At 40.7% G+C, this 115,343-nt stretch carries 87 protein-coding genes, 1 other RNA gene and 1 pseudogene (1 of these 89 only partly in view); 52 read left to right on the top strand and 37 right to left on the bottom strand.

The annotated features are described in order from the left end of the window. Positions 1-239: 239 nt before the first annotated feature. From HMAT_RS17390 to HMAT_RS17410, 5 genes are all read right to left on the bottom strand, one after another. Positions 240-1,142, bottom strand: a complete 903-nt coding sequence (locus HMAT_RS17390; protein WP_104384137.1) for a hypothetical protein — start codon at positions 1,140-1,142, stop codon at positions 240-242. An 18-nt stretch (positions 1,143-1,160) separates the two neighbouring features. Beyond that, on the bottom strand, positions 1,161-1,856 hold the full coding sequence (locus tag HMAT_RS17395) for a hypothetical protein (RefSeq protein WP_104384138.1): 696 nt from the start codon (positions 1,854-1,856) through the stop codon (positions 1,161-1,163). A gap of 91 nt (positions 1,857-1,947) precedes the next feature. Further along, complete coding sequence (locus HMAT_RS17400) at positions 1,948-3,057, bottom strand: helix-turn-helix domain-containing protein (RefSeq protein WP_104384139.1); 1,110 nt, start codon at positions 3,055-3,057, stop codon at positions 1,948-1,950. A gap of 56 nt (positions 3,058-3,113) precedes the next feature. Next, the gene (locus tag HMAT_RS17405) at positions 3,114-5,000 is read right to left on the bottom strand and encodes a serine hydrolase (protein ID WP_104384140.1); all 1,887 of its coding nucleotides are present in this window, start codon (positions 4,998-5,000) and stop codon (positions 3,114-3,116) included. Positions 5,001-6,105: 1,105 nt separating this feature from the next. After that, a complete protein-coding gene (locus tag HMAT_RS17410) occupies positions 6,106-11,955 on the bottom strand; it encodes an ATP-binding protein (RefSeq protein WP_104384141.1) in 5,850 nt (1,949 codons plus the stop codon). A 129-nt stretch (positions 11,956-12,084) separates the two neighbouring features. Here HMAT_RS17410 and HMAT_RS27270 point away from each other — a divergent pair. Beyond that, positions 12,085-15,870, top strand: a pseudogene (locus HMAT_RS27270) (YecA family protein); the annotation flags it as partial. Positions 15,871-15,926: 56 nt separating this feature from the next. Here HMAT_RS27270 and HMAT_RS17420 read toward each other — a convergent pair. Continuing rightward, a complete protein-coding gene (locus tag HMAT_RS17420; RefSeq protein ID WP_104384142.1) occupies positions 15,927-16,799 on the bottom strand; it encodes a hypothetical protein in 873 nt (290 codons plus the stop codon). Positions 16,800-17,409: 610 nt separating this feature from the next. Here HMAT_RS17420 and HMAT_RS17425 point away from each other — a divergent pair. Further along, a complete protein-coding gene (locus HMAT_RS17425; RefSeq protein WP_104384143.1) occupies positions 17,410-17,916 on the top strand; it encodes a hypothetical protein in 507 nt (168 codons plus the stop codon). 103 nt (positions 17,917-18,019) lie between these two features. After that, a complete protein-coding gene (locus tag HMAT_RS17430; protein ID WP_104384144.1) occupies positions 18,020-20,371 on the top strand; it encodes a hypothetical protein in 2,352 nt (783 codons plus the stop codon). A 102-nt stretch (positions 20,372-20,473) separates the two neighbouring features. Here the strand turns inward: HMAT_RS17430 and HMAT_RS17435 are convergent, their stop codons facing one another. After that, positions 20,474-21,898 (bottom strand): hypothetical protein, encoded by a 1,425-nt coding sequence (locus HMAT_RS17435; RefSeq protein ID WP_104384145.1) that lies wholly within the window; start codon positions 21,896-21,898, stop codon positions 20,474-20,476. Positions 21,899-22,042: 144 nt separating this feature from the next. Between HMAT_RS17435 and HMAT_RS17440 the strand changes: the two genes are divergently transcribed. From HMAT_RS17440 to HMAT_RS17480, 9 genes are all read left to right on the top strand, one after another. Continuing rightward, the gene (locus HMAT_RS17440; RefSeq protein WP_104384454.1) at positions 22,043-23,515 is read left to right on the top strand and encodes a recombinase family protein; all 1,473 of its coding nucleotides are present in this window, start codon (positions 22,043-22,045) and stop codon (positions 23,513-23,515) included. Beyond that, on the top strand, positions 23,512-23,706 hold the full coding sequence (locus HMAT_RS17445; RefSeq protein ID WP_199768698.1) for a hypothetical protein: 195 nt from the start codon (positions 23,512-23,514) through the stop codon (positions 23,704-23,706). The genes HMAT_RS17440 and HMAT_RS17445 overlap by 4 nt, the downstream gene beginning before the upstream one ends. Positions 23,707-24,071: 365 nt before the next feature. Continuing rightward, a complete protein-coding gene (locus tag HMAT_RS17450) occupies positions 24,072-25,745 on the top strand; it encodes a DUF6377 domain-containing protein (RefSeq protein WP_104384146.1) in 1,674 nt (557 codons plus the stop codon). 212 nt (positions 25,746-25,957) lie between these two features. Beyond that, positions 25,958-28,951, top strand: coding sequence for a TonB-dependent receptor (locus HMAT_RS17455; protein WP_104384147.1), 2,994 nt, complete (start codon positions 25,958-25,960; stop codon positions 28,949-28,951). Between the two features lie 18 nt (positions 28,952-28,969). Beyond that, entirely contained in the window at positions 28,970-30,457 is a 1,488-nt protein-coding gene (locus HMAT_RS17460; protein ID WP_104384148.1) for a RagB/SusD family nutrient uptake outer membrane protein, read from the top strand. A gap of 38 nt (positions 30,458-30,495) precedes the next feature. Then, positions 30,496-31,959 carry a SusF/SusE family outer membrane protein gene (locus HMAT_RS17465; RefSeq protein ID WP_104384149.1) on the top strand — a complete coding sequence of 488 codons (1,464 nt, stop codon included), beginning with the start codon at positions 30,496-30,498 and terminating at the stop codon, positions 31,957-31,959. An 80-nt stretch (positions 31,960-32,039) separates the two neighbouring features. Beyond that, the gene (locus HMAT_RS17470; protein WP_104384150.1) at positions 32,040-33,791 is read left to right on the top strand and encodes a glycoside hydrolase family 66 protein; all 1,752 of its coding nucleotides are present in this window, start codon (positions 32,040-32,042) and stop codon (positions 33,789-33,791) included. Between the two features lie 9 nt (positions 33,792-33,800). Beyond that, positions 33,801-36,305, top strand: coding sequence for a glycoside hydrolase family 31 protein (locus tag HMAT_RS17475; RefSeq protein WP_199768699.1), 2,505 nt, complete (start codon positions 33,801-33,803; stop codon positions 36,303-36,305). A 12-nt stretch (positions 36,306-36,317) separates the two neighbouring features. Then, positions 36,318-38,477 (top strand): glycoside hydrolase family 97 protein, encoded by a 2,160-nt coding sequence (locus HMAT_RS17480; RefSeq protein WP_104384151.1) that lies wholly within the window; start codon positions 36,318-36,320, stop codon positions 38,475-38,477. Positions 38,478-38,923: 446 nt separating this feature from the next. On the opposite strand, the gene ssrA is transcribed toward HMAT_RS17480, so the two are convergent. The 3 genes from ssrA to HMAT_RS17500 all read right to left on the bottom strand — a co-directional run bounded on the left by ssrA (position 38,924) and on the right by HMAT_RS17500 (position 42,232). After that, positions 38,924-39,291, bottom strand: a transfer-messenger RNA (tmRNA) gene (gene ssrA / locus HMAT_RS17485). Positions 39,292-39,490: 199 nt separating this feature from the next. Continuing rightward, positions 39,491-39,973, bottom strand: coding sequence for a hypothetical protein (locus tag HMAT_RS17490; protein ID WP_104384152.1), 483 nt, complete (start codon positions 39,971-39,973; stop codon positions 39,491-39,493). A gap of 228 nt (positions 39,974-40,201) precedes the next feature. Next, positions 40,202-42,232: a M3 family metallopeptidase gene (locus tag HMAT_RS17500; protein ID WP_104384154.1), complete on the bottom strand. Its 2,031-nt coding sequence runs from the start codon at positions 42,230-42,232 to the stop codon at positions 40,202-40,204. Between the two features lie 95 nt (positions 42,233-42,327). Here HMAT_RS17500 and HMAT_RS17505 point away from each other — a divergent pair, with 95 nt between their 5' ends. Then, complete coding sequence (locus HMAT_RS17505) at positions 42,328-42,855, top strand: hypothetical protein (protein WP_158655976.1); 528 nt, start codon at positions 42,328-42,330, stop codon at positions 42,853-42,855. A 119-nt stretch (positions 42,856-42,974) separates the two neighbouring features. Here the strand turns inward: HMAT_RS17505 and HMAT_RS17510 are convergent, their stop codons facing one another. Further along, the gene (locus HMAT_RS17510) at positions 42,975-44,180 is read right to left on the bottom strand and encodes a pyridoxal phosphate-dependent aminotransferase (protein WP_233789422.1); all 1,206 of its coding nucleotides are present in this window, start codon (positions 44,178-44,180) and stop codon (positions 42,975-42,977) included. Positions 44,181-44,392: 212 nt separating this feature from the next. Between HMAT_RS17510 and HMAT_RS17515 the strand changes: the two genes are divergently transcribed. The 4 genes from HMAT_RS17515 (at position 44,393) to HMAT_RS17530 (ending at position 48,951) form a co-directional block, all read left to right on the top strand. Continuing rightward, positions 44,393-45,382: a cation diffusion facilitator family transporter gene (locus tag HMAT_RS17515; RefSeq protein WP_104384157.1), complete on the top strand. Its 990-nt coding sequence runs from the start codon at positions 44,393-44,395 to the stop codon at positions 45,380-45,382. 148 nt (positions 45,383-45,530) lie between these two features. Beyond that, the gene (gene lepA / locus HMAT_RS17520) at positions 45,531-47,321 is read left to right on the top strand and encodes a translation elongation factor 4 (RefSeq protein ID WP_104384158.1); all 1,791 of its coding nucleotides are present in this window, start codon (positions 45,531-45,533) and stop codon (positions 47,319-47,321) included. A gap of 69 nt (positions 47,322-47,390) precedes the next feature. Beyond that, the gene (locus tag HMAT_RS17525) at positions 47,391-48,278 is read left to right on the top strand and encodes a bifunctional 5,10-methylenetetrahydrofolate dehydrogenase/5,10-methenyltetrahydrofolate cyclohydrolase (RefSeq protein ID WP_104384159.1); all 888 of its coding nucleotides are present in this window, start codon (positions 47,391-47,393) and stop codon (positions 48,276-48,278) included. A gap of 151 nt (positions 48,279-48,429) precedes the next feature. Beyond that, a complete protein-coding gene (locus HMAT_RS17530; protein ID WP_104384160.1) occupies positions 48,430-48,951 on the top strand; it encodes a hypothetical protein in 522 nt (173 codons plus the stop codon). A 187-nt stretch (positions 48,952-49,138) separates the two neighbouring features. Here HMAT_RS17530 and HMAT_RS17535 read toward each other — a convergent pair whose 3' ends face one another. After that, positions 49,139-50,011, bottom strand: a complete 873-nt coding sequence (locus HMAT_RS17535) for a serine hydrolase (protein ID WP_104384161.1) — start codon at positions 50,009-50,011, stop codon at positions 49,139-49,141. A gap of 155 nt (positions 50,012-50,166) precedes the next feature. Here HMAT_RS17535 and HMAT_RS17540 point away from each other — a divergent pair, with 155 nt between their 5' ends. Next, entirely contained in the window at positions 50,167-50,709 is a 543-nt protein-coding gene (locus HMAT_RS17540; protein WP_104384456.1) for a DUF1543 domain-containing protein, read from the top strand. Positions 50,710-50,802: 93 nt separating this feature from the next. Here HMAT_RS17540 and HMAT_RS17545 read toward each other — a convergent pair whose 3' ends face one another. The 6 genes from HMAT_RS17545 to HMAT_RS17570 all read right to left on the bottom strand — a co-directional run bounded on the left by HMAT_RS17545 (position 50,803) and on the right by HMAT_RS17570 (position 56,848). After that, complete coding sequence (locus HMAT_RS17545) at positions 50,803-52,287, bottom strand: amino acid permease (protein WP_104384162.1); 1,485 nt, start codon at positions 52,285-52,287, stop codon at positions 50,803-50,805. A gap of 143 nt (positions 52,288-52,430) precedes the next feature. Next, on the bottom strand, positions 52,431-53,078 hold the full coding sequence (locus HMAT_RS17550; protein WP_104384163.1) for an NAD(P)-dependent oxidoreductase: 648 nt from the start codon (positions 53,076-53,078) through the stop codon (positions 52,431-52,433). 6 nt (positions 53,079-53,084) lie between these two features. After that, positions 53,085-53,498, bottom strand: coding sequence for an Rrf2 family transcriptional regulator (locus HMAT_RS17555; RefSeq protein ID WP_104384164.1), 414 nt, complete (start codon positions 53,496-53,498; stop codon positions 53,085-53,087). Positions 53,499-53,616: 118 nt separating this feature from the next. Further along, entirely contained in the window at positions 53,617-54,324 is a 708-nt protein-coding gene (locus HMAT_RS17560; protein ID WP_158655977.1) for a hypothetical protein, read from the bottom strand. 136 nt (positions 54,325-54,460) lie between these two features. After that, positions 54,461-56,407: a M1 family metallopeptidase gene (locus HMAT_RS17565; protein ID WP_199768700.1), complete on the bottom strand. Its 1,947-nt coding sequence runs from the start codon at positions 56,405-56,407 to the stop codon at positions 54,461-54,463. Positions 56,408-56,500: 93 nt separating this feature from the next. Next, the gene (locus HMAT_RS17570) at positions 56,501-56,848 is read right to left on the bottom strand and encodes an ArsC family reductase (protein ID WP_104384167.1); all 348 of its coding nucleotides are present in this window, start codon (positions 56,846-56,848) and stop codon (positions 56,501-56,503) included. Between the two features lie 270 nt (positions 56,849-57,118). Here HMAT_RS17570 and fbaA point away from each other — a divergent pair, with 270 nt between their 5' ends. The 4 genes from fbaA (at position 57,119) to HMAT_RS17590 (ending at position 60,916) form a co-directional block, all read left to right on the top strand. Then, on the top strand, positions 57,119-58,198 hold the full coding sequence (gene fbaA, locus HMAT_RS17575; RefSeq protein ID WP_104384168.1) for a class II fructose-bisphosphate aldolase: 1,080 nt from the start codon (positions 57,119-57,121) through the stop codon (positions 58,196-58,198). A gap of 218 nt (positions 58,199-58,416) precedes the next feature. Beyond that, on the top strand, positions 58,417-59,091 hold the full coding sequence (locus tag HMAT_RS17580; RefSeq protein ID WP_104384169.1) for a head GIN domain-containing protein: 675 nt from the start codon (positions 58,417-58,419) through the stop codon (positions 59,089-59,091). Positions 59,092-59,324: 233 nt separating this feature from the next. Next, on the top strand, positions 59,325-59,993 hold the full coding sequence (locus tag HMAT_RS17585) for a sterol desaturase family protein (protein ID WP_233789428.1): 669 nt from the start codon (positions 59,325-59,327) through the stop codon (positions 59,991-59,993). A 332-nt stretch (positions 59,994-60,325) separates the two neighbouring features. Next, positions 60,326-60,916 (top strand): 2,3-diphosphoglycerate-dependent phosphoglycerate mutase, encoded by a 591-nt coding sequence (locus tag HMAT_RS17590; RefSeq protein ID WP_104384170.1) that lies wholly within the window; start codon positions 60,326-60,328, stop codon positions 60,914-60,916. A 461-nt stretch (positions 60,917-61,377) separates the two neighbouring features. Here HMAT_RS17590 and HMAT_RS17600 read toward each other — a convergent pair whose 3' ends face one another. Beyond that, complete coding sequence (locus tag HMAT_RS17600) at positions 61,378-62,037, bottom strand: metal-dependent transcriptional regulator (RefSeq protein WP_104384172.1); 660 nt, start codon at positions 62,035-62,037, stop codon at positions 61,378-61,380. A gap of 120 nt (positions 62,038-62,157) precedes the next feature. On the opposite strand from HMAT_RS17600, the gene HMAT_RS17605 reads away from it, so the two are divergent. Together HMAT_RS17605 and HMAT_RS17610 are read left to right on the top strand one after the other, a co-directional pair. Then, positions 62,158-64,470 carry a TonB-dependent receptor domain-containing protein gene (locus tag HMAT_RS17605; RefSeq protein WP_104384173.1) on the top strand — a complete coding sequence of 771 codons (2,313 nt, stop codon included), beginning with the start codon at positions 62,158-62,160 and terminating at the stop codon, positions 64,468-64,470. A 118-nt stretch (positions 64,471-64,588) separates the two neighbouring features. Further along, positions 64,589-65,677 carry a S41 family peptidase gene (locus HMAT_RS17610; RefSeq protein WP_104384174.1) on the top strand — a complete coding sequence of 363 codons (1,089 nt, stop codon included), beginning with the start codon at positions 64,589-64,591 and terminating at the stop codon, positions 65,675-65,677. A gap of 162 nt (positions 65,678-65,839) precedes the next feature. Here HMAT_RS17610 and HMAT_RS17615 read toward each other — a convergent pair whose 3' ends face one another. After that, a complete protein-coding gene (locus tag HMAT_RS17615) occupies positions 65,840-66,364 on the bottom strand; it encodes a hypothetical protein (protein WP_104384175.1) in 525 nt (174 codons plus the stop codon). A gap of 327 nt (positions 66,365-66,691) precedes the next feature. Here HMAT_RS17615 and HMAT_RS17620 point away from each other — a divergent pair, with 327 nt between their 5' ends. Further along, the gene (locus tag HMAT_RS17620; protein ID WP_104384176.1) at positions 66,692-66,892 is read left to right on the top strand and encodes a hypothetical protein; all 201 of its coding nucleotides are present in this window, start codon (positions 66,692-66,694) and stop codon (positions 66,890-66,892) included. A 94-nt stretch (positions 66,893-66,986) separates the two neighbouring features. Here the strand turns inward: HMAT_RS17620 and HMAT_RS17625 are convergent, their stop codons facing one another. After that, the gene (locus tag HMAT_RS17625) at positions 66,987-68,243 is read right to left on the bottom strand and encodes a hypothetical protein (RefSeq protein ID WP_104384177.1); all 1,257 of its coding nucleotides are present in this window, start codon (positions 68,241-68,243) and stop codon (positions 66,987-66,989) included. Between the two features lie 174 nt (positions 68,244-68,417). Here HMAT_RS17625 and HMAT_RS17630 point away from each other — a divergent pair, with 174 nt between their 5' ends. The 4 genes from HMAT_RS17630 to HMAT_RS17645 all read left to right on the top strand — a co-directional run bounded on the left by HMAT_RS17630 (position 68,418) and on the right by HMAT_RS17645 (position 70,981). Continuing rightward, positions 68,418-69,281: an AraC family transcriptional regulator gene (locus HMAT_RS17630; RefSeq protein ID WP_104384178.1), complete on the top strand. Its 864-nt coding sequence runs from the start codon at positions 68,418-68,420 to the stop codon at positions 69,279-69,281. Between the two features lie 215 nt (positions 69,282-69,496). Next, entirely contained in the window at positions 69,497-70,414 is a 918-nt protein-coding gene (locus HMAT_RS17635) for an alpha/beta hydrolase (protein WP_104384458.1), read from the top strand. Between the two features lie 71 nt (positions 70,415-70,485). Next, positions 70,486-70,686: an alpha/beta hydrolase gene (locus HMAT_RS17640; protein WP_199768701.1), complete on the top strand. Its 201-nt coding sequence runs from the start codon at positions 70,486-70,488 to the stop codon at positions 70,684-70,686. A gap of 13 nt (positions 70,687-70,699) precedes the next feature. Continuing rightward, positions 70,700-70,981, top strand: coding sequence for a redoxin domain-containing protein (locus HMAT_RS17645; protein WP_104384179.1), 282 nt, complete (start codon positions 70,700-70,702; stop codon positions 70,979-70,981). A gap of 124 nt (positions 70,982-71,105) precedes the next feature. Here HMAT_RS17645 and HMAT_RS17650 read toward each other — a convergent pair whose 3' ends face one another. The 4 genes from HMAT_RS17650 to HMAT_RS17665 are packed head-to-tail and all read right to left on the bottom strand — an operon-like array spanning position 71,106 to position 74,318. After that, entirely contained in the window at positions 71,106-72,044 is a 939-nt protein-coding gene (locus tag HMAT_RS17650; protein WP_104384180.1) for a glycerophosphodiester phosphodiesterase family protein, read from the bottom strand. Between the two features lie 17 nt (positions 72,045-72,061). Then, positions 72,062-72,577: a shikimate kinase gene (locus HMAT_RS17655; protein WP_104384181.1), complete on the bottom strand. Its 516-nt coding sequence runs from the start codon at positions 72,575-72,577 to the stop codon at positions 72,062-72,064. 6 nt (positions 72,578-72,583) lie between these two features. Then, positions 72,584-73,771, bottom strand: a complete 1,188-nt coding sequence (locus HMAT_RS17660) for a BT_3928 family protein (RefSeq protein ID WP_104384182.1) — start codon at positions 73,769-73,771, stop codon at positions 72,584-72,586. 4 nt (positions 73,772-73,775) lie between these two features. Next, positions 73,776-74,318 (bottom strand): DUF1599 domain-containing protein, encoded by a 543-nt coding sequence (locus HMAT_RS17665; protein ID WP_077438693.1) that lies wholly within the window; start codon positions 74,316-74,318, stop codon positions 73,776-73,778. Between the two features lie 286 nt (positions 74,319-74,604). Between HMAT_RS17665 and HMAT_RS17670 the strand changes: the two genes are divergently transcribed. The 4 genes from HMAT_RS17670 to cysM all read left to right on the top strand — a co-directional run bounded on the left by HMAT_RS17670 (position 74,605) and on the right by cysM (position 77,593). Further along, a complete protein-coding gene (locus HMAT_RS17670) occupies positions 74,605-75,402 on the top strand; it encodes a HipA family kinase (protein ID WP_104384183.1) in 798 nt (265 codons plus the stop codon). After that, positions 75,380-75,763 carry a DUF3037 domain-containing protein gene (locus tag HMAT_RS17675; RefSeq protein ID WP_104384184.1) on the top strand — a complete coding sequence of 128 codons (384 nt, stop codon included), beginning with the start codon at positions 75,380-75,382 and terminating at the stop codon, positions 75,761-75,763. Before HMAT_RS17670 ends, HMAT_RS17675 begins: the two co-directional genes overlap by 23 nt. A 140-nt stretch (positions 75,764-75,903) precedes the next feature. After that, on the top strand, positions 75,904-76,713 hold the full coding sequence (locus HMAT_RS17680) for a serine O-acetyltransferase (protein WP_104384185.1): 810 nt from the start codon (positions 75,904-75,906) through the stop codon (positions 76,711-76,713). Between the two features lie 7 nt (positions 76,714-76,720). Beyond that, the gene (gene cysM, locus HMAT_RS17685; protein WP_104384186.1) at positions 76,721-77,593 is read left to right on the top strand and encodes a cysteine synthase CysM; all 873 of its coding nucleotides are present in this window, start codon (positions 76,721-76,723) and stop codon (positions 77,591-77,593) included. Between the two features lie 263 nt (positions 77,594-77,856). On the opposite strand, the gene HMAT_RS17690 is transcribed toward cysM, so the two are convergent. Both HMAT_RS17690 and HMAT_RS27595 read right to left on the bottom strand, forming a co-directional pair. Further along, positions 77,857-78,216 (bottom strand): VOC family protein, encoded by a 360-nt coding sequence (locus tag HMAT_RS17690; RefSeq protein WP_104384187.1) that lies wholly within the window; start codon positions 78,214-78,216, stop codon positions 77,857-77,859. A 61-nt stretch (positions 78,217-78,277) separates the two neighbouring features. Then, positions 78,278-78,403, bottom strand: a complete 126-nt coding sequence (locus HMAT_RS27595) for a hypothetical protein (RefSeq protein ID WP_262508768.1) — start codon at positions 78,401-78,403, stop codon at positions 78,278-78,280. A gap of 102 nt (positions 78,404-78,505) precedes the next feature. Between HMAT_RS27595 and HMAT_RS17695 the strand changes: the two genes are divergently transcribed. Further along, positions 78,506-79,480: a YeiH family protein gene (locus HMAT_RS17695; protein WP_233789429.1), complete on the top strand. Its 975-nt coding sequence runs from the start codon at positions 78,506-78,508 to the stop codon at positions 79,478-79,480. Positions 79,481-79,518: 38 nt separating this feature from the next. Here HMAT_RS17695 and HMAT_RS17700 read toward each other — a convergent pair whose 3' ends face one another. From HMAT_RS17700 to HMAT_RS17710, 3 genes are all read right to left on the bottom strand, one after another. After that, entirely contained in the window at positions 79,519-79,989 is a 471-nt protein-coding gene (locus HMAT_RS17700) for a GNAT family N-acetyltransferase (protein ID WP_104384188.1), read from the bottom strand. Positions 79,990-80,037: 48 nt separating this feature from the next. Continuing rightward, on the bottom strand, positions 80,038-80,496 hold the full coding sequence (locus tag HMAT_RS17705) for a MaoC family dehydratase (RefSeq protein WP_104384189.1): 459 nt from the start codon (positions 80,494-80,496) through the stop codon (positions 80,038-80,040). Positions 80,497-80,666: 170 nt separating this feature from the next. Beyond that, positions 80,667-81,107, bottom strand: coding sequence for an SRPBCC domain-containing protein (locus HMAT_RS17710; RefSeq protein ID WP_104384190.1), 441 nt, complete (start codon positions 81,105-81,107; stop codon positions 80,667-80,669). Positions 81,108-81,337: 230 nt separating this feature from the next. Here HMAT_RS17710 and HMAT_RS17715 point away from each other — a divergent pair, with 230 nt between their 5' ends. The 8 genes from HMAT_RS17715 (at position 81,338) to HMAT_RS17750 (ending at position 87,826) form a co-directional block, all read left to right on the top strand. Continuing rightward, positions 81,338-82,144, top strand: a complete 807-nt coding sequence (locus HMAT_RS17715) for an alpha/beta hydrolase (protein ID WP_104384191.1) — start codon at positions 81,338-81,340, stop codon at positions 82,142-82,144. Between the two features lie 163 nt (positions 82,145-82,307). Continuing rightward, positions 82,308-82,796 (top strand): hypothetical protein, encoded by a 489-nt coding sequence (locus tag HMAT_RS17720; RefSeq protein ID WP_104384192.1) that lies wholly within the window; start codon positions 82,308-82,310, stop codon positions 82,794-82,796. Positions 82,797-83,076: 280 nt separating this feature from the next. Then, entirely contained in the window at positions 83,077-83,964 is an 888-nt protein-coding gene (locus HMAT_RS17725; protein WP_104384193.1) for a DUF3347 domain-containing protein, read from the top strand. Positions 83,965-83,975: 11 nt separating this feature from the next. Continuing rightward, positions 83,976-84,407 carry a hypothetical protein gene (locus tag HMAT_RS17730; RefSeq protein ID WP_104384194.1) on the top strand — a complete coding sequence of 144 codons (432 nt, stop codon included), beginning with the start codon at positions 83,976-83,978 and terminating at the stop codon, positions 84,405-84,407. Positions 84,408-84,418: 11 nt separating this feature from the next. After that, positions 84,419-84,898, top strand: a complete 480-nt coding sequence (locus HMAT_RS17735) for a DUF3347 domain-containing protein (protein ID WP_104384195.1) — start codon at positions 84,419-84,421, stop codon at positions 84,896-84,898. A 3-nt stretch (positions 84,899-84,901) separates the two neighbouring features. Next, a complete protein-coding gene (locus HMAT_RS17740) occupies positions 84,902-85,066 on the top strand; it encodes a hypothetical protein (protein WP_233789431.1) in 165 nt (54 codons plus the stop codon). A 5-nt stretch (positions 85,067-85,071) separates the two neighbouring features. Then, positions 85,072-85,536, top strand: a complete 465-nt coding sequence (locus tag HMAT_RS17745; RefSeq protein ID WP_104384197.1) for a DUF2231 domain-containing protein — start codon at positions 85,072-85,074, stop codon at positions 85,534-85,536. Between the two features lie 4 nt (positions 85,537-85,540). Then, positions 85,541-87,826, top strand: coding sequence for a multicopper oxidase family protein (locus HMAT_RS17750; RefSeq protein WP_104384198.1), 2,286 nt, complete (start codon positions 85,541-85,543; stop codon positions 87,824-87,826). Positions 87,827-88,169: 343 nt separating this feature from the next. Here HMAT_RS17750 and HMAT_RS17755 read toward each other — a convergent pair whose 3' ends face one another. Together HMAT_RS17755 and HMAT_RS17760 are read right to left on the bottom strand one after the other, a co-directional pair. After that, entirely contained in the window at positions 88,170-89,168 is a 999-nt protein-coding gene (locus tag HMAT_RS17755) for a beta-ketoacyl-ACP synthase III (protein WP_104384199.1), read from the bottom strand. Positions 89,169-89,474: 306 nt separating this feature from the next. After that, positions 89,475-90,890 carry a PLP-dependent aminotransferase family protein gene (locus HMAT_RS17760; protein WP_233789433.1) on the bottom strand — a complete coding sequence of 472 codons (1,416 nt, stop codon included), beginning with the start codon at positions 90,888-90,890 and terminating at the stop codon, positions 89,475-89,477. Positions 90,891-91,132: 242 nt separating this feature from the next. Between HMAT_RS17760 and HMAT_RS17770 the strand changes: the two genes are divergently transcribed. Together HMAT_RS17770 and HMAT_RS17775 are read left to right on the top strand one after the other, a co-directional pair. Next, positions 91,133-92,296 (top strand): aspartate aminotransferase family protein, encoded by a 1,164-nt coding sequence (locus HMAT_RS17770; RefSeq protein WP_104384202.1) that lies wholly within the window; start codon positions 91,133-91,135, stop codon positions 92,294-92,296. Positions 92,297-92,504: 208 nt separating this feature from the next. Next, positions 92,505-92,921 (top strand): NUDIX domain-containing protein, encoded by a 417-nt coding sequence (locus HMAT_RS17775; protein WP_104384203.1) that lies wholly within the window; start codon positions 92,505-92,507, stop codon positions 92,919-92,921. A 23-nt stretch (positions 92,922-92,944) separates the two neighbouring features. Here the strand turns inward: HMAT_RS17775 and HMAT_RS17780 are convergent, their stop codons facing one another. Both HMAT_RS17780 and HMAT_RS17785 read right to left on the bottom strand, forming a co-directional pair. After that, entirely contained in the window at positions 92,945-93,478 is a 534-nt protein-coding gene (locus tag HMAT_RS17780; RefSeq protein WP_158655978.1) for a hypothetical protein, read from the bottom strand. 79 nt (positions 93,479-93,557) lie between these two features. Then, positions 93,558-94,805 carry a hypothetical protein gene (locus HMAT_RS17785; RefSeq protein WP_104384205.1) on the bottom strand — a complete coding sequence of 416 codons (1,248 nt, stop codon included), beginning with the start codon at positions 94,803-94,805 and terminating at the stop codon, positions 93,558-93,560. Between the two features lie 87 nt (positions 94,806-94,892). Here HMAT_RS17785 and HMAT_RS27085 point away from each other — a divergent pair, with 87 nt between their 5' ends. Beyond that, a complete protein-coding gene (locus HMAT_RS27085; RefSeq protein WP_158655979.1) occupies positions 94,893-95,042 on the top strand; it encodes a hypothetical protein in 150 nt (49 codons plus the stop codon). A 58-nt stretch (positions 95,043-95,100) separates the two neighbouring features. On the opposite strand, the gene HMAT_RS17790 is transcribed toward HMAT_RS27085, so the two are convergent. Continuing rightward, a complete protein-coding gene (locus tag HMAT_RS17790) occupies positions 95,101-98,271 on the bottom strand; it encodes an AsmA-like C-terminal region-containing protein (protein WP_104384206.1) in 3,171 nt (1,056 codons plus the stop codon). 178 nt (positions 98,272-98,449) lie between these two features. Here HMAT_RS17790 and HMAT_RS17795 point away from each other — a divergent pair, with 178 nt between their 5' ends. The 7 genes from HMAT_RS17795 (at position 98,450) to HMAT_RS17825 (ending at position 113,135) form a co-directional block, all read left to right on the top strand. Then, positions 98,450-99,805, top strand: coding sequence for a sensor histidine kinase (locus tag HMAT_RS17795; protein WP_104384207.1), 1,356 nt, complete (start codon positions 98,450-98,452; stop codon positions 99,803-99,805). 316 nt (positions 99,806-100,121) lie between these two features. Continuing rightward, positions 100,122-102,725 (top strand): zinc-dependent metalloprotease, encoded by a 2,604-nt coding sequence (locus HMAT_RS17800; RefSeq protein ID WP_233789434.1) that lies wholly within the window; start codon positions 100,122-100,124, stop codon positions 102,723-102,725. 34 nt (positions 102,726-102,759) lie between these two features. Further along, positions 102,760-106,098, top strand: coding sequence for a SusC/RagA family TonB-linked outer membrane protein (locus HMAT_RS17805; RefSeq protein WP_104384208.1), 3,339 nt, complete (start codon positions 102,760-102,762; stop codon positions 106,096-106,098). A 19-nt stretch (positions 106,099-106,117) separates the two neighbouring features. Beyond that, positions 106,118-107,437 carry a RagB/SusD family nutrient uptake outer membrane protein gene (locus HMAT_RS17810; protein WP_104384209.1) on the top strand — a complete coding sequence of 440 codons (1,320 nt, stop codon included), beginning with the start codon at positions 106,118-106,120 and terminating at the stop codon, positions 107,435-107,437. A 76-nt stretch (positions 107,438-107,513) separates the two neighbouring features. Next, on the top strand, positions 107,514-108,239 hold the full coding sequence (locus HMAT_RS17815; RefSeq protein ID WP_104384210.1) for a LytTR family DNA-binding domain-containing protein: 726 nt from the start codon (positions 107,514-107,516) through the stop codon (positions 108,237-108,239). 264 nt (positions 108,240-108,503) lie between these two features. Next, positions 108,504-111,611 (top strand): TonB-dependent receptor, encoded by a 3,108-nt coding sequence (locus HMAT_RS17820; RefSeq protein ID WP_104384211.1) that lies wholly within the window; start codon positions 108,504-108,506, stop codon positions 111,609-111,611. A 30-nt stretch (positions 111,612-111,641) separates the two neighbouring features. Further along, a complete protein-coding gene (locus HMAT_RS17825; protein ID WP_199768702.1) occupies positions 111,642-113,135 on the top strand; it encodes a RagB/SusD family nutrient uptake outer membrane protein in 1,494 nt (497 codons plus the stop codon). A 183-nt stretch (positions 113,136-113,318) separates the two neighbouring features. Here HMAT_RS17825 and HMAT_RS17830 read toward each other — a convergent pair whose 3' ends face one another. Together HMAT_RS17830 and HMAT_RS17835 are read right to left on the bottom strand one after the other, a co-directional pair. Next, complete coding sequence (locus HMAT_RS17830; RefSeq protein ID WP_199768703.1) at positions 113,319-114,488, bottom strand: PepSY domain-containing protein; 1,170 nt, start codon at positions 114,486-114,488, stop codon at positions 113,319-113,321. Next, positions 114,489-115,343, bottom strand: partial view of a TonB-dependent receptor gene (locus tag HMAT_RS17835; protein WP_104384212.1) — the end only. 1,476 nt of this gene lie beyond the right edge of the window; 855 of the gene's 2,331 nt are visible here — the last part of the coding sequence; the start codon falls outside the window, past its right edge — the gene reads right to left on this strand; it ends in the stop codon at positions 114,489-114,491. It abuts the gene before it with no gap.

Genomic DNA, 115,343 nt, shown 5'->3' on the forward strand with positions numbered 1-115,343 from the left:
TATAGTTGTGGTTATAGGAAACTTTGCGGCACTCAGTATGAAAAATCCTTTGATTGGATTTACTATAGTAATTGTAGCGTGGATTTGGCTTTTAAATAAGTCTTTTCCGCCATCTTAGGATTTTTTCCACTACCAGAATAATAGAACGGCCAATTTTAAGCAATTTGATTTTCAGGAACAGTTAGTATAAACTCGATAATCCCCTGAGAATACCTAAAAACCTTTTTGCTCAATATAGTTTATTGGTCAAGCCAATGAACTATATTGAGCAAAAATTGGGCATTCTGTTTTGCGGCCGGATAGTTCATTCCTCTTTTTTCACTTTTTATGCCATGGAGCTGTGCCGAAAAAGGAGCGCCGTCTCCGAATATCACAATCCTTCCTTTCCCAAACCGAAGATAAGCACCGTTTGCGAATCCTTTACCCGACAATCGGGGAATATAGTCTGGAATAGGCCTTTTTATCTGATTCGCATCGTTAGGTAGATAAATTTCATATTCTTCATTCAATAAAGAAATAATATTTGCGTTCGTTGGGACGATAAATCCTGTTCCTCCCCAGCACATGATACTGTCTATTTCTTTACCTGATCCAGTGGTTATTTCGTTGGATAACAGTGTTTCTCTATCCTTTGAAAAGATTTCGGGACGTCCATTCTTAGGTAAGGCAAAGCCGTTTACGATATGAATGCCAAATGCCGCACCAAGCTTTTGCACGGAACCTCCGCAGGGCATGTGGTCGGTAACTAGAAATAAGCTTCCACCATCAGATACCCATTGACGAAGCGTTTCTATCTCCCGATCGGTAAAGGCAGAGTAGGTGGGTAATTTCCAGTTTTCCGGATTATATAAGGCATTTATACTGATATAGATTTTCACTTCCTTTAATTGATCGTAAGAGATTTTTTCTTTAGCACTTCGGAGACGATATCCGTCAGCCTGCAGGAGATGTGAAAAAGCGGCATAAGCACCTCTCAAAGTAACCGGATTGTTATGTGCCTCGTCAAATAGGAGTAGAGGTCCATCACCGATCCGGTGGTGCGGATCGGTGATGGGATAATGAAACTGTTCATCTGCTACCTGTTGGGCGCTAAGCTGAGCTATACCCAGCAGCAGGAGTAAGCTGGCAATAAATCTGTTCATATTATTTTTTGAATAGGATTATTGGTCAGTCTTTATCCAAACATCATTTTCGAAACACTGCATCTGCTCTATCTTTCCATTGGCAACAGAAAATGTCAATGGAAAGGTACCATCATCATTGAGGAAGAAAAATTCCGAGCGTGGGGTAAATGAAATTATTTTGTTATCCCACAATTGTGTAAGCGTTAAGCCTGTTGAGGAGGGATCTATTTGAATCTTAAAGTTGTTGTCATTTTCCTTTAGGTAAGTTCCGGCAAGCTGTTTCAGTTGAGATGCGGTTAGAATCGCAATTTTATTCGGGTCAAATGGCACGCGCTCACATACAATTCTGCCCAGGATCTTGGTTTGGCTAAAATCGCCGGAACTATTCTTTAAAAATTCTATGGCATATCCTTCGTTTTTGGATTCAAAATGCGTGTCATCTTTACGGACCAGCTGATATCTTTTTTTCTGATCCCACAGCTGTGTGGCATACAGGTTATTATCGTGCTCCTCGAAAGCAATGAAAGCTACTTTATTGGGTAGCTGGTAGTAGCCTTGAAATGATTTTAGCGGAACCAACTGTTGTTGCTGGGGGGTATCCTTAGGGGCGGACTGGGCAAGTGTATCAATCGAAACAAAAAGACAACATGCTCCCACCAGAAGACCATATGTTGCTTTGGAAAATTGGCGGATCGCTCTCGAGTATCCGCTTGGTTTGGTGTATTGTATCATAATTTATTTTGTTGATATGATACAAGAGTAGCTCTTTTTGATAGGCTAACCGTCCGAATGGATGCAATCGAACAAACTTTATTGTGTCTGGTTAATTTGATTGTTTACCATGAACTTTCATATATTCTGTCGGCGTAATGCCTGTTGTTTTTTTGAAGCTGGCATAAAAGGTTGTTCTTGAATTGAAGCCTGCCCTTATTGCGATTCCAAACATATCAAGTTGCTTGACCTCTTCGGATAATAAAAGTTTTTTCGCTTCCTCTGTGCGAAGTTCGTTGATAAACTGATAAAAATTTTTCTCCAGTCCATTGTTTATGACGTAGGACAGATCATGCGGATTGATTCCGATATGCTCCGCGAGGGATGATAGTGTTAAACCCGGGTCGAGATATAGCTTTTCAGTACTTGTTTTCTGTAATAATTTTTCTTTTAATGTGTCTACCTGTTGTGCTGTCAACCGCTCCTCGGCCTTAACCTTTTGATGCTCCGCTTCGTTGATGAGGTTTTTTGTAGACTCAATAGTGTAAATTGACCGTTGTGTTAGCGTTGCGTACCCAAGTGCCACTGTGCCCATAAAATATAAAATTGGGGCAACAGCACTAAAAACTAAATGAACCATAGCTAGCAGGCGGACAATAATCATCAATAATAGCGCGATCAATAGATACTTCAACCAGGCCATGTTTATCTTTTCCGTATAGGAAGATAGCTGGCGAATGTTTTTCTGGTGTATTTTGAAGAGGCTATAACAGGCAATCCAATAAAAGATACATTGTGCAAAAAAGAAATATTTAATAGCAAAGATGATCCATTGCGGTAATTGAGGCGGATGGATGTGGTTATTAAAAAGTCCGGGTATTAAATAGATGATGGAGAAGAAAAGGAAAGCGAGGAAGGGAACAAAATGTAATCCCCAATATCGAATTGTTGCTGTTGGTTTGACCATGTAGTGAACGGTCAGGTAGAAGCAGGGGAGGGTAGCCCATCGAGGGAGTTCCAGCGCATGGATTAATCCTTCGCTCTCGATATGAAAACCTTCTAGAAAAAGCTGGGTAAATAAGCATGCCATCAAATAATACCATGTTCCTAGCCATCGGTCCGCCTGTGAACAAGTGTGGTTGACACCCATAAAGATTAAAGTGCCGAGCAATAGAAATGCACCTGCTGAAAAAGCATGAAAGGTATAGAGTATATTGATCATGGGCCGTAACAAGTTATCATTATAACGTGAATTTAAACATAATTGATCAAATGGTGCTACATCATCCAGATGGGTACTCCGATCCAACCATTAATGGATAGAAGGGCGATAAGATAGCATAAAAAGAAGTTATTGAAGGCTAAAAACAGACGAAGCCATAATGGGTTCAGTTGAGACCAACGGCTATAAAGCAACAAGCTGCTTACGACAACCAAAATAGCAAATAGGAGCATGCCCAGAAAAATGGAAAAACTTGTTCCATTAAAAGAGACAAATAACTCTTTATGGCTGGCGTCTGTTTGTCCCATGAGGCGATAAGCAGCGAGAAAACAGCATGTTCCTATTATTGGCAATAAAGGAATGCCTAGGTCTATCAGTTTCATTTTTCGAAAGAGCGTAAGAAATATTCCGATAAGGCTATAGATGAGATAAATTAAAATAGCCATAAGTCCAAGATAGATAGGCAGCTTTTGGATTAAAATAGGAGCCGGAGATACTTTGCGATAGAAACTATTGCCATAACCTTGAAAGAAGGGCTGGCCGTTGGGATCTTTGGCTAACACAAAAGCCGGGAGAATATCATCTTTTAGCCGGAAGATGCCATTGCCAACGTGGACAAGAGAATCGAGCTGTCCGTTTTCTTTTCTTACGACGAGTCTATCCTTGCTGACCGCCGTTAGTTCAATGCCACCAAAGATACGTCTGTAAAATTCCCAGCGTTCATTTTTTGGATTCATAAATTGATAGTATCCGAGTAGCGGTTTAATTTTCTGTTCATTTATCGGTAGACTGACAGGTTTCGGAACAGAAATGTCTCTTGTTAGAAATTCTTCAATAGCCTGTGAGATTGGCCACATATTGACGACGCTATTGGCTGCTATTGCGTAAGCTATACCGGCTTCACGGTTAAAGAATAACCAAGATACAAAGCCTTCTCCTTTACCATTGTGGCCCCTTAAACTGACCTTTTTATTATTCGGGAATAGATCATTGCCGAGGGCATATCCCGTCTGTAATCCAGCGCCGCTAGCTAAGGTACTGTGAATCGTCTCCATTTCCTTCAGGCCGGCATTGTTCAGTAACCTGCTGTCGGCGTTACCATTGAGCAGATAAAGCATGAATTTTGCCATGTCCTCAGCAGTGGACACCAAAGCGCTTCCGGCGCCATTTCCGATAGGACTATAGAATGGCATTGGTCTGTATTCCCCATTTTGAAAGTCATAGCCTGTGGCAAAGCCGGGTCTATGAGTACCATCAAGATCAAATATGCTGTTGTGCATATTTAATGGCAAAAAAATCTGCTCTTCTAAATACCTATTCCAAGGCATGCCTGAAACTTTTTCAATAATATAGCCGAGTACGTTATAACCTGGGTTGGAATAGGACATCATGGTTCCCGGTCGCCAGCGGACCCTAAGCGAATTGCTAACAGCCTTGATGGCATCGATACCGGCAAGTGGCTTTTTTCTGCTTATATCTACCATGCAGTTGAGTTGAACATCGTCAAAACCCGCGGTATGTTCGAGCAAGTGAACTACCCGTACCGGATCTGTAGCTTCCCAATGATTGTCAAAGGGTATTTCGGGCGCAATATCACGAATACGGTCATTAAGTTTTAGCTTACCTTTAGCCACTAATTGTTGTATACCCATTGCCACGAAAAATTTGGTGACAGAGGCGAAGTGAAATTGCGTTTGATGTTCTACTTGACGACGTTGTTTAAGATCAGCATAGCCCAGTCCACCCGAGTACAGTATACTGTCTTTTTTTACAATAGCAACCAGTAGACCGGGTATATGTTCATTCTGAATCACAGTATCTAAACGTCTATACAATTGGCTAATATTGCTGTCAGATTTTGTAGCAGTGCTTACCTGTGCTGATGCAGTAAAATAAATTGCCACAATGAACATTGCTAGATAGAAAGTTTTTAAGTTGATCATAAGCTTTTCTTTTTTGCAAATTAGCAATGATCTTTACTGGTCTTGTCCGTATCCATCCAAACGGATAAATCTGTTAATGTTATTGAGTGAATTCAGATTATTACAATCTCGCTAATAGAATTATATAGGAAAATCCTATATAATTCTATTAATAATTTGCTCTATTCCATTCGTCATTACCTTTCGATTTCGAATTGTCCTTATCTTTTCCTTCACTAAATTTTTATACCATAGATAATTCTATTCTTCTCGTATAATAATATTTGTAATAATATTGCGATGTAGCATTAATAAAACTATTCCAGAAAGGATTGTAACTTTTAAAAATACCATTAAAATTTAGCACAATAGTAGATAATACTGTAAATTGTAATACCGATTCAAGTGTTTGGAATGCCAAATCCTTAAGGAGATATCGAACCCCTGAAAAAAGAGTGCAGAGATGCCATACAACTTGTTTTTCGCCTCTTTGGTAACTAAAGACTAAAAAATTTTGTTAAAATTTTTGAACTCTACGTATAGGTGTTTTAATAGCTTGGTTCATAGTTTTTTATGGGTATAAAAAAAGGAGACACTTTCTGTTAAGTGTCTCCTTAAGTGGGGTCACGAGAGTACAATAGAACCTTTAGTTCCTTTATTACAGTTTATTAAGAAGATTAAAACAGGCAAATAGGATTACACTATGTAATTCTATTTGCCTGTTTTTTTTATAAAAATTTTAATGGTATGAGAAGTGTAATTATGTTTTTTGTTATCAATATAATTGTAGTTATTGGACTCTTTGCTGCCTTAAGTATGAAAACTCCATGGATTGGATTTGCTATAGCTTTCGGTGTATGGTTTATATACTTGTGGAAAAGTACAAATCCATGAGATTAAAAATTAATTGTTATTAAATTTAAACTTCAATTCCACTTGGCCCCTCAAATCAGTGATTAAAAGATTATGGGACTTTCGATTTGTATCCTTTTACATGAAGCAAACTCGGCGTTTTAACTTTACAAAAGCATTTATATCAACATTTTTCTGATAGCAAAATTTTCTCAAGTACCTACAAGTACCTATTTGTTACGATTTTTATTCTAGTATTATTCGTTAATAGCGATTATGTATTTGAGATTATCCGATGGGTCACATATGGCTTTGGCCATTCATCCCTGTAAGAATCGGCTTTATAATAGAATTCTTCCCTTACAATATATGCGAATTGCATATTATTTTTCTGCAAAATATCCTTAAAAAAAGCAGTATCGATAACCAGATAGTTTGAATGGGGGATCAAATGTAAGTGACGGTTAAATGTTTCCCGTAATCCTGACATAAAATCCGCAGCTTTCGCAATGGGCCGTTCTTTAGAAAAATAGAATATACCATCAGTTTTAGGTTCCAATCTTAATCCTGATCCCAATAGAGGATGTAGTAACACAAAAGGGTTGAAGATGCGATAGTATTCCCATATATGATGAGTCGGAATATTAAGTTGAGCCGTTAGTGGTTGTAAACCTGAGATTACAGGTTTCCGATTCCTTGCAGAATATCCTAAATCATTATCCAAAGAACCAAATTCGTTGAGGTTTCGAATTTTTGGATACAAAAATCCATTGGCATGAATTTGATCATATATTTGGTCTGCATTTCCAATTAATGTCTGATTTGATGGGTACGCAAATGCAATTGTTTTTTGTACGTAATAGGTCCCAGCCGAATAAAAGTCTTCACCATGATGAAATACAGCGTTCATCGATAAAATAGTGTTATCTCCCGACGCAATAAATGCTTGGTTTAATTCTTCGGATAAATCCGGATGCGCATCTCCTGATTTTATTAAAGACACATGATACTCTGGCCACCATTCCGGTTTACGTTGCGGGGAAACCTCCCATATAGAATAGTCTATCGGCAAAATTTTTAATGTCAGACGGAAAAACGTCCCTATGTCAAGTAACCCTATATCATAAAGGCTATCGATAATTTTAAAGAATGTCGATTTTAAGATTTCAGCAAAAATAGTATTCCTACCAATCATTACTGTAGTTCCCCTATTTTCATATTCTTCATCTTCAGACCGGTACACCAATCCCATTTCATCACAACGCTCTTTATACATACACAGCCACACCCTCCAGACTGAAAATGGACTACGGTCTTCAATATCATCCAGAAAATCGAGATAAGAAAGTGTCAGGTTTCTGCCAATCAAATTTTTAAAATGATCGAGATCAATTTCGGGAGGTGCGGAATTAATGGCGACAATAAGCGGCCTATCGATATATAATGGAACTTTCAATATCACGGCAATACGCTCAAGCAATAAATCTGTCGCCATACATCGAATTTTTAGTAATTTACCCAATCGCAATTGCCCCAGATGTTTAAACGTTAATGACTGCTGATTCTGTAGTGAGCGTATAATTACTAACAGGCCATAACATGCAATAGATTCCAGCTTACAGGATTCTAGCCAAGAATAGAACATTGAATGAATCTCTCCCGATTTATCATTACGCAGAAGTTCTGATATTTTTTCTGCAGCTGTAGATTTTACTAATGGGCTCATCCATTCCAAACGACGCAAGAGTAAATCAAACGGTTTAATTTCTTTTGGTTTAGTCCAAAATTCAGGAACCGGTAGAGTCACATTAGGAAAAATGCTCGCGAGAGTATCTAAATAGAATTTTACATACTCTTCAGCACGTTTAATCTGGCCTGCATCAACAAAGAACTGGATACTTTTGGGAATTGGAATTGAATAATTCTTTTCGTCACCATATCGTAATCCTGAGTTACTCACAGTCCATTGATAAAACTCTTCTCTCCTGTGTGGAAAACTTTGATTAACCTCCCGCCAAACAGCACGAGCATCTTCCATACGAACCATATAATTACTGTTCCATCCCCCAATAGCGATCATTTGCCAGCACAAACAATCAAAGGCCAGCGCCTTGTCAACTTTCAATGCGTAGGGATATAATATATTTAACGTTTCTTTTCCTATATCCCAAGGTTTATCACCCAACACACTTTTGATTTCTTTTAAAATTTCTAAAGTTGAATTCGGCAACTTTCGTAACCAGAATTTTGCCCAAAGATTAATAAAATGTCCTTCGTCAAATCTTGTAAAGTCTTCTTTTTCCTTTTTGTCTGACAGGATCTTAGCTAAACTGCCTGGTATTACGGACGCGTAGGATTTGTCATTTAAATTCTCGCGTTTATATGATGGGGAATTACTTTCTTTTTTCGAATAATTGAGCCCCCCGAATTTTGAGTGAATGTCTGCAATAACTTCGGTCATCTCGGGGTTAACGTTTTCACTTGAAATAGCAGAAAACCCAGAGTGGTCTATTGCAGTACATGCTAAAGAAAATGAGATGGGATCATTTAAGTCCAGCGTTTTAAGCACACTAGTCCAGAGAATGTCACTATCAAGGTACTCTCTAGTATCTAATCGATGAAAATAAAAATTATACAACAACTGAATATCATAACGAGCCACTAGTAAGTAAAAAGCAGAGATAAAATGCCTTGTTTCATCACCATCAGTAAGTTCTTCTATATAATAAACAAATGGCATTAACCTATTCAAATATTCACCTGTTTCGGATGACCCAGAATCAATAAGAGCCTCTATGCTCTCTATGATATCATGCATGAACATATCTTTATGATAACCATAGGCCAAAATATTTTCCGCGGTTAGATAGAGAAGTTTAGGCAAGTGCACGCCATTCTGGAAGTCTTTGTACAGCAAAGTTAGACCTATTAGGCTTTCCGCTTTGTCTTTGAATGGTATCAGCTCTTCTTGAAGCTTGTCTAGTTGTTGTTCCAAGAAAAAATCCAAAGCTTCCTCGGAAATTGACACCAGCTTGCTTTGTACCAGATCAAATAACTTATTTTGATAATACCATTTATGATGAAATAAGAGATCGAGCTCTGCTTTGGTCAACTCAGGTTGATTTCCGTTTCGGATATTCGTAATCTGTGTTAACCATACTGTTTCTTCTATAATATAGGGAAGAACTGCTCTTCTAAGTTCATAGATTTTAAAATCATACGAGAAGTCCAATTCTGGAAGTTCCTCAAGATGCTGGAGTACATCATGAAGTTTTATTCTTTTCTTCTCTGAAAAAGATCTCCCCAAAGTTGAAGCGATTCTAGCCACAATTTTTGCCAGTTTTACGGGCCAACGTTCCGAAGCGTTATTTAAGAATTTACTGATAGTTGTTTTGTTCTCAGCTAGGGCGTTAAAAAAGGCCGCGTCGAAAGTGCGTTCAAACAGTTTTATTATTTCTATACTTTTTGAGGAATTATAATATTCATATTCGTCAGGGAATTCCTCTTGACTAGGAAAATCACATAATTTCGCTGGTCGAAGTCCTGAATAAACAGAATAGAAGTCCAGCATTCGATGAGCTTTTAGGTTTGTTCTGGTTATGACTTCTATCCATTGATAAGAGCCACTCAACATATCCCTCTGCATGAATACCTCCAAAAGTGCTACACGCTCTGATTGTTTTAGGCGTAGTCTTAGTAATGCATCTATACGTTCTCTATTATTAGCTTCGTCTGCTAGCAGGCAATTTAGGTAAGCTGAAAAGTATGTGGAGGCTTCGCTTGATTTACGGAATTGTTTAAGAAAATTGAAGACCTTCTTTGTCGGAATATCCGGAAAAGCGACCAGTACTTCTATCCAGTTTAGAGTTAGTTCTTTTTGATCAGAATTGCGGTCTTTGTAAAGTTCGTTCATCCGTTCCATTGCCTCCAAAGGAATATCGTTTACAATCCCCCTATTTTTAAGACTTATCAATATCTCTTTAACTTGGTAATGGGTCAACTTTGAGAAGTCAGGATATGGTATTGCAAGATTGGGCTTAGACCGAAAAGATGTAATCCAAAGCGTATTAAGACACTCAGCCATGTTAAATGTACGATTTGAAAAGTAACTGGAGACAACGGAAAAGTAAATTACCTTGTCAACACGTTTATTTTCGAAAGCTGCTTTAGCTGCAAGGTCCAATAGCTTTTGAATCTGAAACTCATCCCGACAATCAAGATAACTGTTTATGATCCAATCGTGGCTTAATGATAAAAGAGGTGCAGGATTATTCAAATAATATTCAATTTTTGCTGATTCTGCCCATCTCAAAGATTCTTGCGCCGGATTTTGTAACCATTCCCTGATGACCCTGTAAAGTGCTGTCTGCTGTTCTTTTAATTCTGGTTGACCATTCATAAAGACCTGAAAACTGTTGTGATAAACTGAGATGCCAGACAACTCTATACGTATCAAATGAGATACATCCTTAAATGCTATACTTACATCGGCTGGATATTTGGTCAAGTGGGCAGCTAGGGAAAAAAGTTGTTCTTTGTGCAACTTAAAATCTAATGCAGTTATTGCATAGCAAAGACTCTGTGCAAGTTCCGAAAGAGAATTCCACAAAGCAGCATAATAGTTTGAAATATCATTACCATATGGCTTTATTCCCCTAAGATCATAGCTTGAGAGATTTCTGCCATTATTGCTAATCTCCGTAATTACGTATCTTAGGTGCAATGGGTTTCCAGCGGTTAATTCATAAAGTGCGTCCGTACTCTCTCGAAAGTACTCTTTATATTTTCTCGCAACATCAGGAAATGCCTTTCTTGCAATCTTTGCAACCTGTATCCTGTTGAGACCTTTAATTTCGGCCCAATCAGACTTGGGAGCATATTGTTCAACAATTCTTGGAAAACAAGGAGTTGCCATCTCCTGTGTTCCGAATATTATCCAAAAGCCTTCCTGCGGAAATATAATATCATTTAAGAATGATACTAAAGCGTCTCGGTTTTTACCTTCCCTAATAACATGATCAAGTCCATCTATAATAAGAACAAATGCGGTTCCTTGATGACGATGATATTCCGCAATTCGATCTATAAATTCCTTAATAGCGATATATTCTGTATTTATTTCACCGAGTTCCCTAATCACTGTGTTCTTTTGTTTTTTAAACTCAGCTTTAAGGGCTTCTTTGACCCGATCCGAGTTAAGTCGCTCTGCAAAGGAGGAGTCCTTAGGGTTTAGGTGGTAATGGTGCCTAAAGACCATGATTCCGTTTTTCTTCAAAGTGGAAAATAATTTTGACAAATAAGTACTCTTACCGCAACCTGGTTTCCCAGTGAAGACCTTTATACCTCCTTTGACATCTTTGAGCTCGAACAGCAATTTCTCATGAAATCCCCTGTCAAAGAATTCGAAATCGTCAGGTATTTCAAAATTTTGATTCAACGGCCTTGGGTTGTCCCATGAAAGACAACTGCGTATTTCTTCAAGCGTGAAGGTTTTAGGAAACATTGCGCGTCCCTGGGAGGCGATATAGAGTAATAGGCTATCGACACCCGCTTTGGTGACTTTTAGCTCTTTATACAAAATTTCTCTGAGCGTTGATTCAAGTTCTTGGATGCCTGGCTGATTGAACTTAAAGTGAAAGTTCATGAAGAAACTTTCCAAATCTTCTTCGGAAAACTTATCGGTCAGATCTTTATAAAAATCCGGATCGACGTTTGCCACCTTTCTTTTGTCCAATTTAAAGCCAGATAGGCATTGGGCTACATCTGCTGCGATATTTCCATTGCTTTCTAATGAAGATTTTGTTGGCTCAAGTTCGATAAGTGCTAAATATGAGCTAATCCACTTGAATATCCCCTTTGCTTTAAGTTCTCGAAAATCCCATAAGTCCCTATTGGGATGTTGGCGATGCTTTAGCTGAAAATATTCGGTTGTCCCCTCAGTTCTAGTAACGGTGACGTCATCGATTGCGAAATATTTTTCATTTACCAGATCCGGCTTAAATTGGATTCGTATTTGAGTGTATGCTCTAGGATTTAGAAGCCAGTCCACACAATGTTTTAGCACGTGAAGGTCCTCATAGGTATAACCGGATCTAATGGAACTATTAGGATTAATTTTGCTCATATCTATTGACCAAAATAATGAATTTCTTGATTTCAACCAATAAAACTATACTGGAGGATTAAGATTACTCATGGTAAGCGTGAATGGTTTTAGTACCTTTGAGTAATTTCAAACAAGTATAAACCAATAATGAAAATAGGGAGAAATGATCCATGTCCTTGTGGTAGTGGTAAAAAATATAAGAAATGCCATTGGGGTAGCGATGTTGCAACTACACCTGCTCGTATTACGGATACTCGACAACTAACTTTTAAAGAATTGATACGAGGTTACCGTGGAACCCCTATTTTAAAACTTCTTGCATACCTTCAATTATTACCAGAAAATCATGGGCATAATTTTAGCCTTGAAATAATGGCTCGAGAGGTTATGAGAGCTACTAACGAAAATGATCAGAGGCCTTATATGCCATGGGAACAACTTTTACTAGCCATAAATCAAGGACAACGATATGGCAGTGAGATACCTATAAATTTGTTTACGGAAAATGCCATATCGGTCAATGGAAATCAAATTGTATTTCCGGGAGTTTACCGAAATGCTTCTGCAATCCTTAATGAACTCTTGCAAGTCATTCTAACAGGCGAAAATTCTTTGCCAGAGGATTTTAAATGTCTTGTGTATAATGGTGCCGGATTGTTACTTTATATGAGTAATCAGGTGGCTGACGATTTGAATTACGAACGATACGAACCAGGAAATCATTCATCAAAAATTGCTTTCCCGGAATATGAAGAGTTTATTAGTAACTCTAAATCATTAATTTTTCCGACCGAATACCTTAATAAAATAGCGGAGTTATATAATTATGACCTATCGGTAATCGAAAAATTTATATTAATCACAACTGACCCAAGACTTGCAGACGATGACCCAGATGATAATATAGTTTCGTTAAAACCGCTAATCCGAGACGGTAGTGATATTATATTATATATGCCAACAACTGTCGTAAGTAGCCTCATTGGCTTTATATACGAAGAGGCCGATGCTGCAGGATGCAAGAACGTTTTTATGGAGATGCTCTTTGAAGAACAAAACCATTGCGCCAGCACGGCCCTCAGCCATTTAGGTTGGGCATTCACCGACATAAAACTTCCTGATGATGCTTTTCGTCTACCGATCCGAGAGTCAATATGGCAATTTGATAATCAAAAGTTTGGGTATCTCTGTGTTTTGGATATTGAAAAAATTAATGGAAATTATACAAACGAAGAACGGGGAAAATTATTAAATGCGAGGAATACTCAGGTCGTTGAGCATTTAAAGTCTATAGAAGAAGCTGAAACCTTTGAGGTGCTTTCTCTTTTCGTATTATCTGAGACCGGTCATGGAAGTTATTTCTATATGACAAAACCCGAAAATGGAGAAAAGAGCTTAGTTATGACACTTGGTGACCTTAATACTATTGCTTACGATCAAGAATCGGATTTTCTTACATTATGGAAATTTGCTAGCATTTATGACGAAACGAGTTCACGCTTTCGTATTCTAAATGTGAGCGGACTGTTAAATTTATATGCGGTTTATCGAAACAATGATGGTTCATTAACAAATTCTGACGACGCTCGCCCGAATGGCTCAATGTTAACCTATCTACCAGGCAATGATATTAGTTTGCGACATGATGTAAAAATTAGTCGTGATGAACACTTAGGAGGACTTATTTTTCCAAGGGGACTTCGTGGGTTTGTTACCATCATAAAAAAGCGAGAGTATGCACCGATCTATGGTCTTAAGGACGAACTTTCATCGGAATATAGGCTAATGCTCGAATGTTATAGAATGCCAATTTGGATAACTAATTATCAGAAAGACACGGATTCGTTAGCACCTGAAATTGCAGAGGCAATACTGTTTTGGTTATATCGTTTAGAGCCTTTTCTAAGCCCTGAACTCAATAAGCAGAATTTTGTACAGTTTGAAATTGAACTGATTATTGACGAACGGATGTTGAACGGCAACGAATTCATCGTTAAAACTGTTGAGCCAACAAGCGTTGAAATCGCTACATCAATAGATCCACCAAAATTACAAGTATATATCCCTTACGATTTTATGTATCTGACAGGTAGATCCGATAATATAGGAGAGAAAATGCTGGTAAAAGCAGCTTTAAATGGACTTGTAAATTACATCAGGGAAGCTGGAAAAGAAATAAAATTGACAACGGAACAGATTGATGAAATGGTGGCATCTGAACTTCAACCTGATAATGCAAAGATGATACTTTTCACGGACGCAGCTGCCAACGTTGAACTCGATGGAAGACACCTCCCGCCGCAACGATATATAGTGGAAGTTGATACGTCTTATGTTCTAGATAATTTAGTTAGTTTCTTACCCCCGGACATCATTATTCCTGAAAATTTAGATGATATTAATGAAAAAATCAGTTTATGTGATGCCATAGTTAGTGCATTGATTACTGAATTGTCACGAAGAATTGCTGATTTCAATGTGACTGAATTAGTCGAATGGTTAATAAAATGGAATGAACGTTGTATTTATACTAGAGAGATAAGAGAAATACGGTCTCCCGCTAAAATTGCTTGCTTTGCAAATTTTGAAGATGAAGTCAATGATATAAATGAAAAAGACGGTCAATTGGTTCCAACAGCTCATTCTATTCGCACGTTGATTGAATTTGTTGCTGCCATTGCGCCAAATGGCACAAAGAGACCTAACTATGCTGATATAGGGGTTTTGCTAGCAATGACCCATCAGCTAACAGTCTGGGGATCAATTAGTGAAGCAATGCGAATGGGGCTAGATAATCCAAAGATCGGATTGTTGCCATCTGGACGAATTGGAACTGATAAGAGCTTCCAGAATGAAGTACTAGTTCCTTATTCGTATGCGCGTAGCCGAGGCAATGTCGCCCGATATGTCGCCCGTTTCGATGAAAAATATATTCATAAATATCACTCTAGTGGCGAAAGGACAGAAGAGAATGATAGGATAGATGCTGCATTTGAGGAAGAGTTTGGAATAACCTTAACCGAAGTATCAGAAGTGCTTGGAGTAATGATTAATTATGGTTTTAAAAGAGAAGAGGCGTGTTCTGTTTTACCAGAAAATGAACTGTATCAATTACTTAAATCTGAACTCCCTGAGAGAAATGAAGCACGATTAATTAAGACGCTTGAAACCATGACTCTTTTAGAAAGAAAAGGTATTGGTTCTGCACCAAAAGGCTACACATCAAAGGATATTTTCCCATGGCGATATGGCCGGAACTTATCTTATTTAAGACGCCCCCTAGCATTGATCGTTGACAATTCCGGGACGCGTCAATTTTTATTTGGTTTCCGGCATTTAAAATCATATGTAGATAACCTTTTGTTTCTCATTTTTACAGGAAAATTGCCTGAAACCAGATCCGAAAAAATGAACGCATTAATTGGAACTATACTCCATGAAAAAGGTACTCCATATCGAAATGAAGTCGCTGACTGGTTGAGGATACATACTAATCTTGAAGTGATAAAGCACGAAGTAAAAATCCAACCTGGCGGCCACATTCTCGCCGGAAAAAACTACGGAGATGTTGACATTATGGCTGTTGATCATGAAGAGAAAATCGTTTACTCAATGGAATGCAAGAATATCGTTGGCGCAAGAAATATACATGAAATGAAAGTTGAGCTTGATCTCTATCTTGGTAGAGAAGGGCAGGAAGCTAAAGCAAAAATCAATAAACATGTTGAACGCAACACTTATTTGCAGGAGCATCCCGAGGTTGTAAAGAGGTTTCTTAAATTGCAAGAAGACGCATATAAAGTAGTATCTATCGTCGTAGCATCTGAGGAGATGCCAATTACTTATATTGCAAAGACACGTCTTCCATTGCCTGTAATATCCTTCAATCAGTTGAAAGAAAAGGGAAAGAATGCTTTACAGAAAGAAATATAAAATTGATAATTAAATTAAAGACACTTTGGGACAATACATGCAGGTTCAAAACTTAATTAAATATCATGTTTTGCTTGTTGGTTACTAGCTCTATGTAGCTTTCCACGAACTTCTCTGGCAATAATTTCTTCTATGAAGGCTGGCAAATCCGGACTTTCGATCTTGGTAACTTCAAATTTAATCTTACGAATATAATCATCATAAAAGTATTCAAAAGGTGTTAACATCGAATCAATTGCGAAAGCGTTACTCTTGAATCTTCCCATGTCAACAATCATCTGGTACAAGGCGTTTACCAGAGTGAAACGAGAGGTCGTCGTAATAATGTTTTCGTGATCTAGTTTGTTAGTTGTGTCTTGGCTGAATTCTATAGAATGTTTTGGTTTGAATGCGTAAACCCACTCCCCGTGCTGAACCTTATTCCTAATCGAAAAATTCGGGACTAAATATTCTGTTATCATCCTACGCAATCCAAAGTATTGAGCCACCAGTTCAACCCCAAGGTTGCGCTTTTGTCGATTTATATTAACAGAAGCACAGATTTCATCCCCCGCCGGTACTAAATCATATGCGATTGAGAATACAATTTTTAAAGTTTCATACCATTTTTGATCTAGAGAGCCAATTCGAATCAAATAATCACGTTGGGCATCAGTAAAAAGTCCCTTTTCGTAAAATAGCCGCTTGATACTTTCTTCCGCCCACGAAACCTGAATGCCAGATAAAATTCTAAACAACGACTTTTCGATTTGTCGTTGCTGAGCCTTAAGTTGGTCCATATCATTTAACGAAAAAATATAATTACCATTAATATCTACCGAACGGTAAAGCCTTTTGATTTGATTACGAATATTATCAAAACCAATTTTTATTAATTTTATATTGGCATTATGATATTGGAAATATTTTTCTATCTCTTGTGGGGCCATTAAAAATAGTTTTAGGTAATCCTAGCCGAAGAAATACCTCATTGTACTCCTTCGGCCAGGAATCGAACCCAGCGAGCTCCTTTGGAGCCGGACACCTGTCCACGCAATACTTAGCTTGATCTTAGGTGTCTTTAATATTTTGTACGGTTAAACTCGTTAACACTATTCTTCAATTACGAAGATATATATATATTAAATATCTAACAAAAATAAATTTGTTATTTTCAGTATTTTGTACATTTAGATAGTTGATATTTGTTGTCGGTATTCTAATTTAGTAATTGATAGTAAATGCTTGTTTACGAACAAAGTTTTTTTAGCTTATACCTTCTGATTAATATATCTTTACCATTTTGATCATCGGTTTCCTTTTGGGGTTGAGTTATTTGTGAGTTTATTGATATTTAGCAGATCAAATATATTTGTTATATCGTTTAAAATAATATTAGCTTTATCTTGTTAAAGTTCGTCTTTTAAGTTTCTATTAGTTTTTGAATTTTTTGTTTATTGGAATAGATAATTTTGCAATATATGGCGCGAAGTGAAAAATAATTCTTATTTTAAATAAATACCTATATAATCGCCATTATAAACATTAAATTCTTAATAAATGAATGGGCTCCAGGAAATGATTTTAAGAAGTGAAATTGTACTACAATCTCAAATTGCTAAAAGGGCTGCTGAACGTTTGTGCGCCACCTATGCTAATTTTGATAATGTAGAAACATGGTGCTCAATTCAATCTATTCTAGTAGCAGCAGGAAATGTGTCAAAAATTCTTTGGCCCAATCACAAATATAAAACGCGGGGCGAGCATTTAAGACGATTATTAAAAGTAAAAGAGGACAATCTTCTTTCCAACCGAAAATTCCGCAATCATTTTGAACATTATGACGAAAGAGTTGAAGAATGGTTTGAAAATAGTTCCCAAGGTGTATATATCGATTTAGCTATGAATCCCTCTTTTAGAAACCATGTTTTTAACGAACCGTCTTTAAATACCCATAGAGGGTATAATTCTATTAATAATTCAGTAGTATTTCGTGGCGAGACCCTATATTTGGATGAAGTATTAGCTGCGCTTGATAGTATACTTAATAATTGTAAATCATACTGAGTTTGTTGTTAAAGTCTTTTCGTACAATTAAAGTGTTCTCTTTCCTAATAATCCCATTCGATAGATCTATAGTAATTATTTTAAATATTAAATCTTTGCAAAAGTGACTGAAAAAGTAAACTCAAATCAAGCTAATTCCGGATCAAATAAGAAAAATGGAGGTGTTGGTCCAGATCCAATTAAAATGAAATATTTCGAATTTGAAGTAGGTTCATTCGGGAGTACATTTGAAGAGAGATTAGAAAAAATTCGTGCTATTGGAAGACTTGCTACTGAAGATTTTGAAAACAAATATCATGGTATTAGAGAATGGTTTTCACGATATGATCAGATTTCAATACTATCATTCGGATTTTATTACTTTCTTTTGTCGGACCTAAGTCATGACGAGGAGGCAGTCAAGGGAGAATTAGAGTTTTCGCCATATTTTCAAGAACTGTTACAGGCTTTTGCCCTGACGATGCCTCAAAGATATGAATATCGTCCTTTTTCAGAGGAGGTCAATAAGTTTAGAAATGACTTTCAAGAAATAGGCGAATTGGACAGGCTGAAACATTATAATATACCAGAGTCAGCAATGACTATGGATGATATATTTCGTCATCAGTTAAGGACAGATATCATGATGCATACAACGGCAGTTCGTAATTGGTCCTATGAACATAAAATGATCGCGGTAACTTTGGATCTAGCACTTGGAGTAAGGGATACATTTATAGAAGTACATGGATTTGACCCCTATTTATTTTTAAAAATAATGTATCGAATGAGAGAGGAGGTTGAAAGCCGTGCGAATCTCCATAGGCAAAAAACAGTCGCCGTCATCAAAGCTGAAAATTATGAGGCTACTTTTGAACAGTACGAGAAGGCGTTTCCGGTCCGAAGAACCTCAACAGAAGAAAGGAAATCAATTCTCGATATGGCCGGAATGGATCTGATGCGGCTAAAGAGCATGTTTCTGATGCACTCGGATATGTTTTTGGAGAGATTATTTTCCTTTGATTTTGATAGTATATCTATACTGTCGGATGGTAAGATTTCTGTTAATAAAGTTGAAGAGATTTTTACCAAGATTTCTTTGCGCTTTGGGGACCTTGCGGACCATAACCCTAAACATTTTTTACTTACAAATCCAATCCATGAATGTCCATTTATAAGGCTAAATGAAAACACCATTTTTAGCACAATGTGGTCAATAATTACTCATTTGAGTATCGGGATTTTAGAGAAATTTTGCTCTGAAAATGAAAAGTTGAGAAAAAAATATAATGAAGTTCGGGCCTCTTATCTCGAAGATAAAGTAATGTCTCTCTTCAGGTCATCTTTTCCAACAGCTGAAATATATGCGGGAAGCAAATGGACAGGAAAAGATGGGAAAGTGTATGAAAATGACCTTCTCGTAATAGTTGACAATTTTGCCTTCGTGGTTGAGTCTAAATCTGGTCAAGTCAGCGCTTCGGCCAAAAGGGGAGCGCCAGACCGTCTGTTTAAGACCTTGCAAGAGCTGATCGAAGAACCATCCGATCAGGCGCTCCGTTTTATTGAATATTTAAAAGATCATCCTAATAAATTGGTTCTTCCAGTTAAAAAGGGACCTAGCAATAGATTTGATGCAAGTAGGCTTAAGTACTTTATACCTCTAGGTGTTACTTTAAGCCATCTCGGAATGACAAGTTCCAACCTTAAGCAGTTAATTAGGGCAGGTGTAACCACAAAACCAATTGAGGAACTGGCTCCTTCGGTAAACTTGACAGATTTGGAAAGCGTTTTTGATCTCCTGCCTCTCGCCAGTCAAAAGTTGCATTATTTTCAACGTAGAAGAGAACTGGAGGCTAATATGGAGTATATCGGAGACGAACTTGATCTCTTAGCATGGTACCTTGATGATGGGTTTAATTTTTCACCGGAAATGGATAAGTACGGATTTATTAATGTGACATCCAAATCTAAGGAGCTGGATAATTATATTATTGGTTCTGCTAATAGTGAAAAAGTTGAAAAACCCGAACTCAGAATGACAAAATGGTGGAAGGATATTTTGACCAGGATTGAGGACAGAAAGTTCCAAAGCTGGCTGGAAGTTTCATATATTCTCTTAAATATTCCTATTTCAGGACAGGAACATTTTGAAAAGGAAGTAAATGCACTCAAGCAGAAAATCCATGCGGGAAGAGCGGAATTTCCACATAATTGGATTTTAATGTCATCACAGGAGGAGAAACGTAGGTTCTATATTGCAGGATATTGCTATGTGAATATTTATTATGATGAAAGAAATGATGCTATCAGTGATATCCTTCATTCTGAAGAGACCAACGACGGAAAAGGAGTTTTGGTAGTAGGGATGAACATTGATAAAGAACAGTACCCTTACAGCATTTTAGGCTGTCGTCTCTCTTCCAAACTTTTTGATAATAAATATTTGAAAATGGTTAATGCTAGCAATAACATGTAAATCATATCTCGTAATAAATATTTTCTTGTGTATCAATTTTATAAAAATTGTTGCGGATCTTAATAAGATTTGATGAGGTGTTGATTTAAAAGGAAATAAAAATTAATCTGTTTTTTTTTCAGTTGGAAAAAAGTACATTTGGAACCAACCATTAAATCTTCTGATACTTATGGAACCGTTTGCTATTTCCCATGTTCTACCCAGCCAATCCTCCTCATTATTAACTTCTCCCGCCTCATAATATGATTTCCCATTTATATCTACTCCAAATTTGTCTACAAATAATTTCAACATTCCTTCAATTTCTCGGTAATGGATATAGTGTATTTTTGCGGGACTTGCCTTGCTCAAAATAAAAAGCGCATCATTAGCTTTTGAGGTTGGAACGAATAGTTTATTAAAGAAGTTAAAAAAATATTCATTTGTGTACTTAACCAAACCAAAAATTTCCCCATTGCTATATTTCTGTTCTTGATAATTGTTGGTGCTTTGACATTCTTTTATTGTCGTATCGAAGTGTTCATCAAAGGTATTGGGGTGAAGAAACGCATTATAATATTGGACAAATTCGTTGGGCTTTAGGACAATGGTATTAATATCCAACTTTTGAAATACCGCTCTGGTTTTGTGGTAATTTCTGTCATCATTTGTAATATAAAACTCACATCTTGAAGCAAAAGCGGAATGGGAAGCGTCTTCTGTTGTATTCTTAAATGTATTTTTCTCCTTGTCCGTGACTTTTACTTTATCAGCTTTAAAGCCGTGCATATCTAGATTTACATATTCATTTATGATATCGTTAAACCATTCGGGTGCATTTTTTGTATTATCGAAATATTGGCCAGCGTCGAAGTTTTCTATCCCATTTTTTTTGTAAGCATTTTCTATAACATCGAAAGGATTCTTGTCTTGGCTGAAGTGTCCATTGCTTATTCCTACCTGTTGAACTATAGACCTTATATCCTTATATCCTTCGCCTTCATTCATATTATGTAACATATGTCCAAAACTTTTAAAAAATCCTTTCATGGTGAGATCATCCTTTAGGCCAGGGAACATCGTCTCTAGCATTTGTGCACTTTCTGGATTTTGAAATGCCTCCTTGAAAGCATTATCTAAAGGAATCGCAGCAATCATATTTTTCATGGAATTCACAAGCCCGTACATAGGATTATCTGATTCAATTGAATCAAATAAGCTATCAAGGCAAAGGTTTCTGAAAAGCGGTGCTTCCGAAATTCTGTCATCCAGCAGTTCTCCGGGATCATAGATTCCTAAGGTCACCTTTTTTGAATCGTTTGCTAGGCATAAATTCTGGGTTAAACTGGTTATGTATTCCAAGTCCTCCTGGACTAATTTCTGTTCCTGTTCACTATCGTTTTTGATGCTGGCAAAAATGTCTCCAATATGGGAAGTTGAATATACTAATAGAAATTTCTCTTTATTTGAGATAATATCGGTTAGATCTGGGAAATAGTTATTTTTCATTCCAGACATCACGTTCCAGTCTAAATATACCTTTATCATAATTCCGTATTTATCATTTCTCGAATTTAAGAAAACTTTTTAGAATGATTTTTCGAATAAAATATAGGTAAATAATTGTTGTTTTTTACGTAATCTTTGTGTAATAAATTGGTTGTAAATAAGTTAAATAAATTCGTTGTTCAAATGAAAACAGCCTATCTATACGTCCGTGTAAGCACAGACGAGCAAAAGAAAAAGGGGTACTCTTTGCCAGAACAAGAGGATAGATTACTAAAATATTGTGATTATAATAATATAAAAGTTCTGGGTATTTATCGAGAAGACTATTCGGCAAAAGATTTTAATCGGCCAGAATGGAAAAAGTTGCTTGCAATAGTCAAGCAGAAGCCAAGAGAAAATAGGAACATACTCTTTATTAAATGGGATCGATTCAGTCGGAATATAGAATATGCTTATGAAATGATAGGCTTGTTACGTAAATATAATACAACACCTATAGCGATCGACCAACCAATAGATCTTTCTGTTCCTGAAAGTACAGTCATGTTAGCTGTCTATCTATCGGTACCGGAAGCGGAGAACAGTAGAAGGGCCATGAATACAGCAAATGGAATTCGCCGCGCAAAACAAATGGGAAGATTTCCTGGAAAGGCTCCTTTAGGATATATCAATATGAGCGATTTTGATGGAAGGAAAATAATCGTTCCTAAACAACCTGAAGCGAATATCATAAAGTGGGTTTTTCGTCAACTAGCCAAGAACACCAATAAGATAGATTATATCCGAAAGATAGCTGATGCAAAAGGTTTAAAATGTTCACGCTCACATTTTTTTAGAATTATACGCAATCCGGCATATTGTGGCCTTATATCAATAAAGATTTCTTCAAAAGAGCAGCAAATGGTTAAAGGAATTCATGACCCCTTGATTTCTGAAGTATTGTTTAATGAGGTTCAGCGTATTATTACTAGAAAAAGAATAGTTACGTCTAAAACTAATGAATTGAATGAAACTTTTTATCTGAAAAGTTTTCTTCTATGTCCTATTTGCTACAAAAGGCTTTGTGGCAGCTTCTCTAAAGGCAAAACAAAAAGATATCCTTATTATCATTGTAATGCTAAATGTAAGACAAGAGTAAATGCGTTAACTCTTAACGACGCTTATTGTAGTGAACTTCAGAGCCTGCAGCTTTCTAAAAACGTGACTGAACTATTTAGTAGTATTTTGGAGGATTGTAATATAAATATACAGAAAGCAGAAGATATACAGGAACGCAACATGCTAGTTCGAAGATTAAGGGATCAGGAATTGCTACTTTCCCAAGCAAGAAAACTATTTGTAGCTTCTGTATTAGGAAATGATGACTACTACGCCATTAAAAGGGAATATCAAATCAATTCTCAAAGTATTAAAGGAGAACTTTCCGATGTAAATACTAAATTGGAAAACTATAAGAAGCATCGTGAGTTGATGTCAGTTTCGTTCATAGATGTTTTTCAAGTATTTAAACATTTAGAAACTGCAGATAAGATGCATTTGGTCAGCCTAATACCACCTAATAGATTTGACTTGCAGAAGAGAAGTATATCCTTGCATCTTGATAGTGCCTTATTAAAAATATTACTCCCAAAAATATCCGAAAAACAACAGCCATGAATTATATAGAAAAAAAGATCTCCACTAATAAAGCTATGGCGATATTAGCTAAAAATGGAATTCATGTAAATGAGAAAGAGACTGCTATTATATTAGATTTTTTATATTTAATGGCCAAATACTACAGCGTTGATCCTTGTAGTTTGGATGCCGAATCCTTAAGGAGATATCGAACTCAGGAAAAATGGTAGGAGAGTGGCTACAAACCTCATTTTTTGCGTCATCGATAACCAAAGACTAAATATTTTTGTTAAAATTTTCGAACTCTAAATGAACGTGCTTCAATAGCTTGGTTCATAGTTTTTTATATACACAAAAAAAGGAGACAACTTCTATCAAGTGTCCCTTAAGTGGCGAGAGTCCCGCTCTAGGAAAATGGTTTAAGCGATATCATGAATTTGGAATTGACATTTAATTACAGTTCTTAAAAACTTGCCTTCTGAAAAAGATAATAATTGAGATCGTCCAACTTTCCAAGATATAGAATATATGCAAGTTTTGTTTTAAGCCTAGAAAATGTTACTATTGTGTTTTGTCACTTTTGGTCTTAAGTATCATGTATAGACGTATTTTAAATGCCCTATTGATTGTCATATCGGTTATCCTATGTAAAGCAGGAACCGGACAAAATACTTCATTGATACAACTGCTTCAGATGATCGACAAAAAGGAAGAGTTTATGGTCATCAAAGAAGCGAGAATAGAAGATTTGGTACGACAGCTTCAGAAATCAACAAATAACGCTTCCAGACAATACGAATTAAACCAGCTCCTTTACCAAGAGTATGCTTCATATAAACTAGATTCTGCGATTATATATGCCAGGGGAAATGTAAAGTTAGCACAAAAGAGCGGCGATTCCTTCCAAGTCAATGAGAGTAATCTGGACCTTGCTTCATTTTACTTCACAGCAGGTATGTATATTGATGCTTATAAGTTATTGGCCGCTGCAGAGAAGAGCAAGCTTCCTAGAGAACTGTTGATCAAGTATTACGATGCATGGAAAAGGCTCTATAAATTTTATTCATTTTCAAATACCGACGATCGGCAGTATGCCATTCGGAGTGACCGCTATCGCGATTCGCTCTTAAGTGAACTGGACACGACAAGCAGTCAATACCGTATAGTTTATGCCGAAAAGCTCCATGATGAAGGGAAATTTGAGGAAGCGAAAAAGAGTTTGATGTATATGCTTGATCTTTCCCGAAAAGAGGATCATGAACATGCCATCTTATGTTATGCCCTGGCTAAAATCTATGAAAAGGAAGGAAATGTTGACCTTCAACGCAAATATTTGACGCTATCCGCAATTAGTGATATTAAAAATGCCATCAAGGAGAATGCCTCGATGCAGGCATTAGCGACCTTATTGTATAAGTCAAACCATATTGAAGAAGCCTATAGCTGTATCAAATCGTCAATGGAGGATGCTATATTTTGTAATGCCCGTTTCCGGACCTATGAAGCTTCGCAGATCTTTCCAATCATAAACTCAGCTTATCAAGAAAATGAATTACAACAAAAGGCAAAATTGACAATCTTTCTAGCGATTGTCAGTATCCTATCGCTGTGCCTCATTATAGCAGTTATTTTGATATACAGGCAGATGAAGCGGGTAAATCGCGTCCGTAGAGAGCTCTTCGAACTCAATCAAAAATTGCAGGTGCTCAATCAGCAATTGAATACAGCCAATGACGAACTTCATACCACCAATAGCGAAGTGCTGTCTATGAATAGCGAGTTGGCAGAAACCAATCACATCAAAGAAGCCTATATCGGTGAGTTCCTAAACTTATGTTCCTTATATATTGATAAGCTCGAAAAATATCAGATTTCGCTCAACAAGATGGTCATGGCCAAGAAGATCGAAGAGCTCAAGCAGATGCTTAAATCTCGCGATATGATCGACCATGAAGTAAGAGAATTATACGCCACTTTTGATCATGTATTTTTGCACTTGTATCCGAACTTTGTGGAAGATTTCAATGCACTGTTAGTCCCAGATATGCAAGTCGTCTTGAAGCCAAATGAAGTACTGAGCCCGGAACTCCGTATTTTTGCATTGATACGTTTGGGTATTACAGACAGCGCAAAGATAGCCCGTTTCCTGCACTATTCAACCAATACCATTTATACCTACCGGACCAAATTCAGAAATAAAGCTGCTGTCCCGCGCGAAGATTTTGATGAATTGGTCACAAAAATAGGTCGAAAAGCCCTAAATTATTGACCTAATCTTCTATATATTTCTTTGTTGTATTTGATATAATATTCTGTTTTTTAGGTTTTTACGTTTTTGTTGTTTCTATATTCGGCGATACACCTCTTTTATCTGCTCTTTGATCCTCTTATTTTTGGATAAACCAATTAGGGGGCGATTTGACACTAGTTTCAAATCGAAATTAAATAACAATTATAAGTAATACGTAAAAATCAAATTTTATGAAAAACCAGGGGCGATTACGTTTTACGTATCCCATTCTCATGCTTTTAATGATTTTGATCTGTTTAAATTCATTTGCACAGCAAAGGGAGATTCAGGGTACTGTAAAAGACGAAAACAAGCTAGCTATTGAAGCTGTTTCTGTCAGCAACAAGGGGACAACCCAGCAAGTACAGACAGATCGAAATGGTCATTTTAAAATTACCGTTGCACATGGTTCAGTTTTGAGCATCTCCTATATCGGCTACAAGACTCAGGAAGTAAAAGTCGACAATGCATCAATTTATGATATTATACTAGTCAAGGATAACACAGCACTTGACGAAGTGGTTGTTATCGGATATGGGACCGTTAAAAAGAAAGATCTGACGGGTTCTTTAGCCTCTGTGGGTGCCGAGGCAATGAAAGATAAGCCTGTGGCAAATGTTGGCGAAGCCCTTCAAGGACGTGCCTCTGGTGTACAGGTTATCAACTCAGGTGCGCCCGGAAGCAATGTATCCATACAGATCCGAGGTCTGGGGTCAATCAACAATAGTGCACCATTGTTAGTGATTGATGGCGTTCCAACGGATCTGTCTCTCAATGCGCTTAATCCAAATGATGTGGAGACAATCGATATCCTCAAGGATGCTTCTGCTACTGCCATTTATGGTTCCAGAGGAGCCAATGGTGTTGTATTGATTTCAACAAAAAAGGGTAAAAAAAATAAAGGCAGTATTACGGCAAGTGCCAATTATGCGATTCAGCAGGCAACGAGTTTGCCCAAAATGCTGAATGCACAACAGTTTGCATCGCTGCACAATGAGATGATGGCCAACAACAATAACCGTCAACGACCCGATTTTGCCGATCCTACATTGCTTGGCCGAGGAACAGATTGGTTAGATGCACTCTTACAAACAGGTAAATTAGCTAATTATGCCCTTAGTTATGCTGGTGGTGGCGAAAAGAATACGTACTACGTCTCTGCTGGCATACTCAATCAGGATGGCATCGTGAAAAACACCGATTACAAACGGTATAATTTTCAGTTTAACAATGAAGCTAAACAGACAGCATGGCTCAAATTGGGCAATACGCTCACGCTAAGCCATGATGTAAAACACAATGGTTCCTATAGCGTATTGAATACGTTGGCCTCATTGCCCACACAACCAATTTTCAATGAAGACGGCACCTATTCAGGTCCTGGAAATGAAGCTATATTCTATGGCGACCTGCGCAATCCAATCGGTACTGCCATGCTTGAACAAAATACAACGAAAGGCTATAATCTTCTTGGAAATATCTATGCGGAAGCAAGTTTCTTGAATCATTTCACCTTCAAAACTTTGTTCGGCCTCGATTATAAGGCTTGGGACAATATGACCTTTTCGCCTAAATACAATTGGAAACCGATCCCCGTTCCTAATTCCTATCGGAGTGAAAGCTTCAACAAGAGCCTCACCTATTTGTGGGACAATACCCTTAATTATGCAAATACTTTCGAGGGGGGACACGAAGTCAATGTGATGTTAGGATCTAGTGCGCAAAACAATGATTATAATTACATGAATGGAAGCATCAAGGAGTTTCTTTCCGACAATAATAACCAGTTAAACAATGGTTTGTTAGATCCAACCGTAGGTGGGAGCCGCAACGAATGGGCGCTATTGTCATTCTTCGGACGCGCCAATTATACGTTTAAAAATCGCTATCTTCTTACGGCCACCGTACGTCGTGATGGTACGTCAAGAATTGCTACGGCCAACCGTTGGGGGACTTTTCCTTCTTTTTCTGCCGCCTGGCGTATCTCTGAAGAGTCTTTTTTTAACAAAAATGATTTTTGGAGTGATGTTAAACTCCGTATCGGTTATGGAGTTACCGGTAATCAGGCCGTGTTGGACAACTATGCTGCATCCGCTCGCTTAAAAACTGGTCAATATGTTTTCAATGGTATTCCCGTTTCGACATTGTACCCACTCGTTATGCCTAACCCAGGCATACGCTGGGAAACGATCAAACAACAGAATGTTGGAATTGATGCAAGTTTTTTCAAAAACAGGATCCAGTTGACGATGGATGCTTACATCAAAAAAACCTCAGATATGCTTGTCAAGATGAGCGTGCCCATTACGACAGGATATTCAGACAGCTATACGCCAATGATCAATGCCGGAGAGGTAGAAAACAAGGGGTGGGAATTGAGTTTACGTAGCCAAAACCTAAAAGGAGAATTGGTGTGGAATACCGATTTCAATATCTCCTATAATAGAAATAAGGTTGTTAGACTTGATGGCGATGTACCTATTTACTACGGTTATCAGTCCCATACCATTGGACAGCCTGTTGGATCATTTTATGGCTATTTGACCAATGGTATTTTTCAGAACTGGGCCGAAGTGAATAGTTATGCTTATCAATACCAAGGGGCAGATCCAGCCAATAGTACGGCACCCGGCGATCTCAAATTTAGGGACATCAATAAAGATGGAGTCGTCAATGACTATGATCGTACCTATTTAGGTAATCCAACACCAAGTTGGAGTTTTGCCATGAATAATAAGTTGTCCTATAAAAATATAGATCTTGAAGTATTCTTTCAAGGGGTATCCGGAAACCAGATCTATAACGCCAATAGGGTTACCCTGGAGGGTATGTATACAATTCGAAATCAGACGACTAAGGTTCTTGATCGTTGGACTGCGGAGGGAACAAGTAACGAGGTGCCCAGAGCGATTTACAGCGACCCCAATAAAAATACACGTAATTCAGATCGTTTTATAGAGCAGGGAAAATACCTGCGTCTGAAAAATCTGACCGTAGGTTATACCTTGCCTGAGGCTGTAGCCAAACGTCTGCATGCAGGACGGTTGCGGTTTTATTTTTCAGGACAGAATTTGTTCACCTGGACCAAGTATTCTGGCTTCGATCCTGAAGTGATAGGAGGTGTTGATAATAGTAATTACCCGATCACAAAAAACTTTAGCTTGGGATTGGACCTTAGATTTTAACCAATTAGACTCATGATAATGAAAAAAATATTTTATGTGGCTCTTGCGGCGATGCCCCTTTGGTTGGGCTCATGTTCAAAATTTTTGGATAAAGAACCTCTTGAGGATCCCAGTGCCGAATCCGTCAAGGATGCTTCCGCTGCCGTTGCAATGATCAATGCGGCATATCAGCCACTCCAACGACCCAAGTTATACAATATGCGGATATGGTCATTAGACATTATGGCCGGGAATAGTGCCGTGGGCGCAGGTGGTGGCGATGACGGAATAGAAACGATCCAACTGTCCAATTTTTCCACTGGCCCCGACAATTTCTCGGCGGTTGATCTTTGGCGTGGGCCCAATCCTGGTATTTTATATTGTAATACCGTCTTGGAAAATGTCCCTTCGATGGATATAGATCTCCAATTGAAAAACAGATTGATCGGTGAAGCCAAATTCCTCCGTGCGAACTATTATTTTATTTTGGTTCAGCTGTTTGGCGATGTGCCACTTTCATTGGTACCTGCAAAACCTGGAGATGATCTTAAACCGGCTCGCGTGAGCAAAGAACGCATCTATAATGAAGTTATAGTACCAGATCTTAAGGAAGCCATTACACTGTTACCACGTCGTGAGGAATATGCCGATCAGGATAAGGGACGCGTTAGTAAAGGAGCTGCGGTAGGCCTTTTGGCAAAAGTTTACCTCACGCTAAAACAATATCAGTTGTGCATTGATCAATGTAATCAAGTCGAGTCGCTGGGGTATGTGCTTAATGCAGACTATAGTGATTGCTTTGGGGGTGAGCCTCGTCATAAAAATACAGCCGAATCGCTCTTTGAAGTACAATATTATGGACTTACCAAGGCGGGATTTTGGGACGATGAAAATCAGGCAAACTGGCTGAGTACCTATATGGGACCACGCAATTCCGGCTGGGTGGGCGGCGGCTACGGTTGGAATCAGCCAACCGCTGAGTTTGTCTCCCAATACGAAACTGGAGACTTGCGCAAAGATAAAACTGTTTTGTATGAAGGGGGACCACTTTTCGACGGTAAGGCCTACAAATCCAATATGTCGTCCACAGGATATAACGTGCGCAAATTTTTGGTTCCATTGTCCATTTCACCCGATTACAATACCAATGCAGCCAATATCGTTGTGTTACGTTATGCAGACGTGCTATTGATGAAGGCTGAGGCACTCAATGAACTCGGCAATACGGCTCAAGCGGTGGATCCCCTGTATTTGGTGCGACAACGAGCAGGTTTGACCGACAAAAAGTCAATTACAGGACTTTCCCAAGCTGATATGCGTGAAAAAATCCGTCACGAAAGAAGAATAGAACTTGCTTTTGAAGGACAACGCTGGTTTGATATGATTCGCTGGGACAATGGACAGTATGCGCTTAACTTTCTGCACAGCATCGGCAAGCTCAATGCGACCGCAAAACATTTGTTGTTGCCCATTCCTCAAGTTGAGATTGACGCCAATCCAAATTTGAAGCAGAATCCCGGTTATTAAATCCATTTGGTAATTAACCAACTAACAAATTTAAAAAGATGAAAAGACTATATTATATTATCAATTTGATCTTGATTTCGTCCTTGTTCTGTCAGTCCTGTAAAGATGATTTTGGCAATGTCATCTATCCCGATGGTCCCTTAGAACTCCGTGTCTCAACATCAGATATTGTATTGAATGTTGCCACACCGGAGCAGGAAGCTGTCGTATTCGACTGGACTTCGGGTTCTAATTTTGGAACGAATGCAGCCATCAAGTATACCCTCGAAATCGGTGAAAAAGGTAAGGATTTTAAGCCTTCCATTAGCAGTACTTTTGAGAAAGGATTGCGGTCACAACGATATGTTACCAAAGATTTTAATCAATTGTTAATTGAAAAGCTTGGCATCACAGCAGGAAGCGGAGCACAGCTGGAAGCTCGTGTCACGGCAGAGATCCAAGACGGACAAAGCGCAACACAGCTGTCTCAAGTCCTTAGTTTAAAGGTCAAAACCTATAGGCCGATCACCGAAACCCTCTATATGTTGGGTAGTGCTACCAGCAATGGCTGGGATGCACATAAAGCCAGCAAGATGAATCAGATACAGGGTACACCAGGAGCCTTTATATGGCAAGGCGTATTGAGCCCAGGCGAGTTTAAGTTTATCAGCACTTTGGGCAATTTTACACCTTCGTACCTTAAAGGAACAAGCAATGAAAAGCTCTATTATCGTGAATCAGAGTCGGATCCATATGATGTTCCATTTACTGTTGCCAAATCTGGCTTATACCAAGTCAAAGTCAATCTGATCGATCTATCTATTGCCATTACTGAAATTGAAGGAGCTATGTATGATGCATTGTGGTTTGTGGGCGGCTTTACCGGTTGGTCCTTTCAGCCTATGGCGAAAGATCCGAATGACCCTTTTATTTTTACGTATCATGCCGTCTTAAATTCTAGTAATAATGCAGACGAGTTTAAGATTGCAACGAAGCCAGATTTTGATCCAAGTGTTGTCTTTTTGCGCCCAGAGACAGATCAACAGGGCGTTGGAACAGACCTACCTGTCGTAAAGTGGTCCGAAAGTGAAAATAAGAGTGATTATAAATGGCGGATCAATAAAGGAACCTATAAGATCAGGCTTGATCTACGGACCAATAAAATTACCATTGCTCCTTTTACACCATTTCCGGCTATTTATCTTGTGGGCGATGCGACGCCTAATGGTTGGGATATTGCTGCAGCAACCCCAATGGTCAAGGGTGATACACCCCATAGGTTTACCTGGTCTGGAACACTCAAAACTGGCGAATTAAAGTTCAGTTGCGATAAACAGTCTGATTGGAATGGCGCATGGTTTTTGGCCTCACAAAATGGCAAGACACCGTCAGGGCAGACCGAGCAGATGATCTTTAGCAAGTCTGGCTCTAATCCAGATAATAAGTGGAAAGTGACCACTGCGGGTACCTACAGTATCACACTGGATCAGCTACAGGAAACAGTCACAATTGTCAAACAATAAATCAATCTTAAGCTTTTTCCTCCATCAGCAAAATGGAGGAAAATAATAAGCTTCTGAGTGCATGATAAAATTATTTACAGATGAAACGAATATTTAGACTTTTGGCTGCCGGCGGAATGCTTCTAAGCGCGAGCTGCAACAACTATTACGATATTGACAAAGACCCGATCACCTATGGGCAGACCTATTTTAAACCTGTCATCAATACAGATAAGGCTGTTTATAAACCTGGGGAAAAGATCACATTTACAGCTGCTATCTCCGACAATAATTTGAGTGTCGCCTATACCTATCTGGGCGAATTGATCAAAGAGGAACCGCTTTCACAGTCGAGCTGGACCTGGACACCACCTACGACAGACTTTCGGGGCTACATGGTCTATCTTTTTAAAACTGATGATACAACTAAAAAGCCGCTCTACAGCATAGCTGTGGATGTATCTTCCGACTGGCGCAAGTTTCCACGGTATGGATTTGTATCCAATTACGATCGTCTTGATCAGCAGGCAATACAACGCAATGTCGAAACGCTCAACCGTTTCCATATCAATGGAATCCAGTTTTATGACTGGCAGATGGATCAACATAAACCTTTGGCCGGTTCAGTATCCAATCCGGCTGATTCCTGGCTGGATCTTATCGGTCGGACCAATTACAAATCTACCGTTGATGGCTATATTCAGGCTGCTCATGATAAAGGAATGAAAGCGATGTTCTACAACTTGTTGTACGGCGCTTTGTCCAATGCAGCAAGTGATGGGGTATCCGAACAATGGTACCTTTTTAAGGATAATCAACATCAAGAGAAAGATATGCATCCGTTGAATGCACCCTTTCGAAGCAATATCTATTTGGTTGATCCCGGCAACTCGGCCTGGCAGACCTATATTAACAAAAGACATCAAGATGTATTTGCGGTCTATAATTTTGACGGCTATCACATCGATCAGTTGGGAGACCGCGGAAAACTATATGACTATACTGGCAAAGAAGTAAAACTAGACCAGAGCTACGCCCCGTTCATCGCAGCGTCAAAGAAGGCTTTTCCGGGCAAATATCATGTGATGAATGCAGTTAATCAATACGGTCAGGAGTATGGGATAGCACCATCTGCTGTTGATTTTTTATATACCGAAGTTTGGGATCCCAACAAATCATACGATGAATTGGTGAAAATTATCCAAGATAATGACCGTTTTGGCAACTACAGTAAGAACACCGTACTAGCAGCTTATATGAACTATGCTAAGTCCAATCAGGCAGGCTTTGTCAATGAGCCAGGCGTGTTGCTGACCAATGCGGTCATCTTCGCCAATGGAGGGGCTCACCTTGAAATGGGAGAACATTATTTGACCAATGAATATTTTGCAAATAACAACCTGCAGCTTAAAGGAACAACAAAGGAAAAACTGATCCAATATTATGACTTTATGGTCGCCTACCAAAACGTATTGCGAGATGGAGGTACCGCCACGGTCTTTAGTGTAACCGGTACAAACGCTTTGACTATCAGCAATGGTAAAGCAATCTCAGGTAGTATTACCAGCTATGGACGACATTTTGCTAACCGCGATGTGATCCATTTGATCAATTTTAAGGATGCCAATACAATGGAATGGCGCGATACCAACGGGACCCAACAGGAACCCTCCAACATCGATGGCCTACAGATCAACCTCGACGTAACACGTACTGTCAAGCGAGTATGGCTGGCATCGCCCGATATGCAAGGGGGCGTCGCTATTCCGCTTACCAAAGCGCAGACAAGAAATAAATTGACCATAGATCTGCCGGGGCTCAAGTATTGGGACATGGTTGTGATTGAATATTAAAAACCTATTATGTATAAACTAAACTCTTTTTATTTGATGCTGTTTTGCCTTATCTCCATCGTTCATGGAGCAGCAGGACAGGTGATGAAAGCGGCACAATGCCAAGATTATCAGATCGAGGGGCGAAAGGTGATTTTCAATTGCAGCGATGGTGCTAAGTTGGAGCTTTATTTTTGTAGCAGTTCTGTTGTTCGGATCTGGTATGATGCCAGCGGCACACTGCAAAGGAAGAATCCTTCCTTTGCAGTAGTTCATGAACAGCTTGAAGACATCGGTGAAATCAAGGTGAATGACGAACCGGCAACCTTCGAAATCTTCACCGGAAAGCTGCGTGTCCGTCTCAACAAGAATCCCATGCAATTGCTGATTTACGATAAGTGGCAAAAGTTGGTTTTCAGTGATTATAAAAGTCTTGGACATAGCACGAGCGGCACCAAGACCGTGGCACACAAAGTGCTGCGTCCCGATGAACAATTCTTTGGCCTAGGCGAAAAGACTGGGCCGCTCAATCGAAGAGGCCGGTCTTACAAGATGTGGAATAGCGACAAACCCTGTTATAGCAGTCAGGAAGATCCATTGTATAAAAGTATCCCTTTTTTCATGAGCAGCTATCATTATGGTATTTTTTTAGACAATACCTATAAAACGGCTTTTGATTTTGGAACCACCAGTACAGAATCCTACTCCTTTGAAGCACCAGATGGTCCCTTTATCTACTATTTTATCTATGGCAAAGACTATAAGGAAATTCAGCAGCACTATATTGCATTGACCGGAAGACCGATCATGCCACCAAGGTGGGCATTTGGTTTTGCGCAGAGCCGCGGACTCTATACACAGGAAGATCAAGCCCTCGAGGTCGCCTCCGAGTTTCGAAAGCGCCAAATCCCTTGTGATATCATCTATCAGGATATTGGCTGGACACAGGAGCTGCAAGATTTCAACTGGCGTAAAGGAAATTATAAAGATCCCAAAGGAATGCTCAAAAAGCTGAATGAACAAGGCTTTAAGATGATTCTCTCACAAGATCCCGTGGTGTCGCAAGCAAATAAAAATCAGTGGCAGGAGGCCCATCAAAAAGGTTATTTTGTCAAGGACCGTCGTACGGGCACATCTTATGATATGCCTTGGCCGTGGGGTGGTAATTGTGGTGTCGTTGATTTTACAAATCCATCCGTGGCCGACTGGTGGGGGCAGCTCCAGCAGAAGCCCCTCGCCGATGGTGTGGGTGGTTTTTGGACAGATATGGGGGAGCCTGCCTGGAGCAATGAAGAGGATGTTGATAGACTTCATATGCAACACCAGTTAGGCATGCATGCCGAGATCCACAACGTATACGGTCTTACCTGGGATAAAGTGGTGAAAGAACAGTTTGACAAGCGTAATCCCAACAAGCGGATCTTTCAGATGACACGCGCAGCTTATGCCGGACTTCAGCGCTATACCTTTGGTTGGTCGGGCGATAGTGGCAGTGGGACCGAAGTAACTGAAGGCTGGAGCCAATTGGCCAATCAGGTTGCGGTCGGATTATCGGCGGGGCTTGGCGGTATTCCGTTCTGGACGACAGATATTTCAGGTTACTGTGGAGACATTACAGATTACCCTGCTATGGCAGAGCTGTATACACGTTGGATGCAATTTGGTATTTTTAATCCATTGAGCCGCGCCCATCACGAGGGCAACAATGCGGTCGAACCCTGGTTATTTGGTGAGGTCGCCGAAAAAAATGCCAAGACAGCCATTGAACTCAAATATCAACTGTTTCCATATCTCTATTCCTATGCGTACAAAGCGCATCAGACAGGTCTACCTATATTAAGGGGCTTGTTTATGGAATTTCCACAAGACGACCAAGTTATCGGGATCAATGATCAGTTTATGTTTGGACAGGAAATCCTCGTGGCCCCTGTACTGAAAAAAGGCGAACGGATCAAAAAACTCTATCTGCCCGATGGCGAATGGATTGATTTTAACGACAAAAAGACGGTATACCTGGGTGGGCAGCAGATTGCCTACCGAGCACCTCTAAATCGAATTCCAATGTTTGTCAAAAAAGGTGCTATCGTACCCATGATGCCGATCATGCAATATATCGGTCAGGATCCAATACATCCCCTTTATATCCATATCTTCCCCAATTATGAAGGAGAGTCCGCTACATTTGAACTTTATGAAGACGATGGTGAGACACAGGATTATCTCAAAGGTATTGGTTCTACGACACGCTTTACCAGCACAACCCTGGCAGAAGGAGATTTTGAAACAGCGATTCAGCCCCAGGATAAAGGCTACATACCTGCCAAAGGAAGACAGCTCTACTTAAGCTATCATCTTGAAAACAAGCCCAATGGCGTCACAATTGATGGTAAGACCATACCCTATGCTGTGGCGGACAATAATCAAACGTCAACGATAAAGAAAAATGAGCCCTGTTGGACATGGGATGCCCAACAGGGGAGCTGTATCGTTAAGTTGACGGATAATCGAAATGCGAAAAATATAAAAATCCACTAATTATCATAAAAAATGAAGAAAACGACGCTCTTGATGAGTTTATTTTTAATCACTTTGGGACTGCAAGCCCAAGAGCTGCTTTCGCCTTCGGGAAAATTGAAACTTCAGTTTTCACTGGATGCATCAGGTGCACCAACGTATACCTTGAGTTATAAAGGCAAAGCTGTAATCAAACCCAGTAAGTTAGGATTGGAATTGACCGGCAATACCAAGAAAGTTGAATTTTCAGGGGCAGGAGAAGGCAATGGAGAACCGTTATCCAGTTCACTGTATGACGAGTTTGAAGAGATAGCACAAGAAAGCAAACATGTTGATGAGCGCTGGAATCCTGTTTGGGGTGAAGAAAGTGAGATTCGAAACCATTACAACGAACTAACCATTAGCTTGCAACAGAAAACGTCCAAAAGAAAACTTGTGGTCCGTTTCAGATTATTTGACCAAGGTTTGGGATTTCGCTATGAATTTCCCGAACAAAAGGAGATGACTTATCTCGTTGTAAAGGAGGAAAAAACACAATTTGCAATGAATGGCGATCATACAGCCTTTTGGATACCAGGAGATTACGATACCCAGGAGTATGATTACACCAAGTCTCGTCTGTCTGAGATCAGAGGATTGATGGCCAAAGCGATTACGCCCAATGCCTCGCAGACCCCATTTTCGCCTACAGGTGTACAGACGGCTTTGATGATGAAAAGTGACGACGGGTTATATATCAATATCCACGAAGCTGCTTTAATCAATTATGCCTGTATGCATCTTAATCTGGATGACAAAAATTTTGTGTTTCAATCTTGGCTGACACCCGATGCCAATGGGACCAAGGGCAATTTGCAGACACCTGCCCGGAGCCCCTGGCGCACAATTATGGTGAGTGATGACGCCAGAGATATTTTGGCTTCCCGGATGACGCTCAACCTCAACGAACCCACTAAAATTAAAGATCCTTCGTGGATAAAGCCTACTAAATACGTAGGTGTATGGTGGGAGATGATTACCGGAAAGAGCGAGTGGTCCTATACCTATGATCTTCCTAGTGTACATCTAGGTGAAACGGACTATAGCAAAGTGAAGCCTCATGGCAAACATGGTGCTACGACGGCGAATGTAAAACGTTATATTGATTTCGCAGCACAACACGGGTTTGATGGCGTATTAGTTGAGGGCTGGAATATTGGCTGGGAAGATTGGTTTGGCAATGCCAAAGATCATGTGTTTGATTTTGTTACGCCCTATCCCGATTTTGATCTGGCAGGCATCCGGGATTATGCCAAGCAAAAGGGCGTTAAGATGATTATGCATCACGAGACCTCGGGAGCAGTCCGCAATTATGAGCGTTATTTGGATAGCGCTTATAGATTTATGAAAGACAATGGTTATGAGGCTGTCAAAAGTGGCTATGTAGGCAATATTATTCCTCGAGGCGAATATCATTATAGTCAGTGGATCAATAACCATTATCAATATGTCTTGGAGAAAGCTGCTAAATATAAGATCATGGTTAATGCGCATGAAGCCGTACGTCCGACAGGTTTATCACGTACCTGGCCCAATCTGATCGGTAATGAGTCTGCACGTGGCACAGAGTATCAGGCATTCGGGGGTAACCATGCAAACCATGTTACCATTTTACCTTTTACGCGGCTTATCGGTGGACCGATGGACTATACACCGGGCATCTTTGAGATGGACATCCAAAAGATCAATCCTAAGAATACATCCCATGTCAATTCGACCTTAGCCAACCAGTTGGCCTTGTATGTGACCATGTACAGCCCATTGCAGATGGCAGCCGACCTCCCTGAGAATTATGAGCGTTTTATGGATGCTTTTCAGTTTATCAAAGATGTTGCCGTCGATTGGGACAGTAGCCTATATCTCGAAGCAGAACCGGGAGAATACCTAACGATAGCCCGTAAATCAAAAGGTAAAAATGAATGGTTTGTCGGGAATGTCAGCGGGGAGAACGGACATGAATCGATAGTGGATTTTGGTTTTTTAGCCGCGGGCAAAAAATATGAAGCTACGATCTACGCCGATGCTCCAGATGCACATTATAAAACCAATCCTCAAGCTTATGTGATTAAAAAGCTTAAAATAAATAATAAAAGTAAGTTAAAGCAGAAGTCTGCACCTGGTGGTGGATTTGCCATTCGGATTGTGGAACTATAAATATCAATGATCTAAAAGACAAAAGTTGTAGGTGGCAACTTGTTTATGGATTGTATGTAAGCGCCCCTTAATCAGTAATGATTAGGGGTGTGTACTTTTGATGTATAAATTAATATTTGATCAAATTCTACTTGTTGTTTGGTATGTTTAGAACGAAATTAGATGGTACTATAAAATTTCGGTCTTTAATTCTTTTGAGTAAACTAGTTTCTGAATTGCCCAACCATTAAAATTTAGCCTAAACGCCTAATCCCCCTAAGGAGATATCGAACTCTTGAAAAAAGAGTACAGAGATGTCATAAACCTCGTTTTTTACGTCATCGGTATCCAAAGCCTAAATAATTTTTTTAAAATTTTCGAACTCTAAATGAATGTGCTTTAATAGGTTGGTTCACAGTTTTTTAGGGGTATAAAAAAAGGAGACACTTTCTATGAAGTGTCTCCTTAAGTGGAGCTGGAGAGATTCGAACTCTCGTCCAGTCATGGTACTGTATACGCTTTCTACATGTTTAGCTTCTCTTTGATTGTCGGGCGAGGGAAGGTGAGTCGCTTACCTATACCGTACGCCGTAGTTGCTGTTTCTCACAAGTGCTTAGCAACATCACACTTGCCAGTTCTATCGTTCGATGCCCCGAATGTTAAACCAAAGAACAGGATCTAACGGGACAAATAGCTATGTTAAGTCTAACTTAAGCAGCTAAGGCGTAGTTTTCTTCGCCAGTTATAATTCTGAAAGTTCAGATTAAAGTGCTCTACTAACAACGCACTACATGCTTACATAACCGTCTCCATCCTGTCAATTCCGGTCAACCCCAATTATGTCATACAAAGGTACAGCTTTTTTGATGATAAATCAACATAAACCTATTTTTATTGGCTTTAAAGCTCCTAAAATATCGGCATAGCAATACATGTTCAATTTATAACAGGCATAACGGATGCTGCGGAGCTCTTAAACATAACTTGATATACTACGGTAAATTCAACTGCTATGGACTCTAAGGCAACAAAAATTAAAATGAAATATTAATCTTGTTTTCGCCCTGAACAGGGTCGTCTTTTTTGGTGGTGAACTTACTTAAGGTTATTTTTTTGCCTGCAATAGTACAGATAAATGTATCAGTTCCATCATCAACTGTCCTTCCTTTTTCCTTATAGTATGATTTTACTTGTTCAAAAGAATCTGGGGTAAATAGGAAAAGGTCCCCAGATAGATTACTGGCTTGATCGGTGGAAAAATTATAGTAACTAATTTTGCCATTGGGATACATGGGAATCAAATTACATAACACATCGGGTGCAGTTTCGGTAACGGCATCCCTAAAATAATAGTCCATTCCGCCTTTGTCGTTCGGAGTACCTTTGGCAGCTGAGCGGTCTTCCATATAATTGACCAGCAATGCTGCACTTATCAATATGGGAAGTCCAATTAAAATGCACTTGAAGAAAAATTTTCGCCGGTTTTTATCGCGCAATAAGAAGTTGATTTCACTCATGGTATGGGGCTATTTGGATTGATCCTAATTTCAATCTTTTTGAAGAATTAATATAGGGTGAATATAGCAAAATCTTTATGATTGTCACAGTCTTTGGGCGAATAGAGATATTGCGGTAGAATAAGGTCCAAAATTCATCATCGAACCTGGACCTTATTTGCTGATCGGACAGTGTTTCAAAAATATCATTTGGTGCCATTTTCCAAAATTGATATTTCGCGCTATCCTTTATTTTATCAATCCTGCTCGTTTGAGTAGGGGTTCGACAGATGGTTCTTGACCTCTGAAACGCTTGTAGAGCACCATCGGATGTTCTGTTCCGCCCTTGGATAGGATATTAGCTTGAAATTTATGGGCAACTTCGGTGTTGAAAATACCATTTTGTTTGAAGTAGTCAAATGCGTCTGCGTCCAATACTTCAGCCCATTTGTAACTGTAATAACCGGAGGAATAGCCACCATTGAAAATATGGGAGAAGGCCGTACTCATGGCATTTTCTTTTACGTCTGGGTATAGTTTTGTAGAGGCGAATTGCTGGTCTTCGAATGCTTTCAAATCAGCGATGCTACTTGGGTCTTGCCCATGCCAGCCCATATCCAATAAGCCAAAGCTTAACTGGCGCATCGTAGCTATTCCTTCTAGAAAAGATGCACTCTCACGGATTTTTTCCACGAGTTCCATCGGGATCACTTCGCCTGTTTCATAATGTTTTGCAAATAATTCCAGCGCCTCTTTTTCGTAACACCAGTTTTCCAATACCTGACTTGGTAACTCGACAAAATCCCAATAGACTGATGTACCGGATAAAGTCGGATAGATCGTATCCGCCAACATTCCATGCAGGGCATGTCCGAATTCATGAAACAGTGTCGTTACTTCCTGAAAGGTCAATAAGGAAGGTTTCGTTGCCGTCGGACGGGTGAAATTGCAGACAATAGATACATGTGGACGTTCTTGCTTCCCATTTTGTACATACTGTGGTTTGAAGGAAGTCATCCAGGCGCCATTTCGTTTCCCTTTGCGAGGAAAGAAATCGGCATAGAATATAGCGACGATCTCGCCGTTATCCTTAGTAACTTCAAAAGTCTGTACTTCTTCGTGATAGGTTTCAATGTCGTTGACTTCTTTGAAATTGATGCCAAATAGGCGGTGGGCAACCTCAAAAGCGCCGTGCAATACATTTTCGAGTTTAAAATAGGGCTTTAGCTTTTCATCATCCAGATTAAAGCGCTCTTGCTTTAGTTTTTCTGCATAGTAAGCGCCATCCCATTTCTCCAGCTGTTCAATTCCGTCTAGTTTCTTGGCAAAAGCACTCAATTCGGCAAACTCTTGCTGTGCAGCAGGTTTTGCTTTTCCAAGCAAATCATTCAGAAATTCGGTTACTTTTGTTGGGTTTTGTGCCATGCGCTCGGCTAGTACAAAATCTGCATGGGTTGCATAACTCAATAATTTAGCGCGTTCAAAACGTAGTTTTACGATTTTCAACACGTTTTCGACGTTGTTGTATGCATTGTCCTGAAAGGCCTTTCTTCCTGCCGCCAAGGTAATCTCCTTACGCAATTCGCGGTTGTCGGCATAGGTGACGAAAGGGAGGTAACTTGGGAAATCCAAGGTAAATAACCAACCTTCTTTTTCATTGGCTTTGGCTAAAGCATGGGCTGCCTCAATGGCTCCCTCTGGAAGTCCGGCTAGATCCTTCTCTTGAGTAACCAGGAGCTGATAGGCATTGGTTTCCGCAAGGACATTCTCACCGAATTTTAATTTTAAAAGTGACAGTTCGGCATCAATCGAACGTAACTGCTCTTTCTGCTCATCGTTTAGTAGTGCCCCATTGCGGACAAAATCTTTATAGGATTTTTCCAATAGAGTTGCTTGTTCCGCCGTAAGCGACAGTTGATCTTTCTGATCGTAAACTGCTTTTACGCGTTTGAAGAGATCAAAGTTTAACATGATGTCGTTGCCCAAAGCGGACAATTTAGGCGCGACATCCTGCGCTATCTTTTCAAGTTCATCATTGGTCTCCGCAGAATGTAAGTTGAAAAAGATGCTGGATAATCTATCCAGCGTTTGCCCCGAATAAGACATCGCCGCAATGGTATTGTCAAAGTTGGGTGCTTCGGAACTGTTGACGATGGCGTCAACTTCATCTTTTGTTTTTTGGATTGCCGCATCAAATGCGGGGATATAATCTTCGTTTTTTATCTGTGAAAACGGAGCGGTATCGTGCTTCGTTTTGAATTTTTCTGTTAAAATACTCATAGAGGTAAATGTAATAAATATTTATATGAAGCGCTAAAATCAATGAAAATTATGTGCTGGGAATGATATTTCTGGGAAATGAGTATCTTCGGAACATGAAACTGAAATCTATTTATCTACGGATATTAGCGATCGCACTCGTACTGATGATGACAACAGAGCTGCAGGCACAGCAGGACTGTGATTCTCTAAAAAAGGAGGTGCCCGCGTTCTGTAAGCTCCTGGATGACGATGCGCGGGTAGAGTTCCCAAAAGATTATAAAAAAATTGCTGCCTGTATGGAGATTGATTCTGTCACGGAAATGCTGCTAGGCTATGATATGGTTAAGATGAAAGCATTGCAACTGCAACGGAAAAAAAACAGAGTTTTCACTTACGGTGACTGGATGAATATGGTAGTAGAACTGAAAGCAGGAAAGGAATACCGTAATGCCGCGCAGATGATGCAATTGATCCAGCACAGGATTAATCGTACCGACTGGGCGCAATTGCTGAGATTGATGAAAGAGAGTATGCTGCCCGGCCATTTAGAGGCCCTCGAACTAGATAAGGTAGAAAAAATGCTTTTTGACCCGAAGAACAAGGGAAGGAAATTTATTGAAGTGATGGAGCATATTAAATAAGAGAACGTATTGGATTATACCGCTGTGGGGAATACAGTGGGATTGATAAGACTGAGATTGATAAAAAAATGGGCTGTTCAATTTTATTGAACAGCCCATTTTTTTATCGTGTATACTGATTATGCTAATTTGCCTAATGCTGCTTTGATGCGCTTTAATGCTTCGATCAGACTTTCGTCAGAAGCAGCATACGATAAGCGGATGTAGTTGTCATTACCAAATGAATCACCGCCTACAGTAGCGACATGACCAACATTCAGTAGATATAAAGCTAGATCAGATGAGTTTTTGATGATATTACCATCCTGGTCTTTTTTACCAAAGAAAGATGAAATTTCCGGGAAGAAATAAAATGCACCTTCTGGAAGATTGGTACGTATACCCGGGATATCGCTCAATAGATCGTAAACCAATTGACGACGACGCGCAAAGGCTTCTTTCATTTTATTGACCGACGCTAATCCCTGTTCGTATGCAACAATACCTGCACGTTGTGAAATTGAGCAAGTACCTGAAGTTGTCTGACCTTGTAATTTATCATTTGCTGCCGCAATAGTTTTGTTGGCCGCAATATACCCTAAACGCCAGCCTGTCATCGCAAAGGCTTTTGAAAAACCATTGATGATAATAACTCGATCTTTGATGCTATCAAACTGTGCGATGGATTCGTGTTTGTCCACAAAGTTGATGTGCTCATAGATCTCGTCAGAGAGAATAAATACCTGCGGATGCTTTTCGAAAACCTTAGCCAATGCTGCTAATTCATCTTTACTGTAAACTGTTCCTGTTGGATTGTTCGGTGAAGAGAACATAAACAATTTGGTTTTTGGCGTAATGGCCGCTTCCAATTGTGCTGGCGTAATCTTAAAGTTATTGTCTATTTCCGTATTGATAAATACTGATTTTCCCTCTGCTAAAACAACCATTTCAGAATATGATACCCAGTATGGTGTAGGTATAATTACCTCATCACCCGGATTGATCAACGTTAGGATCACATTAGACAGGGATTGTTTTGCACCTGTTGAAACAACGATCTGCGAAATATCATAATCCAGATTATTCTCTGTCTTCAATTTATTCACGATTGCCTGACGCAATTCAGGGTATCCCGGTACTGGCGAATAACGTGTCCAGTTTTCATCCAAGGCCTTTTTTGCTGCATCTTTTACATGTTCAGGAGTGTTAAAATCAGGTTCACCTACGCTAAGGCTGATTACATTAACGCCTTTTGCTGCTAATTCGCGGCCCAACTTGGTCATTTTAAGTGTAGCCGATTCGGACAAATTATTTATCCTGTCTGATAAGTATGATGATGTGCTCATGGTAAGACAAAGATATTATATACGTTGCAAATAATTGCCTTTATTTTTGAAAATTTACAAATAAAAGGGCTGTTTTTATTGGGGCTTTGCTAATAAAAAGTGATTGTCGCGATTTAGCCTGTTAATATCGACATCTTTTTGGTATTGATGTGTAAAACTAATCAATTTGATTTGGCGTTATATCTTTACCTTTGCCCTACAAAATACAGGTCATGTCGAGACAAACAAGATTGGTTTTATTATCGCTGTTTACAGGAATAGGCTTAATGATCATTAAGTTCGTAGCTTATTTTTTGACAGATTCCAGTGCCATCTTTACAGATGCCGCCGAAAGTATCGTCAATGTGATCGCTTCTGGTTTCGCTTTCTATAGTATTTATCTTGCGGCTCAGCCTAAAGATGAGAATCACCCCTATGGACACGGTAAAGTTGAGTTCTTTTCTGTTTTTCTTGAGGGTGGACTGATTTTTATCGCTGGAGCGATTATTTTAGCCAAAGCTTGTTACAATATCTTTTTTCCTGCCGAGATCACTCATCTCGAACAGGGGATCTACCTGATCGGAATCACCTCGTTGATCAATTTTGCTGTCGGATTTTATATCATGAAAAGGGGCCGCATTCTGGGATCAATTACACTGGTGGCCGATGGCAAACACCTGCAGGTGGATGCTTACAGCACAATTGGATTGATCTTGGGTTTACTGCTGATGAAGCTAACGGGATTCCAATGGATTGATGTGGTGATCTCGATTATATTAGGGCTCTTTATTTTGTTTAATGGCTACAAATTACTTCGGCAGTCTATCGGTGGACTGATGGATGAATCAGATACCGAACTTGTGCAGGATGTGGTAGCGATTTTGGAACGTAATCGTAAGGCTGAGTGGATTGATGTGCACAATCTTCGGGTGCAGCGCTATGGCAATGAACTGCATGTCGACTGTCACCTCACTTTGCCAAATTACCTCGATCTGGTGAAAGTTCATGATGAAATTTCGGCTGTTGATAAGATAGTCAATAAGGAAATGTCTGTGCGTACTGAGTTTTTTGTCCATGCGGATCCCTGTCTCCCACAATGCTGCCGTTATTGCCAGGTTGCGGACTGTCCTATACGCTCGGAAAAATTTGAAGGTAAGATCGCCTGGGATATGGATAAGGTAACCCGCAACCAGAAACATTTTTCCTACGCCGTAGCGGATTGAAAATGAAAATGCTTTCTGCTTGTGCCTCATGTGTGTAGCAAAACTTTTCATTAGGCTACAGTCAACTGATGAAAAATATACTTGATTCTATAAATATGTATAAAAAAAGGTATCTTTGCCTTTTAGCAAAAGAGTTTAAAAATCCTATATGAAGCACATTCGTAATTTCTGTATTATTGCGCATATTGACCATGGCAAAAGTACTTTGGCAGATCGCCTTTTAGAGTATACCAATACCATCAGTCAGCGCGAAGCACAGGCACAATTACTTGATAATATGGATTTGGAACGTGAACGTGGTATTACGATCAAGAGTCACGCCATCCAAATGAATTATAAAAAAGATGGTCAGGAATATATTTTGAACCTGATTGATACCCCCGGACACGTTGACTTTTCCTATGAAGTATCCCGTTCTATCGCTGCCTGTGAAGGGGCGTTGTTAATTGTGGATGCATCACAGGGGATTCAGGCACAAACAATCTCAAATTTATATTTGGCTTTGGAGCATGATCTGGAAATCATCCCGATCTTAAATAAGATGGACCTTCCGGGTGCGATGCCCGAAGAGGTGAAAGATCAAATTGTTGACCTGATCGGTGGTGAGCGTGATGCGATTATTCCTGCTTCTGGAAAGACTGGCCTTGGGGTCCCGGATATTCTGGAAGCCATTGTTGAACGTATCCCACATCCTGTAGGTGATGCTGATGCACCATTACAGGCATTGATTTTTGACTCTGTATTTAATTCATTCCGTGGGATCATGGCTTATTTCAAAGTTGAAAATGGTGAGATCCGTAAGGGAGACAGGGTAAAATTCGTGGCCACAGGTAAAGAATATTTTGCTGACGAGATCGGTACGTTGAAGCTTAATCAAGTGCCAAAAGAAGTCATCAAAACGGGGGATGTAGGCTATATTATTTCTGGTATCAAGGAAGCACGTGAAGTGAAAGTAGGGGATACCATTACGCATAAAGACCGGCCTTGCGGTGAAGCAATCCAGGGATTTGAGGAAGTAAAACCAATGGTCTTTGCCGGTATCTATCCCGTAGATACAGAAGACTACGAGGAATTGCGCGAATCGATGCACCGCCTGCAATTGAACGATGCTTCTTTGGTGTTTGAACCAGAGTCTTCAGCTGCCTTAGGTTTTGGTTTCCGTTGTGGTTTCTTGGGTATGCTCCACATGGAGATTATTCAGGAGCGTCTGGAAAGAGAGTTTGATATGACGGTAATCACTACCGTTCCCAACGTATCTTACAAAGCATACATGACGAAGGATAAGGAAGAGGTCATTGTGCACAATCCTTCGGACCTACCTGATCCAAGTAAATTAGATTCAATTGAAGAACCTTATATCAAAGCGAATATCATAACCAAATCGGACTTTGTAGGGCCGATCATGTCTTTGTGTATTCAAAAACGCGGTACAATCATGAACCAGCATTACCTGACTTCAGATCGTGTCGAATTGGTTTTTGAAATGCCAATGGGTGAGATTGTATTTGACTTTTATGACAAGTTGAAAACAATTTCCAAAGGTTATGCTTCATTTGACTATCACCAGATCGGTTACCGTACTTCGGATCTTGTTAAATTGGATATCCGATTGAATGATGAACCTGTCGATGCCCTGTCTTCGTTGATCCACAGAAGCAATGCCTACGATTTCGGTAAGAAAATATGTGAGAAATTGAAGGAACTGTTGCCACGACAACAATTTGAGATCCGGATCCAGGCTTCTATTGGTGCAAAGATCATCGCCCGTGAAACAATTTCCGCATTGCGTAAGGATGTAACCGCAAAATGTTATGGTGGTGATATCTCCCGTAAACGTAAATTGTTGGAAAAACAGAAGAAAGGTAAAAAACGCATGCGTCAGGTGGGGAACGTAGAAATTCCGCAATCTGCATTTATGGCGGTATTGAAATTGGATTAATATCATTTTAAATTATACAAAATAAAGGAGCTCTTGGGCTCCTTTTAAATACAATCAAATCTCCTAAACATGAATCTATTAGATGGTAAACTAGTTTCCGAAAAAATTAAAGAGCAGATTGCTCTAGATGCGGCTGAATTTACAACTCAAACGGGTCGGAAACCACATTTGGTAGCTATCCTTGTTGGTAACGACGGTGGTAGCGAAACTTATGTGGCCAGCAAAATGCGTAATTGTCAATTGGTCGGCTTTGAGTCGACAAACATCCGTTATGATGAGACGATCTCTGAAGAGGAATTGATCGCTAAGGTCAAAGAAATCAATAAAGATGATTCCATCGATGGCCTGATCGTACAATTGCCTTTACCAAAACATATTGATCCGGACAAGATTACCGAAGCAATTGATTACCGTAAGGATGTGGATGGATTTCACCCGGTCAACTTGGGACGAATGCAACGTAATCTTCCATGTTTTATCCCAGCGACACCTTATGGTATTATGTTGATGCTGGACTACTATAAGATCGAGACAGCGGGCAAACATGCCGTAGTCGTAGGCCGAAGCAATATTGTCGGTTCTCCAATGAGTATACTACTGGCGCGTAATGCTAATCCCGGAAACTGTACCGTGACCTTGACACATAGCCGTACCCAAGATCTGAAAACAGAAGTACTGCGCGGTGACATCGTCGTGGCAGCGATCGGCAAAAAGAATTTTGTAACCGCGGACATGGTCAAAGAGGGGGCTGTAGTGATTGACGTGGGTATCAATAGAGAGACATCTACGGAGACAAAATCAGGATTTAAATTATATGGTGACGTGGATTTTGAGCATGTGGCACCTAAAGCGTCTTGGATCACTCCGGTACCGGGTGGAGTAGGACTGATGACGATTGTTGGTTTATTGAAGAATACCTTGGAAGCCGCAAAGGGAACAATTTATCCAAAACAGTAAATTTGTCTATTTGGCATAGAAGTTGTAAATTAAAGACTAATTAATCATATAATTACAAACTTACATGAAACCATCATGTGGTTGATAGGAGTCAAAAATGGGCGAATACAACCTCCTGATGACTTCTTGCCATTAAAAAACAAATAATCTAATGAAAAAAATTGCACTTTTAGCGGTAGTAGCAGGAGCATTGGTAATGTCTTCTTGCAACAATTCAGAGAAAAAAGCGTCAGATTCGACTGATACTGTACAGACAGCAGGCGAGCATGTAGATGCAGCGATTGCAGACTTAAGGAACGCCGAAGAAAGTGCGCGTTTGAAGGCTGAGGAAGCAAAAAAAGCTTTAGATGAAGCGATTGCCAAAGGCGATAAAGCTGCTGAAGAGAAAGCGCGTGCTGCTTCTGACGAGGCCAATACCGCTTGGGAAAAAACCAAAACTGCTTTACGCGATGCTGGTCAGGATGTGAAAGAAGGATTGAAAGACGCAAAAGATGCTACAGTAGACGCTGCAAATAAAGCTGCCGATAAAACTAAAGATGTAGCAAAAGATGTCGCGGATGGAACTAAAAAAGTAGCTGGTGATGTTGCTGATGGTACTAAAAAAGTAGCCAAAGATGTTGCTTCCGGTACGAAAGAGGCTGCTAAAGATGTGAAAGACGCTTTTAAAAAGTAGGCGACAATTTTAGCTGAAAAGCCAAGACTTTGGTAAATAAATAATTGAAAAACTAATTCGCTTATCGCATCGTAAGATAAAAAACAGGGAACTGAAGAGTTCCCTGTTTTTTTTACAACTCATGCCCGATTCAAGAATCGACCCGTCAGATTACCTATCATCATGGTATAATCCTGAAGTATGTAATTTATTTATTGTAATAATCCCATAGTAGTTTGGAGAGCTTACGTGTCAGCACTTCTGCTGCATTGGTTTTTCCCCAGCTCTGATCCTGATTGTTTTTGGTGAATATACTAAAAACATAATCGCCTTTGGGCGCATTAACCAACATGACTTCATTACGTACATCATCCAGTGACCCCGTTTTGGAGGCTGCTTTTACGGTCGCCGGAATTTGAGAAAGCCCCCTTTCGTCGTAGAACATATTGCCCAGAAAACGATACATGCGATCGGAAGATTTTTCCGAGATTACCTTGCCCTGACGGATCAGGGTGAGGAGATCGGCCATCTCTTTTGGTGTGGTCTGTCCCCAGCCATATTTTTCCCAGTCTGCTTTTCTTCCTTCAGTTTGTGAGTTTACACGCGTATGCTGCAATTGAAGGTCGGCCATCAGTGTGTTGATGGCTATTCCCCCACCCGCAAGTTTTTGATTCCAGATGCTTGTGACATTGTCACTGTAAGAAAGCATAAGGGCGACAAGAGTTTTGAGGTCAACCTTGCTGCTGTCCTTAAAGAATTGCATTAGGCCCGAACCACCATATTTTTGGTTTTCGCGGTAGATAAGCTCCTGATCTAATTGCAACTGTCCTTTTTCAATTTTATCAAAGACACCCACTAAAATAGGGATTTTGACAACGCTTGCTGTAGGAAAGATGTTGTCGGCTCCGATATTAACTTCCTTGTGTTTCTTTAGGTTATGTACATAGACACCTATTTCTCCCTGAAAACCCTGAATAAGCTGTTTAATTTGTGTTTCGAGTTTTTTATCGGTGCTTCGCTTCTGTCCAAAAGAACACAATGATAGAAACAGTAACGTAAATGATAGGAAAATTTTACTCATAGTCTGCGTTTTATCTGCATTAAATGTGGTGAATAATCGTTATTTTTATTGTTTAATGGGCTTAAGTTATGAAATATCCGTGATTGGAAAGCACAAATACTGATGAAAATAACTTGGATATTCCATTTTGCCATTCAAAAAAAGATTATTTGCGTATGAAATTATTTATGATTTTGATCGGTTGCAAACCGAAAAATAGACGTACGGAACAGCATGATATTTTTTTCGGAATCGGAAATGAACTGAAGGATTTTATAGAGCCAATTAAAGATTTTTGGCCTGATGCCGATGGTAAAATTCATATTGATGCTTATCGGATCGTCAATAAGATTGGCGAGTATGAAATTACGGTCGTGGAAAAAAATGATGTGGCAATTTCAGATGCAGAATTGAAGTTATTTTTTGTCAATCTAGGCGGTTATAAACCGAATGAGTTTGATGAATTTCATTATAAAGAACTCATTGTTGCACCGAATTTGGGAAAAGCTACTGAGAAAGCTAAACGAACTGTTTTTTGGAAGCACCATAGCACGGCTCATATTGATGATAAATATGGCTTGGATGTCGATGATATTTATGAAATAGAAGACCTATTGCTTGATGCGGATAAAGAAAAATACCATATTCAAATTGTGCCCAAAATCGGACTGAAAGAAGATGTAATTGCAAATGGTTATTTTAAACTAAGCGCTTTGTAAGCGCTTTTTGAGAGTATAAAACTAGCGGGCTTCTTTTTTAGAAGCCCGCTAGTTTTATACCAATACAAGTATTACTATATGTGTTTGTCTCTATTATTCTATACCTTGTTGATCCCGGTGTTGTTTCCGGATCACACTATGTTTCTTACCATAAACGAAGTAAATCAGTAGACCTAAAGCCAGCCAAATTGCCAAACGCTCCCAGCTTTCAATAGGCAATGAAGCCATCATCAGCACACAGACAATGATACCCATGATCGGAACAAAAGGAACTAAAGGCGTTTTGAATGGACGTTCCAGATTGGGATCCGTTTTGCGGAGTACCAATATACCCACACAAACCAATGTAAAGGCAAATAAGGTACCTATACTCACCATGTGACCAAGATCGGAAACGGGAACAAATCCAGCGAAGATACTTACGAATACCATAAAGATTGCATTTGTTTTCCAAGGGGTCTGTCTTTTGGAGAGATCAGAAAATATTTTTGGAAGCAGGCCATCTTTACTCATGGAGTAGAATACCCGGCTCTGGCCAAGTAACATGACAAGAATTACAGATGTATAACCTGCAATAATCGTAATAATTAATGCTGTATTCAGAAAATGATATCCTGTTTTCGCAAATGCCGTGGCTACTGGTTTGGCGTCTCCTTTAAACATCGTGTAATTTTCGATACCTGTCATTACATAAGAAAATAACACATAAAGAAGGGTACAGATGATCAATGAGCCGATGATACCAATTGGCATACCTTTTTTTGGATTTTTTGCTTCCTGAGCAGCAGTACTCACGGCATCAAAGCCGATGAAAGCAAAGAATACCACACCTGCTGCGCGCAAAACACCGCTGATTCCAAAATGGCCAAAGTCATCGCTCTTTAGAAATGTCCATACGCTTTGTTGACCACTTTTGACCAGTTCCTCGCCGGCATTTACCGGGATAAAAGGATCGTGGTTTGCAGGGTTGATAAAGCTCCATCCCAATGCGATAAAAATTAATACAACGCCTACTTTTAAGATCACCAGGATATTGTTTACGCGAGATGATTCCTGTGTTCCACGCATTAATAGCAGAGAAAGCAAACATACAATAATGATTGCCGGTAAATTAACCATACCACCTTCCCAAGGGCCTTTCAGCAGGGCGTCGGGTAAGTGGATGTGGAAAATCATCAGGAGCTGATTAAAGTATTGCGACCAACTGACGGCTACGGTGGCACCGGCGAGTGCATACTCCAAGACAAGGTCCCAACCGATTATCCAGGCAACAAATTCCCCCATTGTCGCATAGGAGTAGGTGTAAGCACTTCCAGCGACAGGAATCATGGACGCAAATTCGGCGTAACAAAGACCGGCAAAAGCACACCCAACTGCAGCGATAATGAAAGATAGGATAACAGCTGGACCAGCATTCTCTGCAGCGGCAATTCCAGTTAAGGAAAATAGTCCTGCTCCAATAATGGCTCCAACGCCTAGCGCAATTAATCCGCCACTCGTTAATGTTCGTTTCAGTGTATGTTCACCATTTTCATTTGCCTCAGCAATCAGTTTAGGAATCGATTTTTTAAATAGCATAGGATTAATTCTTTACGATTATTTAGCTTTTTAATTGTTTAATTAGTGTCAAATATAAATGATATCAACGACAAAAGGGAAGATTGCGCTTCCCTTTTGTAATAAAATTTTGTACAAGATATAAATCAAATGATTGTATCCTATTAGTATGCTGCTGTAAAACGTTTGTTTATAAATTGTTTATTTGCGATCTCGTCAACGATGGCAACCGCAAGATCTTCAACAGATAGTCTTGAACGCCCTTCGTGATCAAATACCGGCGCGTCCAATCCTGTACGGTACTTACCAGTTCGCACACCACCTGCCTGTGGATTCATTTCTATGGCAGGACTGATCATTGTCCATTCGAGTTGATCTTCTTTGCGGATGGTATCTAAGTAATCTGCGGCGGCCAGTGCTCCAGGTTTGATCTCTTTTGGAAATTCAGGTGAATCGACAAGACGATTACCCTCGATTAACAAACTTCCCGCTCCACCGACGACAATAAAACGTTTCACGCCGGCATCTTTAACCGCCTCTTGAATGGCTAAAGCCCCTTTAGTAAAATCTTCGTAAAGGTTGGGGTTGGCCCAACCAGCGTTAAATGCCGAAACAACGATATCTGCACCCGTTAAAGCGCTTACCAATTGATTGTGGTTATAGATATCAACCGCTACTTTTGTTATGCTGTCATTCGATGGAATGTTTTCTGTATGGCGAGCGAGTGCAACGACTTCGTATTTTCGGTCAGCCAATTCTTTAACAAGATGTGCTCCTACATATCCTGTGGATCCAATTACTGCTACTTTCATGTGTCTTTAATTAAATGTTTTACTAAAATCAGCAAGCGTCATTTTTTCCAAACGCACGACAATATCAGTGTCGACTTCCTGATAAAGATCCTGCAATCTGGCATTAATGTTTTTACCGACAATACAAGCTGGGTTGGGACTATTGAATTTACCCGATAACTCATTTTTTTTTGTACTTTGATAAATGTCCGCAAGGGTGATACGCTCTTTTTCATTATTTATGCGAATCCCGCCACCTTTGCCCTCTTTACTGATTAATAAAGCGGCCGCTTTCAGGGAGGAAATTTCTTTACGGACAACAACTGCGTTTACCTGGATACTTGAAGCAATATACTCAGAGGAAAGCCATTGTCCGGACTCCTCCAATTGTGCTAAGACCATAATATGTAAAGCTGTTGCAAATCTCAAGTTGTGTAACATCCCTTTGCTGATTTTTTAATTTTGATAACACAAAAGTAATGGAAAAGGTTTTAAACTGAAATAAAAAATATTACAGTTTAAAACCTTCTGACAATCACATGATTAAAAGTGTTGTTTTTTATTTTTTCTCGTTAAATTTCTTGTAACTATCCATCACGTAGACCCGTAATGTTTCTTGACTGCTATTTTGGATAAACTTATAAGAAGGCCTAAATCTTTCTTTAAATAAAGCCAGTTCGGATCCGTCAAGTGGTGTTACTTCTTTAATGAGGTTGTCTGTAAACTTGCGATCAACCGTTCTTTTCTCCAGTTCTGCAACAAGAAGTTTGTAATTTGAGCGGGCTTGTTTTCCTTCCTTGCTGAATATACGGCTTGGAGAGATCCGGATCCCGCCGCGGTTTTGGCTGGCATCCGAATATTTTCCGGCGACTTTCTCGCGTTGGATTTCAGCTGCAAGTCTACTATCGGTCATCCGTTCGACGACAACCTGATTCAATTCGATGGGTGTATTTATTCTGTTCAAATAGATTCTTCGCAAGCTCGCATCATATATAAATACCGTATCCTGTTCGTATCCGGTTGCTTTAATCAAAAGTAGATCATTGACACTGGCATCAATCGCAAATGATCCATCCCTATTGGTCTGAACTTCTACCTTACTCCGTAAATTCTGGATCTGTGCAGCTTCAATTTTTTCTCCGCTGACAAGCTCCATAATAATACCTTTGGTTTTTTCCTGTGCAAATAGCTGCCCGCTGATCAATATAATAAATAAACAGCTTAGAATCGTTTGTGTGAATTTCATGGGGATATAATATGTATACATAAATGAGCTTGTTACCTTCCGTTTTATTCATCTAGCACAATGAAACCATTATGAGCAATTTTTTGACGTGTTCATAATGGTTTCATACCGTAGAATTTCTTTACCAAAAATAACGAATAGATTTTGAATTACCGCTCTAATTTGCCTTCCATGTATTATTATCCGGATTCTTGTCAGGCATGACATCGTCAGGATCCAACTGTACGGACTGTAAAGCCTCGTTTGTTGGGATTTTAAACTGCCATACGTTATTTCTTTCCCAGACTTCCACAGGTAATTTTTTTCTTATTTTTTTGCCCGAAACTGTGGTGGCTTCAACGATAATGGGCATGGGCAATTTTTCCAGATTCTCTACAGTGACCAACGCACCTAACATGGGTTGGTTGTTGACGTACGAAACGGATTTGATCGCCTGATCCATTTGCCAGTTATTGACAAACCATCCACGCCAAAACCAATTAAGGCTTTCCCCGGTTCCGTTTTCGATCGCTTTAAAAAAATCCTCGGGTGTTGGATGTTTATAAGCCCATTCCTGAATATATTTTTTGAAGGCGTAATCGAAGCGTTCTTTGCCAATAATCTCATTACGTAATAATTTGAGCCCATAAGCTGGTTTGTAATAAACAAGTGCGCCAATATTGCGTTCCTTCATATTTTGTGGTGTACTCATGATCGGCTCAAGATTTTGCGATGTGAAAATATAAGACCGACTGGTCTGTGGACGATGGTATTCGCCATTATTGAATTCTTGGGTTGCCAGTTCATTGATGAAGGTATTGAACCCTTCATCCATCCAGCCATGTTCACGTTCGTTGGACGCTACAATCATAGGAAACCAGTTATGGCCAAATTCATGATTGGTGACTCCCCAAAGGGAACCTGCTTTGGCTTGATTGCCGCAGAAAGACAAGGCGGGATATTCCATGCCACCTACGTTGGAAGCAACATTTACGGCTACAGGATAGGGGTATTCAAACCAATTTTTGGAATAAATTTCGATGGCGGCCTTAGTGTATTCTGTCGAACGTTCCCAAGCATTGTTGCTATTGCTTTCTGCTGGATAGGCTGATAGGGCAAGTGCTTTTTTACCGCTTGGTAAATTGATTTTTGCCCCATCCAATATAAAGGCCGTGGAAGAGGCCCAGGCAATATCCTGTGCATTATTGAGCTGATATTTCCAGGTGAGCGTCTTTTTGGCTGGTCTTGAGCTTTTTGCTGTTACTTCTTCGGCGGAGCGAATCAATACAGTTTCATTACTACGTAGGGCGAGCTGGTATCTTTTGAATTGGTCTGCCGTGAATACCTCCTGCGGATTTAAAAGTTCGCCCCCCAGCACGACGATGTGGCTGGCTGGCGCGGTGATTTCGACCTGATAATTTCCGAATTCGCGGTAAAATTCTCCCGGGCCTGTATAAGGCAACGTGTTCCAGCCTCTAATATCATCATAGACACAAAGTCTGGGAAACCATTGTGCGATGGCATAGATTTTTCCGTTCTTAGTATCCAGGATACCTGTACGGTCGGCACCATATTGCGGTACTGTATATTGATAGGTGATCTTGAAGGTGATTTTTCCACCCTTACTTTTTAGTGCAGCTGGAAGCCGCAGTTGCATGCGGGTATCATCTATGATATGTTCTATGGTTTTTCCATTGACATCGGTGACAGACTGGATTTGATAACCACCGTCAAATCTTGAGTTGCCGTCGCCGTATCGGCTATTGGTCAATGGAGAGATCAACTGGCCACGTCCATGCTGAGAAAACATATTTTGGTCCAATTGTAGCCAGAGGTAATCCATATTGTCGGGACTGTTATTACTGTAAGTTATCTCTACGGTACCCGTTACTTGATCATTTTGGTCGTTTAATGATGCCTGTATTTTGTAGTCCGCAGCATTTTGCCAATATCCGGAACCAGGTTTGCCGGCCGCAGAGCGATAATCATTTCCATTATTTTTGAAAAACAACGGCGCAAAGGCTTCAGTATAACTATAGTTAGATGTTTTTTCCTGGGAAAAGGACGGAAAAGCATAGCTCAATGCAATTAGGCTAAAAGAGGCCAATGCAAGTCTTTTCATCATATCTGTTCGAATTAAATTACGTTTATTGGTCACAATATACAATGAAAAGTAGATAAGGCAAAAAAAAGCTCCTTTTTAAGGAGCTTGTAACAACTATTTTAAGTTGATTTTATAGTCGTCTTCACTGAACCCAAGCAGGATGCCCTTGCCATATTCAATCACAGGGCGTTTGATCATGCTTGTGTGCTCTTTTAACACTTTATTGGCGCTATTGGCGTCGACAACCTGCGCTTGCTCTTCGGCTGTCAATTTCTTCCAGGTTGTCCCTTTTTTGTTGACCAAAGACTGCCAGTCCACTTTTTGCTCCCATTCTTTAAGCTTTTCATCACTGACGCCTTCTTTCTTGAAGTCATGAAATTGAAAGTCAATCTGATTTTCTTCTAACCATGTTAGGGCTTTCTTTACTGTGTTACAGTTTTTGATACCGTATACCTGTAGCATAATGATTCCAATATTGGTGAGCCCAAATTTAATCAATCCCTAATGGATTACTAAGTATCCCGCGTAATTTTTTAACAGAAGAAGCGATAGCCCTGTGGAATGGGTTGATTTGATTATGAGCAGTGGATAAGGGTAGTCTATCGCAATTCTGGTAACAAACAAATTGATAGTGTATTTAGTACACTCTAAAAATTAGGAAGTAATAATTATTTTTAATAATTTAGTAGCTTCAAGAGTTAATAAAGATTAAAATAAATCAATAACAGTAATATGAGCCTAAAAGATTTTAAAGGTGTATTGACGGGAGATCAAGTACAGGAGTTGTTTGAAGTTGCAAAGAAACATAAATTTGCTTTGCCTGCGGTAAACATTATCGGAACAAATTCTATCAATGCGGTAATGGAAACTGCTAAAGCAGTAAACTCTCCTGTAATTATTCAATTGTCAAACGGTGGTGCACAATTCTATGCTGGTAAAACATTAAATAATGATAACTTGCAAGCGTGTGTATTGGGTGCGGTATCTGCAGCACAGCACGTACATTTATTGGCAGAGCACTATGGTGTTGCCGTAATTTTGCACACAGATCACGCGGCTAAAAAACTTTTACCTTGGATCGACGGTTTGTTGGATGCAGGTGAGAAATTCTTCGCACAACACGGTAAACCTTTGTTCTCTTCACATATGTTGGATCTATCTGAAGAACCAATCGAAGAAAATATCGAAATTTCTGCAAAATACTTAGCACGTATGAAACCACTGGGCATGACTGTAGAGATCGAGTTAGGTGTTACAGGTGGAGAAGAAGATGGTGTTGACAACTCAGATGTGGATAGCTCTAAATTATACACACAACCAGAGGAGGTTGCTTATGCATACGAAGAATTGTCTAAAGTATCTGACAAATTTACCGTTGCAGCAGCATTCGGTAACGTACATGGCGTATACAAACCGGGCAATGTAAAATTACAACCGGTCATCTTACATAATTCACAAGAGTATATCCGCGAGAAATACAAGCTTACTGCAGAAAAGCCAGTTAACTTTGTGTTCCACGGTGGATCTGGTTCCTCACCTGAAGAAATTGCAGAAGCTATTTCTTATGGAGCGATCAAAATGAACATTGATACCGATATGCAATGGGCTTTCTGGGATGGTGTTAGAGCTTACGAGGCTAAAAATCACGATTATTTGCAAGGACAGATCGGAAACCCTGAAGGTACTGATTCTCCAAACAAAAAATATTACGACCCACGTGTATGGTTACGTAAGGGCGAAGAAGCATTTGTTGCTCGCTTGAAAGAAGCATTTGCTGATCTGAATGCTGTAGATGTAAACAGCAAATTGTAAGCAAAACAAAATATCAATAGCGAGGGTGTCCTAATTTTTAGGACACCTTTTTTTTGTCAAAATAGGTTAAATAGCAACGTGAGGATGATGATTGGCGTGTTTTTTGACGGCAGAACATACGGAAGAAGTCAATATGCGCATATTATCCCTGTAAACAAATTAAGTGAAGATACAGCTGGAAAGGCATATCAGGTAATCAAAAAACGAATAATACAACTATGAAATTTTTAGGAATCAGTGCGTTTCTTTTATTAGTGACCCAAGTGGGATTTGGACAGGCTAAACAAAATGTGGGGGACTTTAGTTCGGTAGTCGCCACAGATAAAATACAGGTAGAATTGATCAAGGCCAATGAGTCTCTGGTGACATTCGAAGGGCAGAACTACGAGAATGTGAAGGTGGTCAATACAAATGGTGCTTTGGCTTTAAAAATGAATACGCTAAACATGCTGCAGGGCGGTAATATCTCTGTGAAGGTGTACTACAAAAGTTTGAAAAATGTAGAAGCAAAAAAAGGAGCAAAGGTATTTGCGACGTCAAACAATGCCGTGTTAGCTGATCATCTCAAAGTCTATGCATCCGAAGGAGGTCTGGTTGATCTCCATGCAGAAGCAAAAAGTGCAGAAGTGAAAGTCACTTCCGGTGCAACAATAGCACTTTATGGTAAAGCGGACAAACAGGAGATTATCTCCAATTTTGGTGGCAAATATGAGGGAAAGGATTTTAAGACAACAACAACTATAGTGACGGTAAATGGGGGTGGAAAAGCAGAAGTCAATGCGGTGGATTCCATAGAAACAAAGACACGTGGTGGCGGTACGATAGATGTCTATGGCAAGCCTGAACAACGCGTTGAAAAGAAAATGGCAGGTGGAACAGTCAACTTTAAATAGTAAACTGTCTTGATTTTGTCAATTTTGACTCTTGTAGATTTGCGGTCAACGCTGCGAAACTTTAGGAAAATAAGAGTTAAAAGATCAAATAAAAGGTTTTAGGCTAGAAAGGACCTAAATAGGTGTTTAACCTTTTTGTTGAAAAGGTCAAATATTTTGTTTTTCTAGCCTGGAACCTTCTTCATTTGTGCTTAAAATACTTATTTTTGTGGGGGAATAATAAAAATAGTATTATGGCAAAGCGTAATTATGTTTCAAATTCTACGGAATCTACGCGCATGTTCAAAAATGACTTTTTGGAGTCGTTGACGAAAGTGCACTGGAGTGTACCTTTGATTTTCTATGTACCTGTAGTTATTTTCTTTTCGTATAAAGCTCTGGTCTGGGGTGATGTTGATCTATTGACATATATAGGGTATTTTGTTTTTGGTCTAGCATTCTGGACTGCATTTGAATATGCATTGCATCGTTGGGTATTTCATTTCCACCCAACATCGGAATGGGGGAAACGGATCGCTTTTATCTTTCACGGTGTGCATCACGACTATCCTAGAGATCGGATGCGTTTGGTCATGCCTCTGTCAGCCAGTATTCCATTGGCCGCCTTGGTGTATTTTGGATTTACATTATTCTTTTCGAATGAATTTATCCTGGCTTGCTTTTTTTCCGGATTTATGGTGGGTTATCTGATCTATGATGAATGTCACTATGCTATGCATCATGCAAATTTTAAGAGCGGTATCTTTAAGCGTATTAAGCAACATCACATGCTGCACCATTATTCAGATCCAGAAAAAGGATTCGGTGTAAGTTCGTCCTTATGGGATGAAATCTTGCGTTCAGGCTTTGAGGAAAAAGAACCAAAAAAAGAATCAACGACATTAAAAGAAGAAAAAGCATAACGCTTTTTTAATAGCACATTAGAAAAAAGCCTTTGGAAAAACTCCAAAGGCTTTTTTGTGGCAATATTTCCTGCTGCTGAAAAAACTGGCATGACAAAGCAAAAAATGGCAGAATTTTTGAGTATGTTAAAAAAGTAGTTATTCTAAGGAAGCGAATACATAAAATTTACCCATCGCTGAGCTAATAGGTTATTTTCGATAAAACAAAATCTTACAAAATGTTATTGTATTTATGGTTAGTGCTGAAACAGATAGAAACTTAGGTTTCATCGGTACAACCCTATATTGACTTGCCCTAGTCAGTTATTCTTTGAACAAAAAATAAATCAGTAATGGCAAAATTATTTTTGGTCCGCCATGGACAGTCACAATGGAACTTGGAGAATCGTTTCACAGGCTGGCAAAATATTGATATTACGGCGTTGGGACAACTGGAAGCGCGAAAGGCCGGAAAAGCGTTAGCGAAAGAATCAATTGATATCGCATTTACCTCCACATTAATCCGGGCGCAACATACCTTACAAATTATCCTGGAAGAAATCGGGAAGCCCGATACACCAATTGTCATTAATGCCGCGCTGAACGAACGGAGTTACGGAAATCTGGAGGGATTAAATAAGGATGAAACAGCTGAAAAATATGGCGTGGAGCAGGTATATATCTGGCGTAGGTCTTTTGATGTCGCTCCACCGGGCGGCGAAAGCTTAAAAAATACCTATGATCGGGTGATACCCTATTTTGAACATGATATCAAGCCACAATTGGAGGCCGGTAAAAATGTACTTATAGTCGCGCATGGAAACAGCCTAAGAGCACTGATTATGTATCTGGAACATCTTTCGCCAGTACAGATATTGGAGCGGGAAATAGCGACTGGAGATCCTCTAACTTATCAATGGGATCAAGATAATACAGGAAGATAACCAGTTTTGTTATTTGAATGACGGTGGAATAGTTTGCCATCCGGACAAGATAGCCAAAATCTCCCACTAACGTAAATAATGGAAAAAAGATCGCCATGAGAGGCAACATGATAGCTATGCCCCAAGCGGAAGTCAGGTACATCCCGCCAATTAGCATACTACGTAACCAAACAGCGGAATGAAGGCTTATGGTCAGCTCCTTTAAAAAAAGAATAAACATGATCCAATAGTTAGGATGATAATCACTTGTTTTATACAGCGATCCAGGTGAAATGACCTGTTTTCGGAGTGATAAATTGAAGTTAGATCAGACTAATAAAATATAGTGTGATAAATGTGCTCTGAGATGTTCTTGTAGGTTGGTACGGATTTATTTTTTTGATATAGATGACGGTGGAACCACGGATGCTGGGCCCAGAAAGTAGGATGATGTGGATTAAAAATAGCAGTTAACTATTTTTTTAAGAAATAGGGCGTACAAGTAAGGTTGCTGTTACTTTGCTACTGAGTACTTCTGCCGGACGGTTACCATAACTAACTGTGATACTTCGGTCAAATGGTTCGATCGAGTGAATCGTCAATGTTGTACCTAATTCCAGATTTTTGGTATTTAGGTATTGTAACAATTCCTTGGAAGAGGGCTGTACAGCCATTAATGTGACCACATCTCCGATTTCACAGGTGTCAAGGAAGATATAGTTTTCCGAACGCATTACACCATTATGATCAGGGATTGGTGAGCCATGCGGGTCTACCGTAGGATATCCTAATAGCTGATCCATTTTGGTGAAAAATTCAGGCGAATGGATATGCTCGATCTGTTCGGCAATTTGGTGAACTTCATCCCACGCAAAATCCATCTTTTCAACCAGATACATTTCCGTAAGTCGGTGTTTTCGTATAATAAGCGCAGCTTCCTTTTTTCCTTCTTCTGTCAATTTGAGGGGTTTATAACTCTCATAATGAACAAAGCCCTTTTCTGACAGTTTTTTCATCATGCTATTGACTGTTGGCATCTTGATGTCCAGTCGTTTACTGATCTCGTTGACAGTGGCCTCACCTTTTAGGTATGTCAGATTATATAACGCTTTTAGATAGTTTTCTTCAGTCTGTGATATCATAACACAAATTTACCAAATATTAGTGATGTCTAATAGTAATGTTAGGAAATATTTTGTTAGTACAATCTAACTTGTTAGATTTGTGATTCTAAATTTATTTTTAATAAAAACAAAACAATCATGACAGGACTCAGAATTCTCTTAGCAACAGCGTTAATGCTGATTGTATTTATTTCCTTTGGACAAACAGGCCGGGTAACGGGCAAAATTTATGACGGGAATGGACTTCCGTTGAAATCGGTATCCGTTGTGATTCCTGAGCTAAAGATGGGTACGAATTCCAACAATCTTGGACAATTCGCATTGGAAAATATCCCCTATGGTACTTGGGAAGTAGAAGTGAAGCATATTGGTTTTAATACTTATCGCGATTCGATTAGGATTGAGCATGCATCCGAGACCAGGGATATCCGGTTAGACGGTTCCATTTTTATACTGGATGAAATTGTGGTCACCGGAACAAAAACATTTAAACGAAAAACGGAGAGTCCGGTAATTGTCAATATTTTGGATAGCAAAACCCTGGACAATCTGCAGGTGTGTAATCTTTCTGAAGGACTAAAATTTCAGCCGGGCTTGCGGGTGGAAACAGACTGCCAGACCTGTAATTATACGCAACTGCGGATGAATGGACTCCAAGGGGGGTATTCGCAGATACTGATCAATGGCCGGCCTATTTTCAGCCCTTTGATGGGGTTATATGGTATGGAGCAGCTTCCTGTCAATATGATCGAAAAGATTGAAGTCGTCCGTGGTGGCGGTTCCTCGCTATATGGTTCAAGTGCCATAGGGGGCACTGTAAACGTAATTACCAAATTGCCGAAACAAAGCGGTTATGAAATCAATTCTTTTTACCAAAGTATCGATGGAAAGACAAACGATTTTAACTTCGGTGGAAATGCAACTCTGGTCAACGAAAAAGGCAATTCGGGAACATCTTTTTTCTTCAATAGACGAGATCGCGGTTTTTACGATGCAAATGGGGATAATTTCTCCGAAATCCCTAAAATTGAAAATACCTCACTTGGCATCAATTCATTCTATCGGTTTTCGGACAATCAAAAGCTGGAAGTCTCCTTGAGCAATCTGAATGAATATAGATTTGGGGGTGAGATGACGAAAAAACCGGCCTACCTTACACTTCAGTCCGAGGAACGTAGCCATAAAATATGGATGGGGAGCGCGGATTACCAGATCAATTTTAATCGGGATAAATCTTCATTGATCTTTTATACAGCTTTTCAAAATACCAATAGAAAACATTATACCGGAATATTTCCGGATAGTCTGGTAGAGATCGAAAATCATCTGAAAAATCCGCCTTATGGCGATTCAAAGACAACCACATTGCAGGGCGGTTTTCAATTGAACCACGAGATCAGCAATTTTTTGAACCATCGGAATGTGCTGACGATTGGATCGGAATATGTGTCCGATAAGGTTTACGATGAAATTCCAAGTTATAACTATCTGGTCGATCAGCATACGAAAGATTGGGGGAGCTTTTTTCAGAGTGACTGGGACTTTGCGGACAAGTTCAACTTGCTATCTGGGGTTCGGGTGGACAAGCATAATCTATTGGGCAAAGTGATCGTCAGCCCACGTGTAGCACTGTTATATAAGCATGCAGCCAATACGCAGTTCCGCCTTAGCTATGGAACGGGGTTTCGGGCGCCACAGGCATTTGATACAGACCTTCATATTGCCTTTGCTGGTGGCGGTGTTTCACGTGTTCAATTAGCTCCAGATCTTCGGGAGGAGCGATCAAAGAGTTTCAGCGGCTCGGTAAATTATGATAAAGCCACGGAGAAATGGATTGCTGGTTTTACATTGGAGGGATTCTATACACAACTGAAAAATGCCTTTGTACTTGAAGAAATAGGTACGGACGACTTTGGTAAGGTGTTTGAAAAACGCAATGGAAATAACGCGAAGGTAGCAGGGACTACACTTGAATTGCGTGCCAATTATAATAAAAAGGTGCAATTGGAGACCGGCTTTACCTTGCAACAGAGCAAATATGAAAGTCCTGTGTCTTATCTGGAAGGTATTGAAATGACAAAATCATTCTTGAGAACACCAGATGATTATGGTTTTGCAAACCTCAATATTACACCTGATAAGCGCTGGACGGTCAATCTCAACTATGTATACACAGGTAAGATGAAGATCGCTCATGCCGGTGGTGCGGACAATTTTCCGGAAGATCAAATGGTTCATACAAACGCATTCTCAGAGGTAAATAGTAAAGTGTCGCATACTTTTAGTCTGCCAAAATTTAAAAATGTCATCGAAGTCTATGCTGGGGTGAAGAATATTTTTAATGCTTACCAACATGACTTTGATACAGGTAAAAATCGGGATAGCAATTACATTTATGGTCCTAATATGCCTCGAACTTTCTTTATTGGGTTAAAAATAAAGACACCTTAAGTAAATTGATGGAAAAATAAAACTGTATTTGTGCTAAATATTTCAATTTTGTTACGCTTAGGGAAATGTTTTTACACTAATTTAGCGCCACCTCAGTAGAGCAATTATTAATAACCAGATGCAAAAGAAAACACTACTTTTTTTACTGATTTTAACCAGTTTCGTTGTGCCGTCCTATGCCCAGGTCTCATCGGTGAACCAGCTTGCCAATGCATTTTTAGATACTGTCGAGCGGCATGCTTATCGTGGATCGTTGATCAAATGGGATTCTATCCGGCCAGTTTTTATTGAACAGACAAGGACAATATCGGATATTAATGCATTGGAACCCCATTTTAAAAAAATCTTAAGTCAATTAAAGGATGGTCATTCCGGACTTTTTTTTGAGAAAGTTGATCAAAATAAGGAGGCTGAACAGGAGCTGTTTGTAAGAATGGCGGGTATGACCGATCAGGAGGCCGGTTTTCCACCCAAAGTTTTTAGTCATTTTATGACGAAAGACCATTATGCCTATATTCGGATCCCAGCGGTAGTCTATGAGCAACGACGATATGTGGACACCATTGGAGCACAGCTAAAAATATTGGACGCACAGCAGCCAAAAGGTTGGATCATCGATCTGACAGAAAACGATGGCGGGAGCATTTTTCCGATGATCTGGCATTTTGCGGATCTGATCGATGTCGACAGCACTTATTCGGTTGTGGATAGAGCGGGTGTTGAATCCAAACAAAATGTACGAATGAATAATCTGAATGATGAGGATCAAAAATGGGCTAAGTTATTTGGTCTGGAATATGAGCAGGTGCCACCGATTGTTATAAAAAATAAAAATATACCTATTGTGTTATTAGTCAGTCGGTTTACATCAAGTTCGGGCGAGTTTTTTGCGGCTCATTTTAAAGGCCAGAAAAATGCAACCGTCATGGGGCAGAAGACGGGTGGTTATACTTCCGCGAACGAGCAATTTGCGGTTGGAAATAACTACATGATCAATTTGGCAACCAGCGTCATTAAAGACCGTACAGGAAAGCTCTATGGGATAGGAGAAGGGATCAAACCCGATATTCCTTTGGCTATTGATTTTGCCAAAGTTTTGGGAATCCCAGAGATTATTACTTTCGACCAGCTTAGAAAGGCTGTGAAAGAAGCTACTCCGGTATATATACAAATGGCTACTGACTATCTGAAAAAACAGGAGTTATAAAGACGTACTTTGCTGTCAGTACGAGAAGTTCTGATATTTAAAATAATACAAAGAAGACAGAATACTATGGGAAGAATTTGGTATTGAGACGCGAAAATAGTAACAAAAATCCTGCTGGGAAATATCTTCAGCAGGATTTTTTGTTTCTGGATATATTGTTTTTTATTTCAATACAAATTTGAAACCCAACGAGAAACGGGATGGTTCAAAGTGAGAACCATGTGATAAGTTCCACCATGGTTTCCAGTCAAAATGCATTGCCAATGGTGCTGAAGGAATTCTGAACTCCAGTCCCAATGCTGGACGGATAGCAAAAAAAGTTTCGGTATCACCATCTTTCCAATGGTAGTCATCGTCCCAGTAGCCATGCCATTTGCCATAGTCAACAAAAGACACTTGTGGTCCCACACCGACATACCACGACAAACCACGTGTTCCAGCGATACGTTGGTTGTACGAATAATCTACGCCAACAACCGTGATGTTATCGCCAAATAATACCTGCGCATTTCCAGCATCATTGCCGCCAAAATTGTGTTTGATCTGTGGGCCGTATAATGTTGGGCCATCACCGACGTCAATGCCAAGGCCAAGAGCTGTACGGTAAGGAGTTTGTGCGTTTGCCTGTTGGTTAACGGCAAATACAAGTGCAAAAAGTGTCAGAAAAGGTAGAAGTACTTTCTTCATGATATTTAAAAAAATGTTAGCGTTAAGTTTTCGAATTGAAAACTTTCGCTGTTTAAACAAATACTCTGCCAATAATGATTATTTGTAGTTTTTTGGCTACTTTTATTTGTTAACTTTTTTATTTTAAATGTGTTATTTTTTTTTACTTCATCTTGGGGCCTTGATGATGATTTCTTAGCTCGGTATTTATTTAAAAATCGAATGCTTACGGATTCAAACTCAAATTGCCGAAACGATATCTGCGGTAGCGTTGTTTATCTTATACATACATGGCAGTTATACCTATTTAAAAATGGGGTATGACAGTATAAACTTAATTATTTTAGGATGGAGCATATTCAAATCAATAGGAAAAAAATAGAGCAATGGCTTGCGGAGGGGTATGACGTGCTGCAGGAAGGGAAACTTTTAAAAGTTGGAGGCGACCTGCCGGAGTTTCTGGAACAATTCGATGACGAAGCCGAACCAAAGACTTACTTGCTAAAGGAGTTGGTGACCTGGCCTGAAGAAGAGCTTAAGAAACTATAAGGGAGGCATGGAACAAATTAATCGAGGTGTGTGGTAAACACCTGTTTTTGCTACGTATGTGCCGTAAAGGGCTTGAAGACCGAAGCTTATATACTTAACAATTATAATAAGCTTCGGGTATAGCGACTTTTTTTTGTGTCCAATTTTCTAATATTGCTGCATAAGGATCGATCTCATGCGTATCGGCCTCGAAAATATAGTGATGGTCATTGATTAGGTAAACACCTAGCATGGCGTAACCGGGGCCCTTTGCAGGTAAGACATTATCAATTTCGAAGTGATCGATGGTATCTATATCGTAAATTATACAGGTCGCTTGCCCGGCAAAACCAATTTTATTGTTTTTCTTGTCCAACCAGATACCACTTGATCTTCCGAGTTGTTGCTTTATACTTGCTGGAATATTTTTTACGCCTGCGTTTTTACGGAAATCTTGCTTAATGTCCCATGATCTTTTCAATTTGACGAGTTCGCTCACTTCCAAAACCCGTTCGTAATCCAGATTTTCCAAAAGCGAGGGATAATCGCGGCGGTTGTAAAAATGTAAAGAAGTCCCCCCGTCATCATAGCTGCTTTCATCATCATAGGTATAGCAGATAGAGGCGGAGATGTCATCTCCGAAATCGAATGACAAATAGCATTGGTCTTCTCTTTCATAACCATAATCTTCCACTTTGTAGTCTTCATCATCAAACCAGAGATTACGGAGATCTTTATAGCTTTTATCTGTATTGGAGCGATCATAAACTGTTGTGAAATACTCTTGAATAGGTACAAGCGGTGGAATGTCATCACAGTAGATTTCTAGTTCTTTCAGCCACAGGCTGCCAATACGGACAGGATAATCTATTTTAAAATAAACAGTCCCATATTCACTTGTATATTGGTGCCCGATACCGAGTTTTTCGAGATCGGCATAAGTGATATTCCAAGAAATAAATTGTGTTGGTTCAGCATAAACCTCAAAACCTATATGGTCATCTTCAAATTCACCGGGTAGAACCTTATAGTTATGGGGTTGTTGCTGGATCCAGATTTTGGCCTTACAGTCCAGTTGTTGCTTAACGGTATGAAAGAATAATGCGTCATCAAAGCCAAATTGTTCAGAGAGCTTAGGATAGACCTTCGAAAAACCTTGCGAACTTGCGGGAATATAATGCTGGTGGTCGTCGAATAGAAATAGGTAGGGATCCCCAGCTAATAACTGAACGTATGCATAGCGTAATTTGGATAAATTGACATTTTCTTCATTGCCATGATCGAGGTAATGTAAGCGGTCTCCATCAAGCCAGATCCGGTTTTTATCATTTTCTTTTGGAAAATTGGAATTATCCTTAGCAAAATCAAACATATTCAGCTCATTTATGATGTGCTAATTTAAGATTTAAATTGAGCCAAAGTTGCATTCAAATCGGGAATTTTTTAATCGATATCTGTAAAATGTATCCGATTTACCTTAAAATGTATCCTTCAGCCGTTGAACAAAGTTGCTATTTTTGTAGCTGTAATGTAATATGGATGGTCAATGGCAAATAAAATATTAAATATCAGGGAATTCGCTGCCTATATCAATTTTCGGGTTCCAAAAAATGAGGATTTACTGATCGTCAGTTTTGAAGAAGAGAATGCTATTCGCCTGAAGTCCGGGCAAGTCACCATAGATTTTTACCTACTGGCTATTAAACCGCCGTTAGAAAAAAAATTAAAAACGATAGATTTTATTGAAGATCAGGCAAAGTCGTTTATGTATGTGGATTGTCCACAGAACAGCCTTGACTGGGATATTCATGCACCCACTGCAGGGTATAATATTTTGGTAAGCGCCAAATATGTCAATAAATTGGCGAAGGACTACAACTTTGTGCATTATAATAATCACGAGGCACTCTTTTTAACTAAAGAAGAGGAAACCCTGCTCTGGGATCTTTTTGAAAAAGCAAATCATGAGTATCGAAAGGAAAACTATTCCAAGGAAATCATTATTTCCTATATTGCCCTTATACTTTCCTATACTCAGGTCTTTTACAATAGGCAATTTGATGCGAGAAGTAGTATTTATAATAAAGTCATTGACGATTTTTACGAAAATCTCAGAAATTATTTTGATAAAAAGGAAGAGATATCGGGGCTTCCTTCCGTGGCCTATTTTGCGCAAAAAGCGAATCTGTCTGCCAATTATTTCGGTGATCTGATCAAGCATTTTACAGGCGAATCGCCTATTGAACATATTCATAATTTTGTGCTGAAACTGGCTAAGGACAAACTAAAAAATACTACACTATCCGTTAGCGAGATTTCTTATAGCCTGGGCTTCGATTACCCCAATTATTTTGCTCGGTTCTTTCGTAAAAAGACGGGAGTATCGCCCAAAGTCTACCGGAGTATGTAGTCTTTACAATAAAGCAATCGAACCGCTAAAATAAATTAGAATAGATAGAAATAGCGCACCATTTTGGTGCGCTATTTCTATCTATAAGGGGTTGAAAGCCAAAAAGATTATAAACCGTAAAATGTATCCGTTTTCGAGTAATATGTCTACGTTTTGAAACTGATATGCGCTGTAAATTTGTCTTATCAAAAATGAGTATTAAAAAAGAAAATAGGATGTCACAGCAAAAAATCAGTATCAGGAACGGCAATGGGCAAGGCATTATCTTGTCAGCAGTCATTTACTTTCCGGCAAATTTTAATGAAAGCGAACAGTACGCAGCGGTCGTTGTATCACATCCCGGTGGTGGAGTTAAAGAGCAAACTGCCGGACTTTATGCGCGCAAGTTGGCCGAAGGTGGTTTTGTGAGTATCGCCTATGATGCTTCTTATCAGGGCGAAAGTACCGGCGAACCACGTCAGTTGGAAAATCCATATATCCGAACGGAGGATGTGAGTGCGGTAGTGGATTATCTGACAGCACTTCCTTACATTGATAGCGAGCGTATTGGTGCGATGGGGATTTGTGCGGGAGCCGGTTATACGGCAAATGCGGCCATCAATGATCATCGTATCAAGGCAGTAGGTATGGTGAGTGCTGTCAATATCGGTTCGATGTTTCGAAACGGATGGGAAAACAACGTAAAAGATCCCGACGCGTTACCTTATTTATTGGCCGGGTCCAATGCGCGTACAGCCGATGCTGCAGGAGGGAGCCAAACAATCCCTTTGGCACCACTACGTGAAGAGGACGCACCGAATGAAGAGCTGCGTGAGGCTTGGGAATATTATCATACAGATAGGTGCCAGTATCCAACGGCACCGGGATTTGCCACAGCGAGAAGTTTAACGCAGATCATCTCGTATGATGCCTACAATAAAGCCGAGGCCTTTTTTACTCAACCTCTATTGGCCATCGTCGGCAGTGTCGCCGGAAGCGCCTGGATGAGTGATGATCTGCTAGAGCGGGTAGCGACGACCGATAAACGAAAATATATTATCGATGGCGCGAATCACATGTCGTTGTATGATCGGAAGAATGATGTTGACGAAGCTGTTGGACAGTTAATCTCCTTTTTTACGGAAAAATTATAATTGATTTCAATAAAAAGTAAATAGTATCCTTATTGGTTACCCTAAAGGTTGCTCAAAAACATTAAAACAAGATGAAGACAGAAAAAGTAACATTCAAAAATATAGCCTGGGATAATGCGGGAATTATCTATTTTCCTGCCGATTTCGATCCACAAAAAAAATATCCGACCGTAGTTTCCCTGCATCCTATCGGAAGTTGTAAAGAACAGACAGCAGGAAATGTCTATGGCAAAGCGCTGGCCGAAGCAGGTTTTGTCGTGTTGGCAATATGAAAATGATCCCGATGTGGCCTTTTTATTTATCAATACTTGGCAAAAAGAGGAGAACTATAAAGAGCTGGTCAATAATTTTATCAACGAAAATAAATATAGTTTCCATGTTTTATTTGATGAAATGAAAGATCGGGATAAGTCTGTTGTTGGTGCATATGGCGTCAAAGGTATACCTACTAAAGTCGTTATTGATAGGGACGGTTTTATTCGTTTTCAATCTTCGGGTGGAGGAGCTGACGTGGAAAAAATTGTCCATGAAATCTCAACGAAGATCGAACTGGCAAGAAAGGGATAATCCTGGGGGACAGCAGTATCAATCTAGACAATAGCATAAATATACTGAAATCCGTAGCTCTCTTTTTTAGATCGAGGGCTGCGGTTTTTTATTAGGAATGGTTCAGTTTGACATGAGCAGTAATTTACTGCACAAATTTGGAAGTTATTCCTCTTTTTTTGACATAGAAATTTAAAGCTCGTCCAGCTTCTCTAGGCTGGTCAGTACTTAAGATATCTGCGCCACGTTCTATAAAGCTGGCATACAGCTGAAATCCTTTCTTCGCAGCTTGTCTGTCGAGATTGCCCTGCGTACCCAGGATGCACATGATCCCATGATCGTGCAGTACTTTAGTCAGCTGCGGATCGGCTTCCCGTGTGCCCACGAAGGCCAGCAACTTATTGTCTGGGATATCTTTTTCGTTGAGACGGGCGAGATCATCGAGGTTCTTTACTGCAGCGGATATCATTAGGTCCCCGGCCAGATTATGTACTTTACCAGCCTGACCGGCACTATAAGTAATAATAACAACACTGGATTCAGCACGCTGTTTACGAATCACATTGATTACGGATTCGTAAGGCACCTCATTTTTAATATCCAGCGTGAAAATAACCTTTCCTTTTCCCCAGGCGAGGGCTTCCTCTAGTGTGGGGATTTTGTAGGGTGTTATTTTCTTGTCATTGTCTACAAGACGCAGCTTTTTGAGCTCGGCCAATGTGCGTTCACTAATAGATCCCCGACCAGTTGTCGTGCGGTTTAGGGTATTGTCATGCATGAGTACCAGCGCCGAATCTTTGCTGAGCCGGACATCGCACTCCACGATAACGGGCTGCAGACTGGCATTATATGCAAAGGTTTCCAAAGCATTTTCAGGATAACCAGAGGTAGGCCCCCCGCGGTGTAAACTGACCAGCGGATAGCGGTTGTCATCATAGGTTAGAAACTGATAAAGATCCTCTACGGTTGTCAGCTGAATGCGCTTGCCGACAGGCAAGCCGTCTGTATCACCATTATGGCGAAAACAGCTGCAAACAGTTATACAGGTCAGAAATAAAAGGAAGCAATACAGACGTATTCTCATTATTAACTATTGTGCGATTATAAATTATGCTGGTTGATCAGGGCAGCTAACATTTCTACCGTAGTATTGAGCTGATCTATTGTCAGATGAGCCCGGGTATAGTAAGGCTCGCGTTCCGTTAATTTCTCTTCAATAAAAGCCCGGAGTTCTTCCGGGGATTTTCCGATCAGAATAGGTCTTTTATGTAATTTTGACTGTGACAGACGGTCAAATAAAGCTTTTGGGCTCATTTGTAGATAGACCGCATAGCCATTGGCTTTGATCCAATCCATGTTGTCAAAAAAACAAGGGGCACCGCCCCCTGTGGAGATTACGGCGTAGCTGTCCGCAAATTTACGCAACTGTTCGCGCTCCAGTTTTCGGAATTCTTCTTCACCATGTTGGCCGAAATATTCAGTAATGCTCATGCCGATCTGTTTCACAATCTCCTCGTCGGTATCGATAAAAGGTAAATCTAATTTGCTGGCCAGCTTTTTTCCCAGAGTGGTCTTTCCGCTGCCCATATAGCCAATCAAAAATATAGGTTTAGGCATATTGTATTATTTGTCCTTACTTAAAAAATTATCTTCAATCGTCTTTGCATCCGGGAAATTATTGTAATGCCATTTACCCATTACATTCCCCCCTTTTAATAGGAGTACGCCCGGATTGGCCCGGACCATACTTTTCAATGGGATTAAATCCGCATAATAGATTTCTGCAATAAGCTGCATTTTGTCACTCAGGTATTGTGCATCTTTGGAAGCCGAGGCGGTCAGCAAGACGACACGAAGACCATTGTAATCTTTGGTCATCTGCGTCACCGTTTGATTGATTTTTTGGATGGCATCTATATTGGTCGATGAAAGATCCTTGGCGACGATGATAATGTTATAATAAGGGTTGGCGATGATCTCCTGTGTATGATCGGCACCGTCCGCATCAGTAATCAAGAGGTCGGGAATAGGAATGTCATACCCTTTTTTGACAAGTTTACTTTCCGGTTCGCCGATGATCTCCCAAGACTCATCCTCCCAGAGTTTATCTGCCATATAAACTTTGTCATTCACTTTCTTGGTCTCGCCGGTTTTCTTGTTTTTCATGGTATAGAGCTGCTCAAAAACATCGCCTTGTTTTCCTTCCGGAAGGACCATCAGAGACGGTAAATTGCTTCCGATTTTATAAGGTAAGAAATCAATAAACGGGAGATAATTGACTGTATATATTCCAATTCCCAGTGAAACAACGGCTGTAATCAATGTGACGACAAATTGATTGCCGGAGCCTTTAATAATGGATCGGATATGTTTGCGATTAAAAAAGATGATCAGGATCAAGGCCAATAACACCAGATCTTTGGAAAAAGATTGCCAAGGGGTCAGTGGAATGGCATCACCAAAACAACCGCAGGAAGTAACGACTTCGAAAAATGCCGAATAGAATGTCAGAAAGGTGAAAAATAGGATCAACAAGAGTAGGCCCCAGGCCACCAGATTAGCGTAGACACCAAACAACAATAAGGCCCCCAAGAGAATTTCAAAGCCACAGATCACCACGGCCATGGCCGTAGCATATTCATTGAAGGCAGTCAGGTGGAACACTTCGAAATATTCCTGCAATTTATAGCCGAAGCCGGTAGGGTCATTGGCCTTGATAAATCCGGAGAAAATAAAAAGAAGTCCTGTGAAAATGCGGCAAAAACCTAAAAGGTAATTTGTTTTTGTTGTCTGTTGTGCTGCTGTCATCATCCGATTATTGTTGTGCGAGTCCTAACTTAATTAACGCAAAAACTGCGTAGTTGAGCATATCCTGGTAATTGGCATGAATACCTTCTGAAACGATGGTCTGTCCGTCATTGTCTTCGATTTGTTTGACGCGATGGATTTTCATTAAGATCAAATCTGTCATCGAAGAAACACGCATATCACGCCATGCCTCACCGTAATCATGATTTTTGGCCAGCATGAGATCCCTGGTTTCGGTTACCTTTTCGGTGTATTTTTGATTGACAAAGGCAGGGTCGAGGTTTTCCTCTCCATCTTCACCAAGATCAATCTGGATCATGGCCATAATGCAATAATTAATGATCCCGATATATTCATCCACGACACCTTCACCAACTTTAGATACTTTTTTGACTTCGAGGGTACGTATACGTTGAGCCTTAATGTAAATCTGGTCGGTAATGGAAGATAGGCGCATAATCCGCCATGCCGTACCATAATCTTTTGTTTTTTTAATAAATAAATCTTGGCAGTGCTTGATCACACTGTTATATTCCTGAATAGTATCCATATCGTTTTTGAAAAGAACTTGATGAGACAAGTCGAGATTATATGACAAATATAATTAGAAAATAGTACTTCTAATGGTCAAATGAATGTACAATTTGTGCTATTTTGCTAAAATATAGATAAATATTTGAGATATTTCCATCAATAAAAGTTTTGACTATTGCGCGGTAACAATAAATTCGTGCCAGGTATGACGAACAAATTTATAAATAAAGGTAACTTTATCTTAGTTTGATACCATGTCCGGCGTTGACGGTCAACTTTGAACAGAAAGAAAAAAGAAATTCATGAATTTTCAACAACCTATCATTCGCGAGGTAGAGATTATCCGATATGTTCAGCCATTTCGGGAAGGCGGATCTTTGCCTGCGCTGGTCGATGCAGACGATGGCTTTAGTTATGTCATTAAATTTAGAGGAGCAGGGCAGGGCCGTAAGGCACTCATTGCTGAACTTATCGGTGGAGAGCTGGCAAGGCTTTTAAAATTAAGAGTTCCCGAAATCGTCTTCGCACATCTTGATGAATCTTTCGGGCGCTCGGAACCGGATGAAGAAATACAAGATCTACTCAAATTTAGCGTGGGGAAAAACCTTGGGCTTCATTTTTTGAGCGGGGCGGTTACTTTTGATGCCAATGTTGACGTGATCGGCGCAGAAGAGGCTTCAAAAATTGTGTGGCTGGATGCTTTACTGATGAACGTGGACCGTACGGTACGGAACACCAATATGCTGATCTGGCATAAAGAACTATGGCTGATCGACCACGGGGCTTCCTTGTATTTTCACCACAGCTGGGATAATTGGGAAGAGCAATCGGTCAAACCCTTTATACAGATTAAAGACCATGTGTTGTTAAAAAATGCGAGCATTGTCGAAAAAATAGATGCTGAATTCAGTTCTATTTTTACGGAAGATGTTTTTCGTAAGATACTGGCTGTCGTACCGGACGAATGGTTAGTGGATCCTGAACGCGAACTGTCTGCGGCAGATGCCAGAGAAGTATATGTTTCCTTCCTGAAACAACGTGTGGCGAATTCCTCAATTTTTGTAAAACAGATAGAAGATGCCAGAAAAGACCTTATATGAATACGCTGTGGTACGATTGGTACCACGTGTAGAGCGTGAGGAATTTATCAATGTCGGTATTGCGCTCTATTGCCGTAAATATCGTTTTGCCAAGATGGTTTACGCCGTAGATGAGCAGAAGGTAAGGGCACTCTGTCCAAAAATTGAACTGGAACTTATTGAAAACCATTTGTCTTCCTTTCAACGGATATGCAATGGAGATAAAGATGCCGGAAAGCTGGCTGCCCTGGATATCACTGAACGTTTTCGTTGGCTTACAGCCAAACGGAGTACGGTCATCCAATGCTCAGCTTCGCATCCGGGATTATGTGAAGATCCCGAAGCAACATTGCAAAACCTGTTTGAACGATTAGTGCTTTAATTTATGCCCATATGCCGCCTCAGGGAAGAAGCCGGGGGAAAATGAACATAAAAATAAGGGTGTATGCTTTATACTTTTACTAATGAGGCTTAATCTATCAATATTGTATAGTATATTTGTTTTAATATTTACTTTTGAAGATGCATGATTTTTATCAACATATCTATGAGCAGCAATTAGCCGTTTTAGAAATGCCTTCCAATAAGAAGATCTGCGGCTGGGCCACCAAAATTCTGGATGTGCTTTTTCCGGAGCGAAATTCGGGCGAGATGAAATCGGTGGACGATGTAAAGCTTGCTTTTGAACAATTTGAACTCGAGCTGGAACAGCTCCTAAGCAAGTCAAAAGCCTGTGGCCATTGCAATCATGCGCAAGTAGCCAATCAGTTTTTTGAACGCATTCCAGCGTTGTATGAACTCATGTGCCAGGATGCTGATGCATTGATGGATGGGGATCCGGCGGCACAGAACAAGCGCGAGGTCGTACGTACCTATCCCGGTTTTTTTGCGATCTGTATTTTCCGGATGGCAAATGAGTTACATCGCCTGGGGGTGCCTCTGATCCCACGGATATTGACAGAGCATGCGCATTCCAAGACAGGAATTGATATTCATCCGGGAGCGACCATCGGTCATCACCTCCACATAGATCATGGTACCGGCTTGGTGATCGGGGAGACCTGTACAATCGGAAACTACGTTAAACTTTATCAGGGGGTCACACTGGGCGCTTTGAGTGTGGATAAGGTGCTGTCAAATGTCAAACGTCATCCAACGATAGAAGACCACGTCATTATTTACTCAGGAGCAACTATTTTGGGTGGAGAAACACGTATAGGCCACCACTCGGTCATCGGAGGTAATGTTTGGCTGACAAGTTCAGTCGAGCCGTATACTACCGTGTATCATCAGGCGACCGCAAAATTTATTGATTCAAAACCAATCATATAGATACATTATGGGAAATATTATAGATACCATCGGAAATACACCATTGGTAGAGATCACCCAATTTCATACAAATCCAAAAGTACGGATCTTCGCAAAGATGGAAGGGAATAACCCTGCTGGCTCTGTCAAAGACCGTGCAGCGTTAAATATGATCCGTTCGGCCATGGAGCGTGGTGAGATTTCGAAAGAAAGTAAGCTTATCGAGGCAACCAGTGGGAATACGGGGATCGCCCTGGCTATGATTGCCGGAATATATGGTTTGAGTCTTGAATTGGTGATGCCTGCATCTTCCACCCGTGAGCGTACGCTGACCATGGAAGCTTTCGGTGCCAAGGTTACGCTTTTGGAATCCATGGAGATATGCCGCGATTACGCCGAGGCAAAAGCGGCAAATGAAGGCTATTTTATTTTAAATCAATTTGCCAATCCCGATAATTATAAAGCCCATATCAAAACGACGGGACCTGAAATATGGCGTGATACAGATGGAAAAATCACCCATTTTGTAAGCGCAATGGGAACAACCGGAACGATTATGGGAAATTCCATTTACCTCAAGGAAAAAAATTCGGCGATACAGATTGTCGGTTGTCAGCCTACCCCGGAGTCTTCCATACCCGGTATCAGGCGTTGGCCAGAAGCTTATCTGCCGAAAATATTTGATCCGAGCCGCGTGGATCGTGTCATTGATATTTCACAACAGGAAGCAACCGAATTGGCACGTGAACTCGTGAAACGGGAAGGTGTTTTTGCAGGTATGAGCACAGGCGGAGCATTTGCCGGGGCCCTGAAAATTGCCAATGAAATTGAGGAAGGTGTCATTGTTTTTATTGCATGCGATCGAGGAGACCGCTACCTGAGTTCAGATTTATTCGGTTAGTCTATTCTGGTGCAGCAAACCCGTATCTAAAATTATAGCGCCTGTCATCGTTACGCTCCGTTTTCGTGTATAATGACAGGTTTCTTTTTTGATTTTTTCTCGTCCTATCTAATCGTATCAACGGATATTTCCCCTTTATTTGTCGTGTTATTTTCCATTGGACAGCGTAGTTTTGATAACGTGTGATCTGCTCAGTCTGCTTGTGTCCGGTACAGCAATAGCTTCAACATCAATCCTCTACTCTTAAAGCTAGAGGTGTAATTCTACTCCCCCTGGCCAAATGTTAGCAAATTACTATCCGGATCCAATATGGAAAACTCGCGCTGGCCCCAAGGTTTTGTCTCCAGTTTGCCATTCGGATGGATGGCAATGTTGCGTGCTAAAAAAGATTGATAGAGTGCATCAATATCGTCGGTACGGATATAGATCATGCCATAATTTTCTTCGGGAGGCAGTTCCCTGAATTCAAAAAAATGAATCTCGATCTGATCTTTTTTGATCATCAGATATCCTTCATAATCTTCGGTGCCGCAAGGTATGAAGCCCAGCAGACCTAAGTAAAAATCACTTGTGACAGCTTTGTCGCGCATCGGTAGTTTGGGGTGTATCGCAGTTAGTCTCATTGTTTATTTACTGTTTTTTTTATTTGAATCCTACTGAAATATAAGGGTTTATTTTTATTCTTTATACTACTTTATCTTTTATTTTTCCGGTGGAGCGACCATAGCGCAATACGGCTCCGGACGACCATCCATTAGCGAATTTAATCCGGTAATTCATACAATTGGCATTCGGAGGCTGATTCTTCATATACTTTATGTTGTATAATTTTTTGTTATGACTTATTAGTTTTTATAGTTTTATTGATGAGTAAAAGTTATTCAATTTTGTGCAGGATCAAACACAGTTACCATGTATAAAAAAGGAAACCTTACGATGCGATACAAGCATATCCTCAATAAAAAAATCTCCATCCGGGAAATCATCTTTACCCTCTTGCTTATCCTATGTCTGACACCGATCATATCAGCTCCCCTGGCGCTGCTGCTGGGTATTATTGTTGCCCAATGGATCGGACATCCCTTTCTGGCTGTTAATCATAGAGCCACGCAGATGTTGTTACAGTTCTCCGTTGTCGGCTTAGGCTTTGGTATGCATATTAACAGTGCTGTTCAGACGGGTAAAGAAGGGTTTTGGCTAAGCGTCATTTCTATTATCGGGACATTGTCACTGGGATATGTATTGGCTAAATTGTTAAAACTGGAAAAAATGACCGCTTACCTCATCACCGTCGGAACAGCTATTTGCGGTGGGAGTGCCATCGCTGCTGTTTCACCCACAGTGAAGGCGAATGAAAAGCAGATCAGTGTAGCGTTGGGAACCATCTTTGTCTTAAATGCTGCTGCGCTGTTTGTATTCCCGGTCATCGGTAGTGTCCTGGATCTCTCGCAGACACAATTTGGGCTCTGGTGCGCGGTTGCGATACAGGATACGAGTTCCGTGGTCGGTGCGGCAAGTAAGTACGGCACCGAGGCGCTGCAGGTGGCGACTACCGTTAAATTAACACGGGCATTATGGATAATTCCAATTTCGTTGCTGAGTGCCCTTGCCTTTAAGGCCAAGGGGACGAGTATCAGGATTCCTTATTTTATCGGGTTATTTGTATTGGCTATTATCCTAAATAGCTATATTCCATTTTTTCGGGGTGTGGGAATATATGTCGTTCAGATTGCTAAAGCTGGACTTACCTTGACACTCTTTCTGATCGGAGCCAGCCTGTCCAGAGATGTGTTGCTGTCAGTAGGTTATAAGGCAATCCTGCAGGGACTGGTATTGTGGTTGAGCCTCGCCGTCCCCGTGCTGCTTTATATTTATTTCTATCTGTAGAGATATGGTACGTGTCTAATTGCAATAGAAGCCGGCTTTTAGGCGTCTTGGGGCTGGTATTTCAGTAAAACCATATCTTTTAACAATTGACCGTTTTCATAGATCGGCTGTTCGTAATTTTCGATAAAAAAATTCCGACGGATACCATATTTAACAAAACCATTGCGCTCATAGAATCTGATCTGATCCAGACCACAATCAGCCGTTCCAACAATCAGATTTGGATATTTTGCAAGATAAGTTTGTCGGATATGACGTAATATTTTACTGCCAAGCCCGCTGTTCTGGTGCGCGACGGCGACGGCGATATTTTTGATTTCCAGGGTTTCGCTATCGATGGGATACAAACAAAATACAGCAATGGGTTGCTGCTGTTCCTCAACAACAAAGACAGCGGAATCAAAAAGATACTCATTGATCGCGTCGACTGTCTCATCTGCCAGAAGCAACAAATCATAAGGATAGTCCTTATGATTTGTGATCTGTTTTATTTCTAAATCAGCTAACATACAAATAGTCTGTCTAAATCCATTAAAATGGATGTTGTTCTGATTGACTTAATTGAAATGGTATAAAAAGATGACATCCCCCACATAGGCCGGTTTGGCACTATCTTTAATTTTTAAGGTTGCCTCAATGGTTACTTTGACAACTCCCCTGAGGTTAGCAACAGATTTAACATGAGTATGCAATTGTACTTCATTATCGACCAGCACAGGCTGCGCAAAGCGTAGATTTTCGATACCATAGTTGATTTCCATTTTGACATTCCGTACTTCGGCAATCTGCTTCCACAAATAGGGAATAAGTGATAATGTCAGATAACCATGTGCGATGGTCGATTTAAATGGACTCTCTGTTTTCGCTCTTTCGCTGTCGAGGTGAATCCATTGGTGGTCTAATGTTGCATCTGCAAACTGGTTGATCTGTTTTTGGTCGATTGTGTGCCATTGAGATTCGCCTAATGACTTTCCTTCAAAGGCTTTGTACTCTTCATAATTGTTAATTATTGTCATATGTTATGTCTTTATCGCTTTTCGTTGGAATTTGGTCCGTAGGTTATATACTGGGACATCAAATTTTGGCTAAAGATAACCATTGTCGTTAGCAATCCAAGTATGTCCGTTATTATATGTCTATTCGTTGGGATGATCCTTGCCGGAGCAATGGCCAATAACCGATGTATTTAATGCGTCTGTCCGTAGGTAGTGTTGCCGTATGTTTTCTCTACATAAGCTTTAAAATTGTCGAGAATGGCTTGCCAACCATGGCGTTGCATCTCGATGGGATTTTCAGATTCGGCATCAAAAATAACCTCGATATCGGTAGTAGATTTTTTCGAGGTAAAATTGATTGTTACCTGACGGCCATCGGGCATCGCATAGGCGATTTTTTTAAAGGGCTCAAGTGCAGTATAGGTTCCTGTAAAGTCAAAGCCGACAGAACCGTCCTTTGCTTCCATACGATTTTTAAATTTTCCTCCGACGCGCAAATCGTTAATTGCGTCCGTGCAACGCCAGTCTTCAGATGCCCGGTTCCATTCCATAATGTCCTCCGCAGAAGTGTAGGCATTCCAGATGGTTTCCACCCGCACAGCAATATGCGTCTGTATTTTTATCTGCTCCATATTACGTTAATAATTTTTTCTAAAGTAATTACAGTTTCCTTACTAATAACAGGAAAATTTATCTTTTGTTATGTCCTCCGCGAGATAATGCTGATTATTCCTCCAAAAAAATGTGCAGATCCTGTTGAGCTTTTGCTGGGTATTGCGGAGCAAACAATTTTGTCTTAGAAGGCGGGGATCCAAAGGGTTTTTGCTAACTTTATGAATGTGAATCCTTAAACCCATTTATTATGTCTCCAAAATTTCTTGTTGTATTCTTATTATTCATTTCATCGAACCGAATTTTTGCCCAAAAATACCGTACCATAGAAAATATTAGCTATTGTAAAATTACTGATACCGACGGGTATAAAAAAGAACGTTGCAAGCTCGATCTCTATGTGCCGACCGATCGAAAGAATTTTCCTACAATTGTGTGGTTTCATGGCGGTGGACTGGAAGAAGGGAATAAATTTATTCCATTGGAGCTTAAGGAGAAAGGGGTGGCGGTCGTTGCGGTCAATTATAGGCTGAGCCCCAAAGTGAAAGCTCCGGATTACATTGACGATGCGGCTGAAGCTGTTGCCTGGGCTTTTTCACATATTGCATCATATGGGGGTGACCCGACGAAGATTTATGTTTCTGGGCACTCTGCGGGGGGATATCTCGCGCTCATGGTGGGACTTGATAGTAGTTACCTGCAAAAACAGGGTGTCAGCGCAAATAAAATAAAGGGGCTGATACCGATCAGTGGTCAGACGAATACGCATTATACGATCAAAAAGGAGCGTGGACAGTCTATGGCAATCCCGCAGATGGATCAATATGCGCCGATCTCCTTTGCACGCAAGGACGCACCCGCTACTGTACTGATTACCGGTGATCCACAATTGGAACTTCCGGCCAGATATGAAGAGAATGCGCATCTCGCAGCGATACTAAAACAAGTGGGGCATACCAAAACGTCTTTATATCAATTGCAGGGCTTTGACCACGGTGGCGTATATGCCCCCGGCTGCCTGCTGATGCTTAAATGGATCAAGGAACAGGAGAAATAGATAGGCGGTCATTTCAGTGACTGGAAATGAAATCTTATAAATAAAATAAAAAATATTACAATAGCGATTTGGGAAAAAGTTGCGACCTTTATTCGGTAATAAAACATATACTCCGATATTTTGTAATCGGGTAGCTGTAAAAAGAGATAAATTTTAATCCGTTATGTGGGCAAAAGTCAACATCCTGTTGGTCATCTGTATGTTGGGGCTATTTTTAGCTCCGAGCCGGGTGTTTGCCTGCCATCTGACTCCTGAAAAACCCAAACAGGAAGAAAAAATGTCGTGTTGTTCCGACAAAGATCCACATGTAAATACTGCCGATGAGGGAGAAGGTGTAAAAGACATTGACAAAAGTCAGGATTTACATCATGCGCGCAATAGTCGTGACATAAAAGATATGACAGCAAAAGATTGCTGTAAGGATAAAAGCGAGGATTCACATACAACACAAGATCACGGGGATGACTGCAGTAAACATTGCGGTGAAAAATCATGCCGTACCTCCATGCCGTGCAATCCCATGATTTCCTTTTGTGAAACGGATCTGATTCCACTTTCGGATACGGATCAGCTAAAACTATACACCCTGTATAAGCAACCTTTTTGTTCGGATGCTTATTTTTCGATCTGGCAGCCACCTAAAATAGCCTAATAATCGACCATAGCCCATGCTATGTCCTTTTGGATCGTTGTCTACATTCAAAATCCCTTTTAGTTATTCAATGAAAATTTCCATTGGCTGACATCATCCGATGCCAGTCAATAGCTCAATTGCTGCGAACGGCGGTTTTCATTGGTATTCATTTAATCAAATTTTATTTATCGTGAAATATCCCTATTTGAAAAGCACAAACACAGATCAAATATGCGGGGACTGGAAACGATGTTAAAGACAAATCAAGCGTAACAAGCTCAAAAAATATAATTTAGCTATGAAATCAATTTCACTAATTGGTATGGTAAGCCTGGTATTACTGACCAATATTACAATACATGCACAGATCAAAAATGCGAAAACAGCAACCGTAAAGGTATTTGGAAATACGCCGGCGGCGAAGATGGTCATTGAAGGAGAAGGTAAGTCTGGAAAGACGGCCCGGGTAGCCTGGGACAGGCAAACGAATATGGCGACCATTACCTATGATGCGTCAAAAACAAATACGGATGAGATCCTAAAGCGTATTGCCCTGGCGGGATATGATAATGAGAAATTTCTCGCTCCGGATGATGTCTATGCACAGTTGCCTAAAGGGGATCAATACGTCAGGAGCCTGAAACCGAAGCCTGAAAGCCAGACTATGACGGTCATTCCGCAGGACGGACACCGGAGTATACCGTCACCTGATCATTCAGCGCATCAGCCAGTGGCGGAAACGGCCGCAGGCAAAGAAACACAATTGACAAATCTGGTCAATCAATACTTCGCTTTAAAAGATGCGCTGGTCAAAACAGATGCATCGGCGGCGGCAGAGAAAGCAGCCTTATTGCAGGAGGCGATCAAAGCCGTGGATATGAATAAGCTTGCCTCCGCCGAACACACGGTATGGATGAAAGTGATGAATAACCTGGCTACTGACGCCGCTGCCATTGCTAAGGGCAAGGACATAACCAAACAACGGCTAGGATTTGCTTCGCTTTCCACGAAGCTCTATGAACTGGCCAAAGTGAGTTCTTTTGGAAGTCCTGTCTACTATCAACATTGTCCGATGTTTAATGACGGGAAAGGTGCAAACTGGTTGAGTAAGGAAAAAGCGGTTAAAAATCCATTCTACGGATCGCAGATGATCACTTGTGGAAGTACAGTTGAAACGCTTAACTAGTAACCGGCCAAATGAAATATTTAGTTGCTATTATAGCGGTGTTTGTCCTCACATGGACGGCATGCACCAATCCGCAAAGCAAATCGAAGGCGGTACTTCCAGAGTCCGAAAAGGATACAACAATGTACGTGGCAGCTGCTACGAAGCAGTACAAAAAGGGGGATCTCGTGCCTACCGAAGAGGTGTGTATGGTCAACGATGCTTTTATGGCCAAGAAACAATTGCTGGTCAAACATGAGGGCAAGGATTATTATGGCTGCTGTGAAATGTGTAAGGAACGAATCCCTAAAGATGCTGCTGTTCGTGTTGCTATTGATCCCCTTTCCAGGAAAGAAGTGGATAAGGCCAGCGCCGCAATTGCGATAACGGGTGATCAAGGTGAGGTTTCTTACTTTGAAAACGAAGAGAATTATCGGAAGTATGTTGAAAATTTAAATCAATAAATAGACTTAACATGAAAAGATTAATACTGATTGTGGCAACAGCTGTGACTTTGGCCTCCTGCAACAATTCAAAACCGAATCATACACATGCCGCACATACGGCAAATGAAAGAGAGGAGAAGAGCGCTTCTACAGATAAAACAAAAGCGGATGCAACCGAGCTTGTTGATACAACAGCAAAAGCGGACACTACGAAAACGGCGGCTACAACAAAATCAGTAACAAAGAACAGGTCTCTTGATGGGGTATACACTGCCTACTTTGACCTGAAAGATGCGCTGGCAAAAGATGATGGACAGGCTGCACAGCAGGCTGCCAAAAAGATGGAGGCTGTGGTTGCGCAGATTGATGTTGCTAAGCTGGAGGCAGCTGATGCGGCCGCCTGGAAGCAGTATCAGCGGAAATTGGCCTTTGATACAGAACATATCGCCGGGATTGATGAAAATGGGCATCAACGTGAGCACTTTGTGACGCTATCCAAAAATGTGTAGGCGTTGATGAAGGTGATGAAACCGGAAGCTCCAGTCTACTATCAGCATTGCCCGATGTATAACGACGGTAAAGGCGCACATTGGCTGAGCAAACAAAAGGCAATTGACAATCCTTATTTGGGTAAATCCATGCCGACCTGCGGATCGACTGTAGAAACGATTCAATAGGAGGTATGGAGAATTTATTTGAAGGCTTTCCCAATTTGCATCCCTTGGTGGTGCATTTTCCCATCGTGCTGCTGCTTTTGGCCCTGCTCAATCAGGTAGTGGCTGTCTGTTATAGTCGTTATAGGCGGGAGCTGAACATATTGACTTGCGTACTGCTGCTTTTGGGCACGTTGTGGGCTTTTATGGCCATTCAGACGGCATCCCATATTTCGGGCGATGCCGATGAGGCAGCTTTTGCAGTTTTTGACATCCACCAACGTTATGCCTGGATCAGCTTTGGGCTTGCAGGCGTAAGTACGGTTGTCCGTTTTGTGACGCTGCGGCGGAGTACCCTAAACTGGACAAACTATTTAATAATGATTTTGTTGATAAGTTTGTCCATGACACTATTTATTACCGGACACCATGGCGCGCGACTGGTCTATCAGTATGGTGTAGGGCCTAAGGGCAATGGCGTTTTAATCAAGTAATCGTATGAAAGTAAGTAAAAAGAGAAATATTGTATTAACAGTTGTTTTATTCGTAGCGGCACAGGTCGCGGTGTTTGCCCAAAAGGTGGTACGGCATGACCTTTATGTACGGGATACCATTGTCAATTATGCTGGCAAAGCAAAACGTGCCATTGCCGTAAATGGGCAGATTCCTATGCCCACGTTGACTTTTACCGAGGGGGATACCGCTGAAATCGTTGTTCACAATAAGTTGAAAGAGGGTACCTCACTGCACTGGCACGGTATCTTTCTGCCAAATAAAGAGGACGGCGTACCGCATCTGACCCAGGAACCGATCAAGCCTAATTCGACCTACACTTATCGTTTCCCGATCATCCAGCATGGGACACATTGGTATCATTCGCACTCGGGTTTGCAGGAACAGATTGGTATGTATGGTAGCCTTATTCTGAACAAGAGGGCGGATGACAAGACTTTTCGCAAAGGGATAGATGACTTACCTACTATTCCGGTTATCATAAGCGAATGGACAAATTATAATCCGGATAATATTCAGCGGATGCTGCATACGGGAAATGACTGGGCAGCTATTAAAAAAGGCGCGACCCAATCTTACGTGGAGGCGATCAAAGAAGGGAAATTTGCAACGAAAATCACCAATGAGTGGAAGCGTCAGCTTGCCATGGATGTCAGCGATGTGTACTACGACAAGATTCTGTTGAATGGTGCCCATTCCACAGATCTAAAGGAAGTGGATGGCAAGGCCTTGAAAGCGGGAGATAAGGTGCGTTTAAGGATTTCCAATGGTGGTGCTTCATCCTATTTTTGGCTACGCTACGCCGGTGGAAAAATTACCGTGGTTGCTAATGACGGGAATGATGTGGTGCCTGTGGAAGTGGATAGGCTTATGATCGCCGTATCGGAGACCTATGATGTCGTGGTGACGATCCCCAATGCGGGAACAGCCTACGAATTTATGGCGACGACCGAAGACCGGACACAATCTGCAAGTTATTTTGTCGGTAGCGGCATCAAACAGCTGATCTCGCCGCTTCCCCGTCTCAAATATTTTGAAGGGATGAAGATGATGAATGACATGATGAAGATGGACGGTAATCTCAATGATATGGGGATGAATATGAGTCTGAATCAGATGGATATGAATGTGGTCATGTATTCGGAAATTACCGGAGATGGAAAGAAAAAAGAAGATCATGGCAAGCATAGTGGCATGGATCATGGAAAGATGAAGATGGATGAAGATCCAAACCGTTACAATGCGAATGCACTAGGAGATATCGTTACCCTCAATTATGCGATGTTGGAATCTCCCCATGATACCGAATTGCCGAAGAGCGCTCCTGTGCGTGATCTCAAGTTTACCCTTACGGGAAATATGAGCCGCTATGTGTGGAGCATGGATAATAAGATCCTTTCGGAAACGGATAAGATCCCGGTGAAAAAAGGGGAGGTGTTACGGATCACCATCTACAACAACTCGATGATGCGCCATCCGATCCACTTACATGGCTTTGATTTTAGGCTGCTAAATGGCAAGGGCGCAAAGGCGCCGCTGAAAAATGTGGTCGATATCATGCCAATGGAAACGGATAACATTGAGTTTTTGGCAAATGAAGAAGGAGACTGGTTTTTCCATTGCCATATCTTATACCATATGATGGCCGGAATGAACCGGGTGTTTGCCGTGGATGACTATAAAAATCCCTATTTACCCGACAAAGCCAAGGCCTATAAGGAACTGCAACATGAAAGTAATATGACGCATTTCATGGCGCAGAATGATTTTGCGACAAACGGAAATGATGGTCAGGCGATGTTCCAGAATGCACGCTGGCAACTGGGATCGGAATGGCGATTGGGGTACAACGATATGCATGGTTATGAGGTAGAGACGCACCTGGGGCGGTTTTTTGGAAAAATGCAATGGTTTATGCCTTTTGTAGGTTTTGATTACCGTTACCGCCGAATGGGCGAAGACGGACATGAAAAAAACATCTTCGGTCAGGCCAATAAAAAAGATAGCCGTAAGGGGGTGAGTCTGGGTTTTATGTACACATTGCCGATGCTGGTGAATTTTCAGGCCGAAGTATATCATGACGGTATCGTCCGATTGCAAATGATGCGTGAGGATATCCCGATCTCCCGCAGAATACGGGGTGATTTTATGGTCAACTCAGATCTGGAATATATGGCCGGACTAAATTATATCATTACGAAAAATATGGCTTTCAGGACGCATTATGACAGCGATATGGGATTTGGTGTAGGACTATCGTTGAATTATTAACGAACGGATTTTTATTTTTCTCTGTTACTGGCTAATAAGGGAGCAAGTTGTGATTATCTCCTGCAATAACACATACTTGTTTGTGAAATTATTCGGATTTACCCGGACTTTATACGCTTTCATCCGAATGAGGTCCATATAAAGTCCGGATGAGGTTCCTATTAGCTCCCTGTCAATATACTTGTTGACTTGAATTTGTAAACCTCTTGTATCCCCGGAACCCCAACATTTTTAAGGAGATGCTCTCCATCATGGACAGCACAAAAGAAAGCGCCAGAAATCGTTAAATTTCTGGCGCTTTTTTATGGTGTTTGGGGTCTAGTTACCGACGCTATTTTGATTGTTAGATCATCCACTTAAAGATGCTCGCCCCCCAGGAGAATCCGGCTCCGAAAGCCGTAAGCATCACTAAATCGCCGGTGTTCAATTTTTTGATATTTTGCCAGATACATAAAGGGATCGTCGCGGCAATGGTATTGCCTAAGTATTCGATATTGCTGAGTGCTCTGTCTTCAGGAATATTGAGACTACGGCCTACGGCATCGATGATACGTTGGTTGGCCTGGTGTGGAATTAACCAGTTGATATCTTCAATTTGTAAGTTATTGCGCTGTAAAACGGTATTACAAGCATCACTCATGGACTGAACAGCATGTTTAAAAACTGTTTTGCCATCTTGCTTAAGAAAGCGGTTGTCGTTTACCGGAAGGTTACTGTCAATTGGATAGAGTGAACCACCAGCCTCGATTTTCAAAAATTCACGTCCAGCACCATTGCTACGCAGGTAGGCATCCATGACACCGCCTTCAAGTGAAGGTTCGAGCCATATAACGCCAGCACCATCGCCGAAAAGAATATTAGTAGAACGATCTTTTAAATCAACATAGGTGCTGATATTATCTGCGCCGACAACAAGTACATTTTTGTAACGTTGTGTCTCCACGAGTGAGGATGCCATATCCAGCGCATAAAGAAAACCTGAACAAGCTGCGTTGACATCAAATGCCCATACATTGGTCAACCCCAATTTATCGAGAATAATATTTGCCGTAGCTGGCATAGGCATATCTGGTGTGGAAGTTGCAACAATAAGCGCATCAACATCCCGCAAATCTTTATTGTATTGTTTTGCTAAATCCTGGATAGCTTTGACAGCCATGTCCGATGTGGCAAGATTTTCGTCCAATATCCTCCGCTCCTTAATTCCCGTACGTTTGATAATCCATTCATCGGAGGTCTCGCAAAACTGCTCTAAATCGGTATTGGATCTTCTGTTTGGTGGAATGTATCCTCCAACCCCAGTTATTGCTGCATACGGCCTGCTCGGTATTCTTTCAGTCATAAAATAATGTACTCTTTTCTCTCTTTTTATACAGGCAGATCTAACAAAATAGACAGCGTGTAATTTTGCGCCGTAAAACTACGGTTAATTTGTCCAACTAAAAGTGGAAAAGATAGGTTTTTGACAAAATAATTACGTTTTTTTAGCAAAATTAACTGTTTTTAACCTTTGCTCTATACTATTCTTTTAATTGGTCTTGGTGAAGCGAAATTATATGTTGTCTGTTTCCTATTTGTCAAAATATTAATCTTTTTGTCCTTTTCAAAATAAGGAAACGGTCTAGCTATTTTAACACGCTGAGCCCACTTATATTGAAATTCGGGCGAGTTGGAGCAGATCGGCCAAGATCTGGATTCCATCTTCGATCTGTTCTTCCGAAAGTGAGCCATACCCTAGGCGTAAGCCCCCGTAACAATTGTCTTTGTGGTAGTTGTCGGGGTGGGGGATATGAACGGATTTTTCTTTCAGCTTTTTGAACAAGAATGTCCAGTCTACCTGATGTCTGAATTCAAGCCAGACCGCCAAACCGCCTTGAGGAGGTTGATAGCTGACATGCTCCAATAGATGTATGTCTAGCTGTCTGACCATAAAGTCGCGCTTGTTCCGATAGTAGTTGGTGGCTTTGCGGATGTGTCGTCTGACGGTGCCGTCCTGGATAAGTTCCAGAACAGCCTGTTCCATGATATTATCCCCTTGTATATCGACCATATAGCGCAGTTGCGCGATAGCCTGCAAGAGCTTTTCATCTTTGCTGACCAGATAACCTATGCGAAGCGCGGGGGCGACCACTTTGCTCAATGTGCCGATGTAGATCGAGTTTTGTAGTTGGGTATCAGCAGCCAGTGGATAACATGGTGTATGGTCGAAGTGAAATTCGTAGTCATAATCATCCTCGATAAGCGTAAATCCATACCGATTGGACAGTTGAATCAGCTCGGACCTACGTGCCTGACTTAATGTGGCCGTAGTTGGATACTGCCGATGTGGTGTAAGGTAGGCCGCCTTAATATTTTTGTTTTCTCTCAGGTGAGGGATCATTTCATTAACAAGCACACCATCCTGATCAACGGGGATTTCGATGAGCTGTGCGCCAGTATGCTCAAAGATCTTCCAGGCTGAATGGTATCCCGGAGATTCAACGAAGATAAAATCATCCTTTTTCAATAAGCATTGGGCAACGAGGTACATGGCCATTTGGCTGCCACGGCTGACGCATAGATTGTCCAGCGTAATATTCATATTACGCTCCTGATTGAGCATATCCGCGATCGCCTGTCTGAAATCAATATGTCCTCTCGGATCGGCATAGCCCATCATTTTCCATCGGGCACTCCGTTTGAAAATCTGCCGATAGGCACGTCCGAGCTGGTCTATGGGAGCGATTTTACTGTCTGGATTACCATCGTCAAAGATAATACGCAGTGGTGCCGGGGCTTGTAGTCCGGTGATGCTGTGCGCTGTATTTTCAGTTGTGGCAGTTAATGGTGGAAGTTGCTCGGCCACGAAAATTCCACGGCGCTGCTCACTCACCACCCAGCCTTCGCTCAAAAGCTGCTGGATCGCTTCAACCACGGTATTACGGTTTAGCTTTAATTGTGCCGCAAGTGCCCTGCTGCTGGGCAACGCAGTTCCGCGGGTTAATCTACCTGACTGTATGTCGGCAGCAATACTATCTGCTAGTTGTAAGTAAATCGCCTTTGTGGAGGATCTGTCAATCTCCATTGTCAAATTCCAGGGTCTGAGCATGGTCAATTAAATCGGGTAATTCAACCAAAGATACAATTGTTCTGCAAGATTGAAACCTTTTACAGTGATCCGGGCGCATTTGTAGTCAGGTATTTGGTTTGTGATGAGTAACTTGTATTTCCTGTCTGAGACTGGACTATTGACTTTAAATTGATCCTGGACTACCTTTAGGGGAAGATTTAATCCGATTTTTGGGTAAACCAAATCTCGATCATTTGATGAAACCATTTCCGGTATTTGAAAAATTGGCCATACAGATTGACCGTGCTGTTGGCTGCTTTGTTTACGACCAGTCAGGACAGGCGTACTTGGACATGTATGGCGGGCATGCTGTTATTGCTGTGGGGCATACCCATCCGCATGTAGTCGACAGCACCTTGCGACAGCTCAATAAGATCGGTTTCTACTCGAATACGATATACAATGATCTGCAAAATAAACTGGCAGATCAATTAGGACTGATCAGTGGATATGTAGACTATGGGGTATTTTTCTCTAATTCCGGTGCTGAGGCCAATGAAAATGCTTTGAAGCTGGCTTCTTTTGTGACTGGACGAAAAAAGGTCTTATCCTTTTCCAATGCTTTTCATGGACGCACCTCGGGAACCGTATCTGCTACCGATATCACTAGCATCCGAGCTGCGGTAAATGATAATCGCCATTATTTTTTTACGCCTTTCAATGAACCGTCCAGTTTGAGAAAACAACTGGAGACGGAGGAATACTGCGCCCTGATTATGGAGCCAATCCAGGGAGTCGGCGGAATCCATGTAGCTTCTGCAGCGTTTTTACAAGAAATCAGGCAGATCTGCACGACAACGGGAACCATGCTTATTCTCGATGAGATCCAGTCGGGGTATGGCCGTACGGGAAAATTTTTCGCACATCAGCATGCCGGAATAAAAGGGGATCTGATTACTGTGGCGAAAGGGATTGCCAATGGTCTCCCGATGGCCGCAACACTAATCTCTCCTGACATCACACCCGTAATGGGGCAATTGGGAACAACCTTTGGGGGCAATCATCTGGCCTGTGCGGCAGCAATTGCTGTATTGGAAGTCATCCGGGATGAAAAGCTGATGGACAATGCGGCAAAGATTGGTACATTTTTAATGGAAGAATTACAGGGCATGACGGGCATTGCCGAGGTGCGGGGAAGGGGATTAATGATCGGTGTGGAGTTTGATACAGACATACGCCAGCTGCGCCATGAACTGCTGTTTGGCGAGAAAATCTTCACGGGATATGCCGGTGCTTATACTTTGCGGCTTTTGCCGCCGCTGTGTTTTACAAAGAAACATGCGCAGATTTTTCTTAGGAGCTTGAAAAAATTGCTCCTGAAAAATGATCAATATTCCCCACATCATTCGTATCAAATTTAGTAATTAAACTTATCACAAGCAGTAATTAAACGGAGAATTGTGTTTCGCTGTTCTCTGCGGAATTTCATTGATTAATCGGGGTGAAGCAGGAGAGCTTGCCTCGATGTGGGATAGAGTTTTTCTTGGATAAATGCTGGTAAAAAAGTAATTTCACAACAGATACTTTAATACAAAACGATACTTTAAATTAAAATATACAAGGAAACAAATGTCTACAGTTACACAAGGTTTACCAACAGCTGGATTGATTAGTATAACGGATCATAAAATATTGCTTGCTTATAGTAACAATAAAAAAGCCTGGTATCTCCCCGGTGGAAAAATTGATGCGGGGGAGGATTCTTTACAATCACTCCGTCGGGAGATTTCAGAGGAATTGAACATCGACCTTGATCCCCAAAAGATTTCATACTACTGTCACATCACTGCTCCTGCCTATGGTATGGTCCCCGAAGTGATCATGGAACAGGACTGTTTTCTATATCCGCTCACCGAAACGATACAGCCTAGTAATGAAATAGGAGAAGTGAAGTACTTCTCCCATGAAGATTATTTACGTGAACCTATCCAGGTCATCGGTGTATTGCATGTCTTTGAAAAACTGAAAGCAGATGGCCTGATCTAAGCTAAATGCCTTAGGCAGCCCTATTAGATACCATAGCCTTCATTGGCACAATTGATTGTTTTGGTATTCTGTATCGCACTAATTTTTCCGGTCTTGGTATTCAATCGCCAGGCTTTGACAATCTGATCAAAGTATTCTTTGTTTTCATCCACAACGCTAATGGCAACAATTTCACTGTCCACTTTGTTGCCTAATCTGCAATTACATAGGCTAAGCTGTTCGTTGGATTTCAATATACGGATATTGATCGTGTCCAGTATCTTATACTTTACCTGCCCCTTTCCATTCTCCTTGTCGTCAAGCAATTCGTTTAAAATACAGATTCCGTTTTGATCGTTGGTATAATATCCGGCAGCAAAGCGATAGTCGCCACTGGCACTTTTGCCCGCATCTATTACTGCTCCTGAGGCATGGCCATAACTGCTCAATCCCGGGATTTCATTAATTTCCCGAAATATCTTGCCATACAATGGATTTTTTTGATCTTGAATGGCGCTAAAACTTGACCAACTACAGATGGCCAATACCGCAAATAGTACGCTTGTTAGATATCGCATAGTTTCAATAGATTTAAATGCAATTATAAAGATAATAAATCCCATTAGATTCTTAACTAATGGGATCTATATTTGACAGCTACTCGTATTTTGAAAAGTCTACTGCAAATATGCAGCGGTTGACCTGGCTGCCATTTTGTGCGCCGGCATTGGGCTCAAATTCGGTCAGGCTCCAAAGATAACCGTAAGTTGCTTCGTAATACAGGGATTCGGCACCATATGGCCATCTGTAACGGACAGTATCATCGGCACCATCGCTGTATCGTGCCAGTCTGGCATTTGATCCATAGGAATTGCTCGGAGAGCCTGTGCAGGATAGCCAGATGCGATTTCCCTTTCGGAATATTCCTTGGATACCATGCGCATGATTGTCGGTAAACAGGCTGTTCTTTGGTGTAACTGTAACAATGCCTGTGTTTTGAAGTTTGCCGTCCGTATCAATAGGGAAGCCAAAAACCTGAGGTACGATGGCAGCATCAGCGCTACCGGCATAATATTGCCCAGTCCAAAGCTGGGTGCCCTCATCATTGATCTGGATAGTCGAAAAGGGACTGGCATTATTGATTTTTTGGTAGCCCACCTGTGGTAATATATACCGATAGTTGAAGGCGAACAAATTACCGTTGCTATCTCTGCCGCATTTCTCACTGGTATCATCACCGGTGCTGACTTCAATAATTTTATCGAGATCGAACACCCGAACGCCTAAATTTGTGCTGCTGAGATAAATTTTGCCTTTGAAGTAGGCAATACCACCGGCATGCACTTTGAGCGGAGCGTATGAACCGTATTGTGTATGGCTTGTTGTGCCGCTGGGAATATCGGGTTGCACCAGGAGCATATGACGGTAAGTCAGGTAGGTACTTGAGCTTGGGCTAATGTCAATCAGCGTAATGCGAGAACCCTTATGTTCGGCATTATTGCGGGCATACCAGCTGACCAAAAGATAACGGACGCCATTTTTTGTAAATCCCGCAATACCCTGTGGCCGCCAGATGGCCGTGGTTTCATCATCACTGTTCCAACGAATCCCACGTACCCGATTTTCCTCTGGAATATTGAATCCATAGACCTCGGTATAGGCACTTCCGCCGATAGCCTGACGGTTTTTGTTCACCTGGGAAGGGTTTAGAAAACTGAATCCTGAATTGATGTAGGTGCTGGTATTGACATAATTGTTGACAGTGACAGCTGCGGCGTTTATATTCGCTTTAAGCTTTGTTGGTACTTCATTTTCTGCTAACGCCGTCATTACGTCATTTTTCTGACAGCTTATGCTTGTCGTGGCAAGCATAAAAATCAATCCAAGTGTTTGTCGTTGAATCATCGTTTATGTAATCGAGGTTTATGTAATCCTATACAAACCTAACTGCAAATAGTTTGTAAGCTATCTGCGAAACTAAATGATTCAACGATGATTGGGATAAACGTACTATTAAATCTGTATTATATTTATGTGCACCTGATCTCAGCGGTCATTCTACTATTTATTTTCGGTATCATCGCGCCACTCTGGATTGCCGCTCCGTCCGACAATACTTTGTTAGCCACAGCTTCGTCCTAAAGATGTCCCTAACATCCGGGCTTGTTATCCTGTTGCGCCCCCTATCCTGAGAACCCAATTATTTTTCAGTCGCTGTCTTTTCTTGCTGAGATTCTTTGTACACTTTACTGTCCTCATCGTCCATGTCCATATCGAGATCTTCCTCTTTATATTTTCCCATTTTAAGCTGAAAATTATCTGCGGTACCGGTGATGCGCATCGGGATTCCGAAGATTCCGAATGGAGGTAGTCCAAGTCTGAACCCAAGATTCATCCGTCCATCTAATGTAACTTGACCCTCAAATCGGGGTCTGAATCCCATCATCTTCATTTTGGTACGTTCGATGGTCATGACATTGTTCTTGATATGTGATTTGATGACAACTTTTTTCACTTCGCCGTCTTTCAATTTTTCTTTTGAGGTAGATTCGCTGATACCGTTCAGTAACTTGAACCCTCTGAATTTGATCTGGTTTAGCGTCAAGGTACCTTCACCGACAATGGAAGGCATGACAGGCTGCATATTGCCGTTCAATAAGCCGCCCAGTTTATAATCCAAAGAGACAAGGCCATGCGCATTTTTGGCAGCAGTCACCATCTCTCTGAACATTGGAATTTCCTTATAGGCACGTTGGATATCAAAGCTGTCCGCTTTTACAGCGTAGTCGAATGCGGCTCTACGGGGATTTATTGGTCTATAATTTCCATTCATAGCTGCTTTTAATCCCGCCAGTTCAAAAGTGGTGTTGTTGAGCGCCAGTTTGCCTTCTTTGATCTGTAGATCCCCCTTGAAATCTTTGATATTCATGTTGTTGTAAGAGACATTGGTGACTAAGCCCAGTACCTGAACATCCAGGTTTTTAGGCAAAAGGATCACACCTGTCTCTGAAGAAGAGGATGCCGCCGAAGGATTGTCCGCAAAAACCATAAAGTCATCAACAGTGATTTTTTTGCTGTTGAGTGTGAACTGCCCCTGTAAGGCTGCATTGCTATTGGTCAGGTAATTAATGATATTATTCATGTAGCCTTTTATCGAAATCGCATTTTTACCGTAATTGACCAGGAATCTATCAAAGTTCATTTTCTCCTGGTGAAAGCTAAAGTCACCGCTCTTGATCGCTATGGGCTGAGGGAGAAGATCTGTCTCTACCTGGATCTGGCCGATGTTGATGTGGCCACTATTGTGGAGTCTGGTATAACGTCCGCTCGTCGCATCGCTCTGAAGACCTTTTAGACTGAAATCTGTATGGATGAACCCGTCAATATTGGTTCCGTCCAAAGCAAAAAACCTATAGATCGGACCAAGGTTGAGTTTTCCTTTGGACTGAATATGATAGTTGATGTTATTGAAATTGCGCAGATCTGCATTCAGGAAAAATGGTTCCCCCGCGAAGGTAAATGAAACAGGTAGTATTTTCACATTCAAATCACGTAAAGACCCCTTCGCACTATTCACGAAGGCTTCAACATGTATATTATCCATTGGAATAGGGTACTCCTTGGATTTGATAAACCCATCTTTCATCACAATGGAAGTATTGGTTTGCGGAAAAATATTCCGTTTGAGATCGACATAACCTTTTGCATTGAGGTTGACATCAATCAGTCCCGCCAGTTCGATATCTTTGATCGGATAGAAGCTTTTGATATCGGCCAAATTGAATAAGGCTTTGAGGTCAGACTGTACGGCAATTTTATTGAAATCCGTTATAGAAACATAACCCTTGATATAATTGTTGAGCGCCTGGATAGAGATGTCGTGAATAGCGATAGCGGCGCTTTGCATTTTGCCATCCGGGTCTTTTGCCTCAAGGCGATACGCAATCTTTTCAAGCCCTTTTGGGAGATTGGCCAATTTGAAATGACCATCTGCGAGGGTGTTTTTAATGTCAAATGTCGGTATGGAAGCAATGTACTCCTGTTTGCGCTTTTGAAGACCGACTTTGCGTGTGGCTTTGGCATAGGTTCCGTTGATCTTTGCGTCGAGATTCCAGCGGCCTCCGAAAGAGAAGTCCGGGAACTGCAAGGAGGAATAGAGGATACCCAGATCCAGGTCACTTTTCATATCAGCATGTACAGTCACAGGATGGAGTCCTGCGATTTGTCCTTTTGCGTTGAAGTAGCCTGATGCAACTTTAAAGTCAAATTGTTTCAGGTCAATCCGGAGCGAGTCGGGATTTAATACCGGAAGATCAATCCTTAATTTTGCATTCCAATCTGTTAGCGGATTTCTGGATTGTTTATAAGCAAGATAACCGTTGTTGATGGTCAGTCCCAAAGAAAGATCGGGCATTTCGTTCTTGTCGACGATATAGTCTCCTAATAAGTTGACAAATACTTCAGAAGTACCCTTGACCGATAGATCTTTTATCCATGATGCGTAACTATTGGGAACCAGTGACAGCAATTCACTCAGGGTACTCTCCTGGGATTTTAGTTTAAAATCCAGGTGATAACCGTGCGATATAAAGGATAATAATCCCCGGAACCGTACAGGTAATTGATTGATCCTGATGTCATTTCTTTCAAATACAAAGGATAGATTATCGGTGTTGATACGGGTTAATAAGCTGGCGTCAATGGATTTTTTATCAACGTATAGTTCATTGTCGAAGGAAAAGGAAAAAGCGGCGATCTTGGCTTTGGTATTCAGGTCAAAAATATTCGACATCAGATCGCCCTTGCCCTCATAGTCCAGATCTTTGGCTTCAATCCATAATGGAATAGATTGATCTTCGTAATGTAGACTGGTCTTTTCAAATCTGATCAGCTGAAAGGCGAGTGCGCTGCTTTCGGAATCGTCTTTTGTCTTGGTGGAATCTGTAGGTGCGGATTTATAAATGTTGTAGTTCGCATTGCCCAGCGAATCTACCAAAATATTGATTCTCCCATTGTTAACGATAAACTTGTCAATGATAATTTTAGACTTAAGCAAGCTCATGAGGTCAATCCCAAAGCTAACTTGTTTGGCGGCAAGCAAGGTGTCTTTTTTGAATGGTTCGGCGCCTTTTAACAACACGTCATCCATGGATGCTGTCAACAGCGGAAATTGATCAAAGAAGGTTAATCTGACTTTTGTATAGTTGAGTTCCCCATTGATATGTGCATTTGCCAAAGATTTGACTTTGTCGTTTACTTCTTTTTCGAAGATATAGGGAATGGATAATATACAAAGAATAAATAGTGTTATTAAACTTGCTAGACCGATAGAGATTCGTTTGGCAAACTTTAAAAATGTTGCTTTTGACACAGTGCTGTTTTTTTGTGGGTACAAAAGTCCGAAATTTATTGCTAAAGTTCGCTGATTGAAAGATTTATTTTGGTCTCTCCTGTAAAATATGTCGAGATTCAATGACAAATGGATGAGCAAAGTCCTTTCTTATCAGGTGGTTTTGTAATGCTCGGAATTTTTCCCGTATTTTTGCGTCGTGAATTTTCGATTTAAAAATGCTGAACAGAAAAACGGTACTATCCTTATTTTCTGTTTGCTTTTGTTGCTGTTGATAGGTGGGGGACTGCTCGGTATTATCCATCATAAAATAGATCGACTGAATAAAAGGGTATTGGTAGATTTTGCCGATGAAAATATGTTGCTGCTGAACAAGCAGCTGGAAATGTTACAACAAGAACTGTACACATCTGAGAAAAGGTTGGTGGATACCCTACCAACAGCCCAGATTCGTCGTGATTCCCTGCTTGTCCTTATTCCGGTAAGCCAGTTGGACCGTGTGGACAAGAAGATGTGGATGCTTTATAAAACCCGCACCATAGCACATCGCTTATATCATATCTATATTGATATCGAAAAATTAAATGGCTATTTCGCACCACGATACCGCTATTTTGGAAGAAGAGCTTATTTTGAAATTTATAATGATCAAGGTCTCTGTGTCGTTTCACCCGATAATACAAAGTGGGGAAAAAGAAAGGAAACCAAAGTAATCCCACAGGGCAAGATCGTTGAATCGGACTACCTCAAATTGGATGTGATGGTCAACTCCTATCCCTGTTCGATTATTTTTGTTGGGGGAGAAATTCGGGTCAGTGTCCTGCTGTTGACCATCGAGGATGAGATCCAGGAAGTGATGACCTATAGTATTTTACTTGGTGTCGGTTTGATGCTTGTGGCAATAGCACTTATCTATTTTAATGTGTTAGAGCGGCGCAAGATTCAGCAGCTCAAATTAATGGCTTTACAGCAGGAAAATGAATATACGCAGATGCGTCTGGTTCAGTTGCGGCAGCAGATCAATCCACATTTTTTGTTTAATACGTTTGGCTCCCTCCAATATCTGATTGGTAAGGATAATGATCTGGCGAAGTCTTTTGTGGGTAAGATGACCAAGGTGTATCGTAAAATGCTGCGTACAGACGACTCGGAATGGTCTTTGGTACAGGAAGAACTGGAGCTTGCAAAAGCGTATTTCTTTTTACAACAGGTACGTTTTGGAGCAGCGCTCAAAGATATGGAGATTTCGATTCCAACAGCAGTATTGGGACATAAGCTGCCACGTCTGGCCTTGCAGATGCTGGTGGAAAATGCAATCAAACATACGCGTATTTCGCCGGAAAATCCACTTCAGATCGATATCGTATATCTATCGGACAGCAAAATCATAAAAGTAAGCAACAATTGGCAGCCGCGGCAGGGTGCTGAAATGGAAGGTGAGGGATATGGGCTTAATTACCTGGTGTCTATGTATGCCCATTATAGGTTAGACGGGTTTGGCTTCGGAACAGTAGACAGACGTTTTTTTGTCAATTTGCCACTGCTGGATCTTTAAAAAATGGTAGGGAGATGCGGTTTGGATACGTGTTCATAGGTTATATGTGCGTGTTCATACGTTGGAAATGCGCGCTCGTCCCTTTTGGGGTGATTCTATACAATATTTTTAACAAATTTGGCTCCTGATCTAGGAATTTAATTGCAAGATTAACCTAATCTTAATCTTATCGGATGAAACAATCGCCAGCTCAATAGTTCTCACGATGAGTCCTACCATCAGCTTATGATCGCTTCATTTGCCATTGAAAAACAAACCGGGTGCATTAGCAGGTATTTATGCTATTGAAAATCTGCGCTCAGAAAAAATTATTCGAATGAACAACACTTATACCAAGCTAGCCCTAAGCCTTTTATTCTCGGCAGGCCTCATGCAATCTTGTTCTGTATTGCAGACGGTAGGTTTACGAAAAAAAGAGACTGTTACTTCTACAAAAGATTCTACAGCCAAGAAAGATACGACGATCGCCTATGATAAACTGTTTAAAGACGCGCGCGTGGACAGTGGTATGTTTGGTGTGATCCGAAAGGAAAATAATTATTATTTTGAAATTCCATTGAAAAAAATGGGCCAGGACATTCTCCTGATCCAAAAATTGTCTTCCGTTCCCTTGGCGCTGAATGAGGCTGGTGTAAATAAGGGAATGAATTATGAAAATAAGGTGATTCGGTTTACCCTGCGCAAAGAGAAGAAAGAGGTATGGGTTTCGGAGATTAAACCTCAGGTGGAAGTTCCTACAACTGATGCGATCGCTGCATCGGTCTACGATAATTATCGTCCCTCATACATCGAATCTTTTAAAGTGGAGAGCTACTCCAAAGATTCGAGTGCTGTGGTGATTAAAGTTAACAAGGTATTTGACGGGTCAGAAAAGAGCTTTACGGATGTTTTCACCTCTTTGGGTTTAGGTACCTCACCCAAAACCAGCATATCCACGATCGAAGAAATTAAATCCTATTCCAATAATATTGTTGTGAAGTCGGTGTTGTCGACAAAAGTAACAGAGGGCAATGAATCGGTACCGGTATCACTGGAGGTTACAAGCAACCTTTATGAACTGCCTGAAACGCCGATGGTAGCACGTTTTGCGGACCCACGTATTGGTTTTTTTACATCGCCACGTTGGTACTTTAACGATAAACAGCAAGAATTGGATAAAAAAAATCTGGTTAACCGCTGGCGACTGGAACCCAAAGATGAGGACAAAGCTCGTTACCTGAAAGGTGAACTGGTAGAGCCGAAAAAGCCTATTGTTTTTTATCTTGATCCGGCCACGCCAAAACAGTGGCGACAAGCCATCATTGATGGCGTTCACGATTGGCAGGAAGCATTTGAGGCAGCAGGTTTTAAGAATGCGATTTTGGCCAAACAACAACCGGATAGTATCAAATTTGATCCGGATGATGCAAATGTATCTTCTATTGTATACGCTGCGTCAGCGCAGGCCAATGCGATGGGACCATCTGTGGTGGATCCTCGCTCCGGTGAGATTTTGGAAGCTGATGTGATCTGGTGGCATAATGTGATGACGATCTTGAATAGCTGGATGCGGATCCAAACTGGTATTGTAGATACTTCGGCACGGTCGAATGTATTCTCGGATGAAAAAATGGCTCATGCCATTCGTTTTGTCTCTTCACATGAGATCGGACATACCTTGGGACTGATGCACAATATGGGTTCGTCGGCAAGTTTTCCTGTTGACTCGCTACGGAGTAAAAGCTTTACCGCAAAAATGGGGGGTACGGCACCATCTATTATGGATTACGCACGTTTCAATTATGTAGCGCAACCTCAAGATGGTGTCGAGCAGATCACTCCGGTGATTGGAGCCTATGACAAATACGCAATCGGATGGGCTTACCGTTGGTATGGTAAAACCCAGCCTTGGGATGAAATACCTTTGTTGCGAAACGAAATTGATGCCCATGTTCATGACCCAATCTATCATTACGGGGAGCAACAAGATTCCAAAAATATTGTGGATCCACGGGCACAATCCGAAGATCTGGGCGATGATGCAATGAAAGCTGGGGAATATGGCATGCTGAATCTGCGTCGCATGATGCCTAATATCATCAATTGGACAACAAATACAGGGGATGACTACTACCGTGCTGGTAAATTATATATGGGCGTAGTTGGCCAATGGTATGCTTATGCAGACCATGTGCTGAATAATATCGGTGGTATTTATCTTGAAAATGCTGTTTTGGGCGACCAAAAAAATGCATATAGCCCCGTGCCTAAAGAAAAACAGATCGCTGCACTAGAATATTTAAAGAAACATGTGTTCTATATGCCGGATTGGTTATTTGTTCCGGAACTGATGGCGAAAACGTTTCCTTTAAGAGATTCACCAATGGGACCATTTGAATATGCACCTTATAACCTGCAACGGGAATTTCAATATGCCATGCTCTATAAATTGGTGAATGATGAACGTCTACTGCGCATGGTCGAAATGGAAAATCTCTTTGGCGACAAGAAAGCATGGAGTGCACCTGCATTTTTAGCATCTGTACGCAAAGAAATTTTCGCAAAAACGCTCGGTGGACAGACATTGGATCTTAAAACGCGCATGTTGCAACAGAATTACGTGGATGTGCTGATGGTTTCCACGAATAAGTCCATGGAGAAATTAAATGCAAAAAAATTAGCTGATGTCGAACAATTGATCGAAGGAACTCAGCCTAATCTGTGTTTGCATCCGCAACATACTGCTTCTGCTCAAGTGGGTTTACGTAATGTACATGTCACTGGAATGATCCGTACTTCGGATATGCTGACCTATAAACGCGCTGAGCTGTATGAGATCTACCAATTGTTGAAACAGAAACAAAGGACAGGAGATGCCACAACAAAAGCACATTATATGGATCTGCAATTGCGTATTGCAAATACCCTGCAATTGAACTAATATATTAACATCTATTATATCAACATCTACCAAAATGAATAAGTTTTTAATACCGCTGACCTTCATGTGTGTGCAAATGGCACAAGCACAGGAATCCAAGGAACTGAAAGGAAAGGTACTGGATGCGGTCACATTAAAGCCGGTCGTGGGGGCGACGGTTGTAGTCGAAAGTTCGGCAGTAGCCGAAGACATCGGTGTACCCAATCAGGTGCAACAATCTGCTTTGGGTGCATTGACTGATGCTTCGGGCGAATTTCGCCTAAAAGTTCCGGGAAACTTAAAATACGTCACCATTAGTTATGTGGGATACCAACGAATGCAGATTCCAGTATTTCAGGATCACAAGACGATTTTACTACAACCGGGTGGTGAATCTTTGGACGAAGTGATCGTAACGGGATATACCGATATCAAAAAGCGTAAGAATACCACTGCGTATAATAAAATCAATGTAGCCGATATCAAACAAACTGGTGTTGCATCAATTGATGAGATGCTAGCAGGTCAGGTGGCTGGTTTACAGCTGAGCAATTTTAACGGTGGTCCTAACAGTGCACCACAGATCCGTATCCGCGGTACGGTATCGCTCAATGGTACGCAGGATCCGCTATGGGTGATTGACGGATTGCCTATTGAGGGAACAGCAATGCCAAATCGGATTGAAAAGGATAATCTGAATAGCTTGACGAATCTTCCGATCGCAGGAATCAATCCTGATGATATTGCAGATATCACGGTATTAAAAGATGCGGCAGCAACTTCGATTTATGGTGCGCGTGCAGCGAATGGCGTGATAGTGATTACTACGAAAAGAGGTAAATCCGGACCAGCAAAACTGCAGATTTCGGCAAATACCTTTGTGACCGAACGTCCTGACTTTGGTAAACTCAACCTGATGAATGCCAATGAAAAAGTAGACTTTGAACTATTGATGGCAGACCGGACCGATTTAAATTACCGGACGGACAAGGGAGCGGTGATGCGTATCCTAAACAACGCAAATGCATTGGATGCTTACCGTTCGGGTGGTTTGGCCGCTTTATCGCCAGAAGTGCAGCAATCCATCAGTCAATTGCGTACGCAACAAACGGACTGGGGAAAAGAACTTTATCGTCAGGCACTCAATCAACAATATTCGGCATCAATTTCTGGCGGTAATGACGGACATCGTTACTATCTGTCAAGTGGTTTTTACGATGAAAAGGGGGCGACTAAAGGGGCAGACCTACGTCGTTATTCATTGACATTAAACAATGATTTCAATATAAACGATCGATTTAAAGCTGGGATTAATCTCTTAGGTTCGGTTTCAAACAGACAGAATCCGATTCAGGACGCTGATGCATTTACCAATCCAAGCAATTACGTCCGTACGGTAAATCCTTACCTGACTGTGCGTGACCAATCAGGTAAGTACAATTATGATCCGGATATTGAGGGCTATGAAAAAGATACTTACATTCCTTTTAATTCCGTAGAAGAACGTGAAAACACCAAATATACGCTAACCAATAAGGCCTTAAAAGCCATTGGTTACCTGGAGTATACCATTATTCCGCAATTGTCTTTACGTACCGAATTTGGCTTGCAGTTTGATGAAAATAGTATGGAACGATTTGCCGATCAGGAAAGTTATAATACCCGTAAATTGCGTGCTGCAACACGGTACTACGATGCTGCGACTAAAACGAATAAGTATTTCCTGCCTACAGGTGGTAAGATCGAAAATGATCATAATAGTATATTTCAATATAATTGGAAGACCTACTTAAAGTATAACAAAACCTGGAATGAAAAGCATGAGCTGGAACTGATGGGGGGAACAGAACTGAGAAGGAGTAAAAATACAATAGTTTCATCCAAAGGGTTTGGATATAATCCAGCAACGTTGACCACCCAGAGTATTGTTTTTCCAAACAGTAACTATCAAGATGATCGACGATTTCTTCAGTATAGCAAAGTGTTTGGAGAGAATTCATATGCTTCTTTCTATGGTAATGCGACCTATACCTTTGACCGCAAGTATAACGTGTATGGTAGCATTCGTTATGATGGCTCCAATATGTTCGGGGTAGATCCGCAATATCGTTTTTTGCCAATCTGGTCCTTGTCCGGATCGTGGAATGTATTGGAAGAGGATTTTATAAAGGATAAGACAAAGTTATCTGATCTTCGCGTACGTGCCTCTTACGGTATACAAGGGAATATTGACCGTAACACTTATCCGTTTATCGTCGGACTGTACAATAACGCAACTCTGCTTCCCGGAAATACAGAAAGCACAGTAGTGGTGGAGATGCCGGCAAATGATAAATTACGTTGGGAACGTACGAAGTCATATAATGCCGGTATTGATTTAGGCCTTTGGAAAAATAGACTGAATATTACGGTTGATTATTACAATAGAACAAGTACCGATTTAATAGGAAACAGTGAATTGCCTATGGAAAATGGTTTTCAGAATGTCCAGGTCAACTGGGCATCAGTGCGAAATCAGGGGATAGAATTGACGATTTCAAGCCGTCAGATTCAGACGGATAAGTTCTCCTGGTCTACGGATTTTAATATTGCCCACAATAATAATAAATTATTGAAGGTGATGGATAATCCGAAAGCCTACTCGCCAGAGTCGCAGGCAGGTCGTCCTATTAATGGAATGTACGTATTGGAAACTGCTGGCTTGGATAAAGATGGCGTGATGCAGTTCAGAAATCAGGATGGATCTGTTTCGAGCATGGAAGATTTCTATGGTTTGTATGATCCTTGGGCAGATTTCTTACCGGGATATACTTCACAAACAAGTATGACAGCAGCGACTTATCTTTCTAAATTTAGATATTTGGGCAGTAAGGATCCGAAGTTTATCGGTGGTATGACCAACCGTTTCCGCTATGCTAATTTTGATCTGGCTATTTCAGCCGTATTCAATTTGGACCGTTGGGTAAGCCGTACACCGACCTACAATCCTGCTCTTGTGGATAGGGGGCAAAATTATTCCAGAGACCTGTTGATGGCTTTACAGGGTAATACAGCCTTTCCAGCATTGGGAAGTATAAGTTCTGAACTTAATGACCGTTGGATGGCCTATAGTTGGATGGAAAGTAATGACCCGATCAAATCCTTTAATATGTACGATGTCTGGGCTAAGAAAATGAGCTATGTCCGCATCAATAGCATTCGTTTAGGCTATACGCTCCCGACAGCAGTGAGTAAGAAAATTGGCGCAAGCAATTTGCGTGTGAACGTAGAGGGACGTAACCTATTTGTTTTCGGAGCAAATTACGAAGGTTACTTTGATCCGGAGACTTATGGTAACAATTATGCGCAGCCGATCAGCAAATCCTTTGCCTTTGGTCTTTCGGCAAGTTTTTAATTCTTTTAATTGATTAAACATGAAGAATATAATTTATTTTGGATTGATCATGACAGCAAGTGCATTGACATCCTGTGATAAATACTTAGATATACAACCGGTGGGAACTGTCATCCCGGCCTCGGAAAGTGATTTTAGGGGCGTAATGACCAGCGGCTATGTTGGCTTCCCTGCACATAAATCCTATTTGTCATTACGTACGGACGAATTGCTTTTGGATGAAAGCTCGACAGATGCTGCCCAGACCAAAGATATCTACTTATGGAATGATCAAAATCCCGATCCGGCAACCATTGCTTATCCGTATTTGGCCTTCTATAAGAGTATTTTCTATAGCAACCAGATCATCAGTACCATTGACGAGAAATTGACAAGCAATGCGACAGTGGATCAGATTAAAGGGGAGGCCTATCTGATGCGTGCTTATTCCCATTTTGAATTGTTGAATTGTTACAGTGAAGTCTATTCACCAAGCAATATAGCCTTGCGTGGAGTTCCGCTGTCGACTAAAATCGACCTGGAACAACGTTTTGTTCCTGCAACCATAGGTGACTCCTATGCACAGGTGTTATCAGATATGGAAAAGGGGACCGTATTGCTTACGGTAGACGATCAGGCCAAAGGCGTGAATTATCGCTTTAGTAAACGAGCTGCTTACGCAATGGCATCACGTGTTCACTTGTATCGCGGGGAATGGCAGGCAGCAATAGATGCGGCAAAGCAAGCCTTGAAAATAAACGACAAGTTAGTAGATCTTAATGTTGGGGGAAGCTTATTACCCAATGATTTTGAGTCCGCTGAAATCATTATGGCGTTGGAGAAGGTGTCTATTTCGGAAGTTCGTTCAAGTTCATTTATTTCGCCGGCTCTATTATTATCCTACCCAGATGGTGATTTGAGGAAGGGACGTTACTTCCAAAAAAGAGGTGCTGATTATGTATCTCTCAAAGGTGGAGAAAACCGATTTAATGTCAGTTTTAGAAATGCGGAGCTTTATTTGACGATTGCGGAATGTAATGCTCGTCTTGGAAATACGGCGGAAGCACTAAAATATCTGTCCGCACTAAAGAAAAACAGATTTACTGCTGATGCCTACGCCAAACAAATGAAAGCTGATGCAGATCTGTCCAAAGAACAATTGCTGGATGCGGTGTTGCTTGAGCGCAAGCGCGAGCTGGCGCTGGAGGGATTACGCTGGTACGATTTAAAACGTACAACAAGACCTGCAATAACACATACCAGTTTTGGCAAAACAGCAACCTTACAGCAAAACGATCCGCGATATGTAATCCGGTATCCTCAGGAGGCTATCAATAATAATCCTGATCTATTGAAATAAAGTCAATTTTTTTTAATCCTTTATATATTAATCCATTTTCTTTCTTAGGAAATGGATTTTTTATTACTTTCAACCCATGGGATGGAATATATTGATCGTTGAAGACGAAGACTGGGCTTATGTAGGCTTAAAGGAGATGTTGACTGAACGTTATGGTGAGGGCACATTGACTTTTACCAATGCAAAGGAGATTCAGGAAGCAGTGACGGTCATCAATAAGCATCATTTCGATTTGATCTTTATGGATATCCACCTGATGGATGGACTGAGTTTTGAAATATTTAAACAGGTTTCGATTGAGGTGCCGCTTATTTTTACAACGGCCTATGAACAATACGCTTTGGAAGCGTTTCAAAATCAAGGTTATGCCTATCTGTTGAAACCTTTTGATGCGGAAGAACTCGCGCAGACCATGAAGCGTATGGAGCCCCTGCTACCCAAAGCAGAGCTGCGTCTAAAACAGCGATTTCTGGTGAAGTATGGCAACTTTTTAAAGTCCTTGGCGATTGCCGATATTGCTTACTTTATGGCGGAAGATAAAGAACTTTATGCAGTAGAAAAGGAGTCGGGGGTAGCCTATATTATTGAGGATAGACTTGTCCACTTGGTGACCCAGGTAGATCCATTCGTTTTTTTTCAAATTAACAGAAAATTTCTTATTCGTATTGATTCTATTCAGTCTATGTTAAAAATAAGTCGAAATAGAATTAAATTGGAACTAATTCCCCAAACTCCAACGGGGATTGATGTTATTGTTAGCGAAGAACGCTCGCCAAATTTTCAGCGCTGGCTGGATCAATAACAATTGTTAGCTTGCTTACTATCAATTTATTGTCATAATTTGTTTTTATAATCTATTGATTTTTAATGATTTATTTTTTTATTAAAAATGTATAGTAAAATAGTATAGATTGTATTATATTTGCGCTCTGATAAAATCTATCAATTTAGTAGATTTTTAAAAATGCGCAATAAAGTAAGCTATTTGCTTGAATAATTACACTATATTTATTTATTTTTTCTATATATTTACAATACTTAACTAATTTATTAAAATATTCTTTATATGCACTCAACATTTAAATACATTCCTATTGTAGCGGTAGCATTGTCTAGTGCCAATATGAATAAATTGTATGCACAGCAACGTTCCATCCAGGGAAGAGTTACTGATGCGACTACGGGACAGGCGCTAGCTGGCGTAAGTGTACGTGTGTCAGATCAAAATAAGGTAACACTAACTGATGTGAAAGGTGAATTTACCATTAGCACCACTGCTAAAGATGTTCCTCTTTTGGAATTTTCATTTATAGGCTACGAATCGCAACAGGTGCGAGCCGCAGGAACGAATATTTCTTTGGCGCTGAAACCTTCTAGTACAGACCTAGAGGAAGTAGTTGTAGTGGCTTATGGTACATCCAAACGATCCAATATTACCGGTTCGGTTAGCACCGTGAGCAGTAAAGCAATTGAGAATAGACAGGTTTCAAGCATCTCTAAAGCATTAGAAGGTCAGGTTCCCGGTTTGCAATCTGTTGCTTCGTCTGGTCAGCCGGGGACGGATGCGACAATTCGTATTCGCGGAATTGGTTCCATCAACGCATCAAGTTCTCCGTTGATTGTATTGGACGGCAATCCTTATGCTGGGGATATCAGTTCCATAAATCCAAATGACGTACAGTCCATATCGGTTTTAAAGGATGCGGCTTCCAGCGCGCTCTATGGTTCACGTGGGGCAAACGGCGTTATCATTATTACGACTAAATCTGGTAAAAGTTCGGGTGATACAAAAATCAATCTTAATTTCACACAGGGATATTCGGGTCGCGCTGTCAGCGATTACGAACAAGTGACGACAGACGAATACTTCCAGTTGTACTGGGAGGCCCTGCGAAATAAAAATTTGAGCAATGGTTTGAGTGCTTCACAGGCAGCTGCCAATGCGAGCAGGACTTTATTGGTCGATTTGAAGAAGAATCCCTATGGTAGTCAATTTCCGCAACCGGTAGGTCTAGATGGTAAACTGGTTCCGGGAGCCAAAACGCTATGGGACGATCCCTGGAAAGATGTATTACAACGGACTGGTGTGCGTACCCAAGGTGATTTAAGTTTTAGTGGTGGAGGTGAAAAAAACACCTATTATATTTCGGGAGGTTATCTTAATGACCAAGGGATGGCTATTGAGTCCGGGTTTAAACGTTATAATCTGCGGGCGAATATCGATAGCAAAGTTAAATCCTGGTTGAATGCCGGTGTAAATATAGCAGGGAGCAGCACGTTACAGAAGTATCCGCAATCGGAAGACAGTAATACGGCTAATATAATTAACTTTTCACGACTGGTTCCTTCTTTTTATCCGTATTATGAACGTAATGACGATGGATCTTATGTGGAAGAGAATGGAAAAAGAGTGTATGATTTTGGCGCATATAGACCTAGTGCTGCCTCACCGCGTAACAATTTAGCAGCCACTTTACCATTGGATAAGAATGATATTCGTAGGGAAAATATTTCTGCAAGGGCCTATCTGGAAGCTCTGTTAACAGAGAATCTGAAATTGAAATCTACCTATAGTCTGGATTATATCAATTCCAATACACACGATTACGAAAACCCTCTATATGGATTTAGTGCCGAAACTTTTGGTTCTGTGGGGCGATCAAGCGTACGGACGGTAGGACAAACCTGGAATAATATATTGACCTATGAGAAGCAGTTTGGCTTACATCACCTTAATGTATTAGCGGGACAGGAATATTATGCCTTTAATAGTAGCAATATTAGCGGTAACCGTAGTTATTTTGTATTGCCGGGATTCTATGAACCGGTTGCAGCTTCGCAATTGGATGGTTTTACTGGCTCAAGTGTTGACTATAGACTATTGAGTTTTCTGGGGCGTCTGGAATATAATTATGATAACAAATATTATTTCTCCGGTTCATTACGGACAGATGGCTCTTCAAGATTTAGCCCAGAGAAGCGCTGGGGAACATTTTGGTCTGTCGGGGGATCGTGGAAATTGAAGCAAGAAGATTTCTTAAAAGATAATGGCACAATTAGTCAATTGACGCTCCGTGCGAGTTACGGTGGTCAAGGGAATGATAATCTGGGAACTTATTATGCCTATCAGGGACTTTATACGATTGCCAATAGTCTTGGCAAGGGAGGGACCTATACAGGTAGATTGGCAACCCCGGATCTGAAATGGGAAACTAATCTGAATTTAAATGTGGGCGTGGATGTTTCGGCTTTCCAGGATAGGGTTTCTTTGACCGTAGAATATTTTGACAGAAGAAGTAAGGATTTACTGTTTACAATGCCAATGGCTTCGTCAACAGGATATGTTGGCTACGACGCGAACATAGGTGCCGTGAAAAATACCGGTATAGATGTGGATATCCATACGATACCTGTTAAAAATGATAATTTTAGATGGAATCTGGATCTCAATTTCTCTCATTATAAAAATAAAGTTACGTCTCTTCCGGATAATACGAAGGCAATTATCAGTGGCACTAAAATTCTTCGCGTAGGGGGGAGTGTCTTCGATTTCTATATGCCTGAATGGGCTGGTGTGAACCCCCAAAATGGATTGCCGCAATGGTATCTCGCTGATAAAGATGGTAATAATACCGGCGAGAAAACTTCTAAATACAGCGATGCGGGCAGCTTTGTTGCCGGGAGCTCACTCCCGGATCTCGTAGGAGGACTTCAGAACAGTTTTACTTACAAAAATTTCGACCTGTCTGCGTTATTAAGCTTTAGCCTTGGAGGTCAAATACTGGATAATGACTACATTCAATTAATGCATAATGGTAATAATGCCGGCCGTGCCTGGTCGAAAGAAATATTAAATCACTGGACACCGGAAAATACACAAACAGATGTTCCTAAACTAACGACAGATGCTACAAACTGGACTTCAGCATCCACACGTTTTTTATATAGCGGAACCTATGCGCGGCTCAAAAACGTAAGCCTCGGTTATAGTCTACCAGGAGCCTTATTGAAGCGGATCAATATAGATAAAATACGTGTTTTTGCTACAGCTGAAAATCTTTTGACATTTTATGGTCACAAAGGTATGGATCCCGAGCAGACGGTAAATGGTAATACATATTTCCGCTATCCGGCGATGCGTACAATCTCAGGTGGTATACAGCTTGTGTTTTAAATCAGTTGAATGCTTAAAGTAAATAATATTATGAAAATCACAAAAATAAAACTTGTCTATATGCTTTTAGGGCTTTCCTTTATCAATACTTCTTGTAAAGATAAGCTTGATACGGTGCCTACCACATCTGTAACCGAAGAGCAGATTTATAAAGATACGCGCGGTGTGGCAACGGTTGTCAACGGTACATGGAAATACTTAAATGATACCTATTTTACTTATGCTAATCCGGGGTATACATCCGTAATGCGTACAAGTGATGCCATGGGGAGCGATGTGGCGGTGACAACCAAATATGGTTACCGCGATGCATACGGCTTTACGGAATTAGATAACCGCCGGTCCTATCGGGTATCATCTTTTTGGACTTTATTTTATAAAGTAATTGACAATACCAATAATGTGATCTCGAAAGTGGATGGGGTGACTGGGGAGGTTGCAGATAAAAACTTCCTAAAGGGGCAAGCGAAGGCTTTGCGTGCATTTATTTATCTTAATCTGGCTTCATTCTATCAGTTTAGTTACCTAAAAGATAAAAGCGCAAAATCAGTACCGATTTATACTGAGCCGAGTACCCTGCAAACAAAAGGTAAGCCTAGGGCAAGCCTGGAAGAACTGTATCAACAGATTCTGAAAGATTTAAAAGACAGTGAAGTGCTATTGGCTTCAGCAACAAATGTGGAAAAATATCAGATCAGTATAGACGTTGTTTATGGTCTTCTTGCCAGGACTTATTTGCAGATCGGTGAATGGAAATTAGCGGCAGAATATGCAAATAAAGCTGCGGTGGGACACAACCTAATGAGTGCGTCGGATTATCAGGCTGGATTTAACGATGCGCAGAATTCGGAATGGCTATGGGGGCATTTGCAAACTACCGAGCAGAATACGGCTAGTTATACGTTTCATTACATCGACGTTTCGTCTTCTGCTTCTTATTATTATAGTTTTATGGCTGATCCTTATTTTGAGAACCTATTTGATAAAGATGATGTCCGATACGCGCTATTTGAGTGGGATGGTCTGAAAGGTAGAGAGGGTTTTTTACGCTATAAGAAGTTTAAAATGAAGACAAATCAAATAGGGGATATCGTGTATATGCGTTCAGCTGAAATGCTCCTAATTGAGGCTGAAGGTTATGCGAGGGCAGGAGAAACAGAAAAGGCGGTCGCTGCTTTGAATAAGCTGCGAAAAGCACGGAATGCGAAGTTGTTTGAAGGAAGCGATAATACAAAACTGATCACAGAGATTTTGATTGAACGTAGAAAGGAACTTTGGGGTGAGGGGTTTGCATTATCTGATATTATTCGTACCCAAGGTAAGGTGACACGTAAAGCTTTTTTAAACGATAAAGGAGAACCAATACAGGTGCAGGTGGTTGATGAAGAAGGAAAAACAAAATTGGTCGATGGTCAAGGGCATCGGGTAGTCAAGTTCCCTGATGGTTCTAATTTTGTGAATAATAGTCCATATTACTTATTTGCCATTCCAAATACGGAATACGAACAAAATCCAAATTTATAAGAAGTCGATCCATTGCTGGATTACACATAAAAAAAACAGGCATATTTTTGTATGCCTGTTTTTTTTATGTGTAAATCCCGGGGTTAACTCTGTGGAGCTGTCGGTGTACATTTTTCCACATTATGTTGATAACTCTGTTAGTAACCTGTTTAAAACAAAAAATCTAGTTATTAACACTACTTGTTAACATAGTGTTGATAACCTTTTCCTCTTTTTTGCTTTCTTGCTTTTGTTCAGCCAGATAATATACCCTGTGATTGGCAGGGAAGCACAAAAAAGACTTATAGTAAACGCAATAATCTTTGTTGTTAAACCACCGATGCTACCGGTATGAATGTCATAATTGAGTGTACCAAGCTGATCGCCCAGTCGTAAATTTTCATCGGATTTGATTTGTTTTAAGGCAGCTTGTTTTTTGTCAAAATAGAGCCAGTCAAAAACACCGCTTCGGTTTTCATATCTTCTGATCTGGATATCCATTTCCTGAGCAGTGTCTTTTCTTAATCGGATGGAAAACATTTCGGCTTGCGGATAGTTTTTGAGGCTATAGTAGAGTGCATTGTCCTGAAATTTTTCGTAAGCTAGAGGGATCGGTGTTGGGACCGGTAGAGCTGTAGATGCCGCTTCCTGTTGAAAAAGATTGAATGTAGCGATATATGTCTTTTTGAATCCCGGAAATGCAAAAGCCAAACCTGTAATCGCAAAAGCCAGTGCAATAAAAAGGCTATAAAAACCAATCACATTGTGCAGATCGTGATTTAGGCGCTTCCATTTAACCTTCGTGTCTACCCAAAAGCTCCTGCGGAGATTTTTTCCTTTCCATTTTTTCGGCCACCACAATACGATCCCGCTTAATAGAATGACAATAAATAGCGCTGTGGACCAACTTACTAAGGCATGGCCATATTTTTTGCCCAATAGCAAGTTGAGATGAAGCTGTAAAACGAGCTGAAAGAACTCTGTTTTTGTGTTTTCAATCTCTTGAACCTGACCGGTATAAGGATTAATAAATATCCGTTTATAATACCGAAAGTAATTCCAATGCCCAAAAGCTTCTTCGTCTGTCTTTATGGCACGGAATATCCAGGTTCGATCTTTGGCAGGATAGAGGTCGACGCGGGTGATTTTCTGATCCTTTTCAAGACTGCTTTGGGCATTGCTCAATAATGTACTTAGCGGTAGGGGAGCGGTAGCAGTATCTGCCTGCGTTATATAGTACCTTTCAGGATAAGCCCATAGTTTGAGCTCATCCTGAAAGGTATATATACATCCCGTTAGGCTCAGGATAAATACGACAATCCCTGTGATAATCCCGAGCCATTTATGTAACCAGAGGATGCTAGACTTGATCATTTAAAATTTGTAATTGATATTAAAGGACGCAAGCATTCCTTGGCCTTTCACATATTCCTCATTTAATGCGCGATATTGACTTACGACCGGATAGTAATTTTTATTGAAGAGATTTTCTATACCCAATCCCAATGACCACTGTCTGTTGATCTGATAATTACCGTTTAAATTGAATAAATCGACAGCTTTAACCGGTCCCTCGCTGTTTTTGTAAGTGCCTTTTTCGTTTGGCATGAAACGATCGCGAGCACCGGTATGCACCCAGAACAGTTGAAAGGTCAATGGCTTAATCGGCGTATAATAGATGTATCCCGTAGCCTTGACCGGAGCAATGCGTGAGCCGTTGAGGTAAGATTTTGTACCATCATCTTTCTTTGATTTTCCTTCTACATAGGCGTATGTTCCACCTATAGTGAGTTGTGGACTGATATTGGCACTTAAGGCTACTTCATATCCATAGACATCTTCAGGAAGGCGTTGTGGCATGAGATAACCGCCAATGTCTACAAGTTCCACTCCCATTTTTGACGTACTGTAGTAATAGGAAGCGGATAGTTGGAAAATACTGTAATTACTGGAAAATCCAACTTCATAGTTATTGGTAATAATGGGATCTGTTTTTAAGCTATCCAAATCGTTGTCTGTCGCTCGACGGACGATACGGCCGAGTTCATTGATTGCAAAACCCTGTGAAAAACTCACAAAAGGATTGAACAAGGAATATTTATTATACCGCAGGCCGGCATTGAAGGTTGCTCCCTTGTAGGGGATTTTTCCTCCTTTTACAGCAATGCTGCCTTCATTATTGGGTCCAGTAGCAATGGTATTAAAATCTTTGATCCTGACTGTTGCATT

The sequence above is a fragment of the Sphingobacterium sp. HMA12 genome (assembly GCF_002933815.1).
Classification (GTDB): domain Bacteria; phylum Bacteroidota; class Bacteroidia; order Sphingobacteriales; family Sphingobacteriaceae; genus Sphingobacterium.

Excerpts from the sequence above, each read along its gene's own strand:
- HMAT_RS17390 (WP_104384137.1), bottom strand. The coding sequence starts at position 1,142 with ATGAACAGATTTATTGCCAGCTTACTCCTGCTGCTGGGTATAGCTCAG.
- HMAT_RS17505 (WP_158655976.1), top strand. The coding sequence starts at position 42,328 with ATGAAACTGAAATCTATTTATCTACGGATATTAGCGATCGCACTCGTA.
- HMAT_RS17615 (WP_104384175.1), bottom strand. The coding sequence starts at position 66,364 with ATGAAGAAAGTACTTCTACCTTTTCTGACACTTTTTGCACTTGTATTT.
- HMAT_RS17545 (WP_104384162.1), bottom strand. The coding sequence starts at position 52,287 with ATGCTATTTAAAAAATCGATTCCTAAACTGATTGCTGAGGCAAATGAA.
- HMAT_RS17695 (WP_233789429.1), top strand. The coding sequence starts at position 78,506 with ATGTATAAAAAAGGAAACCTTACGATGCGATACAAGCATATCCTCAAT.
- HMAT_RS17620 (WP_104384176.1), top strand. The coding sequence starts at position 66,692 with ATGGAGCATATTCAAATCAATAGGAAAAAAATAGAGCAATGGCTTGCG.
- HMAT_RS17715 (WP_104384191.1), top strand. The coding sequence starts at position 81,338 with ATGTCTCCAAAATTTCTTGTTGTATTCTTATTATTCATTTCATCGAAC.
- fbaA (WP_104384168.1), top strand. The coding sequence starts at position 57,119 with ATGAGCCTAAAAGATTTTAAAGGTGTATTGACGGGAGATCAAGTACAG.
- HMAT_RS17465 (WP_104384149.1), top strand. The coding sequence starts at position 30,496 with ATGAAAAGACTATATTATATTATCAATTTGATCTTGATTTCGTCCTTG.
- HMAT_RS17560 (WP_158655977.1), bottom strand. The coding sequence starts at position 54,324 with ATGTATACATATTATATCCCCATGAAATTCACACAAACGATTCTAAGC.
- HMAT_RS27595 (WP_262508768.1), bottom strand. The coding sequence starts at position 78,403 with ATGAAGAATCAGCCTCCGAATGCCAATTGTATGAATTACCGGATTAAA.
- HMAT_RS17515 (WP_104384157.1), top strand. The coding sequence starts at position 44,393 with ATGTCGAGACAAACAAGATTGGTTTTATTATCGCTGTTTACAGGAATA.
- HMAT_RS27085 (WP_158655979.1), top strand. The coding sequence starts at position 94,893 with ATGATTGGGATAAACGTACTATTAAATCTGTATTATATTTATGTGCAC.
- HMAT_RS17555 (WP_104384164.1), bottom strand. The coding sequence starts at position 53,498 with ATGTTACACAACTTGAGATTTGCAACAGCTTTACATATTATGGTCTTA.
- HMAT_RS17700 (WP_104384188.1), bottom strand. The coding sequence starts at position 79,989 with ATGTTAGCTGATTTAGAAATAAAACAGATCACAAATCATAAGGACTAT.
- HMAT_RS17590 (WP_104384170.1), top strand. The coding sequence starts at position 60,326 with ATGGCAAAATTATTTTTGGTCCGCCATGGACAGTCACAATGGAACTTG.
- HMAT_RS17650 (WP_104384180.1), bottom strand. The coding sequence starts at position 72,044 with ATGAGAATACGTCTGTATTGCTTCCTTTTATTTCTGACCTGTATAACT.
- HMAT_RS17775 (WP_104384203.1), top strand. The coding sequence starts at position 92,505 with ATGTCTACAGTTACACAAGGTTTACCAACAGCTGGATTGATTAGTATA.
- HMAT_RS17580 (WP_104384169.1), top strand. The coding sequence starts at position 58,417 with ATGAAATTTTTAGGAATCAGTGCGTTTCTTTTATTAGTGACCCAAGTG.
- HMAT_RS17550 (WP_104384163.1), bottom strand. The coding sequence starts at position 53,078 with ATGAAAGTAGCAGTAATTGGATCCACAGGATATGTAGGAGCACATCTT.
- HMAT_RS17655 (WP_104384181.1), bottom strand. The coding sequence starts at position 72,577 with ATGCCTAAACCTATATTTTTGATTGGCTATATGGGCAGCGGAAAGACC.
- HMAT_RS17460 (WP_104384148.1), top strand. The coding sequence starts at position 28,970 with ATGAAAAAAATATTTTATGTGGCTCTTGCGGCGATGCCCCTTTGGTTG.
- HMAT_RS17585 (WP_233789428.1), top strand. The coding sequence starts at position 59,325 with ATGGCAAAGCGTAATTATGTTTCAAATTCTACGGAATCTACGCGCATG.
- HMAT_RS17635 (WP_104384458.1), top strand. The coding sequence starts at position 69,497 with ATGTCACAGCAAAAAATCAGTATCAGGAACGGCAATGGGCAAGGCATT.
- HMAT_RS17445 (WP_199768698.1), top strand. The coding sequence starts at position 23,512 with ATGAATTATATAGAAAAAAAGATCTCCACTAATAAAGCTATGGCGATA.
- HMAT_RS17630 (WP_104384178.1), top strand. The coding sequence starts at position 68,418 with ATGGCAAATAAAATATTAAATATCAGGGAATTCGCTGCCTATATCAAT.
- HMAT_RS17670 (WP_104384183.1), top strand. The coding sequence starts at position 74,605 with ATGAATTTTCAACAACCTATCATTCGCGAGGTAGAGATTATCCGATAT.
- HMAT_RS17680 (WP_104384185.1), top strand. The coding sequence starts at position 75,904 with ATGCATGATTTTTATCAACATATCTATGAGCAGCAATTAGCCGTTTTA.
- HMAT_RS17510 (WP_233789422.1), bottom strand. The coding sequence starts at position 44,180 with ATGAGCACATCATCATACTTATCAGACAGGATAAATAATTTGTCCGAA.
- HMAT_RS17800 (WP_233789434.1), top strand. The coding sequence starts at position 100,122 with ATGAACAACACTTATACCAAGCTAGCCCTAAGCCTTTTATTCTCGGCA.
- HMAT_RS17540 (WP_104384456.1), top strand. The coding sequence starts at position 50,167 with ATGAAATTATTTATGATTTTGATCGGTTGCAAACCGAAAAATAGACGT.
- HMAT_RS17815 (WP_104384210.1), top strand. The coding sequence starts at position 107,514 with ATGGGATGGAATATATTGATCGTTGAAGACGAAGACTGGGCTTATGTA.
- HMAT_RS17610 (WP_104384174.1), top strand. The coding sequence starts at position 64,589 with ATGCAAAAGAAAACACTACTTTTTTTACTGATTTTAACCAGTTTCGTT.
- HMAT_RS17780 (WP_158655978.1), bottom strand. The coding sequence starts at position 93,478 with ATGCGATATCTAACAAGCGTACTATTTGCGGTATTGGCCATCTGTAGT.
- HMAT_RS17725 (WP_104384193.1), top strand. The coding sequence starts at position 83,077 with ATGAAATCAATTTCACTAATTGGTATGGTAAGCCTGGTATTACTGACC.
- HMAT_RS17410 (WP_104384141.1), bottom strand. The coding sequence starts at position 11,955 with ATGAGCAAAATTAATCCTAATAGTTCCATTAGATCCGGTTATACCTAT.
- lepA (WP_104384158.1), top strand. The coding sequence starts at position 45,531 with ATGAAGCACATTCGTAATTTCTGTATTATTGCGCATATTGACCATGGC.
- HMAT_RS17745 (WP_104384197.1), top strand. The coding sequence starts at position 85,072 with ATGGAGAATTTATTTGAAGGCTTTCCCAATTTGCATCCCTTGGTGGTG.
- HMAT_RS17640 (WP_199768701.1), top strand. The coding sequence starts at position 70,486 with ATGAAGACAGAAAAAGTAACATTCAAAAATATAGCCTGGGATAATGCG.
- HMAT_RS17810 (WP_104384209.1), top strand. The coding sequence starts at position 106,118 with ATGAAGAATATAATTTATTTTGGATTGATCATGACAGCAAGTGCATTG.
- HMAT_RS17710 (WP_104384190.1), bottom strand. The coding sequence starts at position 81,107 with ATGGAGCAGATAAAAATACAGACGCATATTGCTGTGCGGGTGGAAACC.
- HMAT_RS17600 (WP_104384172.1), bottom strand. The coding sequence starts at position 62,037 with ATGATATCACAGACTGAAGAAAACTATCTAAAAGCGTTATATAATCTG.
- HMAT_RS17720 (WP_104384192.1), top strand. The coding sequence starts at position 82,308 with ATGTGGGCAAAAGTCAACATCCTGTTGGTCATCTGTATGTTGGGGCTA.
- HMAT_RS17535 (WP_104384161.1), bottom strand. The coding sequence starts at position 50,011 with ATGAGTAAAATTTTCCTATCATTTACGTTACTGTTTCTATCATTGTGT.
- HMAT_RS17690 (WP_104384187.1), bottom strand. The coding sequence starts at position 78,216 with ATGAGACTAACTGCGATACACCCCAAACTACCGATGCGCGACAAAGCT.
- HMAT_RS17755 (WP_104384199.1), bottom strand. The coding sequence starts at position 89,168 with ATGACTGAAAGAATACCGAGCAGGCCGTATGCAGCAATAACTGGGGTT.
- HMAT_RS17785 (WP_104384205.1), bottom strand. The coding sequence starts at position 94,805 with ATGATTCAACGACAAACACTTGGATTGATTTTTATGCTTGCCACGACA.
- HMAT_RS17675 (WP_104384184.1), top strand. The coding sequence starts at position 75,380 with ATGCCAGAAAAGACCTTATATGAATACGCTGTGGTACGATTGGTACCA.
- HMAT_RS17660 (WP_104384182.1), bottom strand. The coding sequence starts at position 73,771 with ATGATGACAGCAGCACAACAGACAACAAAAACAAATTACCTTTTAGGT.
- HMAT_RS17825 (WP_199768702.1), top strand. The coding sequence starts at position 111,642 with ATGAAAATCACAAAAATAAAACTTGTCTATATGCTTTTAGGGCTTTCC.
- HMAT_RS17730 (WP_104384194.1), top strand. The coding sequence starts at position 83,976 with ATGAAATATTTAGTTGCTATTATAGCGGTGTTTGTCCTCACATGGACG.
- HMAT_RS17470 (WP_104384150.1), top strand. The coding sequence starts at position 32,040 with ATGAAACGAATATTTAGACTTTTGGCTGCCGGCGGAATGCTTCTAAGC.
- HMAT_RS17820 (WP_104384211.1), top strand. The coding sequence starts at position 108,504 with ATGCACTCAACATTTAAATACATTCCTATTGTAGCGGTAGCATTGTCT.
- HMAT_RS17530 (WP_104384160.1), top strand. The coding sequence starts at position 48,430 with ATGAAAAAAATTGCACTTTTAGCGGTAGTAGCAGGAGCATTGGTAATG.
- HMAT_RS17735 (WP_104384195.1), top strand. The coding sequence starts at position 84,419 with ATGAAAAGATTAATACTGATTGTGGCAACAGCTGTGACTTTGGCCTCC.
- HMAT_RS17750 (WP_104384198.1), top strand. The coding sequence starts at position 85,541 with ATGAAAGTAAGTAAAAAGAGAAATATTGTATTAACAGTTGTTTTATTC.
- HMAT_RS17400 (WP_104384139.1), bottom strand. The coding sequence starts at position 3,057 with ATGATCAATATACTCTATACCTTTCATGCTTTTTCAGCAGGTGCATTT.
- HMAT_RS17490 (WP_104384152.1), bottom strand. The coding sequence starts at position 39,973 with ATGAGTGAAATCAACTTCTTATTGCGCGATAAAAACCGGCGAAAATTT.
- HMAT_RS17805 (WP_104384208.1), top strand. The coding sequence starts at position 102,760 with ATGAATAAGTTTTTAATACCGCTGACCTTCATGTGTGTGCAAATGGCA.
- HMAT_RS17395 (WP_104384138.1), bottom strand. The coding sequence starts at position 1,856 with ATGATACAATACACCAAACCAAGCGGATACTCGAGAGCGATCCGCCAA.
- HMAT_RS17605 (WP_104384173.1), top strand. The coding sequence starts at position 62,158 with ATGACAGGACTCAGAATTCTCTTAGCAACAGCGTTAATGCTGATTGTA.
- HMAT_RS17500 (WP_104384154.1), bottom strand. The coding sequence starts at position 42,232 with ATGAGTATTTTAACAGAAAAATTCAAAACGAAGCACGATACCGCTCCG.
- HMAT_RS17570 (WP_104384167.1), bottom strand. The coding sequence starts at position 56,848 with ATGCTACAGGTATACGGTATCAAAAACTGTAACACAGTAAAGAAAGCC.
- HMAT_RS17480 (WP_104384151.1), top strand. The coding sequence starts at position 36,318 with ATGAAGAAAACGACGCTCTTGATGAGTTTATTTTTAATCACTTTGGGA.
- HMAT_RS17770 (WP_104384202.1), top strand. The coding sequence starts at position 91,133 with ATGAAACCATTTCCGGTATTTGAAAAATTGGCCATACAGATTGACCGT.
- HMAT_RS17440 (WP_104384454.1), top strand. The coding sequence starts at position 22,043 with ATGAAAACAGCCTATCTATACGTCCGTGTAAGCACAGACGAGCAAAAG.
- HMAT_RS17450 (WP_104384146.1), top strand. The coding sequence starts at position 24,072 with ATGTATAGACGTATTTTAAATGCCCTATTGATTGTCATATCGGTTATC.
- HMAT_RS17830 (WP_199768703.1), bottom strand. The coding sequence starts at position 114,488 with ATGATCAAGTCTAGCATCCTCTGGTTACATAAATGGCTCGGGATTATC.
- HMAT_RS17475 (WP_199768699.1), top strand. The coding sequence starts at position 33,801 with ATGTATAAACTAAACTCTTTTTATTTGATGCTGTTTTGCCTTATCTCC.
- cysM (WP_104384186.1), top strand. The coding sequence starts at position 76,721 with ATGGGAAATATTATAGATACCATCGGAAATACACCATTGGTAGAGATC.
- HMAT_RS17405 (WP_104384140.1), bottom strand. The coding sequence starts at position 5,000 with ATGATCAACTTAAAAACTTTCTATCTAGCAATGTTCATTGTGGCAATT.
- HMAT_RS17625 (WP_104384177.1), bottom strand. The coding sequence starts at position 68,243 with ATGTTTGATTTTGCTAAGGATAATTCCAATTTTCCAAAAGAAAATGAT.
- HMAT_RS17435 (WP_104384145.1), bottom strand. The coding sequence starts at position 21,898 with ATGATAAAGGTATATTTAGACTGGAACGTGATGTCTGGAATGAAAAAT.
- HMAT_RS17525 (WP_104384159.1), top strand. The coding sequence starts at position 47,391 with ATGAATCTATTAGATGGTAAACTAGTTTCCGAAAAAATTAAAGAGCAG.
- HMAT_RS17760 (WP_233789433.1), bottom strand. The coding sequence starts at position 90,890 with ATGGAGATTGACAGATCCTCCACAAAGGCGATTTACTTACAACTAGCA.
- HMAT_RS17425 (WP_104384143.1), top strand. The coding sequence starts at position 17,410 with ATGAATGGGCTCCAGGAAATGATTTTAAGAAGTGAAATTGTACTACAA.
- HMAT_RS17705 (WP_104384189.1), bottom strand. The coding sequence starts at position 80,496 with ATGACAATAATTAACAATTATGAAGAGTACAAAGCCTTTGAAGGAAAG.
- HMAT_RS17565 (WP_199768700.1), bottom strand. The coding sequence starts at position 56,407 with ATGATGAAAAGACTTGCATTGGCCTCTTTTAGCCTAATTGCATTGAGC.
- HMAT_RS17455 (WP_104384147.1), top strand. The coding sequence starts at position 25,958 with ATGAAAAACCAGGGGCGATTACGTTTTACGTATCCCATTCTCATGCTT.
- HMAT_RS17420 (WP_104384142.1), bottom strand. The coding sequence starts at position 16,799 with ATGGCCCCACAAGAGATAGAAAAATATTTCCAATATCATAATGCCAAT.
- HMAT_RS17665 (WP_077438693.1), bottom strand. The coding sequence starts at position 74,318 with ATGGATACTATTCAGGAATATAACAGTGTGATCAAGCACTGCCAAGAT.